We start from the raw sequence: 89478 nt of genomic DNA on the forward strand, positions 1-89478 counted from the left end.
GCCGTTCGGCCGCGGGACACCGGCCGGTGGTTCGACTTCCAGGAATCTTCTGCGCCGCGGTCCGCGGTACAGCAGCACCGTCCAGCCCAACTCCCGCAGCACAGCCGCGCACCGGGCCAGCTCGCCCTCCTCCGCGTGGGCGGCCCTGCTGCCGGGCGGACCGAGCCACTCGACCCTCACGCTGCCCGGCGCCTCACCCTGCTCCAGGCGGTACCCAGTCGCCGTACGCAGACCGGAGTCGTCAACGGCCGAGGCGACAAGGCCTGACGCCTCCAGTGCCAGGGCGATGGCCCGTATCGGCCGGTGGGTCTCCCACTGCGCGGGTACGCCCTCCGGGCTCACGTGCCCGATGTTCGTCAGCCGCCGGATCTGCAGCATCCCCTCGAACGCCGTCCGTACCGAGGCGTCACGCTTTCCGTACGGTGCCGGGTTCCTCGGGCCGTCCCCGGTGGCCGGTGCGAACCCGGTCTCGTCCTCGGTGCTCATCAGCGTCCCCTTCGCTCGTGCCGTGCTGCTGCCAGTGTGCGTCGCCCCACTGACAACATCTCGGGCGCGAGGCACCGACCGTCCCGAGCGGGTGGCCGAACCCGCCGCCGCACAAGGCACCCTGCCTACGCCCGCGGAGCGTCACCTTCACCGGACGGCGACGACCAGACCCTGCCGACCACCTTGCCCGGATCGAGGCTGCCGTGCGGGTCCAGTGCCGCCTTCACCGCGTGATGCATGCCGAGCACCGCGGAGCCCAGTTCCTTGTTCATGCCGCGCATCTTCAGCAGTCGTCCCACCCCATGCTCGCCCGTCACGGTGCCACCGAGCGCGATCGCATCATCGAGGACGTCCTCGAACGCCGACTGCGCACGGGTACGCGCGGCTTCGTCACCGGGCGGGGTGATGATCAGGGGATGCAGGTTGCCGTCCCCGGCGTGGGCGATGTTTGCCACCAGAACGTCGTGCCGGGCCGCTGTCTTCTCGATCCGGGCCAGCATCTCGGGAACCGCGGTCCGCGGCAGACCGAGCACGTGGTCGCTTGTCACGCCGTACTTGACGCAGCACATGCCGCCGGCGTTGGTCGCGACGTTCCCGCCGATCGTCGACCAGTGCGAGCTCGCGGGATCCGGCGGGTACCAGAGCCCGTGCTCGGCGCAGGCCGCCCGCAGATCGTCGTTGACCACCCCGGCTGGACGCCGGCCAGCCGTTCCGCGGTGCCGATGTGAACGATGCGGCTCATGTCCTCGAAGGACAGGACGATCGCCCCGTAGACGGCGTTCGCCCCACCCGAGAGGCTGGTGCCGTCCCGCGCGGCACCAGCGGGATGCGGTGCGTCAGACAGTGCCGGACCACGTCCCGTACCTCTTCGGCGGTCTCCGGACACACCACGGCCAGGGGCGTTCCGTAGGGGCCCATTCGGCCTCGTCGTGCTGATATCGGGCCAGGCCGGCCGGATCCGTGAGTACTTGCTGGGCAGGGATGCTGTCGACTGGTGCGTTCGCCACGTCCGAGGCCACCTCCTACAAAGATGTAGTACCCACCATCATTGCGTGCACGATTTCCGGACCGCTTCGGAGCCCCCCGATCCGGTGTGTGCGGTCCACCGTCGGCGTCAAGCCGGGTCGAAACCCCGCAGGAAGTGATCGCGCAGGACGGCCCGCCGGCGTGTGTCGGCCAGCCGCTCGTCGACCCAGAGGAAGAAATTCGATCGACGCATTGCTGCGGGGCGCCGCGTCGATGACCGCTGCCCAGCTGCCGTATTTGGCGAACTGCTGGTCGGTCGTGGGGCCCAGCGGGTTGCCGTACTTCGCCATGTCGCGTGCCTCAGGGGCCTTCACGGCCTCCGGCGACATGCCTGCGCGCGTGATGTCCTTGGCCTCGTTGCGCATGGCGACCGGCACGCGGGCGATCTCCTCGTCGGAACGGCCGTCGGCACGCATCCGGTGCTCGACGCGCTCCATGGAGTCGAGCAGTTGGTGGTGGTGGATCCGGATCTCGCGCGCCTGCGCTCATTCCTCCGGAGCCAGTTCGCGGATCGAGCAGACGACCGGATCGCTGCTGGTGCACGGTGCATTCGGACCGGACACGAGCGAGTGCACGGCGCCGGCCGACGGCGCGACGGCAGGAACGGCCAGTGCCGTCCCGGGGCGAACAGTGAGCTGCCCGCCACGGTGAGCAGCGGAAGGAGAAGGGTGACGACGAGTCCGCGGATGAGCGGGCCCCGGCGGGACGCGGAGGAAGGCGGGACGGCAGGCCATGTACGTACACGCATGCAGAAGCGCTCCCTTCGCCAAGGGAACAGGGCGTAACGGACGCTACGGCGGCCTGGGCGTCCGGGAGCGATCACGAAATCGGCGCCTACGGGCGGCGGATCCCGGTAGGGTCGACCGTCCGGCAGCTCCGTAACCCAGAGGATCCACGCACTGTGTCCGACAATGTCCAAGGCCCCGGTACCGACCGCACCGATCGTGCTTCGCTGCGCGCCGACTGTGCGAACTGTTTCGGGCTCTGCTGCGTCGCGCTGACCCTGACCCGGTCCGCGGACTTCGCGATCAACAAGGATGCCGGTAAGCCCTGTCGCAATCTGCAGGAGGACTTCCGCTGCGGCATTCATGCCGAACTACGGACCCAGGGTTTCCCGGGCTGCACCGTGTACGACTGCTTCGGAGCCGGCCAGAAGGTCTCCCACGAGACCTTCGACGGGCAGGACTGGCGGCGGGCTCCGCAGACCGCCCCGCAGATGTTCCAGGTCTTCCCGGTCATGCGACAGCTCCATGAACTCCTCTGGTACCTGACGGAAGCACTGTCCCTGGACCCGGCGCGCTCCCTCCACGGCGAGATCCGCCGCACCCTCGACGAGACGGAACGCCTCACGCATCTCCCGGCGGACGCGTTCACGGACCTGGATGTGGCCGCACACCGCGACGACGTGGCCGCCCTGCTGCTTCGTACCAGCGAACTCGTACGAGCCACGGCGCCCCGCAGCAAGAAGCGCGACCGCAGGGGCGCCGACCTCATCGGAGCCCGGCTCAGAGGCGCCGATCTGCTGGGCGCCGATCTGCGGGGCGCGTACCTCATCGCAGCTGATCTCAGGGGCGCCGATCTGCGTCTGGCCGATGTGATCGGGGCCGACTTCCGGGATGCCGACCTCACTGGCGCCGACCTCACCGGAAGTCTCTTCCTCACCCAGGCTCAGCTCAATGCGGCCAGAGGTGACGCGACGACGAAACTCCCGCCCTCGCTCAGCCGCCCCACGCACTGGCACCGGTGATCCCCGGCCCCGACCGCGATCCTGACAGCCCCGACACCGTCTTCGCCGGGCCCGGAACGAATCGGCCGGTGCGGCGGGGCACGGCCGACGCCCGTGGTTCGTTGCACAGTGTGGCGTACCCGGAACGCCTTCGACGACCGGACCGAGGAGTCCCGCACATGCCCAGCAGTACCGACCGCAGCCGCACAGAGCAGAGCCGCGTCGACGGGAGCCGCACGCGCCTGATCGAGCGGCTCATGGAGCAGTTCCCGCACGTGCCTCGGGAAGCCGTCATCAAGGAAGATCTGCTGCGCGGCGGCGTGGCGTTCGACGAGTCCGCCCTCAGCGACAACGAGGGCGGTGATGTCAAGCCGAAGTCGTACTTCATCTTCTCGTTCGACCACGGAACCCTCCCCGAGCTCGGCGCGGCCGCGCTCCGCCGTCCGCCGGAGGAGATCGTGCTCACCGGAGGTCCGTACGAACTGCGCAGGACCGTGGTGTCGGTTCGGGTCAACCCTGCGTCCCCGTACCGCGTCGCAGCCGATGACGACGGCGTGCTCGGGCTGTACCTCGACGACAGCCGGATCTCCGACGTCGGCCTGCCGCCGATGCCGGACTACTACCGGCACACCCTTGAGAACGGCAAGTCCGTGATGGAGGTCGCGCCCACCATCCAGTGGGGCTACCTCGTCTATCTGACGGTTTTTCGGGTCTGCCAGTACTTCGGGGCGAAGGAGGAGTGCCAGTACTGCGACATCAACCACAACTGGCGCCAGCACAAGGCGGCGGGACGCCCGTACACCGGTGTGAAGCCGGTCGAGGAGGTCCTGGAGGCACTGGCCATCATCGACAAGTACGACACCGCGAAGACCTCCACCGCCTACACTCTCACCGGCGGTGCCATCACGTCTCACATCGGGGGCCGCGACGAGGCCGATTTCTACGGGCAGTACGCCAAGGCCATCGAGGAGCGCTTCCCCGGTCGATGGATCGGCAAGGTTGTCGCCCAGGCCCTGCCCAAGGCCGATGTGCAGCGTTTCCACGACTACGGTGTCCAGATCTACCACCCCAACTACGAAGTGTGGGACCGCCGGCTGTTCGAGCTCTACTGCCCCGGCAAGGAACGCTACGTGGGCCGCGACGAGTGGCACCGCCGCATCCTGGACTCCGCCGAGGTCTTCGGCCCCCGCAATGTCATCCCCAACTTCGTGGCGGGCGTGGAGATGGCCGAGCCTTTCGGCTTCACCACGGTGAAGGAGGCCATCGACTCGACCACCGAGGGCCTGCGGTTCTTCATGTCGCACGGCATCACTCCGCGATTCACCACATGGTGCCCGGAGCCCACCACTCCACTCGGAAGGACCAACCCGGACGGAGCGCCGCTGGAGTACCACATCCGCCTGCTGGACGCCTACCGCGCGACCATGGAGGAGTACGGTCTCAGCTCGCCCCCTGGCTACGGCCCGCCCGGCCCGGGGCGCGCAGTCTTCTCCGTCAGCTCGTTCATGGACAGTCTTCCGGCGTGTCCGGACGACGTTCAGTAGTTCCGGGCCGATCGTCGGGCACCAACGGGGCGGAAGCCAGTTCGCGTACGACCCGGGCGAAACCCTGCACCAGGACGTTGTCCGTGCCGTCGACCCGGGCGAGCACGGTTCGCAGGGGCTCGACCTCGGTGAGTGGCACCCGCGAGAGATCGGGCCGTGCGTGGTACCGGGCCGTGCTCAGCGGTGCGAAGCAGATGGCAGAGCCCTCCGCCACCTGCTCCAGAATCTCCTCGACGTTGTCGTTGGTCGGCCCCCACTTCGGACTCGATCCGTCCGGGCGGGAGTTGACCGCCCGCCAGTCCATCCATTCGCGCGGCGCCTGCTCGGTCCATGTGAGCGGCCCGTCACGCACGTCGAGTACGGATACCCGTCGCGGCCCGCGAGCGCGTACCCGGACGCCGGCAGGCCGCCGCGCCCCCGCGCACGAGGTGACTGTCGGCCCCGTCCGGACGAATCTCCCCAGCGCGGACGGCAAGCAGGAGGGGCCCCGGCAAGGCCGCCTCGGCCGTCCTCACCGCGCTCGTAGCCGAGAAGACGCCGCTCCGGCTGCTGCTCGGCGATGATGCGACCGATGCGGTCCACGCCCACCTCGGTGCCGCCCGCGCCGGGACTCTTGAGTGGGAGACAGTCAGCCGCGGCACCGACTTCGGCGATCAGGGGCCGTTGGCGGCGGGACCGGGTGGTACGGCACGTGTACTGGACCGTCAGGGTCACGACGGTCCAGTACGTGCGGCGACCCTGCCGGGATGAACCGGTTGATTGCCGACGCCTCGTGCCGTCAGGCGCGCCACTCCGCCGTGCGCTCCGGGGACGCTTCGGCGAGCGCCTTGGCGACGGCTTCGGCATCGCCCTGATGGCCGTAGACCGGCGTGCCGGGCTGCTGCCGCCAGGACTCGTCGAGGCCGCCCGCGTCCACGGTGTCGAAGCCCAGTTCGTCGATGAGGTCGCGTACGACCTGCTTGGCTGCTGAGTCGTCACCAGCCACCGGCAGCGCCTGACGGCCGGGGCTGCCCTTCGGGAGGCCATTGGCAAGGATGTCCTGCGCGTACGTTCCGTTGAACGCCTTGATCACCGGGTGGCCGATCTGTTCCGCGGTCCACCGGCTCTCCGCCAGACCGTCCTCGATCGCGGCGATGCGGCCGTCGCGCTGCTGCGGGTAGTAGTTGTTCGTGTCGATGACCACGACCCCCTCTGCGGCCCCGTCGAGGAACCCGGAGGGCAGAGCGGGGACGGCCTTGACAGGGACGGTGATGACAACGATCTGGGCTCCCCGAGCAGCCTCCGCGGAGGTGACCGGGGTGGCTCCGGTCTCCTCGGCGAGCGCGGTGAGCGTCTGCGGACCGCGCGAGTTGGCGACGGAGACGTCATGGCCCAGTGCCGTGAGGCGCCGGGTGAGGTTACCGCCGATGTTGCCCGCTCCGATGATGCCGATCTTCATGGATCCGACCTTCCAATGGTGCCCGCGGTACGTGCTGTGGTCTCGCCGGTTCACCAACTACCCACTGCGGGTCCGTATTCCGGTAATGGCAAAATGGTTCGCCCGTTCACCGGAAGGATGGGACCGGGCGACTGCGGGCAACGTACAGGAAGAGGAACGGAATCACCGAGCCCGCTTGGAGGCGGTGCCCATGCTGCATGGCGTCGATGTCAGCTCGTATCAGTCGTCCTTCGACACGGACGGACTGGACTTCGTCTTCATCAAGGCCACCGAGGGCCGTTCGTACGTCAATCCACAGCTGGCCTCGCAGGTCAAACGTGCCAGGGACGCAGAATGCGTGGTCGGCTTCTACCATTTTCTCTGGCCGGGCGACATCACGGCACAGGCTGAGTACTTCGTGAGCAAGGCTCCGGAGAAGACGGGTGATCTGCTCGCCGTGGACTGGGAAGAGAATGGCGACGGTACGCGGGCGAGCAATTCCGAGAAGGACGGCTTCATCCGTGAGGTCAAGCGACTGAGGCCCCATCACAAGGTGTTGCTGTACTGCAACCGCTACTTCTGGCTGAATTACGACATTACGTCGTATGCGGGGGACGGCCTGTGGATTGCCGACTACGTGACCGCGGGGAAGCCCAGGATCGAGGCGTCCTGGCGCATTCATCAGTACACCGACCGTCCGCTCGACAAAGACGTTGCCGCTTTCTCCTCGCGGACCGCCATGCGTGACTGGGCTCTGGGGTAGCCGCGCGGGCCGTGCGGCCGGCCATCGGGCAGCGGCGAGCTGGGCACGCAGCACGTGGCACCGAACGTTGGGCAGGGGGCACGGAAAAGTGAAATCCGGCCATCTGAAATACTCTGTTTCGAGGCTTCTGTCCCCCTCTGTGTTGGTGGAGGGTGGCCGCTGAGCCGGACGTGTGCGATCGAAGCGGAGGAGTAATCCATGAAAGCCGCCGTTGTCCGCAGCTTCACTGAGCCGCTGGTGGTCGAGGAGAGGCCCGTGCCGACGCCGGCCGGGCACCAGGTCCTGGTGCGGATGGAGACTTCCGGGCTGTGCCACACGGACATTCACGCCTCGCGGGGCGACTGGCCGGTCAAGCCCAGCCCGCCGTTCGTGCCGGGACACGAGGGTATCGGCACCGTCGAAGCGGCCGGTGAACAGGTCACGCATCTTGCAGTGGGGGATCGAGTGGCCATCCCCTGGCTCGGAGAGGCGTGTGGACACTGCGACTACTGCATCTCCGGCTGGGAGACGCTATGCCTGAAGCAGCAGAACAGCGGCTACTCCGTGGACGGCAGTCATGCCGAGTACGCACTGGCGCACGGAACGTACGTGGTGCCGGTACCCGCCGGCATCGACCCGCTGGACGCGGCACCGCTGACCTGCGCGGGCGTCACCACATACAAGGCCGTGAAGCTGTCCGGCGCACGCCCGGGCACGCGCGCTCTCGTCTCCGGTATCGGTGGTCTGGGCCACCTCGCCCTGCAGTACGCACGGATCTTCGGCGCCGAGACGATCGCCGTCGACGTCACCGACGAGAAGCTGGCCCTCGCCCGCGAACTGGGCGCCGATCACGTCATCGACGCCCGGATCCAGGATGTCGCCGAGGAGACTCACCGGCTCGGTGGAGCCGATGCGGCCATCTCACTGGCCGTGAGCAACGCATCGTTCGGCGCCGCCTACAGCGCGCTGCGCCGGGGTGGCACGCTGGTCCTGGTGGCGCTCCCTGCCGAGGGCACGCTCGAATTGCCCGTCTTCGACATGGTACTGAACGGTACGAAGATCGTCGGCTCCATCGTCGGAACCCGTGAGGATCTTGCCGAGGTGTTCCAACTGCACAGGCTCGGCCGGACACGCGTGGTCCGGGAGAGCCGAGATCTTGAGGACATCAACGCGTCGATCGATGAAGTGCTGCAGGGCAAAGTGCCAGGTCGTCTTGTCTTCGATATGCGCTGAACCTGCGCTGAACCGCATACGTACAGGGCCGCCAGCGGTGCTTGTCCGTGCCTGGTCCGTGTTCTCGGCCGGGTGCGGACAGGCGCCGCCCGGGTCGCTCACTACGACTGCAACTCGATGAGGTGGCCCTCGGGGTCGCGCACATGGGCGGTGCGGAGCGTGGGTCCCCAGTCCGGCCGGTCGCACGCACCGGCGACCGGTGAAGCGCCGTGTTCCAGGCAGTGCGCCAGCCCGGCAGCGACATCGGCGACCCGGCAGACGAACATCGAACGGTCCTGGGTGGGCGGTGCCTCGCCCGGCAGACCCGCGGTCCCGGCGACGGCCGCCATCGCACCGCGGTCGAAGAGCACCAGCACCCCTTGACCGTCGACGTCCCAGTGTGCGTACGGGCCGGACTCGCTGCCGCTGGCCCGGGTCGCCCCGATCAGAGCGGGCAGCACCGCATCGTAGAAGTGGAAGCAATCGGTGAACCTGTTGACCAGCAGGCGCGGGTGCAAGGCATCCATGACGTGCTCCAGTCAGTAGGTGAATACCCATCATTGGTAGAGGCCTAAGATAGCGTCGATGAGCGAGACCCCGCCCAGCCTCCTGGGACTCACGACCTATCTGCTGTCCAAGACCGGCAAGACTGCACGGAGCCGGCTGGCAGCGCGACTGGCCGAGCGCGATCTGCGGCTCTGGCACATGGCCGTGCTGTCGGCGCTGGTCGATTTCGGCCCTCATGTACAGCGGGAGCTGGCGTCACGGCTCGGGATCGACCGGAGCGACATGGTGAAGATCGTGGACGATCTGGCGGTGGCCGGACTTGTGGACCGGGCTCGCGACACCGCCGACCGCCGCCGGGTGACCGTCACGACCACCCGGGCGGGCCGCGCGATGCTCGCGGACCTGCGGGCCGAGGCCCTGGTTGTGCAGGGGGAACTGCTTGCCCCCCTGACGGACCATGAACAGGGGCAGCTGGCAGCCCTGTTGAGACGAGTCCACGACCATGTCCACGAAGGGCCCGAAGAACCGCGGCCAGGTCGCTGAGTGATTCCCCGAGTCCGGTGCGGCAGACTCTCCCGGGTGACCACAGCCGCGGCTCAGCCGCCTCGTGACCGTGCGCTCGGGCGCGGAATCTCCACCCTCATTCCGCAGGCCGCGACCGCAACCCCGGCCGAACATGCGGCGGCCGTACTGACGGCCATGCAGAGCGTTCCGGTCCGGGTGGGAGTCCTCCAGGCTGCAGCAGTGCTCCTGGAGGCGCGGGTGCGTGCGACGGAGGACGGCGCGGAGCGCGCGGCGGCAGCGACGACAGTCGCCATGCTGCGCAGCGCAATCGGTCAGGCCGGCTGAACCAAGCAGCCGCGCCGGGAGTCGGCCCGGCGAAGAAGCTGGTGAGTCGCTCGTCAGCGCAGTACGTCGAGAGCCCGCACGCACGCGTCCGGATTCTCCCGCCAATAGTGCCAACTGTCCTCGTGGGACAGAACAGTGGCGAGGGCGTCCTCCAGCCCGAGACTCCGAGACCCGGCGAGCTCTCGTACGATCACCACGGCTGCCGCCAGCCCGGCATGTCCCCCTTCGGCGAGGTACCCGAGGTCGGCCGCAGGGCGCTCGGTAACCGTCGTGCGCGCGGACTCCACCAGCGGTTTCAGCCACCGGGACCACTGACTGTAGGAGTCCTCCTTTCGGTCGTACCGCCGTCTCCAGCAGCGGTGCCAGTGCCTGAGTCAGACGTTCGAGATAGCTCGCTGCACTCTCCGTGACCCACGGATGTTCGGCGACGAAGTGTCCCCAACCGGTCTCCACGTCCAGCCAGTCGAGCCACCAGGTACCGGCGGGCCGCAGCCCTTCAGTACCACCAAGGACAAAGGTGTCCCGCACCAGTTCGTACCGCGGTGGACTGGCTTCCGCCAACAGGACGGCGTCGTACAGGTCCTTGCCCTGTGGGTACGCGTCAGTGACCAGCCAGAGCAGCTTCCAGGCCAGTGACAGTTCGGGGGATGCGGCCAGTACACGACACCCGGGACCGTCTCCCAGGGGCTGAAGATCAGTGAATGCCGCCCGGGCAGGCAGGGTCTCGTTGAACACCACATCGAGTTGTACGGTGCCGCCGGGCACGCCGGGGGCCGTCCAGGGCAGCAGCATACGGCGGCCCGGAACCCGGTCATACGTCCAGATGTTCTCTGTCACCATGCCGGCCGCGTCGATCCGGACAGAGCCACGGGCTGCCGCTGCCGCGTCCCGGGCGATCGTGTCGAACAGGCCCGAGGTCCGGGGACCGTCCATGGCCCAGTCCTGAGGTGCGACGAGGAAGTCCAGGTCGCCCGGTTCACGAGCCGCTTCCCCGAACCAGGTAGCCATCAACACGCTGCCACGCAGCACAAGATGACTGCTCCACGGGCCGTCCGCGACAGCCGCGAGCACCGTATCCAGGGCAGTACGCCGCGCCTGGTGCCAGGCCCGGCCTGCCTCTTCGTCCTCGCCGTCGAATGTGGGGTCCCCTGCCCGGTAGGCGTTGGCGAACTGCTTCAGAGCGGGCTCGAAGATCACCGGGTGATTCATGCCCGCCGGAGCAGGCAGCAGCGTCCCGGGAAGGTCGGAGCTGCGTCGCGTCTCCTCGTCGAGGGGTACATGCGGGATCCGCGACGAACCGTGCCAAAGCCCGTGCCAGGAAGACGAGTTGTCGGCGGGGGGTTTCATGGAGGGGCTCCTGACGGGAAATGTGCTGCTTTTCGCGTGACTCGCTGCGGCGGTTTCCGCGCCGGCACGCGCGAGTGCTCACAAGAGGATAGGTCCAGAGTTTGCATTGGCATGGACCTGATAGACGCTCTGGGCTACAGTCCGTTGCGGCACACTCTGAGAGCGCTCTCAGGTGAGACCTCTCGGACGCCTGCTGTTCCTCCCCACGATGTCGGAACAACAGAAGGGCCATTCCCTTGAGATGCATGACAGCCTTACGTGCGAGCCTTGCCGCCACTCTGGTCGTCGGAGCCTGGGCGACCGTAGGTCTCGCCTCTGCCTCTGCCTCCGCCGTGAACTCACAGGCCACTGCTCCCCGTGCCGATACCGCTCAAGCGCCGGCGTCCGCCGGACTGATCTCCGCCATGCGGAGGGATCTCGGCCTGACGGAAAGCCAGGTCAGGGCGCGTCTGGCCGCGGAAAAGGGGGCAACAGCCGTACAGGACAAGGCACAACGGGTCGCCGGATCGTCGTACGCAGGTTCCTGGTTCGACCCGGCCACGGGCAAACTCACCGTAGCCGTCACCGACGACAAGAGGGCCGGCGCCGTGGGAGCGGCCGGTGCGAGCGTCCGACTGGTGAGTCACAGCGCGCGGCAGCTCGACGCGACCAAGGCGCAGCTCGACAGGTTGTCCGCGCCGGACGGAATCAGCAGTTGGCATGTCGACCCGAAGGTCAACCGGGTCGTCGTGAACGTTGTCGCATCGGCAATGGGTGACAACGATGTCCGACGCTTCGTCGAACAGGCCCGCAAGGCCGGCCCCGTCCAGGTGAAGCAGACGCCCGAGGCGCCCAGAACCTTCTCCGCCGGGACTGTGGGCGGCGACCCGTACTACACGGGAAACGTCCGGTGCTCCATCGGCTTCTCCGTGTACGGCGGCTTCGTCACGGCAGGGCATTGCGGTCAGGCAGGCGCGGCGGTCAGCGGATGGGACGGCTCGGCCATCGGTAACTTCCAGGGATCGTCCTTCCCCGGTGACGACTACGCCTGGGTCAGCGTGGGCAACGGCTGGTGGACGGTCCCCGTGGTCCTCGGCTGGGGCACCGTCTCCGACCAACTGGTCCGGGGCTCCGCAGAAGCACCCATCGGTGCCTCCATCTGCCGCTCCGGCTCCACGTCCCACTGGCACTGCGGCAATGTGCTGGCCACGAACGAGACCGTGAACTACAGCCAAGGTGCCGTCCACCAGATGACCAAGACGAGCGTCTGCGCCGAGCCGGGCGACTCGGGCGGATCCTTCATCAGCGGCGACCAGGCCCAAGGGGTCACGTCGGGCGGCTGGGGCAACTGCGGCAGTGGTGGCGAAACCTGGCATCAGCCGATCAACGAGATCCTTAACCGGTACGGGCTGACGCTGCACACGGCCTGACGGTACGCAGGCGGGCTGGATCGGCCTTCCTGCCGGCTGTTCTCGAAGGGCCTGTCGCCGCGGGGGTTCGTCATTCCAGCGCGGCAGGCCCTTCGGGGGAGAACGCCCAAGGTCGGGACAGGACGGCATGGCGAGGGGTGTCCTGCAAGGCCAGTCGAGCACGAAGCCACCTAAAACCGGCAGAAAAGGCCCGGGTCGCAGTGGCAACCCAGGGTGTCGATCAAACCCGAATGGTTCAAGGGGTTTGTTCGGTGCGGTTGTTCGGAGGCGGTAGGGGCGTGTGAGGGCGGGTCTTCTGGCTGAGCTACCGGTGCTTCGCCGTCCGGTTCATCCGGGTGTGACAGGTGTGCATGGGTTGTCACGTATTGGTCGAGTGCGTGTGGGTATCCAGGACCTGGGTATTCCGGCAGGGGCTGCGCAGACCGGAACCCCGGCCCGATTCCGGCAGGCCGGGGTTCTGTGTCACGCGAGTGTCTCGATCACCGGCCGTCGTAGCCGCCGTCGTAGCCGCTGTCATAGTGGCGCGAGAGCACCCGGAAGCTGCCCACGACGCCGTCGCGGACGAAGACGCCGCCCCGGACGTGGCCGGGGATCACGCCGTCGCTGGAGCTGTGAGGTCCGACGGTGGCGATGGGGGCGCCGTTGTCGCAGGTGACCCCACGGAAGACCTCGATGGTCCTGCGACTGTCGTTGCGGATGTTGAAACTGTTGGAGCCGAGGCCGCTGACCACGGTGATGCAGCCACCGGGGTCGTCGCTGTAAGTGCGCTCGTTGATCTGGATCCGACCCTCGTAGTAGTCCCGGTCGCCGTGGTCCCGGTCGCCATAGCCCCGGTCGTCGCTGCCCTTGCCTTCGTTGCCCTTGCCGGTGTCGCCGTCGAGCGCCGAAACGGGCGCGGTGGCCTGCTGGATGACAGGGGATGCGTAGGCCGGCTCGGTGGTGGCGGCCCAGGCGTAGGTGATGCCGGTGGCGGCCAGTGCCGAGGCGGCCGCGATGGCTGCGGTAACGACAGTGGAACGGGTAACCATGTCACTTCTCCTGTCTCAGAGAGTCAGCCGAGGAGCCGGCCTGTGATTGAACGTAGTGACGGTCCCCATAGCTGTCATATTGGACACCTTGGAGGGTTGGTGCCGGGGCGCCGATCGGGTACACGAGGCACCCATATGCGATTGCGGGATAATCGTATGAGTGATCAATGTCCCTTATTTTTCGGCTGCTTGATGCATCATTAGCCCTTCCGGGCGACTTCCTGACAGACGCTCACCCCGGGTGACAGCGTGTCTGTGTTGACACTGTCCGGGCGAAAGGCGCACGCCGCCGTCCTGAATGCCCGTCATTGATGGTCCCCTCGCCGTGACCTGCGGTGACGGCCCATAGAACCGCTGGCCGCCCCCGTCGCGCGACCGGTCCTTTGGAATCTGTGCCGGAGTTGAGTCAGAACCAGAATTCGGCGACATCCAGGTCTCGGGGATGAGGGGGATCTCGTCGCTGAGTGACAGAGTGGCCAGCTGCTTTTGTGACTCAACGTCAGAAATGCCTATGACACAAGCATCCAGGCACGCCCATGCCCTGTGGGCGCCGAAGGCACCCATGAAGGGGGGTTTCCGGACACCCTGGGGGATCAGCTGGTGTCGGGGCTTCGTACGCGGCATCTGCGGTCTGTCGCACGGGTATGGACGAGGACGAAATCGTCCCTACACAGATTTGCCCAGAAGCCCAGAAGCCCAGAAGCCCTGGAAAGGAAACACGTGTACACCCCGTCCCGCACTGAACCGCACCACCGACCCGCCCACCGGCCGGATGCGGCCGAGCATCCGCTCGTAGGCGCTTGGCTGCTCAGCACCGTCGCCATCGTGGACATATCCGGTCACACGCTCGAACACCCCCTGGGGCAACGTCCGACAGGACTGCTCACCTACACCGCGGACGGCCATATGTCCGTGAGCATGCTGAACCCGGACCCGGAGTCCGGCGCAGCAGCGGAGGCGGGGACGGGCGAGCCGGTCGACACGGCGACCCTGTTCAGGACATCTCCCTACCTGGGGTACGCCGGCGCCTACGAGGTAATGGGCGATTTGGTCGTTCACCACCTGCAGGTGGCGTCGTTACGTCCGTGGGTCGGCACCAAGCAGGAGCGCCGATGGAAAGTGGAGGGGAACCGATTAACCCTGCTTCCCCCGACCGAGGGGACCGGCGAGGAAGCGCGCACCCCGAGGCTTGTGTGGCACCGGCCGACCGGGGACGCCACGTGAGCGACGAGGGGGTCCGGGTTCACCGGCCTTCGTGTCGGTCGCTTCCACTGCGTGGCGTGGGATGCGGCCTTGAGGACAGCTCCGCGCTGATCCTGCCCGCTGCGCGAATTCTCGGTAGCCGGTGACGGGGTTCGAGCGGGGGCTGCGCCGGCCGACGTGCTCCCGGCGTTCGCCCTCGGTCTTGCGGCCACGGCTCCTTACCGCTGGTCGGTTCGTACAGGCTGAGCGTGACGGCCGGCGACATGCTGCTGGATCTCATCGGTAGCCTTCGCCACGTTGGCCGGAGCGGCGCAGACGGACGCGAGGGGGACCGTCCGGCAGGCGAGGGGCGGCCAGTTGGGGTGGATGGTGCGCCCGCGCGGTCAGCACGACGGACTGGGCGGGCGCACTGCGGGTGACCGACCGCAGGCTCGCAGGCCCGGCACCGCGGTGCTTCGTGGCCCCTCCAGCTCCCGCACGACCCGGACTTCGAGAGTCGGTTGCCGAGCTTGCGCAGGCGCGCCCATGACCCAGACGCTGATCGGGTGTTCCGCTGAGCGGTGCGACCGGCACTGGGGCAACGGGCCGCCGCTTCTTTGTATCCGCCCCCACATTCCGCGAGAGAGACCCCGGAGCGCCGACGCCGGCTGGGGTGTCGCTCAGTTGTCCTCGCCGACCGTAAGGGAGCCCAGGTGGATATTCCAGCCAGGCTGTGACACAGGGGCCCCTGAACTCGGGTGTCACGACGAGCACTGGAACGAAAGGCGGGACCACCGGGCCCAGTAGGTAAGGCCTTTCACTCCTGAGAGGTTGCCGGTGACGTCGGTCACGTCGGTGATGCGGAGGTGCGGGGGAGGGGGCGGAGCACCCGGACGTGGGGAGGTCTCGCCGCCGCCGACCTGGGCCGCATCGCACCCGCAGTGAAGTGCAAGCTCAAGATGCGGCAGTACCGACCCCACCTGATCGACGGCTGCCTGAGCAGCACCGACGACCTCGTCCTGGATCGCTGATCACGTCGAACGTTCGTCGAGGCGCTCCTGAAATGCTCTGTCGCTGCCCGACCTCCGGTCAACTCTGCGGCGTCGTGCCCGCACCACGTATACTCGGCCGCCGCTCCCCTCACCGGCGGAAGACGCCCGTACCCCGACAGAAGGTTCAACATGAGTTCCGCAGACAGGTCCGAGGCACCGATCTACGCCAGGCTTGTGGAGGAGCATGGGGACGTTCCGGCCGAGACGCGCCGGGTGGCCGAGCAGACCTTGCGCGAGGCGAACCACGCGATCGACTTCAGCGGCGTGCGACCGCCGGTTACATACCGCTAGCTCGGCACACGAGTCCCTCGTACAACTTGAGGGCCGCGATGGGTCCATGCGCTTCGTCGGCCAAGTGCGACTGTTCGAGAGTCTGTGGTCCGCGGCGTGCTGCTGCCCCACGAACGCCTCGCCGGGCAGCCCCTGCCCGGGCCTCGCGGGCGCGACGCATCGCGCGCAATCGGCGAACACAGCGGAGTCGGCTGAGGTGCGCCCGCGGCCCGGTCAATCAGTGCGACCTGTGCACGAGTCCGGCGGTGTCCCCGGGACCGCTGCCGCGACCACGGTCTGATCCGCAGGCTGCTGGGGCGGAACCGTAACGGAAGCGAAGCCTTGTGGGTCCGTATCCATCGCGGAGTGAACCACTTGATGGCCTGTCAGCAAGGATGTGATCTTGGAGGGCCTGCCTGTGGCGGTCCAGGCTTCGGGGTGACGAGAGCGTCGTCCGGGTCGAGGAAGGCGTTACACGCCTTCGGTTCCGGCCGCAGTTTGTGATGGTCCGGCGAGCGGAATGCGCCCCGGACTCGTCCCCCAGTCCTTCGTCTTCGGGCTGCAGATCCTCGTCAACGGCCTGCGCGCACACGCCGAGGCGCTTACATGCAACGCCTGACACGCATGCCAGTCCCCACATGCGCCGAAACAATGGCCCTGACAGCAGGTCAAGTGGCGCCGGACCGGCGATGAACCGAGCACTTGCCCGGCAAGCAGCGCGGACTCGCCTCCGTGGCGACAGGAAGGAGCCGACACCCCCCTCAGCTGCACTGTCGCCGCATTGCACTCAGTCTGGATTTCACAGGTGAACGCGCTCAGCTTCTCCGCCGCTCTGATCACCTTCATCTCGGTCGTCGGGCTGCCCAAGGTCCTGCTCTCCTTCGCCCACCTCGCGCAACTCCACTCAACCCGCCAGCTGCGCACCATCGCCCTGATCTCCTGCGGCGCGGCGATCCTCATCGGCCTGGTGACCAGCTTCACCGCACCCTGGCTCCTGGACCTGTTCCACATCAGCACCTCCGCCCTCCTGCTCGCAGCCGTCAGCATCGACCTCGTCCTCGACGGCCTGCAAGAACTTGGGGTCGAGGGACTCGCGCGCGGCCACTGAGAGCGGAACTCACTCGTACTTCCCCATCGGGGTCCGGCTGCCGTCCGTGGCTGCCGTGGCTGGGCCACTCAGCAACCCGCGACGACTCTGCCGCCGGATCGGGAAGGGCGGCCGAGACCGCTGTGTAAGGTCATGTCGGCGCGGTCGTCTGCGGCAGGACCTGCACACACGATCGTCTGGAGCACGATGAACCTGATCTGGGCCGTCGACATGGCCGACGGCGAACCCGCACTCGTCCTGGCTCTGCTCGCAGGCCACGACCAAGAGGTCCTTCACGCCACCGGCCGAGTCGTGAACCCCCTCGGCGCCGGATACCGCCGCGAGGGCCGTACCGAAGCCCGCGATGCTATCGCCGACCGGGCCCGTATCTCATGGTGATGCTGCCGCAAGACCGTCGGACGTCCGTCCCGGCCGACACGGCGTCCGAGGCGGTGCGGATGGCGGGCCGGGTACTGCAGCCAACACGGGTGTTCGACACCTACTGGCGCTTCGCCTCCGCCCGGCAGGCGGTCTACGAGGCTCGTCCGGCCGGTCTGGCCCAGCCGTGGACGGACGATCCGATTCTGTCTCAGCACCGCTTCACCAACTGCTACCGCGCCGCCGACCGCGTCAGCCAGACGCTGATCGGGGACGTGATCTACCAGGGTTCACAGGAGTGGGATGAAATTTTCTTCCGGACCCTGCTGTTCAAGATCTTCAACAAAGAGTCCACCTGGCGGCTGCTGACCCACGAACTCGGCGAAGTACGCTGGGATACCTACGACTACCGGGCCTACGACCAGGTCCTGTCAGCAGCCTTCGCCAAGGGCGAGCGGCTCTACTCGGCCGCTTACATCGTGCCCCCGCCGCAGCTGGGGGAGGGGCGCAAGCACCGAAATCACCTGCGGCTGCTGGAGATGATGATGACCACGGGCGCGCCCGGACGTGTCCTGGAAGCCGCGACGATGCGCGAGGCGTACGAGGTGCTCCTCGGCTACCTGGCAATCGGCCCGTTCCTGGCCTACCAGTTCACCGTCGATCTGAACTACGCGTCACAGATGGCGTTCTCCGAGATGGACTTCGTCATGCCCGGCCCCGGCGCGCGCGACGGGATCCGCAAGTGCTTCGGCCGCTCGGCCGACGGCATCGAAGCCGACATCATCCGCTACATGGCCGACTCGCAACAGGAGCACTTCGCCCGCCTCGGTGTCCCCTTCCGCGGACTGAAGGGACGGCCTCTCCAGCTGATCGACTGCCAGAACCTGCTGTGTGAGGTCGACAAGTACGCCAGGGTCGCGCACCCGGAGATCGCCGGCATCAGCGGCCGCAGCCGCATCAAACAGTCGTACCGACCCGATGCCCGGCCATTGCGCGCATGGTTCCCGCCCAAGTGGGGCCTGAAGGACTGAGGACCGACTGTGCCAGTGCCGGACATGTCCGCCTCGGACGGCACGCAGGAGTGGCCGGGTGTGTCCGTTCGTTGAGGAGGCCCCGTGTCCTGCGTCCGGCAGGGGACGTTCCTGTGTTGTTCCCCCAGCGGGTGCGGGCGTCGCGGTACGGCTGCCGAACTGTGCTGAACGGGTGCCGAACTGCGTTGCCGTGTCCCGGACGTCGAGCCGTGGGCCCGGTCGTGCTGCACGGCGACGATCCGGCCTTTCCTGGCCTCGCAGCCGCGGCCGGGGTCACGCCGCCGCTCGGGAGCGGGTCTCGTCCACCTCTTTCCCGTCCACGTCATGGTGAATGGGTGTCCCCGAACCGGTCAGCGGAACCCCCGTCCCGCCCCGGCGCGCCGCGACGATCTCCGCCGCGATGGACAGGGCGGTCTCCTCGGGGGTGCGGGCACCGAGGTCGAGGCCGATCGGGGAGCGCAGGCGGGCCAACTCGTGGTTGGTGACGCCGACTTCGCGCAAGCGCCGGTTGCGTTCCGCATGGGTGCGGCGCGAGCCCATCGCGCCGACGAACGCGACCGGCAGCCGCAGGGCCGTCTCCAGCAGAGGAACGTCGAACTTGGCGTCGTGGGTGAGTACGCACAGAACGGTTCGTTCGTCGGTCGCGGTGCGCCGGAGGTAGCGGTGCGACCAGTCGACCACGAGGTCGTCGGCGGCGGGGAAGCGTGCGCGCGTGGCGAAGACCGGCCGGGCGTCGCACACGGTCACGTGGTAGCCGAGGAACTTGCCCGCCCGTACGAGCGCCCTCGCGAAGTCCACGGCGCCGAAGACGATCATCCGGGGTGGCGGCACGCTCGACTCCACGAACAGCGTCACTCCGCCTGGGCAGCGTGCCCCGTCCTCCGCGATATCGACGGTGCCGGTGCGACCGGTGTCCAACATTGCGCGGGTCTCCGCCGCCGCCGTCCGGTCCAGTCCCGGATGCCCGCCGAGGCTGCCCTCGTACGATCCGTCGGGGTGAACGAGCAGCGCCCTGCCGAGCACTTCGTCCTGGCCCCGGGCCACCCGGGCGAGTGCCGCCGCCTCTCCTCGGCCCGCGGCCGACAACGCCGCCCGGAACACCGGTGCGTCCGCGCGCACCGGCGTGACCAGGACTTCGATGACGCCTCCGCAGGTGAGTCCCACCGCGAAGGCGTCCTCATCGCTGTATCCGAACCGTTCACGCACTGTCCGGCCGTCCCGGAGCGCCTGGACGCACAGGTCGTACACCGCCCCTTCCACGCAACCGCCGGACACGGAACCGATGGCGGCGCCGTGACTGTCGACGGCCAGGGCCGCGCCGGGACTGCGCGGCGCGCTGCCGTCGACGGCCACGACGGTGGCGACGGCGAAGTCCCGGCCCTCCTCGAACCAGGGGTTCAGCTCTTCGGCGATGTCAAGCACTCCGGGCTCCCTCCGCCGCCCGATGCCGTGCTTCGTCCGCCGCACGCAGGACGCGATCCGGACGGATCGGCAGGTCGCGGTGGCGCACGCCGGTCGCGTGCCACACCGCGTTGGCGATCGCGGCGGCGACGCCCACGACGCCGATCTCGCCGATGCCCTTGATCCCGACCGGGTCGTCCGGGACGGGGTCGTCCACCCAGTCCGCCTCGATGAGCGGCACGTCGGCGTGTGCGGCGAAGTGATATCCGGCGAGGTCGGCACCGACGTGGCCGCCGGAGGCCTGGTCCCTGATCGCCTCCTCGTGGAGGGCCATGGACAGCCCCCAGGTCATTCCGCCGATGAACTGGCTGCGGGCGGTGAGCGGGTTGACGATGGTTCCTGCGGCGTAGATGCCGAGCAGCCGTCGCACGCGCACCTCACCGGTGGCGACATCCACCGCGACTTCGGCGAACTGCGCGCCGAAGGAGTGCCGTTCCTTCTTCGCGAGGGCGCCGATGGCCTCGGCGGTGTTCGACCGGGCAGTGATCCCCTCCGGCGGAATGACGCCTCCCAGGGACAGTCGCTCGCGCAGTTCGTCCGCCGCGACCGTCACCGCCCACGCCCACGAGCGCGTACCCATCGAGCCACCGGCGAACATCGCCGGGCCGAGGTCGCTGTCCGCGATGCGTACACGGATGCGGTCCGGATCCACTGTCAGCGCGTCCGCCGCGACCAGGGCCATCGCGGTCCGCGCCCCGGTCCCGATGTCCGCCGCGTTGATCCGCACGGTGAAGGTACCGTCCGATTCCGCGGTCACGGCCGCTGTGGACGGGCCGACTCCCGAGGGGTAGGTGGCAGCCGCCGTTCCGGTTCCGAGCAACCAGCGCCCCTCACGGCGCAGGCCGGGACGCGGGTCCCGGTCCGCCCAGCCGAACCTGCGGGCGCCCTCCTCGAAGCAGGCGAGCACATTGCGGCTGCTGAACGGCAGCCCGGACACGGGGCCCGTCTCGGGCTCGTTGCGTGCGCGCAGCGCGATCGGGTCCATGCCGCACTTCTCGGCCAGTTCGTCGAGGGCGGATTCGAGGGCGAAAGATCCCGGTGCCTCACCCGGTGCGCGCATCCAGGCCGGGGTCGGCACGTCGAGCCGTACGAGCCGGTGAAGGGTGTGATGGGCGTCCGCGTCGTACATCACGCGCCCCAGCGCGGCGCTCGACTCGATGAATTCATGCACGGTCGACGTAAGACTCTGCGCCTGGTGGTCGAACGCGCGCAGCCGGCCGTCGGTGTCGGCGCCGAGCCTGACCCGTTGCGCCGTGGGGCTGCGGAAACCGACGAGGGAGAACATCTGGCGACGAGTCAGCACCACGCGGACCGGGCGGTGGAGGACGGTCGAGGCCATCACGGCGGCCACTTGGTGCGGGCTCAGTCCCTTCGATCCGAAGGCGCCGCCGACGTGTTCGGACCGCACCCGTACGGAGGCCGGATCGAGGCAGAAGAGCTGCGCGAGTTCGCTCGCCACCCAGGTGCTGCCCTGGTTGGAGTCGACGACGTCGAGCCGACCGCCGTCCCAGCGAGCCGTCGCCGCATGCGGCTCCATCGGGTTGTGGTGTTCCTCCGGTGTGGTGTACTCCTCGTCCACGACGACGGCGGAGGCGCCGAGTTGGGCCTCCACGTCCCCTTTACCCGTCTCGGCCTGGACCATCGGGTTGTCCTGCGGTGTGTACGCACCGGAGTGTCCGGCGAAGAACGCGACGTCGTGCGGTTCCTCGTCGTACCGGACCACCAGCGCCTCGGCGGCTTCCCTGGCCTGCTCGGACGTCTCGGCCACGACCAGCGCCACCGGCCAGCCGACGAAGGGTACTCGGTCGTGCTGGAAGATCCCGAGGACCGGGTTCGGCCGCCCCAGCATGCCCACGTAGTCGGTTTCGACGCGCGGCGCGTTCCCGTGGTGCAGCACGGTGAGGACGCCGGGCAGGGCCAGGACCGGGGCGTCCTCCACGGAGCGGATACGGCCACGGGCCACGGTCGACAACACCAGCCATCCGTAGGCGAGTTCGGCGAAGGGGATCTCCCCGGCGTAGCGGGCCGCCCCGGTGACCTTGTCCCGGCCCTCCACGCGGGTATGGCCGGATCCGACGGCACCCGTCACGGCGGCGATTTTGGTCGTCGTGGTCATCGGGCAGCCTCCTCGGTGAGTTCGGTCAGCACGGCCACGACGAGGTTGCGCATCAACGTCACTTTGTATCCGTTCTCGGGAAGCGCCTCGGCGGCCGCCAGTTCGGCATCCGCCGCGGCGGCGAACGCCTCCGCGCTCGCCGTGCGGCCGATCAGCACCTGCTCGGCCGCACGGGCCCGCCACGGTCGGGACGCGACGGCCCCGAACGCGAGGCGCACTTCGCTGACGACATCGTCCTGGACGTCGAGCGCGGCGGCGAGCGAGCCGATCGCGAAGGCGTACGAAGCGCGCTCACGCACTTTCCGGTACCGCGAGCGGGCGGCGACCGGGTCCTGCGGCAGCGTGACTCCGGTGATCAGCGCGCCCGCAGGAAGGGCGGTCTCGATGTGCGGGGTTTCGCCCACGGGCAGATAGAACTCGTCGATCGGCAACTCGCCCGGCCCGTCGGCCGTTTCATACGAGATGACGGCGTCGAAGGCGGCGAGCGCGACCGCCATGTCCGAGGGATGGGTGGCGACGCAGTGTTCGGAGGTGCCGAGGATCCCGTGGTTGTGGTGCTCGCCTGTGAGCGCGGGGCAACCGCTGCCGGGGGTCCGCTTGTTGCAGGGTTTGCTCAGGTCGATGAAGTAGCCGCAGCGGGTCCGCTGGAGCAGATTCCCGCCGACGGTGGCCATGTTGCGCAGCTGTCCCGAGGCGCCGGCCAGGACGGCCTGCGCCAACGCCGGGAAACGACGCCGCACTTCGGGGTGGGCTGCAAGATCGCTGTTGGTGACAGTCGAGCCGATGCGTAGCCCGCCGTCTTCAGTGAACTCCACTCCGTCGAGCGGGAGTTCACGTACATCGATGAGCAGAGCGGGCCTTTCCACGCCGGCTTTCATCAGGTCGACGAGGTTGGTGCCGCCGGCGAGGAAACGGGCTTCGGGTTCGCCGCCGAGCAGGGCGACCGCTCCGGAGACGTCGAAAGCGCGTTCGTAGCCGAATTCCCTCATACTGCCGCCTCCTTGACCTCGGTCGCGGCCGAAGCTGCCGCCTGTGCGACCGCCTGCACGATCGACACGTAGGCGCCACAGCGGCACAGATTGCCGCTCATCCGCTCGCGGATCTCTTCGGCGGTGAGTGCAGGCGCTCCCGCTTCGGGCCGGACGTCGTCGGTCACGGCGCTCGGCCAGCCCGCCGCATGCTCCTCGATCACCGCGAGGGCCGAACAGATCTGCCCCGGTGTGCAGTAACCGCACTGATAGCCGTCGAGGTCGAGGAAGGCCTGCTGAACCGGATGCAGCCGCTCACCATCGGCCACGCCTTCGATGGTGATGATCGCGCGCCCCTCGGCCGCGACGGCGAGCTGGAGACAGGAAACGGCCCGGCGCCCATCGAGCAGCACCGTACAGGCGCCGCATTGGCCCTGGTCACAGCCCTTTTTCGTACCGGTCAGATCGAGATGCTCGCGCAGGACGTCGAGCAGGGTGGTGCGATGGTCGACGGGCAGCGTGTACTTCTCGCCATTGATGTTCAGGGTGATGGCGCCGGACGTCGATGGGGCCATGATCAGCCTTCTTTCGCGTTGCTGATGCGCGTCGAACGTGACGATCCCGGCGGACAGCCCGGGAGGGAAAGAGAGATGCGGATGAATGGACCAGCGGCGATGGGTACTGGTCGGCCACACTGGCCGGATCTACCGCTATGGTGGACCCTAAGCGGACACCTGTCCGGTTGTCATCGAACCTAGCGGACAGCTGTCCGGTTAGCAAGGCCGGACATGGCTGTGATTCCGGAAGGAGGACGAGTGCAGGAAGAGAAGAGTGCGACTCTGCGCCCGGACGCGCAACGGAATCGCGAGCGCATCCTGGAAGTCGCGCTGGCCGAGCTGACGCGGGCCGCGGATGCTCCGCTGAGCGCGATCGCGAAGAAGGCGGGCGTCGGACAAGGGACGTTCTACCGCAACTTTCCCAACCGCGAGGCCCTCGTTCTGGAGGTCTACCGCTACGAGATGCAGCAGGTCGCCGACACCGCCGCCCAGCTGCTCCAGACCCGCGCGCCCGACCAGGCCCTGAGGGAGTGGATGAACCGCCTGGCCCAGTACGCCATGGCCAAGGCCGGCCTGGCCGACGCGCTGCGCAAGACCACAAGCAGGTACGGCAGCCTGGCCCAGCTGGGTCACGGCCCGGTGACCCAGGCGGTCACACTCCTGCTGAACGCGAACGAGGAGGCCGGCACCATCCGCCCCGGGCTGACCCCCGACGACTTCGTGCTCGCCATTGCCGGGCTCTGGCAGATCGACCCGCACAGCGACTGGCAGCCGCGCGCGACGCGACTGCTGGACCTCGTGATGGACGGGCTGCGGGCAGGGGCGTCCCGAGCGGATGGGCCTGCGACGGATGAGCGTGAGGCGGACAGGTCCCAGGCGAATGGGCCGGGGGAAGGGCGGACCTGAGGTGGGCTGAGCCGGGCCCCGGGTACCTGGCTCGGGCGCACCCCCGGTGCACGATGCCCGCGGTGTGGGCGGCGGCGGTCCGGGCGGCTCAACACCGCACCTGGTGTGATGGTCGCCGCGCACCCACAGTGCCGGCACCCGGTCCGCTTCCCGCACCTCTTGACGCTGCTACAGGGCCCGAGGTGTCCCACGAGCTGCGTACCCCGCTCACCGCCCAGGGGACCGTCCTGGCGCTCCCTGCCCGCCCCGCAACCGCCGTTACCTGCGGCGACATCGGATCAAGCACGGCGTCCCCGAGGCGACGGCGGTGCGTCGTATTCAGTCGATCTGCCGCCGCTCACCGACACCCAGCGCAAAAGCTTCCGAGGGTGTGACCGGGAAGGGGTCCTCAGACCGACCGGCACATGGGGGGTGGGAGAAGGAGCGGGGCTGGGTGCGTGCAGCTGCAAGGCGGAGGATTGAGACAGATGGGGTCTCCCCTGCTCGAGCGCAGCCGAGAGCTTGGGGAAGGAGCCATGGTGATTGACGACAACGCGGCAGATGCGCGTGCCCAGCCCCGCGACGCCGCCCCCCATTTGCCGGTCGGTCTTAGTGGGTACCACGCGCCGTCTTCGGCGAGGGCCACCAGGCTGCGTCTGAGATCGGGGTTGCCGGTGAGCCGGTGAGCCGCGGGACGACGTCGGTGACCATGGAAACCTCGCCCCTCTCGATCGCCTGGTACCACGAGATCCAGGTCTCGATCTGTTCCCCGCTCATGCCCAGTCGCCATCGCCGCGCGAAGGCTTCCTCAAGGGTTTCGGGTTCGTAGCGGTAGGGCCGACCGGTGGCCGCGGCGATCCGCGTGACCGCTTCGTCGAGGGTCAGGGCCTCGGGTCCGGTGATCTCAAGGGTCGCGCCGTCGTGCTCGGAGCGGGGACCCTCGTCGAGGGCGACGGCGGTGATCACGTCGGCGATGTCCTCGTGGGTGACGAACGCGGCCCGGCCTGTGCTCCCGGGGCCGCTCACGACGAATTCCTCGTTGGCGAGGGCGGCCGGCGTCGACGTGTAGAAGCCCGACCGGAGCACCGTGTGGCGGATCCCGGCCCCTGCCAGGAACTGTTCGGTCAGCCACTGGTCGCGGGCGTTGAGGTAGGTGGCGGTGGGTGACGCGCTGACCAGCGACACGTACAGGACCCGGTCCACGCCGACCGCGATCGCGGCCTCGACCGCGGTGGCGTGTTCCTCCAGCCGGCGTCCCGTGCGATGTCCGGAGACCAGGATGAGGGTCGACGCGCCCTTGAGCGCCTTGCGCATGTCCGAGGCGTCGGCGTAGGCGGCCGGACCGCGTCGCTGGGCGCCTGGTAGTTCGGGCATGCGGTCGGGGCTGCGTCCGACGAGGAGTTGGGGGATGCCGTGGTCGGCGAGTCGAGTGGCGATCCGGCTGCCCAGCGCCCCGGTCACCCCGGTGACCGCCACCGTGGCGTGGTTCCCCTCAGACATGGGTTTCCCTCCATCCGGAGCCGATACCGAACGTGGAACCTCTACTTCCGATTACATACCTGGCAGTGGATCAGAAGCGAAGGCGCGACGCAATCCGTACATGGGAGTGGGGAGCATGACGAGGGAAGTCCCCAGACCGATGGTCGACGAGATGACCTTGGGCGGCGCGAACAGCCCGGTCAGATGGTTTAGCGCCCGCTCGCGAGGCTCCGACCTGCCGAGATGGTGGGCGAGCCGGGCATGGAACCCGGCTGACCGTCGGACCACGGCTCCACCGATGTTACGGCGTTGCGTCGAGGTCGCGGGCGAGGAGCGCGGCCAGTTCCTCGACCGCGGCTTCCGCGCCGTCGCCCTCCGCGGCCAGTACCACTGAATCGCCGTGCCGGACCGCGAGGGCGAGCACGGAGAGCAGACTCCGGGCGTCGACGGCGCTCTGACCGTCCCGGCCTATGGTCACCTTGACCGGCTGCCGGGTAGCTGCCTGGACGAACACGGAGGCCGGGCGGGCGTGCAGACCGCTGCGGGAACCTACGGCGACAGTGCGCTGATGCATGGTGAACTCTCCTGTGTGGTGGTGGGGAGCGGGGTTAAGGGGCAGTCCGTCAGGCGGCGACGGAGATCTCGGGCTCTTCGGTTGCCGGGGCCGGCGCCTCAGCGGCTCTGCGCATCCCTTTGAGGAGGACGACCAGGGCGGTCGCGACCGCCGTACCGGCGGCGATGGCCAGGAGGTAGAGGAACGGCTCGCCTATGAGCGGCACCACGAAGATGCCACCGTGCGGGGCACGCAGTGTGCAGCCGAAGGCCATCGACAGCGCGCCGGTGACCGCGCCGCCGGCCATCACCGACGGGATCACCCGGAGAGGGTCGGCTGCCGCGAACGGGATCGCCCCCTCGCTGATGAAGGACGCGCCCAGCACCCAGGCCGCCCTGCCGTTCTCCCGCTCGGTCTTGCTGAACAGCGTGCCGCGTACCGTGGTTGCGAGAGCCATGGCCAGCGGCGGCACCATGCCGGCCGCCATCACCGCGGCCATCACCTTGAGGCTGCCGGGCGTCGGGTCGGCCAGGCCGCCGACCGCGAAGGCGTACGCCACCTTGTTGAGCGGCCCACCCATGTCGAAGCACATCATCAGGCCGAGGACGATGCCGAGAATGATCGCGTTCGAGCCGGAGAGCCCGTTGAGGCCGTCGGTCAGGGCTCGTTGGAGCGAGGCGATCGGCTTGCCGACAACGATGAACATCAGGAAACCGACGACCACCGAGGCGAGGAGAGGAATCACCAGCACCGGCATGATGCCGCGCAGCGTGGGATGGACCTTCACCCGTTGGATCGCCATCACCACCCCACCGGCAAGCAGACCCGCCGCGAGGCCGCCGAGGAAGCCCGCGTTGATGGTGAGCGCGATGGCACCGCCGACGAACCCGGGGACGAGCGCGGGCCGGTCCGCCATGCCGTACGCGATGTATCCGGCCAGCACCGGCACAAGGAAGGCGAATGCGGCGGTGCCGATCTGATTGAGCAGAGCGGCCCAGCTGTCGGCCTCTCCCCAGACGAAGTGGTCCGCGACGGACTTGGCACTGGCGATCTCATAGCCGCCGATGGCGAAGGACAGCGCGATGAGGAGGCCGCCTGCGGCGACGAACGGCACCATGTAACTGACGCCGGACATCAGGTAGGTGCGCAACCGGATCCCGAAGTGTGCATGGTTGCCGTCGGCCGCGGCTCCGCCGTCCTGCTGAGCGACGCCGCCCGCGACAGTGCTGGTCTCGCCGTGCTCCGCCTTCCGCCTGGCTTCGGCGATCAGCGCGGCAGGCCGGTTGATCCCTGCCTTGACCCCGGTGTCGACGATGGCTTTACCGTCGAACCGGGCCTTCTCGCGCACCTCGACGTCATGGGCCCAGATGACCGCGTCGGCAGCGGCGATGAGCGCCGGGTCGAGTCTCTCGAACCCGGCTGAGCCCTGCGTTTCGACGTCGAGCACCACGCCCTCGGCGCGGGCCGCGGCTGCCAGTGACTCGGCGGCCATGTAGGTGTGTGCGATGCCGGTCGGACATGACGTGACGGCGACGACCCGGAAGGGTTTTTCGTCGGCCGTTGCACCGCGGTCCGAGGCAGTGCCGTCCGCTGTTGCACCGTCCGCGGGCGAGGCGTCCGGAGCCGGGCCGGCCGGAACGGCCTCCTCGCCGCGGATCAGGGCCGCGGCGGCGTCCGGGTCGCGCTCCGCTCGCAGCGCGCCCGTGAAGTCCGGGTCCATCAGCCGTCGTGCCAGGGCGGAAAGGATGGTGAGGTGATCGTCGTCGGCCCCGGCAGGCGCCGCTATCAGGAAGATCAGATCAGCGGGGCCGTCCGCCGCACCGAAGTCGATGCCGCCCTCGCTGCGGCCGAACGCGAGCGTGGGGGCGGTGACGTGCTCACTGCGGCAGTGCGGGATGCCGATGCCGCCGTCCAGACCGGTCGGCATCTGTGCCTCACGGGCGGCCACGTCGGCGAGGAAGCCGTCGAGGTCGGTGACGCGGCCCCCGGTGACCATTCGCTCGGCCAGTGACCGGGCTGCGTCGTACTTCGTCTCGGCGGACAGATCGAGATCGACCAGTTCCGCGGTGATCAGTTCACTCATCGCGGGGCTCCTTGCTCGTGGACCGTCCTGTGGGCGGCTCGGGGGGACTCGGGGCGATGCGGGCTGGGCCGCGGATGCACGGCAGTCATGAAGTCGGCTCCGTCAGGGGTCGGTCCAGGGGGATGTCGGTGGTCGTGGTGACCGCCGACAGGTCGAGTTCCGCGGGGGTCGGCATGACGCTGCCTGGCAGCTGCACGGCCGCCGCGCCGTGGGCGACCGCCGCGGCGAGCGCTGCCGGGCCATTTCCACCCGCGACGAGGAAGCCCGCCAGGGAGGCGTCGCCCGCTCCGACGTTGCTGCGGACCGCGCCCACCCGGGCGCTGCCGAAGTATGTACCCGCACCGTCGACCAGCAGTTGCCCGTCGGCCCCGAGGCTGGCCAGAACGGATCGGGCACCGCGTTCGCGCAGCTCCTCCGCCGCCTTCACGGCGTCGCCCACCGTGGCCAGCGGGCGACCGACGGCCTCGGCGAGCTCCTCCGCGTTCGGCTTGACCACATCGGGGCGTTCCCGCAGCGCTGCGGTCAGCGCCGCGCCGGAGGTGTCGAGGGCGATCCGGGCCCCGGCGTGGTGGCTCCGGGCCACCAGCTCGGCGTACCACTGCGGGGGCAGCCCACGAGGCAGACTTCCGCAGCAGACGATCCAGTCCGTGGTGGACGAGTGGGTCTGTACCGCATCCAGCAGGGCCTCCGCCTCGGCCACGGTGATCTCCGGGCCTACCGCGTTCACCTTGGTGAGCGTTCCGTCGGGTTCGACGAGCGTGACGTTGATACGGGTGCTGGCGGCGATCGGTACCCCGGCCGCTTCGATGCCCTGTTCGCCGAGCAGCCGGGCGAGAAGTGAGCCCTCAGGCCCGCCGAGCGGTGCGACAGCGATCGTACGGTGGCCGGCTGCCGCGACCGCGCGCGAGACGTTGATGCCTTTGCCGCCGGGGTCGACCCGGTCGTCCGTGGCCCGCAGCACGGTACCGCGGGTCAGCCCGGGCAGCTCGTATGTACGGTCCAGGCTCGGATTGGGGGTGACGGTGAGGATCATGCGCGTACCACTTCCGTGCCCTGGCTCTCGATGGCAAGGGCGTCGTCGGAGCCGAGTCCGGTGTCGGTGATGAGCAGATCGACCTGTGCGAGGTCGCCGAAGCGGGCGAAGTGTTCCTGGCCGAACTTCGTGGAGTCGGCCAGGAGCACGACCCGCCGGGCGGCGGAGATCATTGCACGCTTGACGGCGGCCTCGGCCAGGTCCGGCGTGGTCAGGCCGCCCTTCGGCGAGTAGCCATTGGTGGCGAGGAAGACGACGTCGGCGTTGATCTCGCTGTAAGCGTTCAACGCCCAGGCATCGACCGCGGCACGGGTACGGTGTCGGACCCGGCCGCCGACGAGATGCAGCGCGATGCCGGGGTGGTCGGCGAGCCGGGCGGCGACCGGCAGAGCATGGGTGACCACAGTGAGGTGGGCGTCGAGCGGGATGGCCGCAGCCAGCCGGGCGGCCGTGCTGCCCGCGTCGATGATCACGCTGCCGTCGGTGGGGAGCTCGCCGAGCGCGGCTGCCGCGATGCGCTCCTTCTCATCGATGGCCACGGCATCGCGCTCGGCGAGCTCGGGCTCGAAGTCGAGCCGCCCGGCAGGGATCGCACCGCCATGGACGCGCCGAAGCAGTCCTGCCCGGTCGAGGGCCTTCAGATCACGCCGCACGGTCTCGGCGGTGACCTGGAACTCCTCGGCCAGGGACAGCACATCGACCCGGCCGCTCTCGCGGGCGAGGCGGAGAATCACCTGCTGCCGCTCCGGTGCATACATGTTGTTTTGAATCCGTTCTATGCCCGACTGTGTGGTTTCGCGGTTAGGTTACGCGCCCGGTTCGGCGATGTAAACAGACTCGGGCATGTATGGGCCTGAACGGACACGTGGTGTGCCGGGGCTGGTGCCGTCAGGTTCACCGTGTGTGTCCCACGGCCGGCCGGTATGGCGGCGGGGCAGGGGGGTCGGAGTGCGGTTGCCGACCGGGTTGGATTTGTGGGATCGGCGTCCGGGTGCGCATCGTGAGGACCGCAACCTTGCCGGGGCGACGGAGGAATGCCCGGCGGGTTGTCGCGGTCAGGCATTGAGTGTGCGTTCTCCGACGCGGAGCTTCCGTACGGGGCGTTGTCGGCGCGGGCCGCGAGCCCCCGCCGCCCGGCACTCGGGGGCTCTTCGGACCTGCTCACCTCGGTTCCCCGCCCGCTCCGCGCTGACCTGTAGTGGAACTCCCAGGGATTCGCCCGACGGTTGGCCCTTGCTCGGGTAGGGGTGAGCGGGTTCAGGGAGGGGTCATGGTCGGCTTTTTGATTGGTTGACCGGCTCGAGTCGCTGTGGGGGACGCCACTCGGTCAAGTCGGGCAAAGTGTGCCAGTCTGTGAATTGTGCAATTTTCAACTATTGATCGGCGGCAAGGCCGGGCGCCATCATCACCGGGTCTGCGGCCGCCGCTGACGCGACTCGTCGAAGCGACCCGCCGCGATTGGGGATGGCATGCCCTGGTGCACGGCGCCAAGAACCTGATCGCCGCGCTGCTCGCCTGGGAGTTCGCCACTCTCTGGATCCAGGGGGAGCGGCCGTATGTGGCTGTGGCCACCGCATTGCTCATGGTCAATGCCGCGACGGTGTACCGCTCCGTGACGCAGGCTGCGCGGAGCATGGCCACCCGGGCGGCGGGAGTGCTGTTGGCTCTCGGCACCGTGTGGCTGCTGGGATCCACCGCCGGGAGTATCGCGGGCATTGTGGGGATCGCCCTGGTGGCGGCCGGAAGCCGAAATTCCGACGACCGGCTCCAGGTCGCATCGACGGCGGTTCTCACGCTCACCGCGGCGGCCGCGGCTCCGGTCGGGCACGTCGTCCTGACGGCGATCGCGGCGCTGAGCGGCGCGGTGGTGGGTGTTGCCGTGAACGCGCTGGTCCTGCCGCCGCTACATCTGGACGAATCCGATGGCGCGGTTCGGGACCTCGCCCGCGTCATGGGGGCATTGCTGCGCGACATGGGCCACGGACTGCGGGAGCGGCAGCATGTCGCCCGCACGCACGGCTGGGTGGAGGACGGGAGGGGGCTGGGGCGGCGGGTCGCGGACGCGCGCGAGCGCGTGCAGCAGGGACAGGAGAGTCTGCGCTGGAACACCTGCTGGGCGGTGCATCCACAGCACCGGCCGGTGACCTACGGTGACATGCTCAGCACACTGCATGGCGTATCGCTCCAGGTGCGCGGCATTGCTCGAACGCTGGCCGACAACGTGGACGACACCCACACCGACCACCACCTGGGACAGCAGTTCCTCGATCGGTACGCCGAGATGCTCAAGTTGGCAGGGCAGGCCGTCGAGGCGTTCGTCGAGGTCGACAGCGCAGCCCGTCCGGCGGAAGCCCGTGAGGGACTGCGTGCAGCGATCGACCGTGCCCAGGCATGGCACGACACCATGACCGACCTCATCGGCCGGGGCGCATTGGTCAAGCCGGGCGCCTGGCATGTCTACGGATCTCTTATGACCGACGTGGAGCGCCTCCTGGTCGACCTGGACCACGCCGGGAGGGTCTGACCTCCGGGCGCAGTCCGAGGACGTGTCCTGCGCGGCACGGTGTCAGGCGGCGTGTGGAAGCAGCGGCGGTGCTCCAGCCGGATTCGGGTGCCCGGCCTCGCTGTTCCCGGGCGGCGGCGCTGCGCTGCAACTTCGACCTGCCGGTGTGCACCCGCATCCACCACGCCCCCGGTGGCATGCTGGCGTCCCATCCGGCTGGCAGGGCGGCTCGGGGGCCCGAGCGGTGGTCAAGACAGGCCGCCGGAAGGTGTCGACGCGCTTGTCCTGTGGACCACACCAGTCGAGGCAGTTGCTGCAGTTCCGTGAGTAGTTCGGAATGGGCCGGCTTTGGGCGGCCACACCCGGATGAGTACGGGAGAAGCGCAGGGAGCACGGGGCGTCGCCGGAAGAGGCCGTGGCCAAGCAGGATCTGTTCCACGGTCTCCGGCGGGGCGTGAACCTGCCGTCCCGGCTGAAGACGGCCCCGCCGCGCTGTCAGGACGTCCGCCGAGGTGAGGCAGCACCGCTCAGCTTCGCGGATGGCGGCGCGCTGCCGCGGGTGATCGTCGGCGAAATGGGCGGGCGCGCGGACCCGGGCACCACCCACACGTCGATCTCGCGTGCGCATGTGTGCCCGGTTGCGGCCGGACTTCAATGCGCTGGCGTGCGCGCTGACCGGCCTGGGGTCGGTGGGAGGGAGGAACAACGTCCCGCGCGCATGGGACAGCTCGCCGTATACGGGGGGCTGCGACATGGTCACGGGCGCGACTGACGCCGGACAGGACAGCTGCAGCCCCCAATTGGAGATGCTGGTGCTCGGCGGTGAGTCGCCCCGGGAGCCGGTCGCCGTCTACGGCCCCTTCGCGAAGAACACCCGGCAGGAGCTGTACAAGGCATCCGTGGACTACGGACCCGGCCGGCGGCGGTCTTCCCCGAGCGCCCTGCGTCGGAGCGTGGTGAGGGCCGTTTCGTGCAGTGGGTGGAGGTCGCCCGGCCATGAGCTACGCGCATGAGGAACCCAACCGGCGGAGGAGCTCTGTGATGAGGCGCACTCGACCGGCCGGCATCGGTGTCGCCGGTCGGCTCGGCCACATCGGCGCATGGCGATTCTCGGATAGGGATGACGGGCGGATCGGAACCGGTTGCACAGCACAATCTCCACGGAGATGAGCGGGCGCTCCGTCCGTGGGAAGTGGCGCCACCGTGGCGTGGCCGTGGTGTCAACAGAGTTGCATGCCGAGTTCTCCGGTGCTCCAGGCCGGATGCGTGTGACGGTCCTGACCCGCGCCCGGCGTCAGGGCCGTCGATTCCATTCGCGCACAGCGCCGATGCGCCGGTGTCGCTGTCCAGAAGGACGGCGAATGCTTGCATCGTGGTGTGGATGACGTCCCTGGAGGTCGGCAGGTCACCGCTCTTGTCACCATGGGGCAGGGCGAGTTCGGACACAACGCGTGCCAGGACCTTCTGCCCGGTTCGGGGTCTCAGAATTGTTCAGGGCCGCGAGGACATGGCGCCACGGTGTCATCGCGGGTCCGCAACATTGACAGCGGGCACCGGGGTGGGGAGCGGCTCGCAGCCGAGCGACCATCTGCTCGCCGCGCAGACTCGAGGGGCAGGGCGCCTGGCCAGCACCTCGGTGCCGCGGAACGTGCCCGCGCTCATGCGCAGAGGTTGACGGAACATCAGATCCAGTGCATGAGGATGGTGACCGCCGATTCCAACTGTTGCCCGGAGTGCAGGAATCCGCCGATGAATAGGTCGGGTGACCAGTCATCAGGGTTGAAGGTGCGCCTGGCTCGCTCGCTCGGCCTCACGCTCAGTGCCGCAGGACGGGATTCGGTGTACCGGTCGCTGCTGTCCCTTGAAGCGACTGCGAATTCCGTCCCGCGGCTGAGTGCGGTTTCCTCGGCCGCACTCTGATCATCCACCGGTGGCCATCCAGGACCGGTGGATCCTGCACCGGATTTGCTGGTCCGATGCAGGGGACAATGCCCCCAAGTGGGGATTGGTGCAGGGCCGGCCCGGAACCCTTGCGGCGCCTTCGGTAGATGACCTGTACCTGCTGAAGGCGCATTCTCGAGGTGACTCTCTCCTGTGGACGGGCCTGGCCTTTCCACAGCAGCTCATGCGGATCACGCGTCCGCCACGGGCGTCAAGAACTCTGTTGGCCGGAGTCCGGTGCCAGTGCCCATCGGTTGCCACTCACCGTGTTGGGAGTGGCCGTCGTCGTTGCGATACGTCGCCGTGGTCGAAGCAGCCGCCTGTGGTGTTCCGTGAAAGTCGACGGCTGCGTCCCAGGGGCATGAACGGCCTTTGTGTTCCCGGCCCGCTAGCGACGTGCGTCGTGGTCGCGGAGCCAGTAGACCTGGTCGAGGACCCACTGGCGACGAGCGTCGTCGTCGCTCACCCGGTAGTGGCCGCGGCCATCGTGATCCCGGCCCCAGGAGCGCTGTCCATCGTGGTGGTGGACCCGGTGACCATGATCACTGTGGTCGTGGTTGCCCCAGCGCTCGTCCCAGCGAGTGGGCCGGACCTCGTGGTGGGCGTCAGCGGGCCGTGCGGAGTGAGAAGCGACGGCGGGCCGGTCGCCGGTCGTGGGGGTCGCCGCCGAGGCGGAACCGCCAGTGGCGAGGAGCCCGGCCGCTGCGACTGCCACAGAGGCCACCGCGACGGCGGCCTGACGCGCAAACGTGTATGCCATGATCTTTCCTCCTTGATCGCCCCGTGACCTGCATGAACAGGGCCACGGGCTGCCTTGGGTCAGGCACTTGCGACATTACTGCGAAATGGTTGAACGGAAAACTAATGTCGCTGTGAGGAGGACCATGGCCGGGAAAGTCATTGCGACGGAATATTTCAACCACACGCATGCTTCGGCTGGCGGGCCTCGGTTACTCCCAGGACACGGTGAGTGCCTGGGCATGCTCTGGTCTCCAGGGTTCCACTGGGGTCTGAGCCCAGCGGAGGTCCTTCGGTTCCTGTTGTGCCGGCATTGACGTGGGCCGGAAGCTGGTCGGGAAGGTCGGCGGCGGCAGGCTGCTGCGGCTGTGACGACATGACGACGGCTTTGCCGCTGCGCCTCTCTTGCAGTCGTCCCTCGCCCGGGGCGTCAGTGAGAGGGGTTCGCTTGACACCGCGCTGTATCCGCCTGCCCGTGGGTGGCGCGACGTACCACGCAGGGGGAAGGCTCTTCCTGCAGTCCTGCAGTCCTGCAGTCCTGCGCGGCCAATACGGCACACGGCCATCATCCCTGAGACCGTGGCCGCGCCGGCCGTGTGTTCTTCTCGCGGTTCTACGGCGGATTGAGATACGGCAGGGGGCAGGGGTGGTGGACCGGCGGAACAACGAGGGAGGGCAAGGAGGTGGAACTGGGAGGCGACAGTGCCGATACCCGAGCAACGGTTCGGTACACGCCGTCAATTGGGCGCCGGAGCAGACCAAGAGCGGTCCCCTGCCGGCCTGCGCCCGCAGTGGGTCAGGGCCGCGATCTGGGTCGGGCGATGAGTACGGACACATCGTCGTGGTCGTCCGGATCACGCAGTGTTTCCAGGAGCCGGTCGCAGGTTTCTTCCAGGGAACGGCCGTGGCCGTCGAGTACGCGGAGGAGCAGGTCGAGGCGGTCATCGATGGCGTCGCGACGTGTTTCGACCAAGCCGTCGGTGTAGAGGACCAGTTGATCGCCGGGGCGCAAGGGCACGGTGGTCGTTTCGAAGGGGACGCCGCCGACCCCGAGGGGTGCACCAGATGGGAGGTCGAGCAGTTCGGGGGTCCCGCCCGCAGGTGTCAGTGCCGGGGGCAGGTGTCCGGCCGCAGCGATGCAGCACGAGTCGCTGTGCGGGTCGTATTCGGCGTAGATGCAGGTGGCGATGTAAGGATCGATACCGGCGGTGATCTTGTCGAGGTGTTGCAGCACCTGGGAGGGCGGGAGGCCGAGGTCAGCCAGGGTCGCGGTGGCGGTACGCAGGCGGCCCATCGTGGCGGCCGCATCGATGCCGCTGCCCATCACGTCGCCCACCACGAGTGCGGTCTTGCCCTCCGTGAGAGGGATGACGTCGAACCAGTCGCCACCGACCTCGGCAGAGGTTCCGGCGGGTTGGTAGCGGGTGGCGACCTCCAGACTTTCGGGTGGCGTCGGTGTGGGCAGCAGGCTGCGCTGGAGCATCACCGCGGTGTTGCGCACGCCTTGGTACAGGCGTGCGTTGTCGAGGGACACCGCAGTTCGGCCGGCCAGCTCACCGGCCAGGGTGACGTCGTCCGCGCTGAAGGGCAGTTGATTGCGGCCGCGCATCAGGCCCAGGACACCGAGCGCCCCGCCCTGGGCGGTCAGCGGTATCGCGAGATACGAGTGGATGCCGACACTGGCCAGGACGGCGGCGGCTCCGGCGTCACGGGCGATGCGCGCCAGATCCCACTCCTCCACGCGGGTCACTATGATCGGCTGACCGGTTCGTACGCATTGGGTGGGCAGTCGGTCGGCGTCATAGCTGACCGGTTGGTCGGCCGTGCCGACGGCGTCGGCCGCCTCGGTGAGGTAGGCGGCCTTCACAGCGAGGGTGTGAAAGCGCGCTGGGCCGCTGTCAAGCGTCGGGGGCCGGCGATCGTCCAGGGCGGAGTCGAGTACGTCTACGACCGCCACGTCGGCGAGCTCGGGCACTGCGACGTCAGCCAGCTCACGGGCCGTCTGTTTCATGTCCAAGGTGGTACCGATACGGGCGGACCCTTCGGCGATCTGGGCCAGGCGCCGGCGGGCCTGGGCCGCCGCTGTGATCGCACCGTACCGATCGGTGACATCCACCACCGACAGGGCGACACCAAGAGCCTGACCGTTGAGATCGTCCAGCCGGTAGGCGGAGACAGACCAGGCGTGATCGTTGTCAGGGTCGGCCGGGGTGCGGCCAATGGTGTACTTGTCAACCTGAGGGCGTCCGGTCTCGAGCACTTCCCTGACCGCTGCCTCGGACGCGTCGACACTGACGGAGGGCAGGACCTCACGGAAGCCCCGGCCGAGGTGCTCCTCGGCAGACAGGCCGTGCATCCGTTCCATCGCCGGATTGACGGCCACGTAACGCAGATCGGTGTCCAGAACCTCCACCCCGATCGGCGACTGGGCGATCAGCTGCGTGGACAATGCCACGTCACGCTCCACCTTGCGCAGCGTCGACGCATCGGTGGCGACACCCAGGGCGTAGAAGTCGCCCTGCCTGTCTGGTAGACGGCTGTTGCGGAATTCCACCAGCCGCGTACTGCCGTCCTTGTTCCGGACGGGAAAGATCCCGGCCCAGCTCCGACCGGTCTCCATCATCTGCTCGCACTTGTCGGCCACCAGGTCCCTGTAGGGAGCATGGACCAGCAGCTGAGCCGCCTGCTGGCCCAGCGTCTCCTGCGCGGAGTAGCCGAACAGCTCCTCGGCCTGTGGGCCCCACAACACGAACCGCCCGGTCGTATCCAGCGCCACCACCGCCACGCCGAGCGCCTCCAGCACCCCGCTCGGCCGTTCCAGCCGAAGGCCGGACGAGTCGCTGTCGGCACCGAAGGATCCCGCTTCACTCATCCCGGGCGCTCCTTCCACCTGCCAGGACGACGCGCGCCCAGCGCAGGCCCTGGAGCTGCAGCGCTGGGATGTTTCCCGTGCCTTTCCGGTGCTTCCATAGTCTCCTGAGACGACCGACGGCGCACAGCGCCGGGCGAGGGCGTGTGGTGAAGCAGGAGGCTCTACGACAGGCTCGACGGCTCCTACGACTGGTCCACCCCAGTGAAGGTCGATGACGGAAGGCACCCCTCAGGCGGCTCGCGGTAGTCACGGACTTGTCTCCGCGGCCCTCGGACCTGCCCCATGAACAGCGGGCCCGGCCGCACCCTTCTCTGACGACGGCCCGCGATGTACGCCTCCTGCGGCACACGCGCCCGGCACCTTGCGCTCGGGAGGGCGGGAGCTGGTCGTCGGGCACGTCGACGGGAACTGCTTGCACTTCGACAGTGCAAGGTCGACACCGTCGGAAACGAATACCTCGTGCGCGGTCACACCGAAGTTGCTGCGCCGCAGCAGCCCTGTAGCGGAGGTTCCCGCGCGGGTTGTCCCGAAGATGTCGGCGGCCGGTCCAGCGGCGGCGGCCACCAGTTCCAACTGGGCATGCTGGGGCAGCAGCCCCAGCCCTCGCGGCCTCCGAAGAAGCCGTTCTTCACCCACCACACGGACCGCGAGTGAAGGACGGCGGTGGCTGCCGAGACGCGATCGATGAGGTAGCGCGGCAGGTTCGAGTCATAGAGGGCGTCGTGGTAGGCGGTGGTGTCGCCGAGCAGCCGGTCGTAGTTCTCCGTCACGTATGCCGCTACGTCGTCGGCGGAGCTCCACCAGTTCTTGTACTGACGGCCGCCCCGCCGTTGTAGTTCTTCGCGCCGGGGAAGTGCCGGCTGAGGGTGACGGGGACGGTCCTCTTCTCGCCCGGTTTCAGAGTGACCGGGACAGCGAGTGCGCCGTCGACGGTCGTGTGGTCAGTAGGGCGCGCGGCGTCCTGCGCGCCGCTGAGCCTACCGTCGTCCGATACGTCATCCGCGAGCGAACTCGGCGAATTCCAAGCGGCGGTGGCGGATGCGTCCTTGCCGAACGCGGTGAGGTTCCCGCCGGTCATGACCTGACGGTTCGTCCGGCGGGCTTCTGGTCGTCGCATCACGCCGGTGAGTCCGCGGGTTTGAGATCGAGCGGTGGTGAGGGAAGCCCGAAGTGATCGGCGATGATCCGCACCGTCCGGGCGCCATCCGCGTTGAAGCCGGGATCCGTGTCGTACCCCGGAGTGTCCCGGCCGACGATCCCGGCTTCCAGCAGCTCGCGTACGAGCAGGTCGGCCATGCCTCCGGCACGCCGTGATTCGCGGCGTCGGCCAAGGTTGAAGTACGTCTGCTCGAACCCGCCTCGGTTGTAGGTGAACTGGAACGGGTGCTCGGCGCAGTGAGGAACCATGTAGTTCTGCCCGTGCGGGCACGCGCATGCGGGCGTGGATGCCAGGAACACGGTTTCAATGCGAGACGGTCGGCAGGGTCATGCCCTTGCAGAAAGTGACGAAGGTGTTCGGGGCAAGCCGGATCACTTCGCGGTCACCCCTGGAGACAGAGGCGGTGACGGCAGTGCGAAGTAGTCGGCGATCACTGTCACGAGACGCTCGTGTTCGTCGTAGTGGTGGTCGAAACAGTCGTGACTGTCGTCGTCTTGTTGTGCGCATTCCGCGGTGGGGCCAATGAGGTTCGCGGCCAGGAGTTCGGGAGAGAGGTAGTCCGGGTTCTCGCTCACCCGCTGCTGAAGGTCCTCGAAGCTGAACCAGAGGATCGTGCGGCCGTCCCGGTGATACCCGAATGCGGGCGGGAATGCCTTGGCACTGCAGGGCTCGGTCACGAACACGACGATCTCCGCGCCGTCTTGGCACATGCCGCTGTAGTCGACATCGTCGTAGTCCTCTGCGTCCCAGTTGTGCATGTCGTGCACCGCCCACGCCCACCCGTTCGCCTCGCCGTATGCGAGGGGTTCTCGCAGCCGGTCGCCAAGGCATCGGACGAAAGCGTCGAGTGGCATGCCCCGGGCGAACACGACATTCACCTCGTGGCCGGGGAAGGTTCCCTGTATCCAGTTGGTCATGCGAGCACCCTAGGCGCTGGGAACGACAACCGGACGAGGAGACAATCTCCACAATCCGACAGTCATGAACCCAATGAAGCGCTCCGGGTCTGTTGGAGGATCGACGCCCTGAGAGGACCGACCCATGGTCCGTCGATCGCCCCACCCCGCCGAGCTTCGCCGGCCTGCGGTGCGTATGGTCGCGGAGGTCCGCCCAACTACCCGTCGAACAGTCAGGACGATTACGGCCAGCGCCGCGACAGCGGCTGAGAGGGGCTCGGCCGCGCCGGGCGGGCGCCGACGAAGCGCCACCTTCCGTCCCATCGGCGGACAGCCGGGGCCGGCCGCGCCGCCTGAGGCAGGTGGATGGGGCTGTCACTCACTCGAGTGATCGGCTCGTGCGCCACGCGGGTTGCTTCTAGGCTTCGGGCATGCCCTGGAATTGGATGCAGATCAAGCTTCACCCACCGAAGCCCGGCAAGGCCGGATACGGCGAAGCGGCGGTCGGGAACGGCGGGTTGACGTACGACGAGGCGCGCGACGAGGTGTATGGCTTCCTGCTGGCCATGGCACAGCTGCCGGTGCCGACCGCTGCTGTGTACGCCGAGGCGGCCGACCTGTGGCGCCGTGGCGTCCTTGATGACGTACTTACCGCCGGGCTTTTGGTGTCGCGGGTATACGAGTACGGGCGGCTGCCGGGTGAGACGGCGGAACGGGCGGCGCAATCACTGATGGAGGAGTTCAGCATGAACACGACCGGGGAGCCACACAGGGTGATCCTGTCCGGCAAATCCCCCGGTGGTCGTTCGCAGCCTTGACGAGCAGCCGAAGTGCGGCCGCTTCATGAGTGGGCGGCGCCCAGTGGTCCGGGCCGTCCGGGTGTCCCGCGCCGAAGACGTTCGCGCGGCGCCTGCGACAGGCCCGAGCGAGTGTTCCCGGGGTAGGGCGGGTCCGCCAAAGCAGTCATCTCTCGGACCCGCGGACCCAGGCCACCGGAAGGCCGGCTCGGGCCAGCTCCGCCCCACGATCACCGGCCCGGACTCCGGGGCTGGACCGTCGCCGAAGGCATCGACGATGTGGAGGTCCACGATGCCGGCTTTCCGACGAACCGGATGCAGATCACTACGGGATTTCCTCAGTCGGGAGCTCCGTGATCGAGGACGGCACTGTGAGGCGGATGAGCTTCGGGACCTGGGCTGGCTGGGTGTTCGAGGGTGCCGGGCAAGCCGGAGGGCGGCTGTGCGGGGGCTGCGGTGAACGGGTGAGGCCGGGAGCGCGGCCCGATGCCGGGTACTGTTCGGCGGTGTGTTGTGCCAGGCAGTGGCACCGGAACTGGGTGCCGAGGGTCCGTGGCCCGTGCCGGTCCCGGAACGGCCCGACGGCAGGGCGGCTGTGCCCCGCACCGGCGTGGGCACCGCCGTACGGTCTGCCTGGCCGCCCGCACAGCATGGAACACACCGGTCCCGTAGGCCGGTTGGCTCGCGGTGGAGGAAGAACTCGTCCGCCCGGCCGCCGACCGCGTCGAAGGCGCACCGGCAGACGAGGGCGAGGCCCTCGGCCGTGGTGCCGAGGTGCCGCGGATCGTTGGTGCGCAGGCGCGGAATCCAGCGTTTCGGGGTGGTGGTGCCGTCCGGGCCGTCAGGCGCGGCTGGACGTAGGCGGCGCCGGGGTTCTGCTCGGCCTCGGCGACCAGGCGAGTACGTCTTCACGGGGGAATGGCGTTGCTGTCCAGGAAGAACAGGTAGTCGCCCGGGAGATCGGTCTCCGCGAGGGCGCGGGACCCGGCGTTGCGGCCGCCGGGGATGCCGAGGTTCTCCATCAGGACGACCGTTCGGGCACAGGCCGGGACGATGCCCGGGGTGCAGTCGTTGCCGACGACGCAGATCCGCAGATCGACGTCATGCTTGGCGAGGAGCGCGGCCTGCGTGGCCCTCTCCTTCCTGGGGCGGTTGTTCACGGTCAGCAGCACGACGTGGACGCGGGGGTGCGGCACGTCTTTTCCTTCTGGGGGACCACGGCGCCGGGCAGAGCACGGAGCAACTCGGCGGACAGAGCGGACTTCCCGCCGCCGAAGGGGCCGTTGATCCAGACGATCACGTGCCCTCCAGGCCGGGAGGGACAGCTCCCATCCGCTCAACGGGGGCCGGGAGGACGGCGTCACGGCCCGGCCACTGGAACACCAGGCGGGCGTGCCTCTTGTCCACGACGTCCCCGGCGGGCAGCCGGTGATCGGGGGTGCCGGCTGGGTGGACGGTCAGGGCCGGACCGTCACCGTTTCGCACATCGCGGTCCCAGGCCCGGACCGTGGCCGCCACCTGCGAGGCAAGCACCGGCCCCTGGTCGCCGAACGCGTGGACGGTGAACTCCCACAGCCGATCGGCCGGGTTGTCGCCGTGCCGGGTCTGGACGTGGGTGAGGTACGCCAGCGAGGCTTCGCCGAGGATCGCCGGTGCGTCCGCGCCCTTCGCGATCTGGGTGATGCCGGTGTCCTTGCCGCGGTCGACGGCCAGGCGGCAGAAGGAAGGAAGTGTCGTGGCTGCGAACAGCTGCAGCGAGCCGAAGTACACGCCGCTGCCCACGGTCACGCCCGTGGCCACCTCGTGACGCGGACCGCACAGCGCCTCCTCCAGCCCCTCGGTCGCCACGGGCCGGCCGTCTTCGAAGCGGATCTGCAGCTGGCCGTCCAACAGGTCGACAATCGGGGTGTTCCGGGCATGCTTGCCCTGGTCACGGACGAACCCGCAGTGCGTGAAGCCCCGTGCTCGCAGTACATCTCCCTGCCGCTGGAAGGTGATCGAGCGGGTGTAGCCGTGGATGTCCAGCGGCACCACCAGGTGCCCGCCCTCGGTGAGCTGCTCACGCCAGGCATGGGCGATGTCCCAGACGTTGTGGGTGATCACGCTCGCGTCGAACCCGCCCCGGGGGACATGCCGGAGTGGTGCGCCGAGGCTGCCGTCGCCGTGGAGGGCGGTAACGCGCCCACTGCCGGCTTCCGCGGTGAACCGGCGGGTGCGGTGCACGACATACGGGTCGATGTCGACAGTGACGACTCGCCCGCCCGGGCCAACGACATGGGCGATCAACTCGGCGTTGTAGCCGCCGGATCCCGCCTCGTACACACTCGCGCCCGGCCGGAGGCGGAGGCCTTCGACCATGTCGGCCTGGAGCCAGGCCGCGGACACCGAGCTGATGGCCTGCCCGGTGTCGTCACGGCGGGTGACTACGGCCAAGTTGTCGGCGTAGGCGGTCGTGAGGTCCGTCTCCGGCGTGAACCGGTGCCGGGGCACCGTGCGGAGTGCTTCCTGGACGGGAGCGGAGGGAGCCCAGCCGCCCGCGATGACGGCGTCGGCCATTTGGTGGCGAAGCCGAACAGCCTCGGCCGGTTCCCCGGCTGCCGCGGGGTGGTCAACGGCGTGCGGGTAGGCGTGAATCGATGGCAGGCCGGGGATGACTCCGGGCCATACCGCGTCCAGCGCCTGCGCTGCCGGAGCGAAGACATCGCCGATATGGGCGAGTGCATGCAGGTCCAGCCACTCCCACCGGGCGAACAGCGCTTCCTCCCGGTTGGTCAGTGTCCCGGACCAGGCGGTGACGCGGACGACCGCGGTGAGGCGCGGCACGCCGTGGCTGTCGTCGACGAGCATCGTCAGCACGTGTGCGTCGACCTCGGCTGCGATCAGGCCGGTTTCCTCGGCCAGCTCGCGCACGGCTGCTGCCGCGAAGTTCTCCGAGCCGCTCGTCTTTCCTCCCGGGAGCTCCCACATCCGCCTGGTGGAGCGGCCGAGGAGAACCCGGCCCGCAGCGTCGGTGACCACCGTGAGCGCTGCCGTGTATGCGTGACCTTTGCCCGCTCGTTTCTCCACGGCCCTGGTGTCGGTGTGGCACGGGCCGCGCAGGATCAGGACAGCGAGCTCGTCCGCCTCCAGTCTCTCCGCTTCTTTCCAGCCCGCGGTGAGCAGGCTGATCTCGTGCTCGTCGAGGGCGACGTCGCGCCGCTCGGGCGGCGTGTGCGCGGTCGTGGGCGTGATGATCACGAGCGTGCCGCCGGCCCGCAGACGCTCGCCGAGCATATGTAGAACGCGGGTCCGGTCGCGCAGGAACGCGTACGCGAGCCGCAACGTGATCAGGTCATAGCCCTTGTTCAACGCGTCGAGGTCGTCCTGCTCGATGTCCAGGCGCAGCCAGCGCACCTGCTCGGCGCCGGCGTGCTCTGCCCGGGCGCGGATGAGGGCGTTGTCGGCGTAGTCGATCCCGTCCACCTGGTAGCCGATCCCGGCCAGGAATGCAACGAGGCCGCCGGTCCCGCACCCCACATCCAGGGCGCGGCCGCCGTCCGGGGCGGGAACGTGCTCGCTGAGCACGGCCCGCTCGGCATCCCCGAGCCACCTGAACCCCTTGCCGTCCTTGTAGTGCGTGTCCCATTCCTGCGGCAAGACGTATCCCACGGTGCTCCTCATCCGGTGCGGTCGATGTTTGCTGGAGTGCGCCGCAGGGCTTGCCGGCGCGCAGTGTCAGACGGGTTTCGAGCTCCGCGGGCCCTCTTCGGTAAAGCCCGTCCGTCCGGGCATCGTGGGCAGACGGTCATGGCCCGGGTCTGTCGGCGTGCATGGGTGTTCCACCGGCCCGTACAGGGCAGCCTTCGCCCTCTCATATCAGCGTCCAGTGCCCATCTCCGTAGCTGAAGTGCCACCATCCCGTGCCATGGTTCACAAGGCCGGCTGAGGACAGTGCCGCAAGGAGAATGTGGCGATTCGAGCGGGCGCGCGGACTGATGGTGTCCGCCTGCGTGTAGCAGGCGCCGGCGCTCTCCTCCGGCGTTCGCGCTCACGGCCGTGCCCATATCCGGCTCCACCCCGTAGGCGTCCACGAGAGTGGGATCGACCGCGGCCCCGGCGCTGTGCGGGGCGATCTCCGGAGGCGATACACACCGGCTGGCCGCTGCCCGCAGCTGCGCGGGCGCGGCGCGGGTGGCCGGGCGGGGTGTGGTCACGGTGTCAACCTTTCCGAAGAGCCCAGGAACGGCGAGGTGCTTGTGCAGCGGTGGGCGGCGCGGAGCCGGGCGAGGGTACGGCGGCCGCGTTCCACCAGTTCGGGATCTCCCATGCGCCTGCCGTACTGGATCCCGGAGAGGGAATCGAGCGCCGACTCAACGGCCAGGCGCTCCTCCTCGATCTGGGTCAGCGGCCTTCCGTACCCGACCATCAGCGACTCGTACGGATCGGGGCGGTTGGCCCAGGCGTCCGACAATCGCGCGAAGTCCCGTACGGCGGGGCCCTCTTCGCTGCGCTCGAAGTCGACAAGGTGCAGGCTGCCGTCGTCGGCGAGGAGAAGGTTGCGCAGCTGGAAGTCGCCGTGTGTTACCACCGCGTCGAGCACCGGCAGCGCTTCGGCCCGCTTGGCCACCGTGCGGATGAACTCCTCGTCGCCCGGGCCCAGGTGCGGACGGGCGGCGTCGAGGTGGCGCTCCAGCTTTTCCAGTGGCGCGTCGTCTCCGGGCCCGTACGGCCTGCGCCGGGTGCTGCGGTGGATCGCGGCGGCGAGCTGCCCGATCGACCGGAAGATGCTCTGCTGCTCGACGGGAGTGTGGACCGCGCCGTGCAGGGGGCGGCCCGGGACCGCGGTCACAACAACGGCCCGCAGCTCGTGGTCGGCGGCCACGAGCCGGGGCGCAGCCGCGCCCAGCCCAGGAACCCAGTTCCTGTAAGCGGTGACTTCACGGTCATGGAAGCGGTCGTTCTGGTGAATCTTCACGAACCACACGCCACCGCCGGCGCCCCGCGCTCGCCAGATCCGGCTGCTCTCCCTGGCCCAAGAGACGTCCGCCCAGTCGGTGATCCGGCCGACTGCCCGCTCGGCGAAGTCCCGCACCGCAGGGTCCGGCATCCCTCCTCCCGCCCCGCGGTCGGGGACGAGGCGCAACCGGTCCGCCGTTCGGTCGTCGGCGATTGGGTCGCCGGGCTCCTGGAAATGCACCGCGAGCCGGGCACCGGCCCTGTAGGAGTCCAGCCCCGCCCGGCAGTAAGCGACCATCGGGATGGGCAGGTCGTCGAGCGGGAACCAGTCCATGCCGTCACACACGTTCGGCTCCATGATCCGCGGGGTGCCCTGCCAGCGCCTGACCTCGCAGAAGAACCCCACGCGCGCGCCCCCGCCGGGGCTGCGGTGGTGCACGGTGACGGCCGCGTGGACATCGGCCGGGTCCACAACGATGTCCGTCTCCTCCCGGGTCTCCCGTACGAGGGCGGTGACGACGTCCTCGTGAGGTCCGTCGAGGTGACCGGACGGAAGGTGCCAGAGTCCCGCCGCGTAGACCGAGCCGGCCCGGCGCGAGAGCAGCACCTCCGGCTCCGTCTCACCGTCACGGCGCAAGATCAGGTGGACGTCCAGTGGCTCGGTGTGTCGCCCGCCGTCGTTCACGCGCCACCGCCGCGGCGGGCGAGCAGCACGGTGAACACGGCCGCCTTGACGAGCCCGCCCTGACAGGCGTAGCCGTCCAGGAGCCGGAGGGCATCGGCCTCGAAGGCGCCGTGGCGGTGCCCGAAGAGCTCGGGGCAGGCGAAGCTCGTGCCGCGCAGGCAGCCGACGACCTGGTTCGATGCCCATGTGTGGCGGATGGGGAAGCGGTGCTTGGTGGCGTCGCTGAACGCGGATTCGGCCAGGTCGTCCTCGTAGCGGATTCGCGGCTCGGTGTAAACGCCGCTCGCGTCGGCCCGCCGCTCGGCGCCGAGGCAGGACTGGATCAGTTCCTTCAGGGCCGACGTCCACTCCACCTCGTGTGTCCAGAGGCTGCCGTCGCCCATGACCGCCACTGTCGCCTCGGGTGTGGTGACGCGGTCGGCCATCGCCGGCGCAGCCGGACGGTCCATTCGGTGAAAGGCCCGCGCGCAGGTGACCAGATCGGCTTTGCAGCCGTCGAACGGCGCGCTGAACTCCTCGGCGGCGACGGAGTGCAAGGCCGCCGTCGACTGCCCGAGCAGTGGCCGGAGCAACCCGGAGGCTGTGCGGAGCATGTCGTTGTCCCGGTCGACGGGGTCCACGACGGCGATCCGGGGAACGGCGGGCAGCAGGGCGGCCGGTACCCGACCGGTGCCCGAGCCCAGATCGAGCAGCGCCGGCTGGTCGATGCCCCCCAGGGTTCCGGCGAGGAGCTGAACGGCCTCGCCGGGGATTCCGGGGCGGCAGCGGGTGTAGTCGGACGCCGCCGGGTCGAACCGGTTCACGACTCTCCTTCTTCGGTGTGGGAAGCGGGTGTCAGGCGGGTTGCCCGGGCATCGCCGCGAGCGGCGGCAGTACCCATTGCAGGGCGTCGGGGCCCGTGCCGGAGGTGACGTGCTGCTGCCCGCCATCGGCCGGGATGTCGACGTAGAACCGGTCGGGGGAACCAGCACGTGTCCAGAGGTTGTGGATGTTCTCGAGTTCGGCCCACACATCGCGCGGCCCGTGGACGTGGACGGTGCCGTCGCCGGGACCGGCCACGGCCCAGGAGTCGTCCTCGGGTGCGACGACGGCGAGCGTGTCGGCCTGGAAGTGCCGGAACACCCCTGGCACGAGGTATGCGGCCGACAGCCAGAACCCGTATGCCTCGTCCGCAGGCGGGGTGAAGGTGGTGGTGCGGGGGCGGCCGGGGCGGTCCGCGATCCGGTGAAGGTGGTGCTGGGCGGTGAGCCAGGTGTATCCGTACAGGGGCCGGTGGCCGCGGGGTCCGCCTTCCAGGACGGCCTCGATGCGACCTGTCGCCGTACGCGTCACCAGACAGCGTCCGGGCCAGCTCGGCGTCCGCGTCGTCAACGTGGTCAGCAGCCGCCCGCCGGGCGCGAGTTGGTCCATCCACGCCGACGGCAGGCACGGTACGCCGATCCCGGAGTGGATCCGGTCGTACGGCGCCCGAGGCGCGTGGCCGTCGAGTGCGTCGCCGGCCACCATCGTTGCGCCGGCGCCGAGCCGTTCGAGGTTGTTCTGCGCGAACGCGGCCATGTGCTCGTCCCGTTCGACGCCGACCGCCCGCCGGGGCCCGGTGAGTGCGGCAGCGAGTGCGAGCGAGACACCCGGCCCGGTACCGAGGTCCAGGTAACCGTGTCCAGCGGCGATCCGCATCCTCTGGAGGACCTCCACGGTATAGGGGATGAACGTCGACATCGCCGTCATCCGGCCCCCGCTCACGGCACCGCGCACCTGGCTCTCCGGCGGCTCGCCGTCACGCTGGACCAGGACCGACTCGCCCGAGTACACGAGTTCCTGCCACTCGGCCCGGTCGTTGGGATGCGTTCCGTCCAGCAGCTCCCACACCACCGGATCGGTACCCGGCTCGCTACGCCGTACGTACGCGCGCGGCAGCAGCACGCCGCGATCCAGGCGCGACAGCGCCTCCCGCAGGCGCGGATCAGTCAACACCCCATCGGCTTGCAGTCGTTCGACCAGCGTCCGGCGGGCCCCCGCCGCGTTGCCGGGCTGCGCGTCAACCAGCGAGTCGTCCGTGCCGGAATCGGATCCCACCACGGTTCACCTGCCGTCCGGGGCCGGTGCTGCGGACTCCCAGCCGAGCTCGGTGTACGCCGTGCCGGCGAGGATGCCCTCGATAGCGGCACGGATATACGGGACCACTGGGTCCGGCAGGGCGTCGAGCGGCCACCACTGCCAGGCCGTGCACCTGTCGGGCTCGCGGACCTTCGGCTCTCCGTCCCATCGGCTCGCCTGGAAGAACAGCTGAAGCCGAGGTTCGGCGTTCTCGTGATCGTCGAGCAGGTGCACGGTGTGCACCAGGCTGAGGTCTGCGGGCTCGATGGCGATCCCGGCCTCCTCGTACGCCTCCCTGACCAGGCACGAACGAACGCTCTCCCTTTCCACACGACCGGCCAGGGCATGCCATTCGCCGCCCGCGAACGCCGTACTCGCGTGACGCAGGCCGAGGAGAGTGCAGTTCTCGCGCTTCAGGAACAGGTGCGCGCCGATCACGTTCTTCACCGCTCCCGCCCCACCCTGCCCGGCGCCGTCCCGCGGCCCGGGCACCTGTGGGGCGGGGTGCTCAGCATGGTGCGCCTTGATCACTTTGTGGGCCCACGGGCACATCGACAGCTGCTCCATGGTGGCGACGTCGAACCAGGCGAACATGATCCCCTCGCTGACGGGCAGGTCGTGGGCGACGCCGTCCCATCGGGCTGTGTAGACCTGGATGTTCCCCGCGGTGACGTTCGGGCCGTGGGCCCGCGCCGTTGTGTAGGGGGCGACGTGGGGGAGGACGAGCCCCGTTTCTTCGAGGATTTCGCGGGCGATCGCCTCGTCCAGGGTCTCGCCGGGCTCGGGCCCGCCGCCGACCAGGGACCATGTACCGGGGTCGCAAATCGGTTTATGTGCATCCCTCAGGTGCAGGAGGTACTTGCCGTGGCTGTTGACGAGCAGCACAGCGGTGCTTTGCGGCTGGGCGGAGGAGGATACGTTCAAGGAATTGCCGCCTTGGTGGGAGGAGTTGGGGGTTGTGACGGTCATCTGCTGCAGTGTGCGGAGCGGGGAGTGGTACAGGACGGCAAGCGGCACAACCGACAAGGCGGTGCCGACGGCGAGGGGTGGGGCGCACGTTGGTCCAGGTCCCGCGTCCACCGGCGAGCAGCGTGGCCACAGGGCAGGATCCAGTCGTCGGTCAGGTGCTGACGGCCTGCATCCGGGCCTGCTTGTCTGCCGCGGTGACGCACTGGCGAATCGACTCGACCGTGAGGGCGACAGCGGTCAGCGGCTTCCTCGTTCATGCCCCCACCTCGTATCCGGTTGGGCTGAGCGGCGGGCGAAGGTGTCAACCTGCTGCACCCCAGGAGTGGGAAGAGCCATGACGGGCCGCCGTGCGAATCCGAGAAGCTGATGCGCGGAAGTAGGGATTCACGGTGTCCTCCATCTGGGCGCATGGGTGGTACTGGTGCTCCAAAAACGCGCTGAATCCGGTCCCGTCACGGCACTTTCGAGAGGATTTCTTGAACGCATGTTCTGATTGTGGTGATCGGTCGTGCGGGCTGCGGCGGCCGTTCTTCAAACTCGTTCGACTGGGTCTGGGTCACACTCACGGGGGATTGCCTCGGCCAGTGCGCCTCGCGTGCGGGCACGGTCGGCCAGGCCCTGGCGACTCGCCCGGCCGAGGCGGTGGTGGGGACGCCGAGGTCGTCGATCAGATCAGCGAGAGCGTAGGGGCAACATGCGTGCCCTCAAAGGGGACTTGACAGGTCGGAAGCCGGTGGATCGGGGCCGATGCGGTTGTCAACTCGTGCAGCCGGAGTCCGAGCTCGGTCCGTGCTCGAGCGGACCCAGGGCCAACGGACCGAGAGTATGACGTGCACACGTCTTGACTGGTGGTCGTTACCGAACGCACCGTTGCTGGGTCGATCTTTCCAAGGGGGGTACATGAACAGCAAGGTGCTCGGCGCGTCTACGGTCCTGGCCCTCTTGGCTGTGGTGGGCGCCTCGCCGGCGCCTGTCTCCTCCGAGCCGCAGCCGGGGCCGACGCGTGCCCTGCCGCTGGGCGCCGTCGGCTTGACCGAGACCCGCAGCACGCGGACGCTGCAGCCCGGTGTCACCCTCACGCGGATCGTGCGCGGTGCCGACGCCCCGCCGCTTGCGTGGACGGTCGAGGTTGCCATACCCGGCGGTGCCACTTCGCCGGACCCCGACGCGCCGGCGACGGCCCTGAAGGACCGGGCGAGCGCCGACGAGCTGACTGCCGACGTTCGGGGGACGGCTTCGACGCCCGGGTCGAGGAAGTCACGACTCCGGCCGTCGCCGACTACGCGGGTGGAACGCTTGGGTGGCGGGTCCGGGTCGGGCAGTTCGACTCGCAGTCCGCCGCGACGGCCGAGCTCACCCGGCTGAGAGGGGCCGGGTACTCCGGGTCTGCCGTATACAGCGGCTGGGACGGCAACTCCGCGGACCGTGGTCCGTGGCGGATCGACGTGCTCACCATCGATCCGGACCGGTTCCGCGGCGGGCTCAAGGCGTCGTACGGTCCCGATCTGGAGAACCGCGAGAAGACCAGTGAGCTGGCGGCCGCAGCCGGCGCGACCGCAGCGGTCAACGCCGGGTTCTTCGTCCTCGACCCGCGAGCCGGGGCACCGGGCGATCCGGCCGGCGTCGGCGTCTACGACGGCCGACTGCTGAGCGAGCCGGTGAACGGGCGCCCGGGCCTGGTGATGCGCGACTCCGGCCGGCACAGCAGGGTCGTCCGGCTCACCTGGAAGGGGCGGGTCGTCGGCCGGGATGCGTCGCAACCCCTGGACGGCATCGACCGCGTACCGGGCTTGATCAGGAACTGCGGCGGTACCGCCGACGACATTCCGACCTCGCTGCCCCTGCACGACGTGACCTGCACCGACCGCGACGAGCTCATCGCCTTCACGCCTGAATACGGTCGGCAGACGCCGCAGGGCGACGGCCTCGAGGCCGTACTGGACACCCGCGGACAGGTCCTGGAGCTGCGCTCACCACGCGGCGGACCGCTGCCGGCCGGCGGCAGCTCCGTGCAGGCGACCGGCACCCGCGTCACCGAACTGGCCGCCCTGGCGCAGGTCGGCCGTCCCCTGCGCGTCGAGAGGACGTTGCGGGACGGCAGCGGCCGCAAGGTCTCCCCGTCCCGGGGGACCAGCATGCTCAACGGAGGTCCCGAACTGGTCCGCGACGGACGCCTGCACGTCACGCCTGCGACCGACGGGATGGTGCAGCCCGGCAACGCGAGCTTCTACTACGGCTGGGTGCACAAGCGCAATCCACGCACGCTGGCCGGGGTGGACGCCGCCGGCAGGACCGTACTGGTCACGGCCGACGGACGCAGCACGGACGCGCTCGGGCTGAGCATCCCCGAGAGCGCCGCCGTCGCCAGGGCACTCGGCCTGCGCGACGCGGTCAATCTCGACGGCGGCGGGTCGACCACCATGGTGGTCGACGGAGAAGTGATCAACGATCCGTCCGACGCGGCCGGTGAACGCCCCGTCGGGGACGCACTGCTGATCCTGCCCGACCGGGGCTGACCCGGAGAACGCCCGAGCCGGCGACCACCGACCGCCAGGAGCCGCCATGACCACCATCCCGATCCGCCGAGCCCGCTTCCTGCTCGTCCTTGCCGCGCTGCTGCTCACCCTGGCGTCGACCCCGTCGGCGCCGGCCGGCGCGTCGACAGTGTCACCCGCCGGGGTAGCGGGCGGGTTCGGGCCCTCGTCCCGGGGTGCCGAGGTTGTCGCCGCCTCCCAGGTCGCCGACCGGCAGGTCGACCTGTCGGTCCGTTCACCGGCCCTCGGCGGCCGGACGGTGAACGTGCGCCTGCTCACGCCCGATGGCTGGGACCCGGACGACCGGAGCCGGCACTGGCCGACTCTCTGGCTGCTGCACGGCTGCTGCGGGGACTACACGTCGTGGACCAGTCGGACCGACGTTGCGCGGACCGACAGCCTGCGCGACGTCCTCGTGGTCATGCCGGAAGCCGGCTGGAACGGCTGGTACAGCGACTGGTGGAACTACGGCCAGGGCGATGACCCGGCATGGGAGACCTTCCACACCAAGGAACTGCGCCTCCTCCTTGAGCACGACTGGGGCGCGAGCAGGAACCGCGTCGTGGCGGGGCTTTCGATGGGTGGTCAGGGCGCCCTGATGTATGCCGCCCGGCACCCCGGGATGTTCAAGGCGGCCGCGGCGTACTCCGGCTCTGTGCACCCGCTGCTCAACGACGAGTCGGTGAACCGCATCATGGGGTTCTTCGCCGGTGAGGGCAACGACCCGCTGAAGGTCTGGGGCGACCCGGTTGCGCAACGTGACATCTGGACGGCCCACGACCCGTTCCACCTGGCCAAGCGACTCAGGTCGATCCCCGTCTACCTGTCCTGCGGTGACGGCACCACCGGCCCCTTGGACCCGCCGGGCACCACGAGCGCGCTCGAGGCGGACTTCAACAGGCAGAACCAGGCCCTTGCGAGCGAGCTCGAACGCCAGGGCGCGAAGCACGTGACCACCCACTTCTACGGACCTGGAACCCACGGATGGGCGTACTGGCAGCGTGAGTTGCACTCCTCGCTGCCGATGCTGCTCCATGCCTTGCGGGCCGACGGTTGAACGGCCACGTGCCGAGATCATCCGCCGGTGCATCGTCGCCGCGCCCTGGCCAGCCGTGTCCGGGATGAGCCCCAGGCCGGGCAAGGGCGATCGTGGGATCGTCACCGGTTACGGTGATCTCGTCTGCAAGCTGTGGCAGTTCCGCCACCGGTTCGGTCCGGGTGTCCCGCCCTCGAAACCCCCCATCGCCCCGCCTCCGCTGGAAAGATGGCGGTCCATGAACGACAGCACCCCCGGCCGGAAGGCCCGCGAGCTGCTTACCCAGGCATCCCAGCACCCGGTTGCCAGTCCTCAACGCGACGCGCTGGTGACCGAAGCCGCCGTGTGGGCACGGCTCGAGCACGCAGCCGTCATGGAGCATCACACAGCCGCATCGGTCGACATCGAGTCCGCCCTGACTTCCTTCGCCGACACTGTGCAGAGACTGGGCAGCGAGCTCGGCAACCTGACCGAGCACATCAAGCTCGGCCAGAAGTGAGCGAGCACGCGAAGGGAGGGCAGCGCGGCGGTTGCGTGCTGCGATGACGGTGAGGCGCTGGGGCAGGCGGCGCGGCGGGCTGCCCTTCGAAACCGCTGAACGCCGACTCGCGTAGGGCTATGGCCTTGCGCTGCACCACGGCCTCCTCCAGGCGCCGGACCGGGATGTCGACGCCGGGCCCGATCAGCTGCCCCGTACCGTTGCCGGCTCCGCGCGACCGCTCAAGCAGCCGCCCGATACCCCGGCAGACCCCGCACGACCGCTCGAGCAGCTCTGCGATGCCGTGCCGACCACCCTGCTGTCCGGGCCCCGATCCGGTGACGCGGCCCTGCTCATTGCCCGCCCCCGCCACCGCAGGCAGGGCGGGCCGTCCGGGGGAGCTGCTCCTGGCGGAGATCCTTTCGGAGTACCGGTCCCGGCGATGAGGGCCGGAGCGATCGGGTTAGTCTGTCCGTCGTACCGGACACGGGGTGCCCCATCCGAGGGCTGAGATCACACCCGTCGAACCTGAACCAGTTCGTACTGGCGGAGGGATGTCTTCCATGCCTTTGGCGCATGTACCCGGCGGTCTGCCCGCCGACGGCCGGCAGACCGTCTTCGACGGACGGATGCCGACGGCCCCCGGCGACCTCCGTGTCGAAGCGCACGGTATAGAGCCGGTCCCCGAGAGCAACCGCTACGGCGGTCCCGGGCGCCTGTTCACCGTATGGTTCGCTCCCAATCTGACCATGACCGGCGTGTTCACCGGCACCGTCGGCATCGCCCTCGGACTGGACTTCGCAGCCGCGCTCACCGCCGTCGCGCTGGGCACCGTCCTCGGCGCAATACCCACCGCCTATTTGGGCACCTGGGGGAGCCAGACCGGTGCCGGGCAGCTGCCGCTGGCCCGGCTCGCCTTCGGCCGCGGCGTGGCGGTGCCCGGCATCCTGCAGTGGCTGTCCTCGGTCGCCTGGGACGCGCTGATCGGGCTGTTCGGCGGGGACGCGCTCGCGCGGCTGTGCGGCTGGCCGTTCTGGCTCGGTGTCCTGGTCATGCTGGTGGCCCAGGGAGCCCTCGGCGTGCTGGGCTACGAGGCCATCCACCGGCTTCAGATCGTCATGACCTTCGTGCTCGCCGCCGCGTTCGCGCTGATCGCCTGGCGGCTGCTCGACGGTGTCCACCCCGCCGGCACCGGGACCGCGCACGGCGCGGACCAGGTCGGCGCGTTCGTCCTGACCAGCACCATCGCGCTGAGTCTGACCCTGTCCTGGGCTCCGTACGCCAGCGACTTCAGCCGCTACCTGCCGCGCACCACCTCGCGCCCACGCATCTTCTGGTGCACACTGCTCGGCCTTGTGGTGTCCTTCGTCGCCGTGCAGACACTCGGCCTGTGGGGCGCCTCCGTGCTGACCGACCAGACCGCCGCGGGCGTGGACGAGCTGCTGGGCGGCGGGGCCTTGGGCGCGTTCGGACTGCTCGCCGTGGCGCTGGCGGCCCTCAGCAGCAACGCCATGAACGACTACAGCGGTTCCTTGGCGCTGCAGACCGTGGGCGTGCGCCTTCCGCGCCCGGCGGCTGCCGCCCTCGCCGCCGTGCTCGGCTTCCCTCTCGTGCTGTGGATGCACGCCGCCGACACCACGGACCGCTTCCAGAACGTGCTGCTGTTCGTCGGCTACTGGATTCCCGGTTTCGTGGCGATCGTCGTCGTCGACTGGCTCGCCCGGCCGGGCGAGGGGCGGCGCCGCGATCGACCTCGCCGCCGAGACCGCCCGGTCACAGCCCGGATGGCCCCCGTTGCTGGCGTTCGTCGTCGCCTTCGCTGCCGCCGTACCGTTCATGGACACCAGTCTGTACGTGGGCCCGGTGGCAGCCGCCCTGCACGGCGCCGACCTCTCGTACTACGTGGCGTTCCTCGTGGCCCTGGCGGTATACGCCCCACTGCGGCTGTGCCACCGGCCGCAGGGCTGACCGCCGCCGGCCGACGGATCCCGACGTCCCGCCACCATCCCCTCCCGCACGGAGCGACTTCGAATGCCCTCGACATCCTCGACATCCGCCGATCACACCGTCTTTGTCCCGCAGGCCCTCGTACGCGTGCGGACGGACTCCCCGCTGGTGCAGTGTCTGACCAACTCGGTGGTCACCGGGTTCACCGCCAACGTCCTGCTGGCGCTGGGCGCTTCACCGGCCATGGTCGACCTTCCGGAAGAAGCCGGCCCGTTCGCCCGGATCGCCTCGGGCGTCCTGGTCAATCTCGGCACCCCGCACGCCGAGCAGCGCTCCGCCATGGTCGAGGCCGCGCGGGCGGCGGCCTCGGCCGGTACACCGTGGGTGCTCGACCCGGTTGCGGTCGGCGCCCTGCCGGTACGCACCGCGCTGGCACGAGAGCTCCTGGAGCTGCGGCCGACAGTCATCCGGGGCAACGCGTCCGAGATCATCGCACTCGCGGGCGCGGGCGGTGGCGGTCGTGGCGTGGATTCCTCCCACGGCGTCGAGGCCGCGAAGGAATCAGCACGCGCGCTGGCCCGTACGACCGACTGCGTGGTCGCCGTGTCGGGGCCTGTCGACTTCGTCACCGACGGGGCGCGCAGTACCCGGATTGCCCACGGGCATGCCCTGCTGACCCGGGTGACGGGTGGCGGCTGTGCGCTGGGTGCGGTGATGGCAGCCTTCGCGGCGGTCGACGAGGACCCCTTCACCGCGACGGTGGCCGCCGTCACCGCGTACACGGTCGCAGCCGAGCTCGCCGCGAAGCAGGCATCCGGGCCCGGCAGCTTCGCCGTCTCGTTCCTCGACGCGCTCGCCGCGCTGGAGGAATCCGACCTCGCCCAGCAGGCGGCGCTCTCGTGACCGCGGCACCGGTGGATCTGTCGGTCTACCTGGTCACGGACGCGGCCCAGTGCGCGGCCCGCGGCCGAAGCGTGGCCGAGACCGTCGCCCGGGCCGTGGCCGGCGGCGTCACCGCCGTGCAGATCCGGGAGAAGCACGCCGCCGGAAGGGAGTTCCTGCGGACGGTCCTGGAGGTGGCCGCCGTCGTCCCCGAACGGGTGGCGCTGATCATCAACGACCGGGTGGACGTGTTCCTGGCGGCCCGGGCAGCCGGGGCGCGCGTCACCGGGGTCCACGTCGGCCAGTCGGATCTGCCGCCGGCCGCGGTACGCGAACTGATCGGTGAGCACGCGGTCCTGGGCCTGAGCGCAGCCAGCCCCGGCGAACTGCGCGCCGCCGCCGAAGGTCCGGCACGCGTCCACCACATCGGCATCGGCGCGCTGCACGCGACCCGGACCAAGGCGGATGCCCCGGCGGCACTCGGCCATGACGGTTTCGCCCGCCTCGCCCGGCTCAGCGATCTGCCGGTCGTGGCCATCGGCGGCGTCACCCCGGCCGACCTGCCGCGCCTGCGGGATGCCGGGGCGGCGGGTGCCGCCGCCGTCTCCGGTATCTGCGCGGCCGAGGACCCCCGAGCAGCGGCCCGCGCCTACGCCCGGGCATGGACCCGCAACCGAGAGGAGAGCCACATATGACCGCGCCGCCCCGCGTGCTGACGATCGCCGGATCCGACTCCGGCGGAGGAGCCGGAATCCAGGCCGACCTGAAAACCATGCTGGCGCTCGGCGCCCACGGCATGAGCGTGCTCACGGCTGTCACGGCACAGAACTCTCTGGGCGTGCAGGGCGCATGGGAACTCCCCGTGGAGGCGGTGCGCGCGCAGTACCGCAGTGTCGTGGACGACATCGGTGTCCAGGCGGTCAAGACGGGGATGCTGTCCTCGCCCGAGCTGGTCACGGCGGTCGCCGAGCTGTTGTCGGACGTGGCGGCCCCGGTTGTCGTGGACCCGGTGAGTGTGTCCAAGCACGGCGACAAGCTGCTGGCCGACGACGCGCTGGATGCCGTACGGACCGCGCTGCTGCCGGTCGCGACGGTGGCCACGCCGAATCTCGACGAGGCCGCGCAGCTCACCGGCATCACGGTGACGGACGAAGCAGACATGCGCCACGCCGCCGCACGGCTGCTCACGTACGGGCCCCGTTGGGTGATGGTGAAGGGCGGCCACCTGCCGGGCAAGGCGGCGGACCTGCTGACGGACGGCGAGGAGGAGCACTGGCTGCGCGCTCCGCGGCACGACAACCGGCACACCCACGGCACGGGCTGCACGCTCGCCTCGGCCATCGCGGTGGGCCTGGCACAGGGCCGCCCGGTACCGGATGCCGTGCGCCGGGCCAAGGAGTACGTCACCGCGGCGATCGCGGCCGGGTTCGCGCTGGGGGCGGGCATCGGGCCGGTGGACCACGGGTGGCGGATCCACGCGCGCAGCTGACGCCGGTCGATGATTCCCGCACCGCCGGTCGCCACACGGCCTCGCCGTGCGGTGCCTGTGTGGCGAGTTCGGCGCGGGCACCGGGCTCGCGTTCAGCGCAGGTCGGCCCGAGCGGGGGTGTCGTCGAGGAAGCCGCCCGATTGATGCTGCCACAGCTTCGCGTAGGCGCCGTGCGACGCGAGCAACTCCTGGTGCGTGCCCTGCTCGACGATCCGTCCGCGGTCGAGGACGACGAGCCGGTCCATGGTGGCGACCGTGCTCAGCCGGTGTGCCACCACGAGCGCAGTCCGCCCCTCCATGAGCCGCCACAGAGCCTCCTGGACGAGGATTTCGCTCTCGGAGTCCAGTGCGCTGGTCGCCTCGTCGAGCAGCAGGATCGGCGCGTCGCGCAGGATCGCCCTGGCGAGGGCGACCCGCTGGCGCTGTCCGCCGGACAGCTTTACACCGCGCTCGCCCACCATGGTGTCGAAGCCTTCCGGCAGCGCGTCGGCGAACTCTGTGACATGCGCCGCCTCGGCCGCGCGGCGGATCTCGGCGTCGGTGGCGTCCGGCCGGGCGAACGCGATGTTGTCCCGCAGCGTGCGGTGGAACATCGCGGGGTCCTGCGGCACGTAGGCGATCAGGCTGCGCAGGTCGGCCTGGCGCAGCATGCTGATGTCCTGCCCCCCGATCAGGATGCGGCCGGCGTCGATGTCCGCCATGCGCAGCAGCAGCCGGCTGAGCGTGGTCTTGCCCCCGCCGGACCGGCCGACGAGACCGATTTTCGCCCCGCTGGGCACAGCCAGGTCGAGGCCCTCGAAGAGCGGCTCGGCGCCTGCGTGGGCAAAGGTCACGTGCTCGAAGTGGACATCAGCGGTCCGGGACAGCAGCGGCTCCGGCGCGGCCGGGTCGAGAACGGTCGGTGGCCTCAGCAGCAGTTCGGTGAACTGAGCGGCTTCCGTCATCGAGCTCTCCAGGCGGCGGTAGATCTGGTTGAACTCGAACATGATCCGCGTGGCGTTCGTGTAGTACGTGAAGGCGACCACGATCGCCTCCACGCCGTGCCCGCCCCCGCCGATCGCGACCGCGAGCAGCAGGCCCAGCGCGTTGGTCAGCACGGACATCGGCGCTACCAGTGTGTCGATGCGCAGGTTGCCGTAGTCCCACGACCGCAACGTGAGCCGCCGCGACACCGCGACGCGGGAGCGGTGCTCGGCGGCCTCGCGCTCCTCGGCGGCGAACGCCCGGACCGTGTCCATGTTCATCAGGCTGTCGGCGACGTGGCCCGACACCCGGGCGATTGCCTCCTCACGCTGGTCGACGAGCGTCTGACGGCGGCGGATGAGGGGGGTCACGCACAGCGCCGTCAGTGCGATCATCGCCAAGAGCCCGACAACGAGAAGCGGTTCGTAGCGCCAGAGCACCACCGAGCCGAACAACAGGGGCACGAAGCTGCCCACGACCGAGAACGTCAGTGTGTCGACGAACTCCTCGAAGCGGGACGCGAAGCTCAGGACCCGCTTGGTCAGCGACCCGGCGAAGTTGTCGTGGAAGAACGTGGCGTCCTTGGCGAACAGCTCGTCCATCCCGATCACGTACAGGTGCTCGATGCCGAGAGCGTCGAGGCGGTTCAGGCAGTGCAGGCCGACGCGCCACAGCGTCTCCGCGAGCAGCAGGACGCCGGCGAAGCCGAGAATGTAGGGCAGCGTCGAGCCGATGGTGATTCCGGAGTCGCCGGCGATCCGGCCCACGAGCTTCGCGACGAGCAGCGGCGCGATGTAGTTGATGCCGATATTGCCCAGCGCCGGCAGCAGCATCGCGGGCACCGTCAGCCGCTTGAGCCGGGCCAACTCCCGCCCGTAGTAACGAAGGGCGAGGAGCACCGAGCCCCCGCCGGGCGGAACCTCGCGTAATTCAGGCACTCCCATACCACCCCTGTGTTGTCCTGCGGCAGCTCGTCACGCGCTTCTCCGGGGAGAAGTCGTTGCCTCATGTCCGTGCGGAGTTCCGGTTCGAGTGAGTGCCTTCGCCCAGGTCGTCTTCCGAAGGCGGGGCACGACGGCGGAGCCCCCGCGCTGCTCGTGGCGATGCATCCGTGCGAGTACGGGGAGGCCAGGAATCGCAGTGTCCCGCGGGGCCGCCCGCGGTGTCCAAGCGTTTTTTCAGCCGACGGTGACCCGCAGCCGCTGCGCAGGCGCCGGCGAGGCCCGCTCCCCGACGAGTACCCCGCCGGGGAGCGGCCCATTTTCACGCCCGGAAGCGTGCCCGCCATGAACCTTGCTGGTGTGCGGCGATCCTGATCCCTGGGAGGTCATTTCCGTCAGCGTGATCGTGGCTCGATGGCAGATGCGCACGGTCTTGACTCGGGCGAGGGAGAGTCATCGGGCTGCCATGGAGGTCGCAGAGGCCAACCACCGGAGCGCGTCAGATGTTCTTTTCTGATGGCGCTGTCAGAGGCGCCGCGTAGATTCCGGTCATGCCCGAACCTTCGAGTGAAGATCTGAAGCGACTGCTGGACGACTTGCCGCCAGGCAGACTGACGGGACCGTGTCATCCTCCGCATCCGGTGGTGTGGATGAGCGACGGGCCGGTCTCGGACGCGGCCGACTGGTGGATGCGGCTGTACTCCCGCCGTTCTCAGACCAACCTCTACCCGCTGCTGCTCGAGTACCCCGACGATTCGGTCGAGCCCGTGGGCGGTGACTACGAGGTTGCCGCCGATGCCGCCTCATACTTCCGCAGCGAGTGGACGGACGATGCGTGGCCACCTTTCAAGGAGTGGCCAGGCCTCGCGACACCTGCCGCAACTGTGACCGACGCTGACGCGTGCGCGGCGGCACTGGCGACCGCAGTTGCCCGCGACGGCCGAGCCCGGTGTCTCGCACTCGTCCAGGTCGCGCGGGGCGCTGACGCGCCCGCTGCCCTGAGTTGGCTCGGCATGACCAATCACATGACTGCGCAGGAGCTGTCGGCTGTGCTGCGCTCCTGGGAGGACCGGTTTGGTGTCCGTGTTGTGGGCCTTGGGCATGGAAGCCTGTATGTCTCGGTTGCTGCTCCGCCGACAGACGTCCACCAGGCCCGTGTCCTTGCTGCGGAGCACTACCTCACCTGCCCGGACATCTTCTACGAATACCCGGAAGTGGACTGGTCCACGTATCACGAGGAGCTCATGAAGGATCGCGAATGGCGGTTCTGGTGGGACTGAGAGCCGTCTCTTTGGTGAGGCAGTGGTAGCAGATCAGCGCGGCGGCGATGCCTGCGAAGGCAAGGAAGTGCTCGGGCTTGCGTTAAGCCGGGCTCCACGGCGTTGATCCGCATGTTCGGGAATGCCTTCGTGTACTGCACGGTGATCACGTTGACCGCTGTCTTCGACGCCGGGTAGGCCACGCCCGGGCACGCGTACGAGGGGGCACCCGCAGTGGTGAGCCGGGTCAGCGAGGCCCGGCCGCTGCTGACGTTGCACACACCGCAGTCCCGGCGCGCGATGGAGACCGCGGTGGTCGCCGACCTGCGAATCACCGCCGGCCGGTACCCGGACGACCAGCAACTGTGTCGCCTGGTCGCAGAGTTGCGCACGAACAGCGACAGGTTCGCTGGACTTTGGGATGCGGGCGCCGTGGGTCAGCACGAGGCCGGGCGCAAGACCATCGAGCACCCACAGGTGGGGCCCCTGGCGCTGGACTGCGACGTGCTCAGCGTGGCGGGCAGCGACCTGCGCATCATGATCTGCACCGCCGAGCCCGGCACCCGGGACGCCGAGCACCTTGCGCTCCTCGCCGTCGTCGGTACCCAGACACTCATCGGATAGCCGCCCTGCCACAACCAATCCTCCCTCTCGGTTTCCGTCCGCAGGTCACCGGCCTGGGGCGGGGACGCAAGGCGAACAAGCCCGGGAACTCCGGAGCAGGGGGAATCAAGGTTCCGGCGCATCCTTCATGTACGGCTTCATGTACGGCGCAGGTGACATGCGGGTCGGAGAGGTTCCCGCCCCGCGCATCGTGGAGCCCACCGATGCGGTCGTGTGCGGGTCGGACCTGCCCCACCGCTGCACGCCTGCCAGCGACGAGGGCGTCCCCATGGGGGCGGAGTGCCTCGGGGGCGTCGAGGAGACCGGCCCCGAGGCCATGCAACCGAAACAGGGCGACTTCGTCATGGGCCTTGACCCAACTCATTGTACGAAGGGCTGGCCATCAGGATGACGCTCAGGGGACCCAACGGTAGAGCAGCACCTTGTTGAAGAGATCGTCCTCGACGTTGACCAGGTATTCCCCGGTGGAGCGCCGGACCGCGGAGATGCCGTAGGGGATGTCGACCCACCCGGTCCGGGTGACGCCGCCGACGTTGCTGCCGGGGAGCCAACTGCCGACGGCGCTTCCGTCGCCGGCCCTCCAGACCCAGACCTGGCCGCGGGTCTGGACACCGACCGTGAAGATGTAGTCGCCCGCCCACGCGAGGCCCACCGTGGTCACGCCCGGTGTCGCCGCGGTGTCCCATGGCAGGAGCATCGTCCAGGTTGCCGTTCGGTTGCCGGTGCTCCAACGGTCATAACGCGCCAGGACCTTGCCGGCCTCCTTCCAGTAAGCGTTCTCGAACGGTGCTGTGGGCGTGTACCCGGACATATACATGACGTCGCCGGCAACGTCGTAGTGCAGGCGGCGGACAGTGGTGAACGGCGCGGGCAGGGGGACCGTCACCATGCTGGCGTAGTCGTAGATCGGGTTGCCCTGGGTGTCGAAGCCCTGCAGGGGGAAGCGGCGCAGGTTGCGGTCCCCGCCCTCCCAGACGTCGCCATTGGTGTCGACGAACCAGACCCAGCAGTTGCCCGGGGAGTTCTGGCCGGTGCCCGTCTGGAGGTATTCGCCGGCTTCGAACGCCCCGTTCCCGCTCAGGTCGCGCCAGATCCATTCGCCCTGTGCCGGCTGGTACGGCGGCCATGTGGGGTCGTCGCCGGTCCAGTGCTGTTTGAAGAACGCACCGGACGGCTTGGCGATCTCGCCCTCGAAACGGTAGATGAGCAGGTGCGAGGAGTACATGCCGGTGATGTACATGTACAGCGAGCCGTTCTTGCGCACCAGCGTCGGAGAAGCGGCGTGGTGCTGGTGTCCGGTCAGGAACAGGCGTGCGTCCTGGGGGTACTTGACGGAGTCGAGGGAGTAGCCGCGCCAGGCGGCATCGCGCCCCGGTGGCTTCGTGACGTCGATGCGGTAATGGCACTGCTTGGTGTAGATGTCCAGCCCGTCGGACTGCGGGTCGAAGTCGGCGGCGTCGACGAAGGCGCTCCCCTGGAGCTGCCAGACCAGGTTTCCCAGGGGGTCGAACTTGCGGATCCATGACCCGAACTCGCACATGGCGACGTACACGTTGCCCGCCGAGTCACCGCCGACTCCGGTGATACCGAAGAATTTGTCGGCGATGTTGCGGCCCGGCGTTCCGGCCCCGATACCGCCGGCGAGGCCCAGGCTTCGCGCCAGCACCGGCGTCCCGGAAAGGTTGCCGTACGTGTGCACCTGGCGGAGTGGGCCGTTGTCGCCGACCAGCAGGTCGCCATGGACGTCGATCGCCAGCGAGGTCGGGATCCAGCCGCCCACAGGCCCGTTGATGGTTCCCGGTAACGCGGTCCCGGTGTTGGAGAAGTGCAGGATCCTCGCCGGGCGCGCGGAATCGATGTGCCAGAAGTGTCCGTCGTTCGTGTCCCGTGTGACGTTCTCGACGACCCAGATGCCGCCGTCGGCGTCGATCGCGACCGCCCCCGGCTTGTTGACGCTCCAGCTCCGCAGGAGCGATCCGGTGGCCGCGTCGAACACCTTCACCTGGTTGGACACCCGGTCGGTGGCCACCACCTGCGTCGCCGAAGCGGCCGCTGCGGCCGGCGGGCTGCCCACGTTGAACGTCAAGGACGTGCCGGTGCCGTTCAGATTGAAGCGCGTCAGACCGTTGCCGACGGTGAGGTAGGCGTAGGACCGGTTGACCGCGACCGCGTCGCCGTTGGCGCCTTTGCAGTTCCCGACGAGGTGGCCGTCCTTGTAGATACCGGCATAGTTGCCGGCCTCGTCCCAGAAGCTGACGGTATAGACCGCGCCGTCGGGGGTGACGGCGATGTTGAAGATGAAGTCCTGCACCCACTCGGTGGCTCCGGAGAACGTGTTCCCGGTCCAGGAGGTGACGACGTCGGACGCGGTGACGTACGGGGAGGCGCCCGGCGTTGGTGCGGCGAGCTTTCCTGACGCGGCGTCGTCCGCAGCTGCCGCGGTGGCAGCGCTCTCGATGCAGAACGCACCGGCAAGTGCTGCGGCGATCGCGGCGTTCCTGCCGTGGGCCAGCGCCTGGCGGCGGGTCACCGCGCTCTTGCTGGGTGAGGGGAGGTTACGTTCCGGCGTCCTGTCGCTCATGATCAGGATCCTTTGCTCGGCGAGCCTCTTCCGGTTGTTCAGACGTCAAGTGACCGTTCACTTGACGTCGTTGAAGATAGAGTCGCTCAAGCAGTGCGTCAATCCATGTGAGTCAGCTTCCGCTGGGTGACCACGAGCCGTATGATCCGATGCTCCTCAAGTGAACGGTCATCGAGTAGGGGTCTTCGAGTGTCCGGTCGGCCGACACTGCGCACCGTCGCGGCCAAGGCGGGTGTCTCGCACCAGACGGTCTCCCGGGTGGTGAACGGCGACCCCACGGTCACCGACGGCATTCGGGACAAGGTGCTCTCCGCCATGCGTGTGCTCGACTACCGCCCGAGCGCGGGCGCTCGCGCCCTCGCGAGCGGGCGCACCGAGGTCGTCGGCGTCGTCCTTCCGCACAACCCCGGCTTCGCCTTCTCCAACGACCACCTGATCCGCCTGGTCGGGGGCGCGGACCAAGAACTGGCCGCCCGCGGCTACGGCCTGCTGCTGTCCACCCGCGAGGTGCCCGACGACGCGGCCTCGGCCCACCGGCGCTTCACCCGGCGCCGCCAGGTCGACGGGCTGCTCGTGGAGGCCGGGGCCGGCGGGGAGGCGCTGCCCGCGCTGCGGTCGGCCGGCTATCCCACCGTCGTCATCGGCTACACCGACGAAGACGTCTACCGCGTCCATCCCGACGACGAGGGCGGCGCCTATGCCGTCACCCAGCACCTGCTCGCCCTGGGACACCGCCGCATCGGCGTCGTCAACGGCCCGGTGGAGAACCGGCTCGCCATGGCCGCCCGGCTGCGAGGTCTGCGTCGCGCCTTCGCCGATGCCCGCCGTACGATCCCCGACGACCTGGTGGAACACGGCGACTTCACCGCCGCGTCCGGCTACGCCGCGGCCGGACGGCTGATGACACGACCCGAGCCGCCCACCGCGATCTTCGCCTTCAACGACAGCATGGCGTTCGGCGCGATGCGCTGGCTGCGCGAGCACGGACGAGCCCTGCCGACGGACGTATCCGTGGCGGGCTTCGACGACACCACAGCCGCGGAACTCGTCGACCCCGCGCTGACCAGCGTCAGCCTGCACAGCGCCGACGTGGGCCGGTTGGCCGCGCGGATCCTGCTCGACGTCCTGGACGGACGGCCCCCGGCGCAACGCGAGAACGTCACGCCCAGCACCCTCGAGGTCCGCGCGTCGACGGCACCGCCCCCCATGCCGAACTGATCCGAACGCAGGGAAAGGACAGCCGAACCGATGGACCACACGCAGCTCTGCCGCACCGCGAACGCGTACGTCGAGGACGTGTCACCCGGCAACGGCCGGGCACGGCCCCGTGCGTCGTTCCGCTCCGACGCACCGGCGATCGAACTGGACGGCTCATGGAGCTTCCGGCCGGCCGCCGGGCTGCACGACCTGACCCCGGGATTCGAGAACCCCGCGTTCGACGCGGACGCCTGGACCCGCATCGCGGTGCCCTCGTGCTGGCAGATGGACGGTCTGCCAGGGCCCACGAGGTTCGGCGCACCCGCCTACACGAACATCACGTACCCGATCCCGGTCGACCCGCCCCGGGTGCCCGACGACAACCCGACGGGGGAGTACCGCCGGGAGTTCGAGGCCGAAGAGGGCTTCGCCGACGGGGGAGCGGCGGTCCTCAGGTTCGAGGGTGTGGACTCGTGTTTCGCGGTCTGGCTGAACGGGGTGCGGCTGGGCGACGGCAAGGGCAGCCGGCTGCCGACCGAGTTCGATGTCACGAACGTGCTGTGCCCCGGACGTAATGTGCTGGCGGTCCGGGTGCACCAGTGGTCCGCCGGAACCTACCTGGAAGACCAGGACATGTGGTGGCTGTCGGGGATCTTCCGCTCGGTGCGGCTGCTGGCCCGGCCCGCCGGGGGCATCGCCGACTTCTTCGTCCACGCCGACTACGACCACCGCACGGGCCTGGGCACGCTGCGCATCGACGTCGAGGGCGAGGAAGCCCGGCTCACCGTCCCGGAACTCGGGCTCGTCGACGCCGACCCGGCCGGACCGCACACCGTGGCCGGTGTCACGCCCTGGAGTGACGAACAACCACACCTCTATCGGGGCGAGTTGACGACGGCGGCGGAACGTGTGCCGATCCGGATCGGCTTCCGGCGGATCACGGTCGAGGGCGGCGTGCTGAGCGCCAACGGCAAGCCACTGCTGTTCCGTGGCGTCAACCGGCACGAATGGCATCCGGTCACCGGACGGACACTGGCATACGAGACGATGCTCGCCGACGTGCTGTTGATGAAACGGCATCACATCAACGCAGTCAGAACGAGTCATTACCCGCCGGATTCGGCCTTCCTCGACCTGTGCGACGAGTACGGGCTCTGGGTGATCGACGAATGCGACCTGGAGACGCACGGTTTCTCGAAGAACGCCTGGCGGGGCAATCCCGGTGCCGACCCGGCCTGGCGGGCGGCGCTGCTCGACCGGGCCGAGCGGATGGTGGAACGGGACAAGAACCATCCCAGCGTTGTGATCTGGTCGCTGGGCAACGAGTCGGGCACCGGGGCGAACCTGGAGGCCATGGCCGCATGGATCCGCGACCGGGACCCGGACCGCCTCATCCACTACGAGGGCGACTGGGAGAACTGTGTTTGCACCGACCTCTATTCGGTGATGTACCCGGACCATTCCACGGTGGCGGCGATCGCCTGCGGACAGGAACCGCTGACCGGTGACCCCGCGAACGACGCGCGACGGCGCGCCATGCCGTTGCTGCTGTGCGAGTACGGGCACGCCATGGGCAACGGGCCCGGCGGACTGCGTGAGTACCAGGAACTGTTCGAGGCACATCCGCGACTGGCCGGAGGCTTTGTCTGGGAGTGGATCGACCATGGCATCGCGCGGCGAGGCATCGGCGGAACGCTGTATCACGCCTATGGCGGGGACTTCGGGGAGTCCGTCCACGACGGCAACTTCGTCATCGACGGGCTGCTGTTCCCGGACCGCACCCCCTCGCCCGGACTCCTGGAGTACGCAAAGGTCATCGAGCCGGTCAGGATCGAGGCCGCTCCGGGCCGGGGCATCGTGGTCCGCAACCTCCACCACACACGTGACACCGGTTATCTCAGGTGGACTTGGCGCCTGGAGGTGGACGGTGTCCCCGTGGCCGAGGGCGAGTGGGACGTCCCGGTGATCGGGCCCGGCGCGCAGAGCCCTGTCGACCGGCCCGACTCCCTGGCCAAGGCCGTCGACACGGCCGGGCCAGGAGAACACTGGCTGACCGTGAGCGCCGAACTCGCCGCGAACGAACCCTGGGCCGACGCCGGCCACACCGTTGCCTGGACCCAGATCGGTCCGGGCGCCGACAGTGCCCCGCAGGCCGTTCTGCCGGATGCCCCACCGGCACGCGGAGGCGGCGGCCGGGTCACGGAACCGCGCCGTGACGGTGACACGATCACGCTGGGCGCCGCCCGGTTCGACGCGATCACCGGAACCCTGGTCCGCCTCGGCGAACTGCCCCTGCGCGGGCCCCGAGTCGATGTGTGGCGGGCGCCGATCGACAACGACCGGTTCTCACCGCTGGGCGTGGCATGGCAGCAGGCCGGACTGGACCGCCTCCAGCACAAGGTCCTGGCGGTCGAGACGGACTTCGACGGGATCACCGTACGGACCAGGATCTCCCCGGCGGGCTCGGACCTCGCCCTGCTCGCCGACTACCACTGGAGTGCCGAGGACGGGAACCGGCTCGTACTGACCATCGACACCGCACCGACGCGGCCGTGGCCCGTCCCGCTGCCCAGGCTCGGCGTCGCGATGACCCTGCCGGGCGAGTTCGACCAGGTCGCCTGGTTCGGCCTCGGACCCGGTGAGGCCTACCGGGACAGCGACACCGCGGTGCGGCTCGGACGGTACGAGAGCACCGTCGAAGCCATGCAGACCCCTTACGTGCGCCCGCAGGAGAACGGCAACCGGAGACACCTCCGGTGGGCCCGCCTCACCCGTTCCCGTCCCGGCGGTTACGGCACCGGCGGCATCGAGATCACCGGCGGCCCGTGGTTCGACCTGACCGTGAAACCCTGGTCCACACAGGCGTTGCAGAGTGCGGCCCACGCCGCCGGCCTGGAACCCGACGGCCTCGTCCACCTCAACCTCGACCTCGAACACCACGGCCTCGGCAGCGGCTCCTGTGGGCCTTCCGTCCAGCCACGGCATCATCTGGCCGCGGTTCCGGCCCGTTTCACTCTCGGGATCAGGCCCATCGAAGGGGAGGCCGGCGATGGCGTAGGGTGATCCGCGGGCCTCGGCGGCTGTGTGGTTGCCCAGCGGGACAACGTTGGCACCCTCACAGCGCCATGTCGCCGAGAGGAGCGTTCCGTCCATGAGTACACCGGGTCCGAGCACGACCGGGCCGCGGCGCCCGACGATGGTCGACGTCGCACGCGAGGCCGGCGTCAGCCTCAAGACCGTCTCGCGCGTGGTGAACGGCGTGTCGACCGTCGATCCGGAGTTGGCCGAGCGCGTGCTGGCCGCGGTGACCCGGTTGGGGTTCCGGCGCAACAACAAGGCCCGAGACCTGCGTTCGCGCAGTACGTCGGCGACGGTCGGACTGCTCATCGAGGATCTGGCCAACCCCTTCTACGCGGGCATCGCCGCTGCGGCGGCACAGTGCGCCCTGGAGCACGACACGCTGCTGATCACGGCCAGTTCGGAGGAGGACGCCGATCGCGAGCGCAAGCTCCTGCTGCAGATGTGCGAGCACCGGGTCGACGGGCTGCTGGTCGTGCCCGCCGGCAGCACCGCCGACCACGTCTACCTGCGCGCCGAGATAGAGATGGGCACCCCGGCCGTCTTCCTCGACCGCCCGCCCACCAACCTGCGCGCCGACACCGTGCTCATCGACAACGCGGCGGGCGCGCGGGCTGCGATAGAGAACCTGGTGGCTCGCGGTCATGAACGGATCGGCGTGCTGTCGGACTGGCTGAGCATCCATCCCATGGCCGAGCGGCTGTCGGCCGCCGAGAGCGCGCTGGAGGGTGCCGGGCTGCCGTACCGGCCCGATCTGATCCGGTACGGCCTGCACACACTGCGCGACACCGAGGCCGCGGTCGAGCGGATGCTCTCGGCGCCGCAGCCGCCCACCGCGCTCTTCGCCCTCAACAACCGGATCACGCTCGGAGCCCTCGGCGCGTTGAACCGGCTGGGGCAGGACCTGGACGTGGTCGGTTTCGATGACTTCGAGACCGCCGGTCTGATGGCGCGTCCGCTGACCGTCGTCTCCTACGACGTGCGTGCCATCGGCAGGATCGGCGCTGAACTTCTGTTCAAGCGCATCGCGGGGGACACGTCGCGCCCCAAGACGGTCGTCATTCCCACGACCCTCGTCGAGCGCCGCACGGCCGGGGCCGCGACGGAGAACCTCACCGTCGCACCGGACGCCGCCCGCTAGGCGCGTCCGGCAAGCGCGTCGCGCCCGGCGGGAACGGGAAGCGCCGGACATCGCTCAGGTGTGACTTCCGTGTCTTCAGGCCCTGTTGGGCGAGGTGAGGCGCCGGGGGAGAACCTGGGCGCCGTCTGCGCGACCCCCTGGGCAACCGGGCGCCGACAGTCGTGCTGAACCTCTAGGCAACGTTGTCTCGACTGGCTATGGTTCAGAACCGACCCGGGAAGGGCGACGACTACGGCCTTGTGCCGGTACAGCTCGCGTCGCACCGGTCGACGGCCTCCAGTTCATTGCCATCGGCTACCTGACCAGGGGCGATCGTCCCGTGAATCGACGGGAAAGCTACTGATGCAAGGCCAACACCTTCAGACCGATGGAGGTGTCCTGAGCGGGTGTGCTGCACTTCTAGGCAACGTTGTCTCAGCTCGCGTGTTTTGAGGGTCGGATCTCGAAGGAGGGAATCGGAGATGGCCGACATCATGGATCTGGTGCAGTTGTGGGCCGACCATGACGCACTCCACGTGCACGGCATCGAGGTAGCTCTGCTGACCGAAGGCCCGCGTCCCGAGGTGGAGCACGACGAGGACGGCGCGGTGATCCACCTTCAGGCCGGCCCGGCCGGACCGACGTTGCTGCGTCTGGCCGTTCCGATCGGCGACGCCGTCGGCTACTGGCACCCGGCGGCGGGCTGGGACCGGCACCTGGTCGCGGACTGGGCCAGCGGCTGGCGCAGCGTCGGCCTCGTCGACTCGGCGCCGCTGGGCTGCCTGTACGATGCGGCCGGCTCGACGCTGCTGGCGTTCGCGTCCGACCGGGTCACGGCGACGACCAGGATCCGGTTCGGCGTCGCGGAGGCCACGGCCCGCTTCGGGGTCTGGCTGGCCATGGAGCTGAGTCAGGGAGAAGGCTGCCGCGTACGCGTCCAGGCCCCGGGGCGGTCCTTCGCCTACACGACGCGGGCCCTGACACGCCGGCTCCATGACGGCGACGAACTGCCCACGCCCGAAGCGGCCCGCACCCCGGCCTATTCGACCTGGTACTCGCTGCACCGGGATGTGGACGCGACGCGTGTCGAGGCCGAGGCGGCGCGCGCGGCCGAGGTCGGTTGCGGGGTGCTGCTCCTGGACGACGGCTGGCAGCGACGAGCCCAAGGACCCGGCTACTCCGGCAGCGGCGACTGGACGCCGGACCCGGCGAAATTCCCCGACTTCGCCGCGCACGTCAAGACCGTTCAGGGCCTCGGGCTGCGCTACCTGACCTGGGTCGCCCCGCTGCTGCTCGGCGAACGCACCCTGGTGTACGAGGAGTTGAGGGAATTTGCCGCACATGCCGTACCGCGTCTTTCGTGCCGTGTCCTCGACCCGCGCCACGAGGAGGTCCGGCGGTTCGTCACCGAGGCCTGCGTGGACCTCGTACGCCGCTACGGCCTGGACGGACTGAAGATCGACTTCCTGGACTTCGCGATGGTCTACGCCCTGGAGGAGGGCGGCCGGGCCGGGACTGATGTCGGCGTGGCGATGCGGCTGCTGCTGACCGAGCTGCGCGAAGGGCTGCGCGAAGTGCGCGGCGACGAACTGCTCGTCGAACTCCGGCAGCCCTACACCGGTCCGGGCATGCTCGGCTTCGGCAACCTCCTGCGCGCCGAGGACTGCCCGGCCGACGCGACCGCCAACCGGGTGCGGACGCTGGACATCGCCGCCGCCACCACGACCGGATCCGTCCACTCGGACATGCTCATGTGGGATCCCGGGGCGACGGTGGAGGCGGCGGCCAGGCAACTCCACTCGGCCCTGTACGCGACCCCGCAGATCTCCGTGCCACTGGCCGGGCAGTCCGCCGATCACCACGCGATGACGGCCTTCTGGCTCGGGTTCTGGCGGGAGCACCGCGATGTCCTCACCCGCGGCGAGATCCGCGCGGGACGGCCCGACCAGCTCTACGAGACGGTGATCGCGAGCGCCGGGAAGCGAGCCGTGATCACCTACTACGCCGAACACCGTGTCGCCCCGCTGCGTCTCGAAGCCTTCACCGAGACCGCCCTCGTCAACTCCACCGCCGCCGCGCACGTGGCCCTGGACGTCGACGGCCGTGCCGTAGAGGTCCGGCTGGACGCGGCGGACGCCTGTGGCCGGCCCGCCGGCTCGTCCGTCCGGATCCTGGGCCCCGGCCTGCACTCGATCCCCGTTCCCCCTCCGGCCTGTGTCTGCTCAGGCCGGTGTCGCCCGCGGATTGCCCGCGCTGACATCTGGAGAGGTCCGCTCGTGTCCGACAGCCAAGATCGACGTCCTCGTACCACCGCGGAATCGCCGGCCCCTGGCGGGATGTCCCGCCGCACACTCGTGGGCCTGGGGGCGGCGACCGTCCTCGGAGCAACGGCCACCGGCGTCCTGGCGCCGCACGCCCAGGCCGCCGGACGGGTCGCCCCGCAGGCCGCCGCGGCGGCGCCCGCGGTCACCCTCGCCTTCTCCGACCCGACCGGGCTCTACCCGGTCGACGGCGACGCCCCGGCGACTCCCGAGCTGCTGGTCACCGTGACCAGCCCCACCGCGCTGAACGGAACCGTCGCCTGGTCCCTCTCGGCCCGGAACGAGTCCCCCGGAAGCGGCACGGAGCCGTTCGAGGCGGCGCCGGCCACCCCGAGCACCGTCAGGATCCCGCTCGGTTCGCTCGGCCCCGACTACTACCTGGTCACCGCGACCGTCACGGACTCGGCCGGGACGCAGTTGCTCGCGCAGACCGTCGGGTTCGGCGTGATCCGGCCCACGGTCGCGGGACGACGTCCGCGGTCGGTGTTCGGCATGGGCATCCGGTCGGAGTCCACCCCGGCGATCACCAAGCAGATCGCGCAGCGCATGGGAGTGAAATGGACCCGGGGTGTCGCCTCCGTCCAGCCGGACACCGTGTCCCCGCGAGCGGGGGTGTTCTGGCAGCAGCCCCAGATCGACGTCGCCCGGGCGGAGATAGCCGACTGGCACGAGCACGGGATCGAGCCCCTCGGCGGCATCAACTACAACATGTCGTGGAACGTCCAGCCGGGCCCGAACGGCGAGCCGCTCAAGCTCTACCAGAACCGGCCCAAGGACATGGCCGCGCACGTCGAGATGGTCTACCACGCGATCGCTCCGTTGCAGGACCTGGTCCCCAACTGGGAGCTGTGGAACGAGCCGTGGGTCCACGGCTGGACCTGGAAGACCGGCGACGCACAGGACTACCGGGACATGTGCCGGATGATCTGGGAACGGGTGAAGCCGGAGTACCCGGACGTGAACCTGATCGGCGGCGGCTCGGTCTCCTACAACCGCGACATCGTCTACGCCCAGGGCTCCAGGGACACCGGCTACATCGACGGTTCGGTCAACCACGCCTACGGCTACCCCGACGCGACGCAGTACGCGATGGCCAAGACACAGATCAAGATGGACAAGCTCTGGTCGCGGACGAACGGGCGCGCCGGGCAGTGGCAGACCGAACTGGGCACCGCCACCCGCTACAACTTCGCGGACCTGCCGGCCGAGGAGGCCGCCTACGGGGTGGCCCGGACGCTGGCCCCGACCTATCTGCTGCACATGCTCGCCGGTGCCGAAGAGGACTCGCCCATCCGGATCTTCTGGTTCTCCCTCTCCTACGACAAGGGCTACTCCGGCGACGACTTCAACATCTACGACGCGAAGACCAAGACCCCCCGGCCCGTGGTGGTCGCCTACGCCACGATGACGAACCTGCTCGAAGACTCAGCATTGCAGGAGGAGTTGTACCCGGACGCGAAGTCCACGTGGGGCTTCCTCTTCCGTGGCGCGGACGGCAGGGGCAGGGCCGCCGTCTACGCCGACCAGCTCTACGACGGCACCGACGAGCACCAGAGCGCCGGCTACACCGGCACTCTCACCCTGAACGACGCCCGCGGCATCCGTGCCTACGACCACCTCGGGCGCCGGCTCACCGACGGCAGGGCGTCCTGTGTCACGCTGACGCTGAAGCCGTGGGAGACCGTCTACTTCGACAGCGACCTTTCACCGGCGGCGCTCCGCAAGGCCCTGACCGAGGACGCGCACTTCGACTACACCACGCCGCTGCACGTCAGCCCCCTGTCCTTCGTGAAGCCACTGGACTCGACGAGCACGATCGACGTGCGGGTGGAGAACGTCACACCGAAGACGCTGGACGCGTCGCTGAGGATCAACCCGCCGCAGGGCTGGCGGGTGGCGCCGCGGACGGTGCCGGTCAACGGGATCAGGCCCGGGGAGTCCCGCGTCATCTCCTTCCCCGTCATGGAGTTCGAGGTCAGCGAGAAGAACCAGTACACGGTCGGATACGACGTCACCGTGGCTCACCGGCCGGGCTCGCGCCAGAGCGGATCGCAGACAGTACAGGTCGCCTGTCTACCGTTCCGGCACATCACCGTCGGCGGGAGCGCCAGCCAGTGGAACGACGTCGTTCCGGTGACGATGACCAGCGTGACCGCGGCCGGTGACAGCAAGTCCTACTCGTTCCAGGCCGCCTGGGACGACGCCTTCCTGTACGTCAGAGCCCTGGTCGAGGACGACCTGCACGTGTCCAACGCGGCGTTCACGGTCGACGCGTACAAGTTTCCGTTCCAGGCGGACAGCATCCAACTGGCTTTCGACGCCACGGCCGACAAGACCGAGGATCTGCTGGCCGGTGACCCGCACTACGAGAAGTGCCTGAGGTCGATCTCTCACCTGTACGTCGCCACCCTGGCCACCGGGGGCCGTTCCGAGCTGCATCGACAACTGGCCCCGGGCACCAACTACCAGACGTTCTACCCGACCAACGCGGTGCTCCCGACGCCGCTCGGTCCGATGGACGCACAGCAGGCCGACGGCACCGAGGGCCGGGTACTCATCTCCAGGGACGACGCCAACAGGCAGACCAGATACGAGATCGCCCTCGCTTGGAGTCAACTTCCGGAACTGGCGGCCGAGGTGAGAGCCGCGCGTCCCGGGAGCGTCACCAGGGCCGCATTCGCCGTCCAGGTGCAGGACGCCGGAGCGACCGGTCACGGCGCCACCTACTGGACGACACAGGCGGCGCACCCGACGTCGGGCTGCTACAACTTCGCCCCCTTCTGGGGCACCGGCGCGCAGTTCACCGGCGGTCGCGTCGACACCCGGTGGGGCATCGGGCGCTGAGCGCGCTCGACCATCCGCGGACGCCCGGCCATTCGCGGCGCCCGCCCCGCGGGAGTCCGGCGGCAGTCCGACGGCCGGGCGGCTCCCGTCGTCGGACTCCGGCCCGCCCCGTACGCACAGTCAGGGATCCCGACCGACGTACCGGACCGAACAAGGCCCAGCGATACCCGTCAGCCCGGCGCTCGCACTCGCGGCGAGCGCCGGCCCGGAACCAGGAGCCACACCCGTGAGCGACACCGCCGACAAACCCATCGAGCCTCCGTGGGCGCAGACCTCCGGCGTCCGGATCACCTCGGTCCGGGCCATCCTCACCGCACCGGCCGGTACGACGCTCGTCGTCGTCCGGGTCGACACCAGCGAACCCGGACTGTACGGACTCGGCTGCGCCACCTTCACCCAGCGGGCGGCCGCGGTCGCCACCGCGGTCGACGACTACCTTGCGCCGCAGCTGATCGGGCGCGACCCCGCCGACATCACCGACATCGCGTCGACCCTGCACGTCAGCGGCTACTGGCGCTCGGGTCCGGTGCTCAACAACGCGCTGTCCGGGGTGGACATGGCGCTGTGGGACATCAAGGGGAAGCAGGCCGGACTCCCGGTATGGCAGCTTCTCGGCGGCCGGTGCCGCACCGCGGTGCCCCTGTACGCGCACGCCCAGGGTCGGGACGCCGAGGAGGTCGCCGACGAGGTTCGCGACCTGATGTCCCAGGGCTATCAGTATGTGCGCTGCCAGGTCGCCGTCCCCGGCGCGGGCACCTACGGGGCGCCGGCCGCCGCTGCCCCGGCCGGCTCCCGCCCGCCCCTCACCCCGAACGCCTGGGACCCGGCGGCGTACCGGCGCACCGTCCGGGAGCTGTTCGGTCATCTGCGCCAGGAGCTGGGCACCGAGGTCGAGTTGATCCACGACGTCCACGAGAGGGTTCATCCCACCGACGCCGTACGGCTCGCGAAGGACCTGGAGCCGTACGACCTGTTCTATCTGGAGGACCCGGTCGCGCCGGAGGACATCGAGTGGCTCCGGACCCTGCGCAGCCGGTCCGTGACGCCCATCGCCATCGGTGAACTGTTCACCAACCCCGCCGAGTACCGGCCGGTCGTCCAGGAGCGGCTGTGCGACTTCATCCGTGTCCACATCTCCGCCATCGGCGGCATCACCCCGGCCTGGCGGCTCGCGAACGCCTGCGAACTCTTCGGGGTACGGACCGCGTGGCACGGCCCCGGTGACGTCTCGCCGGTCGGCCATGCCGCCAACCTGGCCCTGGACCTGGCCTGCCCGAACTTCGGGATCCAGGAACAGCACCTGTTCGGGTCCGCCGCGCAGGAGGTGTTCCCCGGCTGTCCCGTGATCCGCGACGGCCACCTGTGGCCGAGCACCGCACCCGGACTCGGTATCGACCTCGACGAACGCCTTGCCCTGAAGCACCCGCCCCAGTTCCCCGCCCCCGGTAGTGCGTGGAGGCCGCCGCGACGAGCCGACGGTGCCCTCCAACGCCCCTGACCGACCGCCCGAAGGAGCCCGACCCATGAGAACCCGTACACCATGCACGATCCTCGCAGCGACCGTCTGCCTGACCACGGTCCTCGGCGCCTGCACCACCCCGTCCTCCGGAAGCGGCGGCGGCAGCGGAACGAAGCAGAACGTCACGCTGACCGTCGCGGAGTGGACCAACCCCGGCGCGGTCGAGTTCACCAAGGAGCTCAACGCCAAGTTCGAGAAGGCGCATCCGGGGGTCACCGTCAAGCTGCAGACGGCGCCGACCGCCAACGGCGCCTGGCAGCAGCTGTGGAACAGCATGCTGCACTCCAAGTCGGTCGACGTCCTCGCCCAGTTCGCGCCGACCCAGCAGGGCTACGCCCCCGATTACACCGATCTCGAGCCCGGCGGATCGGCAGCCCTCATCACATCGGGGCAGCTGACCGACCTGAAGGACCAGCCGTTCATGAAGCGCTACGACGCGGCGGACCAGGCTGCCGCAGTCGGTTACAAGGGCGGCGTCTACGGTGTGATGGCCGCGGAGTACGTCGGTGCGGGCGCGCTCTGGTACAAGAAGGACCTGCTCGAGAAGTACCACGTGTCCCTCCCCACGACGTTCGAGGAGTTCCTGGGCGCCTGCGAAACCCTCAAGAAGGCCGGGGTGACGCCGATCTTCGTGTCGGCGAAGGACGGCATGCACGGCGGCGTGTGGCAGGGCATCGCCAACCAGACGCTCATGAAGGGGCATCAGCCCTCGGAATCCGTCAAGGTGTCCGAGGACCGGGCCACCGCCTTCTGGAAGGGCTCGCAGTCCTGGGCCGATCCGGTCTACAAGGAAATATCGCAGCAGCACCAGAAGGTCATGCGGTACATCGAGCCCGGGGCCTCGGGCGTGTCTCAGCAGACCGCGCCCGGCGTCTGGGCCGCGCAGAGCGACAACTACCCGTTCCTGCTGGACGGTTCCTGGGACGGAGCGGCCGTGCAGCAGGCCAACCCGAAGCTGAACCTGGGGTTCTTCGTCATGCCGGGCACCGATGACCCAGCGGCCAACCGCGTCGCGTTCAAGCCCGACCTGAGCTGGGTGGTGCCGGCCTCGACGAAGCACAAGGATCTGGCGATGGAATGGCTCGCGATGTTCTCCGAGCCCGAGAACTACAAGAAGTGGCTGGCCGCGACCGGCTCCATCTCCACCCAGCCGGAGCTGAAGAACACCAGCCTGCCCTGGATGGACTGGCTCAACAGCCACATGGACGACGCCTACCCGCAGCTCACCAACCCGTGGGTGCCGGCCGGGGCGCCGCTCGACGCGGCCGGTCCCGACCTGTACAAGCTGGCGCCGATCGGCGGCGACAGCATCGACACCATCCTGTCCCGCGCGGCATCGGCCTACCGCAAGTCGGTCGACAAGTAGCAAGCGCACCCACGGAAAGGAGGCTCAGCGTGGCACGCTGCCCCTTCGGAACCCAGCGGACGCGGCGGTTCATCCCCTGGGCCAGCATCGCGATACCCGGCGCCGGCTGGCTGCTGTTCGGGCTCTACCCGTCGCTCGCCACCATCGGATACTCCTTCACCAGGTACTCCGGGCTGCCGGGCACGCCCCTGAACGTCTGCGGCCTGTGCAACTACTCGGCCGCCTTCACCTCGCTGTCGTCCGTGGTCGGCGACGCGGTCCGAGTGACGCTGATCTACGTCGTCGGCGTGACCGTGCTGCAGACCGCGGTCGGCCTGGGGCTCGCCCTGCTGCTGAACCGGCCCGGACGCTCGTACACCGTCTACCGCGCGATCATCTTCATGCCGCAGATCTTTTCGGTCGCGGTGGTCGGCGCGATCTTCTCCCTGATGTTCGACCCGTACTCGGGCCCGGCGGAGAAGGTGGTGCAGGGCATCTTCGGCTCCACGACGGCGTTCCTCGGGTCGACCTCGCTGGCTCTGCCCCTGGTGATCCTGGTGAACGTGTGGATGTTCTCCGGCTACACGATGCTCATCTACATCGCCGGGCTGCGGAACATCCCACCGGCGGTCTACGAGGCGGCGGCCATGGACGGCGCCGGACGCCTGCGGGTGTTCCGGCACGTGACCTGGCCCCTGCTGGCCCCGGCCACCACGGTGACCGTCTTCCTGACCGCGATGGGGACTCTCGGCGAATACGCGCTGATCATGGTCCTCACCGGCGGCAACTTCGGTACCAAGACCCTGGGCCTGTACATGTTCCAGTCGGCATTCGGCGGCGACAGCCAGCTCGGCTACGGCTCGATGCTCGCCATGCTGCAGTTCTTCCTGACCATGGTGATCGGCGCCGGCCTGCTGTTCACCCTGCGCCGACGGGAGGTCTCGCTGTGAAGGCATCCTCCGCCGTCCTCGAACGAACCGGTCGGGACGCCGCCCGCGACAGCGGCCCGAGCCCGAGGACGTCCCTGCTGTCCATCAGGCCGGCCAAGTCCGCCGGGGTGAACCTGCTGTGCTTCGCGATTGCCGCCGTGCTGTTCGCCGTGCCGCTGGTGTACATGCTGATCCAGGGGTTCAAGACGTACACCGGATTCCTTCAGGACCCGACCGGGCTGCCGCACCCGTGGACCACGGACAGCTTCTCGACGGCGTGGGACCAAGGCCACTTCGGGCGCCAGATGATCAACAGCCTGATCTACGCGGTCGTCCCCGACACGGTCACCCTGATCCTTGGAGTCTTCCTGGCGTTCCCCATCTCCCGCGGCTACTTCAAACGCTCCAACGCGCTGTACACGTTCTTCATCTTCTCCGGGTTCCTGCCCGGCGGCCTCATCCCGCTGTTCATCGAGGCCCAGTCGCTCCACCTGTACAACAGCATGGCCGGGTACCTGATCCTGACCAGCCTGTCGGGCGCGGGGTTCTTCTTCTTCGTCGGCTACATCAAGGGGATTCCGCGCGAGATCGACGAGGCCGCCGCACTGGACGGCTGCGGCTATGTGCGGTTCATCTTCACGATCATCATCCCGCAGATGAAGCCTGCCCTGGCCGCCTTCGCCATCTTCGGGTTCGTGCACGCCTGGAACAACCTCATCCTGCCGCTGGTCATGCTGTCCGACTCGGCGCTGTGGCCGGTCACCCGCGGGCTGTACTCGTTCTTCGGCGAGTACACACAGAACTGGCCGCTGATCGCCGCCGGAACCTTCATCGTGGCCGCGCCCATCCTGATCCTGTTCGTGCTGCTCCAGCGCTATCTCGTCGAAGGCGTGGCGGGCGGCGCGGCGCTCGGCACGCAGGGCGTCACCGGAGCGGCCGCCGTCCAGGCCGAGGAGGGGGACGGATCATGACCGGCCCGGTCACCTCCTGGACCGCGGACGGCGACCGGGTGCGGTTCCGGCTCGCCGATCCGCTGCGCCACCCGGAGTTCGCCTGGCCCAGGACCCTGCTGCACCACCCGGTACGCTGGGCCGCCCCGTCGGTCCGCGCCGAACAGCTCCGGCTGGTCGACGGGACGGGGCGGCCGGTGCCCTTCCAGCTCTCCCGGGTGAACTCGGCGGGCGGCCACCTGGTGTTCGCCGTCGTCAGCTTCTTCGCCGACCTGCCGTCCGGCGCGACACGCGAATTCACCCTGTGCGCCGACGAATCGCTGCCGACGGCCCGCGTCCCGATACCGGTCCGGATCAGCGAGGACGGCCCGTCCACCGTCGTGGACAGCGGAGCGCTCCGCATCCGGCTTCCCGCCTCGGGCCGGTTCGCCGCCGACGCCGTACCGGGTCCCGTCCTCCAGTTCGACCGAGGACACGGCTGGGTGGGGAGGTCCGCCCTGCGCTGCGGCACCGAACACCTCGAACACCTGGAAGTCCGGCTCGTGGAAGCCGGCCCGCTGTTCGCCACCCATGAACTCCGCTACCACTTCACCGGCGGAGCCTCCTACACGGCGACCGTCGGCTGTCTCCAGGGCTGTGACTTCGTCGACGTGGCCGAGGAGATGACGGCGCTCGACTCCGCGACGACGGCATGGGAACTGAGCTGGGACGGCGTGACACCGACCCACCGCTTCTCGTCGACCTGGCCGTTCTCGCAGTCCCCCGACGACCACGCCGACCCGGGATCACCGCAGTTGTACCACTGGCTCGGGATCGACGAACCGATCGTGCTCGGCGACAGCGGCGAGGACCCGTCGTTCTCCGGCCCCGGCGGCAGAGAGAGCCCGGACACCGACTTCGCCTTCACCGTCGGCCCGTACGCCCCGAGCCACGCGTGGAACATCCGCCCGCACGCCACGTTCTGGGACGCCACCGGAGGCGATGCGATGGGCGTGTTCCTCCGCGACCACGCCCGGTGGGACGACCGCACCTACGCGTCCTGGGCCTCCGCGGACCACCTCCAACTCCGCTTCCGCCACGACGGCGTGCTGCACTGGACCTGGCCCCTGTGCTCCGGGACCCGCCGGACCGCGATCGCCTTCTACGACCACGAACGCGACCTCGAGGTACTGCGCGACCAGAAGGGGACGCAGTACCCGTCCTCGTACGTGCGCCACCTGCACCACTGGCAGGGCACGCTCAGCCTGGATCGCGTCAAGGACTGGAGCCTGACCTACTCGGGAAGGCGACCCGCCCGGCTGTGCTCCCAAGGCGAACTCGGCTCACCCGACGACCTCACCGCGGCCCTCTTCACCGGACCGGAGGGCCCGAGCCTCATCGCCCACGGGGTGAACGAACACCCCGGCTACCTCAACATCGGTCAACGCCCGCTCTACGACCGGCTGCTCGACGGCTACGACCGCCTCGCCGACCGGCTCGATGCGACGGACCGCCAACGCGTCGACGCGCTGCTGCTGCTGACCGCGCACGTCTCCGCAGGCGAGGAGATCGGCCCGCTGCGCCGCATGATCGCGGGCCACCCGAACTTTCTCGCCGACGGGAAGGCGGCGCTCGCCTGCCTCGCCTGGCTCTTCCCCGACCACGAGGCAGCACCTCAGTGGCTCGACCAGTTCGAGAAGTGCGTAGAACTGGCCGGCGTCTTTCACACCAGACCGGCGCTGCCGGCCCACGGGTCCCGGGCCGGCCGCTGGACCGAGAGCCTGGCCACCTACGTCTGGGCCTTCCTCCGCCCGGTCACCCAGGGCAACTTCCTGGGCCGGCTGACCGACGGCCGCAACCGCCTCGCCACACCGGAGCTCGCTGCCGTCGGTGACTGGCTGGTGAACGCCCTGACCGCCCCGGTCGAGACCGGCCCCGTCGGCGAACTCCGCCGCCTGCACCCCGCGCAGGGAGCCCACGGCTTCTGGCCCCGGCGCCCGCCCATCGAGATGCGGCTTCTCGGCGAGGCCCTGCGCCGCTACCGTCCACTCGTCGCGGAGCATCTGCTCTGGGGGAGCGACGAGTTCGCCCATCGGCTCGACAGCCCGCCCGGCGCGCCGGACCCGTGGCGGGTCACGGTGCGGTCCACCGGCGACCGGGGGACCAATCCGCGGCTGAAGAGCTCGAAGTACACCGGATACGGCGTCACGCTGCGTGCCGATGTCGACCGGCCCGGCGAGGTCGCGGTTTTCCTTCAGCAGGTGGACCGCGGCCCCAACTACCGGTGGGGGATCGCCGACGACAACGGCAGCGGGCACATCTACTACTACGCCGCAGGGCACTCCTACAGCGGCCATGGCCCCGAGGACGCCGGCGACCGCCGGGCCCCCGATGCCACCTTCGCCACCTCCTGCGCGGTCTGGAAGGACGGCGCGTACCACTCCATCGGCCAGAACACCCTGGACCGGCCTCTCCACGACCTGGGCGGCGCGCAGTACGCGGAGATCGTCTCCGACCCGGACGGCCCGGTGGGCGGCCTCTACCTGAGCCGCAGCGTCCTGCTCGTCGGAAGCGACTACCTCGTCTCCTACGACGCGTTCGCCGCAGGCCAGCGCATGGTGTGGACATGGTCCGTGCTGACCGAGGCCACCGGCCATGACGCCAACAGCTTCCGGCACCTCGCCGAGCGGATGCCGTTCATCCACGTGGTCCGCGGCGTGCGTACGGACGGCGCCCTCGACGGCGCCTTCGTGAGCGACGTCTCCTGGGGCGTGCGTCTGGAAGGAAGGGACGACGGTGCGAACGGCAACACGCTGGCCGTCGTGAGTCACCGCGACGACCTGGAGATCGCCCCCGCACACTCGACACCTTGGGGCGCCCGGATCCGGACCCCGCACAGCCTGGACTTCGTGTTCCGGCACGAGTCTTCCGCGCACCATGAGCCGAAGACCGTCGAGTTCGCCGAGCGGGGGCTGCGCTTTTCGGGCACGGCCGGGGCCATCAGGCTCTTCGATGACGGCCTGCGGCACCTGACGCTCTTCCACGGAAGTGCTGTGGGAACCTCCGACCTCCTCCTGACCACCGGTGACGACGATCTCGGCATCAGCCTTCGCTACCGGGAACCCACCGAGGCGCAGGGCTTCTATCACGCCCCGTCGGACAGTTCGGTGAGCCTGCATGTCCCCGGTGGGCTCGATGCGGCGGCACGCTTCCACATCGACGGCGAGCCGGTACGCCCCCTCGCCGAGTCGCCGGACACGATCACCGTGGCCCTGCCCCGGGGCCGCCATCACTGGGAGCTGACAGGAGGACAGCCGGAGCCGCCGCCCTCGCAGGTCCTGCGCACCGAGACCGTCGGCGACGGTGCGCTCGTGCACTTCTCCGCGGCAGCCGCCGCGGACCGCTACCTCGTCCAGCTCAGCGCCGACGGCGGCCAGACCTGGGTGACGGCCGCGGAGACGGAACGAAGTCCCGTGCACCTGACCGGCCTTGCCGAGGACGAGAAACGCCACGTCCGCGTCATCGCCCGGAACGGTCACCGACAGGCCGCACCGGGCGCCGACTATCCCGTTCACCCGACCTGCCGGGCGCCCGATCCGCCGGACGGGCTGAGACTCCGGCTCGGCCACGGGACGGTCACCGTCACCTGGGGCGAGGTGCTGGGCGCGGGAAGGTACCGGCTCTACCGGCGCCGCAAGGACGAGGTCACCTACCACGAGATCTTCGCCGGGCTCGGGTTCCGGCACGTCGATCACGTGCCCGGCGTCATCCCCGGGCACGACGATCCGGGCCAGGCCCGTCCGGCGGGCGTGACCGTGTACGAGTACGCCGTCGCTGCCGAGAACGGCAACGGCGTCGGACCGAAGTCGGCGGCCATGGACACGGATCCGGGCAGTTGGCGGCACTGGTCCCCACCTACGGATCCGGCCTTCCGCCGGCAGCACACCTACAACCAGCCTCCCTACGTGCCGGCGTCCGCGACCCCACGCCCCTACGGCCACCAGGTGGCGGCCCCGGAACTGCCTGCCGCCGCCCATCCGGCCGGGGAGGCACCGTGACCGGGCAGCGGATCCTGGTCACCGGGGCCGCGGGCCGCATCGGCCGCGAGCTGCGCCCGCGCCTGGCCCGCGCAGGCCGGACCCTGCGTCTCCTGGACGTCGCGGGGATCGAGCCGGCCGGACCGGAGGAGAACGTGGAGACCGTACGGGCGTCCTTCACCGACCAGGACGCCATCGACGCGGCCTGTCGGGACGTGGACGCGGTGCTCCACCTGGGCGGACTGGCCGGCGAGACGTCGTGGGAGCGGATCGCCGACATCAACATCGACGGCACACGGCGGGTCCTCGAAGCCGTACGGAGGCAGGGCGTTCCCCGCGTGGTGCTCGCGTCCAGCATCCACGCCGCGGGGTTCCATACACGGGCCGAGGCGGCCGACGGCGTCCTGCCCGCCGCCGTACCGCCGCGCCCGGACACCTACTACGGTGTCAGCAAGGCCGCGATCGAGGCGCTGGGCGCCCTGTACCACTCCCGGTTCGGCGTCGATGTCACCTGTCTGCGGATCGGCGCGTTCCGGCCGCGCCCGCTCGCTCCCGAGGACCTGGCCGCCTGGCTGTCGCCGGGTGACGCGGCCCGGCTCGTCGAGGCATGTCTGCATGCGGAGCCCGCCGCATTCCGCGTCCTGTGGGGCATCTCCCGCAACACCCGCCGATGGTGGTCCCTGGCGGAGGCGGAAGCCATCGGATACCGCCCCGAGGACGACGCGGAACACCACCTGGCGTCGATCCTCGGCTCCGGGACCTTCGGCCCGACGGACCTCGACCCCGCCGAACCTCGCAACTTCCGCGTCGGCGCCTGCTTCTGCACGATGCCACTCGGCTGACGAGCGGAGGGCCCGGCCGATGAGGCCGGGCCTTCTGAGGGCAGACAACGTTGTCCCGGAACGGGTGGGATAAGCGCATCCGGGCCGGGAAATCCTGTTCGGCCGGTCCGGCGGTGGACGCGAGGCTCGGTCGGTCCACGACATGCCCGGCCGTCGAGCGGGGGATCGTGCCTACGCGGTCGCTGTTCATGCCGCGCCCCGGCCCTGCTCGGCCCGGCCGATCCACTCATCCGGCAAACGTCGCCGAAGGCAGGCCCACCGCGCCGCGCACCTCGTCGACGACGAAGACGGACCCCGCCGGGTCGTCGTCCGAGAGCTCCAGGCCGTCCCGGGCCGAGGTGACGTACAACGCGTCGAGGCGGGGTCCGCCGAACGTGCAGGAGGACGGCTGGTGCACGGGCATCGGGATCTCGCCGAGCAGGTCGCCGTCGGGGGAGATCCGTGCCACGCGTGCGCCGCCCCACACCGCGACCCACAGACACCCGGCCGCGTCGACGGTGAGCCCGTCCGGCATGCCCGTGTGCGCGGGAAGCCGGAACAGTGTGCGCCGGCGGCTCAGCCACGGGTCCTCGTCAGCGGTGTCGAAGGCGTAGATCTTGCCCGCGACCGAGTCGGCGAGGTAGAAGGTGCGGCCATCGGGGCTCCAGCCGAGCCCGTTGGGCAGAGCCAGCCCTTCGAGGACCACATGGCTCGTCCAGTCGGGCAGGAGCACGTGCAGGGCGCCGCTGCCGGGCCGGAAGTCCATCGCCGTGCTGCCGGCCCAGAACCGCCCGCGCCGGTCGCACTTCGCGTCGTTCATGCGCTCGCCGTCGGGCAGGAACGCGCGCCGGGTGGTCATCGAACCGTGGGTGTCGACGCTCGCGAATCCCTCGGTCGTCGCCGCCACGAAGCCTCCGCCGCGTCTCGGCACCGCGGCGCCGACCTGCGTCGGCAGCCGAAGGCTGGTGGTCCGGCCGGTGGCCGGGTCGCTGGTGTGGATGTGCCCGGCGGGAATGTCCACCCAGTGCAGGCGCTGGAGCCCGGCGTCCCAGACCGGTCCTTCACCCACCCCGGCTCTCCCGGGGATTGCAACCTTGGCCGTCATCGAAAGCCCTCCGTCATCGCCTGCGGTCGAGTCGACGTCTGCCCTCAACCGGGCAGTACCACAGCCGCGTTGGCGAGCAGCCCGCCGTCGACAGGCAGCGAGATCCCGGTGATGAAGCTGGCTCGGTCCCCGGCCAGGAAGGCGATCGCCTCGGCGACTTCGTCCGGTCGAGCCACCCGGCCGAGCGGATGCATCCGCCCCCAGGACTCGACCAGTTCCTGCGTGCCCCGGTCACTTCCGTCGGAGAAGGCGCGGGCGGAGGCGCGCAGCATCGGGGTGTCCACCGACGCGGGACAGACCGCGTTGGCCCTGACCCCGTTCTTCGCCTCGTCGATGGCGATCGACCGGGCGAGCGCGTTGAGCGCCCCTTTGCTGGTGGTGTAGGCGGCGACGGCGGCCTGGGTGACGAAGGCCTGCACGGAGGAGACGATCACGATCGAGCCCGCCCCGCGGGCGCGCAGGTGGGGCAGCGCGTGCTTGACGGCGTGGAAGGCGCCGGTCACATTGACCGCGAGCACCTCGTTCCACTCGTCGGAACTGGTCTCTGCCGCGATGCCGTAGCGCTGGATCCCGGCCGCGGCGACGAGGATGTCGAGCCCGCCGTGTGCCGCCACGACTTGGGTGACGAGTCGAGCGGTGGCGGACTCGTCGGTGACGTCGACGTCGACGCGCTCGACACCGGGAGGCAGCTCCTCGTACGCGCCTTTCGGCGGGATGCCGGCCGCCACGACCGTCGCCCCGCGCGCGGAAAGCACCCGGGCCGTCGCGCCTCCGATGCCGCTGAATCCACCGGTGACGAGGGCGACCTTGCCATCGAACTCCGCCACGTTCCACTCCCTCGATGTGTTTCCGGTCCTCGCGCCGGGCTGGGCCCTGCCGTTGAAAGAAGCCAGGGGGCAGCTGCGACGAGCGGTTTCGGCTGACGACCACTGCGCGGACGGGCCGGACGAACTGCGGTCCGGTGGCGTCGATTTCACTCTAAACAACGTTGTCTCAGCCCGCTAGTCTGTGGCCGTTCTGCACTCCGGCGCACTTTCGGGCGGTGCTCCTCGGCCGCGCCCGGCTGTCGTTCGACGCCGTGTCGGGGTCCTTCGCGTGGGCGCTCGTTCGTCGGGCGGTGAGGAGAAGAAGCTCGTGACGTCAGACTGGATCAGATGGCCCGCCAACGTGGTTGCCCGGTTCGGCGGCGAACCTGTGGCGTTCGGCGGCGACTACAACCCCGAACAGTGGGAGGAGAGCGTATGGCCCGAGGACGTCCGGCTGATGCGTGAGGCCGGAGTCAATCTGGTCACCGTGGGTGTCTTCGCCTGGTCGACGTTGCAACCGGAGCCCGATCGATGGAACTTCGGATGGCTGGACCGCCTGCTCGACCTGCTGCACGCGAGCGACATCGCCGTCGATCTCGCCACGGCCACCGCGTCGCCCCCGCCGTGGCTCACCACACGGTTTCCGGAGGTACTGCCCGTCGACCGGGAGGGGCGGACGATGGCGCAGGGCGGACGCCAGGCCTGGTCGCCGGCGTCACGGGCCTATCGCGAGCACTCGCTCGCGCTGGTGGAGAAGATGGCGGAGCGCTATGGCGAACACCCGGCGCTCGCGCTGTGGCACGTCTCCAACGAACTCGGCGGCCACAACTCCCGGTGCTACGGCGAAGCGAGCGCCGTGGCCTTCCGAAGCTGGCTGAGGGACCGCTACGGGCACTCGCTCGACGAGCTGAACGCCGCGTGGACGACCAGTGCGTGGAGCCAGACGTACTCGGCGTGGGAACAGATCCAGCCGCCACGGGTGACGTTCACCGACTCGAACCCGACGCAGGTGCTGGACTTCGACCGTTTCAGCTCCGACCAGCTGCGTGCGCAGTTGCGGGCCGAGACCGCCGTCCTGCGGCGGGTCACGCCGGATGTGCCGGTCACCACGAACCTGGTGCTCTTCGACGCCGGGAAGAACATGAACTACAGCTCGTGGACCGGCGATGTGGATCTCATCGCCAGCGATCACTACCTGAGACCGACATCCGACGCCCAGGCCGAGCTGTCCTTCTCGGCCGACCGGGCCCGCGGACTGTCCCGGGGGAAGCCGTGGCTGCTGATGGAGACGGCCACCGGTGCCACGAGCTGGCGCCCGGTCAACCCGGTGAAGCGCCCGGGGCAGCTCCGACGGGACGTACTCGCCCATCTCGCCCGCGGATCCGACGGCATCTGCTTCTTCCAGTGGCGGGCCGCGCGTGCGGGCGCCGAGCGGTTCCATTCCGCGATGCTCCCGCACGCCGGCGCCGACAGCAGAAAGTTCCGGGAAGTGAAGTCACTCGGTACGGAGTTGTCACGCTGCGCCGAGGTGCTCGGCAGCCGGGTCGCCGCGGACTGCGCGCTGCTCTTCTCCGAGGAGTCGTGGTGGGCCGCCGACCGCGAGTCGCATCCGCACAACGGTCTGTCGTACATGGAATCCGCCCTCGGGTGGCACCGGAGTCTGCGGGACGCGGGCGTCACCGTCGACATCGTTGCGCCGTCGGCCGACCTGTCGGGCTACCGGCTGATCATCGTGCCCATGCTCTATTTGGTCCGCGACCGGGACGTGGCCGCGCTCACCGCTGCCGTGCACGCGGGGGCGACCGTGCTCGTCACCTACTTCTCGGGCATCGTCGATACGCTCGACCGGGTGCGGCTCGGCGGCTATCCCGGAGCATTCCGCGAACTGCTGGGCGTGCGTGTGGAGGAGTTCGCGCCCATGGTGGACGGGGAGTTCGTCGAGATCGACGGGGTCACGGGGCCGGTCCGGGTCGCCACCTGGCACGAGGAGATCGACCTCATGGACGCGAAGGCGGTCTGCTGGTACGACAGCGGCGACTTCGCGGGCACACCGGCGATCACCCGCGCGGACCGGGGCGAGGGAGAAGCCTGGTACGTGGGCGTGGAGCTGGACGCCGACGCGCGTGCGCGTCTGATGGGGCAGCTAGTGAAGCGGTCCGAGGTGACGGCGGTTCCGGCCGATAGCGGCGTCGAGGCCGTGACGCGCCGCTCGGCCGGTCATGACTATCTCTTCCTCATCAACCACGGCGACACCGAGACCACCGTTCCCGGCCGGGGGACCGACCTGCTGGACGGATCGACGCACGAGGACGGGGTCAGGGTGCCCGCGGGTGGGGCGCGGGTCCTCAGACGGGCCCGGTGGGCGAGCGGTCCGGCGCGGTGACCGCGAGTCGGGCCGCCGCCGGGGGGTGGGTTCCCGCACCCGGCTCAGGACCTGCCGTATCTCCGTATCCGACGTGTCCGCGGCCCGACCGGTCGAACCTCATGCGGTCAGGGTGACGGCCGGCCGCCCGCCGGCACAGCACGTGGGCCGGCGGGCTCGTCGAGCGAAAGGCCGTTCAGGACTCCTTGCAGATATCCGATCGCATGGGCCCGGCCCCGGCTGCAGTAGGCTTCGGACGAGGTGTCACCCCAGGTGTCCAGATCGCCGATCATGGCCGGGACGTGGTCGTCGATCAGGAATCCGTCGAATCCCGAGGCGTTGAGCCGACGGATCACCCGTGCCGGGTCGAAGTTGCCCTCGCCGAGGAAGCATTCGCTGAAGCGCGGCACCGTGCCGCGGACGTCCCGGAAATGGACGTAGCAGATGGCCGGTCCCAGCAGGTCGATGACCTCGTTGACGCTCTGCTCGCCGGCCATTTCCGACACGGTGCCGAGGCAGAGGTTCAGCCCCCACGACGGGCTGCCGGCGGCTTGCGCGTGAGCCCGTCCGATGGCGTCCGGAGAGGTGAAGATCCGGGCGATACCCCCGAGCGGCTGTGCTGTGGGCGGATCGTCGGGATGGAGGGCGAGCCGCACGCCGACCTCCTCCGCGACGGGCAGCACGGCGTCCAGGAAGTACTGGTGGTTCGCCCACATGTGCTCGGCCGCGATCGGCTCGTCCACAGCCTGGTCGGGAGTCAGCCGATAGCCGGCGAGCGCATTGCCGGCGTGGACGTCGGCCAGGTCGAAAGCGCTGACCTTGGCGCCACCGCGGCCCTCGGCCGCCATGTCCGTACGCCATACGTAGGTGGCGAGGAAGTTGTAGCCGAGCACGTCGATCCCGACGGCGGCGAGGTTGCGGATCGTCTTCCGGTAGTTCTCGATCTGCTCGTCGCGGCCGGGCAGACCGCGCTGGATCTTCCAGAAATGGGCGAGAGGGACGTTCTCGACGCCGTCGATCGCCAGTCCATCGGCGTCGCAGCGGTCCCGCAGCGCCCGCAGTTCGGTCAGGCTCCAGAAGCCTTCGGTCCCCGGCAGCAGATCCGGCGTGTGGAACTGGACGCCGGTGAGGCCGAGTTGATGGGCGAAGGTCGCCACTCGGGCGTCGTAGGTGTCGATGTGGCCGAGGGAGAGCCGTATGGTCATGCCTGCCCGACCCGCTGCCGGCCGAGCCCGTACGCGTTCTCGAAGTCCATGACGTCGCCTTCCTTCAGGTAGGGGAACGGCAGGACAGGGCCACGCCCCCGGTCGC

General features: G+C 69.4%; 66 protein-coding genes, 7 pseudogenes and 1 riboswitch. Of the genes and pseudogenes, 36 read left to right on the forward strand and 37 right to left on the reverse strand.

Annotation, left to right across the window (positions count from 1 at the left end; genetic code table 11):
- The 3 genes and pseudogenes from GA0115254_RS38890 to GA0115254_RS38900 all read right to left on the reverse strand — a co-directional run.
- On the reverse strand, positions 1–486 hold a 486-nt coding region (locus GA0115254_RS38890), incomplete at its 3' end, for a hypothetical protein (protein WP_107451496.1).
- 125 nt (positions 487–611) lie between these two features.
- A pseudogene (locus GA0115254_RS38895) lies at positions 612–1493 on the reverse strand (FAD-binding oxidoreductase).
- 15 nt (positions 1494–1508) lie between these two features.
- Complete coding sequence (locus GA0115254_RS38900) at positions 1509–1949, reverse strand: hypothetical protein (protein ID WP_093899971.1); 441 nt, start codon at positions 1947–1949, stop codon at positions 1509–1511.
- 464 nt (positions 1950–2413) lie between these two features.
- Here GA0115254_RS38900 and GA0115254_RS38905 point away from each other — a divergent pair, with 464 nt between their 5' ends.
- Together GA0115254_RS38905 and GA0115254_RS38910 are read left to right on the forward strand one after the other, a co-directional pair.
- Positions 2414–3259 (forward strand): pentapeptide repeat-containing protein, encoded by an 846-nt coding sequence (locus GA0115254_RS38905; RefSeq protein ID WP_093899972.1) that lies wholly within the window; start codon positions 2414–2416, stop codon positions 3257–3259.
- 158 nt (positions 3260–3417) lie between these two features.
- On the forward strand, positions 3418–4782 hold the full coding sequence (locus GA0115254_RS38910) for a radical SAM protein (RefSeq protein ID WP_093899973.1): 1365 nt from the start codon (positions 3418–3420) through the stop codon (positions 4780–4782).
- On the opposite strand, the gene GA0115254_RS38915 is transcribed toward GA0115254_RS38910, so the two are convergent.
- Entirely contained in the window at positions 4742–5134 is a 393-nt protein-coding gene (locus tag GA0115254_RS38915; RefSeq protein ID WP_256103004.1) for a type 2 periplasmic-binding domain-containing protein, read from the reverse strand. The two genes, GA0115254_RS38910 and GA0115254_RS38915, sit on opposite strands and share 41 nt — an antisense overlap.
- A gap of 426 nt (positions 5135–5560) precedes the next feature.
- A complete protein-coding gene (locus tag GA0115254_RS38920; RefSeq protein ID WP_093899974.1) occupies positions 5561–6220 on the reverse strand; it encodes an NADPH-dependent F420 reductase in 660 nt (219 codons plus the stop codon).
- Positions 6221–6410: 190 nt separating this feature from the next.
- Between GA0115254_RS38920 and GA0115254_RS38925 the strand changes: the two genes are divergently transcribed.
- Positions 6411–6962, forward strand: coding sequence for a glycoside hydrolase family 25 protein (locus GA0115254_RS38925; protein ID WP_093899975.1), 552 nt, complete (start codon positions 6411–6413; stop codon positions 6960–6962).
- Positions 6963–7160: 198 nt separating this feature from the next.
- Positions 7161–8174: an alcohol dehydrogenase AdhP gene (gene adhP, locus GA0115254_RS38930; protein WP_093899976.1), complete on the forward strand. Its 1014-nt coding sequence runs from the start codon at positions 7161–7163 to the stop codon at positions 8172–8174.
- A 101-nt stretch (positions 8175–8275) separates the two neighbouring features.
- Here adhP and GA0115254_RS38935 read toward each other — a convergent pair whose 3' ends face one another.
- Complete coding sequence (locus GA0115254_RS38935; RefSeq protein WP_093899977.1) at positions 8276–8680, reverse strand: VOC family protein; 405 nt, start codon at positions 8678–8680, stop codon at positions 8276–8278.
- Positions 8681–8738: 58 nt separating this feature from the next.
- Here GA0115254_RS38935 and GA0115254_RS38940 point away from each other — a divergent pair, with 58 nt between their 5' ends.
- A complete protein-coding gene (locus GA0115254_RS38940; RefSeq protein WP_093899978.1) occupies positions 8739–9203 on the forward strand; it encodes a MarR family winged helix-turn-helix transcriptional regulator in 465 nt (154 codons plus the stop codon).
- Between the two features lie 36 nt (positions 9204–9239).
- Entirely contained in the window at positions 9240–9509 is a 270-nt protein-coding gene (locus GA0115254_RS38945) for a hypothetical protein (RefSeq protein WP_093899979.1), read from the forward strand.
- 53 nt (positions 9510–9562) lie between these two features.
- Here GA0115254_RS38945 and GA0115254_RS38950 read toward each other — a convergent pair whose 3' ends face one another.
- Positions 9563–9796, reverse strand: coding sequence for a hypothetical protein (locus tag GA0115254_RS38950; RefSeq protein ID WP_093899980.1), 234 nt, complete (start codon positions 9794–9796; stop codon positions 9563–9565).
- A 244-nt stretch (positions 9797–10040) separates the two neighbouring features.
- Positions 10041–10856: pseudogene (locus GA0115254_RS38955) on the reverse strand (nucleotidyl transferase AbiEii/AbiGii toxin family protein); the annotation flags it as partial.
- A 245-nt stretch (positions 10857–11101) separates the two neighbouring features.
- Between GA0115254_RS38955 and GA0115254_RS38960 the strand changes: the two are divergent.
- On the forward strand, positions 11102–12265 hold the full coding sequence (locus GA0115254_RS38960) for a S1 family peptidase (protein ID WP_093899981.1): 1164 nt from the start codon (positions 11102–11104) through the stop codon (positions 12263–12265).
- A 479-nt stretch (positions 12266–12744) separates the two neighbouring features.
- On the opposite strand, the gene GA0115254_RS38965 is transcribed toward GA0115254_RS38960, so the two are convergent.
- Positions 12745–13293 (reverse strand): hypothetical protein, encoded by a 549-nt coding sequence (locus GA0115254_RS38965; protein ID WP_093899982.1) that lies wholly within the window; start codon positions 13291–13293, stop codon positions 12745–12747.
- Positions 13294–14013: 720 nt separating this feature from the next.
- Here GA0115254_RS38965 and GA0115254_RS38970 point away from each other — a divergent pair.
- The 5 genes from GA0115254_RS38970 (at position 14014) to GA0115254_RS38985 (ending at position 18293) form a co-directional block, all read left to right on the forward strand.
- Positions 14014–14517 carry a lipocalin-like domain-containing protein gene (locus tag GA0115254_RS38970; protein ID WP_176740470.1) on the forward strand — a complete coding sequence of 168 codons (504 nt, stop codon included), beginning with the start codon at positions 14014–14016 and terminating at the stop codon, positions 14515–14517.
- A 1139-nt stretch (positions 14518–15656) separates the two neighbouring features.
- The gene (locus GA0115254_RS45020) at positions 15657–15818 is read left to right on the forward strand and encodes a hypothetical protein (RefSeq protein ID WP_176740471.1); all 162 of its coding nucleotides are present in this window, start codon (positions 15657–15659) and stop codon (positions 15816–15818) included.
- Between the two features lie 784 nt (positions 15819–16602).
- On the forward strand, positions 16603–16905 hold the full coding sequence (locus GA0115254_RS38975; protein ID WP_176740472.1) for a hypothetical protein: 303 nt from the start codon (positions 16603–16605) through the stop codon (positions 16903–16905).
- Between the two features lie 186 nt (positions 16906–17091).
- On the forward strand, positions 17092–17283 hold the full coding sequence (locus GA0115254_RS38980; protein WP_093899984.1) for a hypothetical protein: 192 nt from the start codon (positions 17092–17094) through the stop codon (positions 17281–17283).
- The gene (locus tag GA0115254_RS38985; protein WP_256103005.1) at positions 17283–18293 is read left to right on the forward strand and encodes a nucleotide kinase domain-containing protein; all 1011 of its coding nucleotides are present in this window, start codon (positions 17283–17285) and stop codon (positions 18291–18293) included. Before GA0115254_RS38980 ends, GA0115254_RS38985 begins: the two co-directional genes overlap by 1 nt.
- Before the next feature lie 273 nt (positions 18294–18566).
- On the opposite strand, the gene GA0115254_RS38990 is transcribed toward GA0115254_RS38985, so the two are convergent.
- The 4 genes from GA0115254_RS38990 to GA0115254_RS39005 are packed head-to-tail and all read right to left on the reverse strand — an operon-like array spanning position 18567 to position 23413.
- Positions 18567–19715, reverse strand: a complete 1149-nt coding sequence (locus tag GA0115254_RS38990) for an XdhC family protein (protein ID WP_093900028.1) — start codon at positions 19713–19715, stop codon at positions 18567–18569.
- A complete protein-coding gene (locus GA0115254_RS38995; protein WP_093899985.1) occupies positions 19708–21870 on the reverse strand; it encodes a xanthine dehydrogenase family protein molybdopterin-binding subunit in 2163 nt (720 codons plus the stop codon). Before GA0115254_RS38995 ends, GA0115254_RS38990 begins: the two co-directional genes overlap by 8 nt.
- The gene (locus tag GA0115254_RS39000) at positions 21867–22859 is read right to left on the reverse strand and encodes an FAD binding domain-containing protein (RefSeq protein WP_093899986.1); all 993 of its coding nucleotides are present in this window, start codon (positions 22857–22859) and stop codon (positions 21867–21869) included. Before GA0115254_RS39000 ends, GA0115254_RS38995 begins: the two co-directional genes overlap by 4 nt.
- Positions 22856–23413, reverse strand: coding sequence for a (2Fe-2S)-binding protein (locus GA0115254_RS39005; RefSeq protein WP_093899987.1), 558 nt, complete (start codon positions 23411–23413; stop codon positions 22856–22858). The genes GA0115254_RS39000 and GA0115254_RS39005 overlap by 4 nt, the downstream gene beginning before the upstream one ends.
- A 213-nt stretch (positions 23414–23626) precedes the next feature.
- Here GA0115254_RS39005 and GA0115254_RS39010 point away from each other — a divergent pair, with 213 nt between their 5' ends.
- On the forward strand, positions 23627–24301 hold the full coding sequence (locus GA0115254_RS39010) for a TetR/AcrR family transcriptional regulator (protein ID WP_093899988.1): 675 nt from the start codon (positions 23627–23629) through the stop codon (positions 24299–24301).
- 588 nt (positions 24302–24889) lie between these two features.
- Here GA0115254_RS39010 and GA0115254_RS39015 read toward each other — a convergent pair.
- From GA0115254_RS39015 to GA0115254_RS39035, 5 genes are all read right to left on the reverse strand, one after another.
- Positions 24890–25780 (reverse strand): NAD(P)H-binding protein, encoded by an 891-nt coding sequence (locus tag GA0115254_RS39015; protein WP_093899989.1) that lies wholly within the window; start codon positions 25778–25780, stop codon positions 24890–24892.
- A 280-nt stretch (positions 25781–26060) separates the two neighbouring features.
- A complete protein-coding gene (locus tag GA0115254_RS39020) occupies positions 26061–26333 on the reverse strand; it encodes an HPr family phosphocarrier protein (protein WP_093899990.1) in 273 nt (90 codons plus the stop codon).
- A 49-nt stretch (positions 26334–26382) separates the two neighbouring features.
- On the reverse strand, positions 26383–28395 hold the full coding sequence (locus GA0115254_RS39025) for a PTS fructose transporter subunit IIABC (protein ID WP_093899991.1): 2013 nt from the start codon (positions 28393–28395) through the stop codon (positions 26383–26385).
- Between the two features lie 85 nt (positions 28396–28480).
- Complete coding sequence (gene pfkB / locus GA0115254_RS39030) at positions 28481–29428, reverse strand: 1-phosphofructokinase (protein WP_093899992.1); 948 nt, start codon at positions 29426–29428, stop codon at positions 28481–28483.
- Positions 29425–30186 (reverse strand): DeoR/GlpR family DNA-binding transcription regulator, encoded by a 762-nt coding sequence (locus tag GA0115254_RS39035; RefSeq protein ID WP_093899993.1) that lies wholly within the window; start codon positions 30184–30186, stop codon positions 29425–29427. Before GA0115254_RS39035 ends, pfkB begins: the two co-directional genes overlap by 4 nt.
- A 719-nt stretch (positions 30187–30905) precedes the next feature.
- Here GA0115254_RS39035 and GA0115254_RS39040 point away from each other — a divergent pair.
- The gene (locus GA0115254_RS39040; RefSeq protein WP_093899994.1) at positions 30906–31952 is read left to right on the forward strand and encodes an FUSC family protein; all 1047 of its coding nucleotides are present in this window, start codon (positions 30906–30908) and stop codon (positions 31950–31952) included.
- Between the two features lie 605 nt (positions 31953–32557).
- Entirely contained in the window at positions 32558–32944 is a 387-nt protein-coding gene (locus tag GA0115254_RS48070; RefSeq protein WP_093899995.1) for a pirin-like C-terminal cupin domain-containing protein, read from the forward strand.
- Between the two features lie 1316 nt (positions 32945–34260).
- Here GA0115254_RS48070 and GA0115254_RS39055 read toward each other — a convergent pair.
- The 6 genes from GA0115254_RS39055 to GA0115254_RS39080 all read right to left on the reverse strand — a co-directional run bounded on the left by GA0115254_RS39055 (position 34261) and on the right by GA0115254_RS39080 (position 39558).
- Positions 34261–34632, reverse strand: a complete 372-nt coding sequence (locus GA0115254_RS39055) for a hypothetical protein (RefSeq protein WP_093899997.1) — start codon at positions 34630–34632, stop codon at positions 34261–34263.
- A 774-nt stretch (positions 34633–35406) separates the two neighbouring features.
- On the reverse strand, positions 35407–37482 hold the full coding sequence (locus GA0115254_RS39060; RefSeq protein ID WP_093899998.1) for a SpoIIE family protein phosphatase: 2076 nt from the start codon (positions 37480–37482) through the stop codon (positions 35407–35409).
- Between the two features lie 467 nt (positions 37483–37949).
- Positions 37950–38252, reverse strand: a complete 303-nt coding sequence (locus tag GA0115254_RS39065) for a hypothetical protein (RefSeq protein ID WP_093899999.1) — start codon at positions 38250–38252, stop codon at positions 37950–37952.
- 8 nt (positions 38253–38260) lie between these two features.
- Positions 38261–38560: a GH116 family glycosyl-hydrolase gene (locus GA0115254_RS39070; RefSeq protein WP_093900000.1), complete on the reverse strand. Its 300-nt coding sequence runs from the start codon at positions 38558–38560 to the stop codon at positions 38261–38263.
- A gap of 38 nt (positions 38561–38598) precedes the next feature.
- Positions 38599–38940, reverse strand: a complete 342-nt coding sequence (locus GA0115254_RS39075) for a hypothetical protein (RefSeq protein WP_256103006.1) — start codon at positions 38938–38940, stop codon at positions 38599–38601.
- 72 nt (positions 38941–39012) lie between these two features.
- Complete coding sequence (locus GA0115254_RS39080) at positions 39013–39558, reverse strand: hypothetical protein (protein WP_093900001.1); 546 nt, start codon at positions 39556–39558, stop codon at positions 39013–39015.
- 410 nt (positions 39559–39968) lie between these two features.
- Between GA0115254_RS39080 and GA0115254_RS39085 the strand changes: the two genes are divergently transcribed.
- Positions 39969–40355 (forward strand): hypothetical protein, encoded by a 387-nt coding sequence (locus GA0115254_RS39085; protein WP_141720988.1) that lies wholly within the window; start codon positions 39969–39971, stop codon positions 40353–40355.
- Between the two features lie 887 nt (positions 40356–41242).
- Here the strand turns inward: GA0115254_RS39085 and GA0115254_RS39090 are convergent.
- From GA0115254_RS39090 to GA0115254_RS39120, 7 genes and pseudogenes are all read right to left on the reverse strand, one after another.
- Positions 41243–41530 carry a glycosyltransferase family 2 protein gene (locus GA0115254_RS39090; RefSeq protein WP_141720989.1) on the reverse strand — a complete coding sequence of 96 codons (288 nt, stop codon included), beginning with the start codon at positions 41528–41530 and terminating at the stop codon, positions 41243–41245.
- A 100-nt stretch (positions 41531–41630) separates the two neighbouring features.
- Positions 41631–43982: a methyltransferase, FxLD system gene (gene fxlM, locus GA0115254_RS39095; RefSeq protein ID WP_256103007.1), complete on the reverse strand. Its 2352-nt coding sequence runs from the start codon at positions 43980–43982 to the stop codon at positions 41631–41633.
- Positions 43983–44150: 168 nt separating this feature from the next.
- Positions 44151–44488: pseudogene (locus GA0115254_RS39100) on the reverse strand (M15 family metallopeptidase); the annotation flags it as partial.
- A 35-nt stretch (positions 44489–44523) separates the two neighbouring features.
- On the reverse strand, positions 44524–45954 hold the full coding sequence (locus GA0115254_RS39105) for a phosphotransferase (protein ID WP_093900005.1): 1431 nt from the start codon (positions 45952–45954) through the stop codon (positions 44524–44526).
- The gene (locus tag GA0115254_RS39110; protein ID WP_093900006.1) at positions 45951–46757 is read right to left on the reverse strand and encodes a class I SAM-dependent methyltransferase; all 807 of its coding nucleotides are present in this window, start codon (positions 46755–46757) and stop codon (positions 45951–45953) included. Before GA0115254_RS39110 ends, GA0115254_RS39105 begins: the two co-directional genes overlap by 4 nt.
- Positions 46758–46788: 31 nt before the next feature.
- Positions 46789–48030 carry a methyltransferase domain-containing protein gene (locus GA0115254_RS39115; RefSeq protein ID WP_256103008.1) on the reverse strand — a complete coding sequence of 414 codons (1242 nt, stop codon included), beginning with the start codon at positions 48028–48030 and terminating at the stop codon, positions 46789–46791.
- 6 nt (positions 48031–48036) lie between these two features.
- Positions 48037–49020, reverse strand: coding sequence for an NUDIX hydrolase (locus GA0115254_RS39120; RefSeq protein WP_093900031.1), 984 nt, complete (start codon positions 49018–49020; stop codon positions 48037–48039).
- Between the two features lie 900 nt (positions 49021–49920).
- Here GA0115254_RS39120 and GA0115254_RS39125 point away from each other — a divergent pair.
- From GA0115254_RS39125 to thiD, 7 genes and pseudogenes are all read left to right on the forward strand, one after another.
- Positions 49921–51536: pseudogene (locus tag GA0115254_RS39125) on the forward strand (phosphodiester glycosidase family protein).
- A gap of 46 nt (positions 51537–51582) precedes the next feature.
- Complete coding sequence (locus GA0115254_RS39130) at positions 51583–52611, forward strand: alpha/beta hydrolase (RefSeq protein ID WP_093900007.1); 1029 nt, start codon at positions 51583–51585, stop codon at positions 52609–52611.
- A gap of 217 nt (positions 52612–52828) precedes the next feature.
- Positions 52829–53089, forward strand: a complete 261-nt coding sequence (locus tag GA0115254_RS44045; RefSeq protein ID WP_141720990.1) for a hypothetical protein — start codon at positions 52829–52831, stop codon at positions 53087–53089.
- Between the two features lie 456 nt (positions 53090–53545).
- Positions 53546–53640, forward strand: a riboswitch (TPP riboswitch).
- A gap of 57 nt (positions 53641–53697) precedes the next feature.
- A pseudogene (locus GA0115254_RS39140) lies at positions 53698–55036 on the forward strand (cytosine permease).
- A 63-nt stretch (positions 55037–55099) separates the two neighbouring features.
- On the forward strand, positions 55100–55918 hold the full coding sequence (gene thiM / locus GA0115254_RS39145; RefSeq protein ID WP_093900009.1) for a hydroxyethylthiazole kinase: 819 nt from the start codon (positions 55100–55102) through the stop codon (positions 55916–55918).
- Positions 55915–56592 carry a thiamine phosphate synthase gene (gene thiE, locus GA0115254_RS39150; RefSeq protein WP_093900010.1) on the forward strand — a complete coding sequence of 226 codons (678 nt, stop codon included), beginning with the start codon at positions 55915–55917 and terminating at the stop codon, positions 56590–56592. Before thiM ends, thiE begins: the two co-directional genes overlap by 4 nt.
- Entirely contained in the window at positions 56589–57386 is a 798-nt protein-coding gene (gene thiD / locus GA0115254_RS39155) for a bifunctional hydroxymethylpyrimidine kinase/phosphomethylpyrimidine kinase (RefSeq protein WP_093900011.1), read from the forward strand. Before thiE ends, thiD begins: the two co-directional genes overlap by 4 nt.
- A 92-nt stretch (positions 57387–57478) precedes the next feature.
- On the opposite strand, the gene GA0115254_RS39160 is transcribed toward thiD, so the two are convergent.
- The gene (locus tag GA0115254_RS39160) at positions 57479–59293 is read right to left on the reverse strand and encodes an ABC transporter ATP-binding protein (protein ID WP_093900012.1); all 1815 of its coding nucleotides are present in this window, start codon (positions 59291–59293) and stop codon (positions 57479–57481) included.
- Between the two features lie 647 nt (positions 59294–59940).
- Here GA0115254_RS39160 and GA0115254_RS39165 point away from each other — a divergent pair.
- Positions 59941–60570 (forward strand): DUF4253 domain-containing protein, encoded by a 630-nt coding sequence (locus tag GA0115254_RS39165; RefSeq protein WP_256103009.1) that lies wholly within the window; start codon positions 59941–59943, stop codon positions 60568–60570.
- Positions 60571–60647: 77 nt separating this feature from the next.
- On the opposite strand, the pseudogene GA0115254_RS47025 reads toward GA0115254_RS39165, so the two are convergent.
- A pseudogene (locus tag GA0115254_RS47025) lies at positions 60648–60830 on the reverse strand (short-chain dehydrogenase); the annotation flags it as partial.
- Here GA0115254_RS47025 and GA0115254_RS39175 point away from each other — a divergent pair.
- Positions 60826–61173: pseudogene (locus GA0115254_RS39175) on the forward strand (transcriptional regulator); the annotation flags it as partial. The pseudogenes GA0115254_RS47025 and GA0115254_RS39175 sit on opposite strands and share 5 nt — an antisense overlap.
- 394 nt (positions 61174–61567) lie before the next feature.
- Here GA0115254_RS39175 and GA0115254_RS39185 read toward each other — a convergent pair.
- Positions 61568–63754 carry an NHL repeat-containing protein gene (locus GA0115254_RS39185; RefSeq protein WP_093900015.1) on the reverse strand — a complete coding sequence of 729 codons (2187 nt, stop codon included), beginning with the start codon at positions 63752–63754 and terminating at the stop codon, positions 61568–61570.
- 189 nt (positions 63755–63943) lie between these two features.
- Here GA0115254_RS39185 and GA0115254_RS39190 point away from each other — a divergent pair, with 189 nt between their 5' ends.
- From GA0115254_RS39190 to GA0115254_RS39235, 10 genes are all read left to right on the forward strand, one after another.
- Entirely contained in the window at positions 63944–64972 is a 1029-nt protein-coding gene (locus tag GA0115254_RS39190) for a LacI family DNA-binding transcriptional regulator (protein ID WP_176740474.1), read from the forward strand.
- Between the two features lie 30 nt (positions 64973–65002).
- Complete coding sequence (locus GA0115254_RS39195; protein ID WP_093900017.1) at positions 65003–68014, forward strand: glycoside hydrolase family 2 TIM barrel-domain containing protein; 3012 nt, start codon at positions 65003–65005, stop codon at positions 68012–68014.
- Between the two features lie 88 nt (positions 68015–68102).
- Positions 68103–69170, forward strand: a complete 1068-nt coding sequence (locus GA0115254_RS39200) for a LacI family DNA-binding transcriptional regulator (protein WP_218105619.1) — start codon at positions 68103–68105, stop codon at positions 69168–69170.
- 461 nt (positions 69171–69631) lie between these two features.
- Complete coding sequence (locus GA0115254_RS39205; RefSeq protein WP_093900018.1) at positions 69632–74314, forward strand: alpha-galactosidase; 4683 nt, start codon at positions 69632–69634, stop codon at positions 74312–74314.
- Positions 74315–74540: 226 nt separating this feature from the next.
- Positions 74541–75812 carry an enolase C-terminal domain-like protein gene (locus GA0115254_RS39210; protein WP_093900019.1) on the forward strand — a complete coding sequence of 424 codons (1272 nt, stop codon included), beginning with the start codon at positions 74541–74543 and terminating at the stop codon, positions 75810–75812.
- A gap of 25 nt (positions 75813–75837) precedes the next feature.
- Positions 75838–77199 (forward strand): ABC transporter substrate-binding protein, encoded by a 1362-nt coding sequence (locus GA0115254_RS39215; RefSeq protein WP_093900020.1) that lies wholly within the window; start codon positions 75838–75840, stop codon positions 77197–77199.
- Positions 77200–77228: 29 nt separating this feature from the next.
- Complete coding sequence (locus tag GA0115254_RS39220; protein WP_093900021.1) at positions 77229–78128, forward strand: carbohydrate ABC transporter permease; 900 nt, start codon at positions 77229–77231, stop codon at positions 78126–78128.
- Complete coding sequence (locus tag GA0115254_RS39225) at positions 78125–79078, forward strand: carbohydrate ABC transporter permease (protein ID WP_218105620.1); 954 nt, start codon at positions 78125–78127, stop codon at positions 79076–79078. The genes GA0115254_RS39220 and GA0115254_RS39225 overlap by 4 nt, the downstream gene beginning before the upstream one ends.
- Positions 79075–83094, forward strand: coding sequence for a hypothetical protein (locus tag GA0115254_RS39230; RefSeq protein ID WP_093900022.1), 4020 nt, complete (start codon positions 79075–79077; stop codon positions 83092–83094). Before GA0115254_RS39225 ends, GA0115254_RS39230 begins: the two co-directional genes overlap by 4 nt.
- The gene (locus GA0115254_RS39235) at positions 83091–83915 is read left to right on the forward strand and encodes an NAD-dependent epimerase/dehydratase family protein (RefSeq protein ID WP_093900023.1); all 825 of its coding nucleotides are present in this window, start codon (positions 83091–83093) and stop codon (positions 83913–83915) included. Before GA0115254_RS39230 ends, GA0115254_RS39235 begins: the two co-directional genes overlap by 4 nt.
- A 226-nt stretch (positions 83916–84141) precedes the next feature.
- Here GA0115254_RS39235 and GA0115254_RS39240 read toward each other — a convergent pair whose 3' ends face one another.
- Both GA0115254_RS39240 and GA0115254_RS39245 read right to left on the reverse strand, forming a co-directional pair.
- Positions 84142–84963 (reverse strand): SMP-30/gluconolactonase/LRE family protein, encoded by an 822-nt coding sequence (locus tag GA0115254_RS39240; protein WP_176740475.1) that lies wholly within the window; start codon positions 84961–84963, stop codon positions 84142–84144.
- An 80-nt stretch (positions 84964–85043) separates the two neighbouring features.
- Positions 85044–85826, reverse strand: a complete 783-nt coding sequence (locus GA0115254_RS39245; protein ID WP_093900025.1) for an SDR family NAD(P)-dependent oxidoreductase — start codon at positions 85824–85826, stop codon at positions 85044–85046.
- Between the two features lie 307 nt (positions 85827–86133).
- Between GA0115254_RS39245 and GA0115254_RS39250 the strand changes: the two genes are divergently transcribed.
- Entirely contained in the window at positions 86134–88188 is a 2055-nt protein-coding gene (locus GA0115254_RS39250; RefSeq protein ID WP_256103010.1) for a beta-galactosidase, read from the forward strand.
- Between the two features lie 107 nt (positions 88189–88295).
- Here the strand turns inward: GA0115254_RS39250 and GA0115254_RS39255 are convergent, their stop codons facing one another.
- Positions 88296–89372, reverse strand: coding sequence for a mannonate dehydratase (locus GA0115254_RS39255; protein WP_093900026.1), 1077 nt, complete (start codon positions 89370–89372; stop codon positions 88296–88298).
- Between the last annotated feature and the right edge of the window lie 106 nt (positions 89373–89478).

This window comes from Streptomyces sp. Ncost-T10-10d (assembly GCF_900091955.1).
GTDB lineage: Bacteria > Actinomycetota > Actinomycetes > Streptomycetales > Streptomycetaceae > Streptomyces.

Excerpts from the sequence above, each read along its gene's own strand:
- GA0115254_RS39205 (WP_093900018.1), top strand. The coding sequence starts at position 69,632 with ATGGCCGACATCATGGATCTGGTGCAGTTGTGGGCCGACCATGACGCA.
- GA0115254_RS39185 (WP_093900015.1), bottom strand. The coding sequence starts at position 63,754 with ATGAGCGACAGGACGCCGGAACGTAACCTCCCCTCACCCAGCAAGAGC.
- GA0115254_RS39230 (WP_093900022.1), top strand. The coding sequence starts at position 79,075 with ATGACCGGCCCGGTCACCTCCTGGACCGCGGACGGCGACCGGGTGCGG.
- GA0115254_RS39120 (WP_093900031.1), bottom strand. The coding sequence starts at position 49,020 with ATGACCGTCACAACCCCCAACTCCTCCCACCAAGGCGGCAATTCCTTG.
- GA0115254_RS39000 (WP_093899986.1), bottom strand. The coding sequence starts at position 22,859 with ATGAGGGAATTCGGCTACGAACGCGCTTTCGACGTCTCCGGAGCGGTC.
- GA0115254_RS38925 (WP_093899975.1), top strand. The coding sequence starts at position 6,411 with ATGCTGCATGGCGTCGATGTCAGCTCGTATCAGTCGTCCTTCGACACG.
- GA0115254_RS45020 (WP_176740471.1), top strand. The coding sequence starts at position 15,657 with ATGAGTTCCGCAGACAGGTCCGAGGCACCGATCTACGCCAGGCTTGTG.
- GA0115254_RS48070 (WP_093899995.1), top strand. The coding sequence starts at position 32,558 with ATGTGTGCCCGGTTGCGGCCGGACTTCAATGCGCTGGCGTGCGCGCTG.
- GA0115254_RS39070 (WP_093900000.1), bottom strand. The coding sequence starts at position 38,560 with ATGACCGGCGGGAACCTCACCGCGTTCGGCAAGGACGCATCCGCCACC.
- GA0115254_RS39215 (WP_093900020.1), top strand. The coding sequence starts at position 75,838 with ATGAGAACCCGTACACCATGCACGATCCTCGCAGCGACCGTCTGCCTG.
- GA0115254_RS39060 (WP_093899998.1), bottom strand. The coding sequence starts at position 37,482 with ATGAGTGAAGCGGGATCCTTCGGTGCCGACAGCGACTCGTCCGGCCTT.
- GA0115254_RS38980 (WP_093899984.1), top strand. The coding sequence starts at position 17,092 with ATGAACCTGATCTGGGCCGTCGACATGGCCGACGGCGAACCCGCACTC.
- GA0115254_RS39020 (WP_093899990.1), bottom strand. The coding sequence starts at position 26,333 with ATGCATCAGCGCACTGTCGCCGTAGGTTCCCGCAGCGGTCTGCACGCC.
- GA0115254_RS39005 (WP_093899987.1), bottom strand. The coding sequence starts at position 23,413 with ATGGCCCCATCGACGTCCGGCGCCATCACCCTGAACATCAATGGCGAG.
- GA0115254_RS39160 (WP_093900012.1), bottom strand. The coding sequence starts at position 59,293 with ATGGGAGTGCCTGAATTACGCGAGGTTCCGCCCGGCGGGGGCTCGGTG.
- GA0115254_RS44045 (WP_141720990.1), top strand. The coding sequence starts at position 52,829 with ATGAACGACAGCACCCCCGGCCGGAAGGCCCGCGAGCTGCTTACCCAG.
- GA0115254_RS39165 (WP_256103009.1), top strand. The coding sequence starts at position 59,941 with ATGAGCGACGGGCCGGTCTCGGACGCGGCCGACTGGTGGATGCGGCTG.
- GA0115254_RS38960 (WP_093899981.1), top strand. The coding sequence starts at position 11,102 with ATGACAGCCTTACGTGCGAGCCTTGCCGCCACTCTGGTCGTCGGAGCC.
- GA0115254_RS38920 (WP_093899974.1), bottom strand. The coding sequence starts at position 6,220 with ATGAAGATCGGCATCATCGGAGCGGGCAACATCGGCGGTAACCTCACC.
- GA0115254_RS39195 (WP_093900017.1), top strand. The coding sequence starts at position 65,003 with ATGGACCACACGCAGCTCTGCCGCACCGCGAACGCGTACGTCGAGGAC.
- GA0115254_RS38910 (WP_093899973.1), top strand. The coding sequence starts at position 3,418 with ATGCCCAGCAGTACCGACCGCAGCCGCACAGAGCAGAGCCGCGTCGAC.
- GA0115254_RS38935 (WP_093899977.1), bottom strand. The coding sequence starts at position 8,680 with ATGGATGCCTTGCACCCGCGCCTGCTGGTCAACAGGTTCACCGATTGC.
- GA0115254_RS39025 (WP_093899991.1), bottom strand. The coding sequence starts at position 28,395 with ATGAGTGAACTGATCACCGCGGAACTGGTCGATCTCGATCTGTCCGCC.
- GA0115254_RS39085 (WP_141720988.1), top strand. The coding sequence starts at position 39,969 with ATGCCCTGGAATTGGATGCAGATCAAGCTTCACCCACCGAAGCCCGGC.
- GA0115254_RS38940 (WP_093899978.1), top strand. The coding sequence starts at position 8,739 with ATGAGCGAGACCCCGCCCAGCCTCCTGGGACTCACGACCTATCTGCTG.
- GA0115254_RS39200 (WP_218105619.1), top strand. The coding sequence starts at position 68,103 with ATGAGTACACCGGGTCCGAGCACGACCGGGCCGCGGCGCCCGACGATG.
- GA0115254_RS39080 (WP_093900001.1), bottom strand. The coding sequence starts at position 39,558 with ATGACCAACTGGATACAGGGAACCTTCCCCGGCCACGAGGTGAATGTC.
- adhP (WP_093899976.1), top strand. The coding sequence starts at position 7,161 with ATGAAAGCCGCCGTTGTCCGCAGCTTCACTGAGCCGCTGGTGGTCGAG.
- GA0115254_RS39035 (WP_093899993.1), bottom strand. The coding sequence starts at position 30,186 with ATGTATGCACCGGAGCGGCAGCAGGTGATTCTCCGCCTCGCCCGCGAG.
- GA0115254_RS39130 (WP_093900007.1), top strand. The coding sequence starts at position 51,583 with ATGACCACCATCCCGATCCGCCGAGCCCGCTTCCTGCTCGTCCTTGCC.
- GA0115254_RS39015 (WP_093899989.1), bottom strand. The coding sequence starts at position 25,780 with ATGTCTGAGGGGAACCACGCCACGGTGGCGGTCACCGGGGTGACCGGG.
- GA0115254_RS38985 (WP_256103005.1), top strand. The coding sequence starts at position 17,283 with ATGCTGCCGCAAGACCGTCGGACGTCCGTCCCGGCCGACACGGCGTCC.
- thiM (WP_093900009.1), top strand. The coding sequence starts at position 55,100 with ATGCCCTCGACATCCTCGACATCCGCCGATCACACCGTCTTTGTCCCG.
- GA0115254_RS39010 (WP_093899988.1), top strand. The coding sequence starts at position 23,627 with ATGGCTGTGATTCCGGAAGGAGGACGAGTGCAGGAAGAGAAGAGTGCG.
- pfkB (WP_093899992.1), bottom strand. The coding sequence starts at position 29,428 with ATGATCCTCACCGTCACCCCCAATCCGAGCCTGGACCGTACATACGAG.
- GA0115254_RS39255 (WP_093900026.1), bottom strand. The coding sequence starts at position 89,372 with ATGACCATACGGCTCTCCCTCGGCCACATCGACACCTACGACGCCCGA.
- thiD (WP_093900011.1), top strand. The coding sequence starts at position 56,589 with ATGACCGCGCCGCCCCGCGTGCTGACGATCGCCGGATCCGACTCCGGC.
- GA0115254_RS38965 (WP_093899982.1), bottom strand. The coding sequence starts at position 13,293 with ATGGTTACCCGTTCCACTGTCGTTACCGCAGCCATCGCGGCCGCCTCG.
- GA0115254_RS38900 (WP_093899971.1), bottom strand. The coding sequence starts at position 1,949 with ATGGAGCGCGTCGAGCACCGGATGCGTGCCGACGGCCGTTCCGACGAG.
- GA0115254_RS38995 (WP_093899985.1), bottom strand. The coding sequence starts at position 21,870 with ATGACCACGACGACCAAAATCGCCGCCGTGACGGGTGCCGTCGGATCC.
- GA0115254_RS39055 (WP_093899997.1), bottom strand. The coding sequence starts at position 34,632 with ATGGCATACACGTTTGCGCGTCAGGCCGCCGTCGCGGTGGCCTCTGTG.